This window comes from Pseudomonas sp. 21, from assembly GCF_000955805.1.
Classification (GTDB): domain Bacteria; phylum Pseudomonadota; class Gammaproteobacteria; order Pseudomonadales; family Pseudomonadaceae; genus Pseudomonas.
Genome location: NZ_JYOA01000002.1, coordinates 1 through 109,855, shown reverse-complemented (window position 1 = coordinate 109,855; position 109,855 = coordinate 1). Strand labels below are relative to the sequence as shown.

At 65.5% G+C, this 109,855-nt stretch carries 96 protein-coding genes, 1 other RNA gene and 1 pseudogene; 59 read left to right on the top strand and 39 right to left on the bottom strand.

Annotated features, from left to right (window positions below):
* Nucleotides 1–218: 218 nt before the first annotated feature.
* The 5 genes from UB43_RS04900 (at nucleotide 219) to UB43_RS04880 (ending at nucleotide 5,234) form a co-directional block, all read left to right on the top strand.
* Complete coding sequence (locus tag UB43_RS04900) at nucleotides 219–1,142, top strand: LysR substrate-binding domain-containing protein (RefSeq protein WP_037018793.1); 924 nt, start codon at nucleotides 219–221, stop codon at nucleotides 1,140–1,142.
* 139 nt (nucleotides 1,143–1,281) lie between these two features.
* Nucleotides 1,282–2,367 carry an ABC transporter ATP-binding protein gene (locus UB43_RS04895; RefSeq protein ID WP_045209155.1) on the top strand — a complete coding sequence of 362 codons (1,086 nt, stop codon included), beginning with the start codon at nucleotides 1,282–1,284 and terminating at the stop codon, nucleotides 2,365–2,367.
* Between the two features lie 56 nt (nucleotides 2,368–2,423).
* Nucleotides 2,424–3,554 (top strand): ABC transporter substrate-binding protein, encoded by a 1,131-nt coding sequence (locus tag UB43_RS04890; protein ID WP_045209152.1) that lies wholly within the window; start codon nucleotides 2,424–2,426, stop codon nucleotides 3,552–3,554.
* A gap of 15 nt (nucleotides 3,555–3,569) precedes the next feature.
* The gene (locus tag UB43_RS04885; RefSeq protein WP_045209150.1) at nucleotides 3,570–4,406 is read left to right on the top strand and encodes an ABC transporter permease; all 837 of its coding nucleotides are present in this window, start codon (nucleotides 3,570–3,572) and stop codon (nucleotides 4,404–4,406) included.
* Between the two features lie 12 nt (nucleotides 4,407–4,418).
* Nucleotides 4,419–5,234, top strand: coding sequence for an ABC transporter permease (locus UB43_RS04880; RefSeq protein ID WP_045209147.1), 816 nt, complete (start codon nucleotides 4,419–4,421; stop codon nucleotides 5,232–5,234).
* Between the two features lie 156 nt (nucleotides 5,235–5,390).
* Here the strand turns inward: UB43_RS04880 and tusA are convergent, their stop codons facing one another.
* Nucleotides 5,391–5,630 carry a sulfurtransferase TusA gene (gene tusA, locus UB43_RS04875; protein ID WP_015477744.1) on the bottom strand — a complete coding sequence of 80 codons (240 nt, stop codon included), beginning with the start codon at nucleotides 5,628–5,630 and terminating at the stop codon, nucleotides 5,391–5,393.
* Nucleotides 5,631–5,782: 152 nt separating this feature from the next.
* On the opposite strand from tusA, the gene UB43_RS04870 reads away from it, so the two are divergent.
* Entirely contained in the window at nucleotides 5,783–7,339 is a 1,557-nt protein-coding gene (locus tag UB43_RS04870) for an alpha/beta hydrolase (RefSeq protein WP_045209143.1), read from the top strand.
* A 229-nt stretch (nucleotides 7,340–7,568) separates the two neighbouring features.
* Here the strand turns inward: UB43_RS04870 and UB43_RS04865 are convergent, their stop codons facing one another.
* Together UB43_RS04865 and rlmM are read right to left on the bottom strand one after the other, a co-directional pair.
* Nucleotides 7,569–8,447, bottom strand: coding sequence for a MaoC family dehydratase (locus UB43_RS04865; protein ID WP_045209141.1), 879 nt, complete (start codon nucleotides 8,445–8,447; stop codon nucleotides 7,569–7,571).
* 100 nt (nucleotides 8,448–8,547) lie between these two features.
* Entirely contained in the window at nucleotides 8,548–9,615 is a 1,068-nt protein-coding gene (rlmM, locus tag UB43_RS04860) for a 23S rRNA (cytidine(2498)-2'-O)-methyltransferase RlmM (RefSeq protein ID WP_045209140.1), read from the bottom strand.
* 345 nt (nucleotides 9,616–9,960) lie between these two features.
* On the opposite strand from rlmM, the gene acnA reads away from it, so the two are divergent.
* A complete protein-coding gene (gene acnA, locus UB43_RS04855) occupies nucleotides 9,961–12,693 on the top strand; it encodes an aconitate hydratase AcnA (protein WP_045209138.1) in 2,733 nt (910 codons plus the stop codon).
* Nucleotides 12,694–12,888: 195 nt separating this feature from the next.
* The gene (locus tag UB43_RS04850; protein WP_045209136.1) at nucleotides 12,889–14,454 is read left to right on the top strand and encodes a PAS domain-containing methyl-accepting chemotaxis protein; all 1,566 of its coding nucleotides are present in this window, start codon (nucleotides 12,889–12,891) and stop codon (nucleotides 14,452–14,454) included.
* Nucleotides 14,455–14,629: 175 nt separating this feature from the next.
* Here UB43_RS04850 and cprA read toward each other — a convergent pair whose 3' ends face one another.
* Both cprA and UB43_RS04840 read right to left on the bottom strand, forming a co-directional pair.
* Nucleotides 14,630–15,802 (bottom strand): cationic peptide resistance protein CprA, encoded by a 1,173-nt coding sequence (gene cprA / locus UB43_RS04845; protein WP_256204895.1) that lies wholly within the window; start codon nucleotides 15,800–15,802, stop codon nucleotides 14,630–14,632.
* Nucleotides 15,803–15,891: 89 nt separating this feature from the next.
* Entirely contained in the window at nucleotides 15,892–16,590 is a 699-nt protein-coding gene (locus UB43_RS04840; protein WP_256204894.1) for an alpha/beta family hydrolase, read from the bottom strand.
* Between the two features lie 121 nt (nucleotides 16,591–16,711).
* Between UB43_RS04840 and ccoN (UB43_RS04835) the strand changes: the two genes are divergently transcribed.
* The 17 genes from ccoN (UB43_RS04835) to UB43_RS04755 all read left to right on the top strand — a co-directional run bounded on the left by ccoN (UB43_RS04835) (nucleotide 16,712) and on the right by UB43_RS04755 (nucleotide 33,356).
* The gene (ccoN, locus tag UB43_RS04835) at nucleotides 16,712–18,136 is read left to right on the top strand and encodes a cytochrome-c oxidase, cbb3-type subunit I (protein WP_045209130.1); all 1,425 of its coding nucleotides are present in this window, start codon (nucleotides 16,712–16,714) and stop codon (nucleotides 18,134–18,136) included.
* Nucleotides 18,137–18,146: 10 nt separating this feature from the next.
* Nucleotides 18,147–18,755: a cytochrome-c oxidase, cbb3-type subunit II gene (ccoO, locus tag UB43_RS04830; RefSeq protein WP_015477751.1), complete on the top strand. Its 609-nt coding sequence runs from the start codon at nucleotides 18,147–18,149 to the stop codon at nucleotides 18,753–18,755.
* 5 nt (nucleotides 18,756–18,760) lie between these two features.
* The gene (locus UB43_RS04825) at nucleotides 18,761–18,952 is read left to right on the top strand and encodes a CcoQ/FixQ family Cbb3-type cytochrome c oxidase assembly chaperone (protein ID WP_045209436.1); all 192 of its coding nucleotides are present in this window, start codon (nucleotides 18,761–18,763) and stop codon (nucleotides 18,950–18,952) included.
* On the top strand, nucleotides 18,949–19,872 hold the full coding sequence (ccoP, locus tag UB43_RS04820) for a cytochrome-c oxidase, cbb3-type subunit III (RefSeq protein WP_045209127.1): 924 nt from the start codon (nucleotides 18,949–18,951) through the stop codon (nucleotides 19,870–19,872). Before UB43_RS04825 ends, ccoP (UB43_RS04820) begins: the two co-directional genes overlap by 4 nt.
* 342 nt (nucleotides 19,873–20,214) lie before the next feature.
* Nucleotides 20,215–21,657, top strand: a complete 1,443-nt coding sequence (gene ccoN / locus UB43_RS04815; RefSeq protein ID WP_045209126.1) for a cytochrome-c oxidase, cbb3-type subunit I — start codon at nucleotides 20,215–20,217, stop codon at nucleotides 21,655–21,657.
* Complete coding sequence (ccoO, locus tag UB43_RS04810) at nucleotides 21,657–22,265, top strand: cytochrome-c oxidase, cbb3-type subunit II (protein ID WP_017516817.1); 609 nt, start codon at nucleotides 21,657–21,659, stop codon at nucleotides 22,263–22,265. The genes ccoN (UB43_RS04815) and ccoO (UB43_RS04810) overlap by 1 nt, the downstream gene beginning before the upstream one ends.
* Nucleotides 22,266–22,270: 5 nt before the next feature.
* A complete protein-coding gene (locus UB43_RS04805; protein ID WP_024763940.1) occupies nucleotides 22,271–22,462 on the top strand; it encodes a CcoQ/FixQ family Cbb3-type cytochrome c oxidase assembly chaperone in 192 nt (63 codons plus the stop codon).
* Entirely contained in the window at nucleotides 22,459–23,424 is a 966-nt protein-coding gene (ccoP, locus tag UB43_RS04800) for a cytochrome-c oxidase, cbb3-type subunit III (protein ID WP_045209124.1), read from the top strand. Before UB43_RS04805 ends, ccoP (UB43_RS04800) begins: the two co-directional genes overlap by 4 nt.
* A gap of 210 nt (nucleotides 23,425–23,634) precedes the next feature.
* Nucleotides 23,635–25,050: a cytochrome c oxidase accessory protein CcoG gene (gene ccoG / locus UB43_RS04795; protein ID WP_045209123.1), complete on the top strand. Its 1,416-nt coding sequence runs from the start codon at nucleotides 23,635–23,637 to the stop codon at nucleotides 25,048–25,050.
* A 129-nt stretch (nucleotides 25,051–25,179) separates the two neighbouring features.
* Nucleotides 25,180–25,725 carry a FixH family protein gene (locus tag UB43_RS04790; RefSeq protein ID WP_045209121.1) on the top strand — a complete coding sequence of 182 codons (546 nt, stop codon included), beginning with the start codon at nucleotides 25,180–25,182 and terminating at the stop codon, nucleotides 25,723–25,725.
* Nucleotides 25,722–28,199: a heavy metal translocating P-type ATPase gene (locus UB43_RS04785; protein WP_045209119.1), complete on the top strand. Its 2,478-nt coding sequence runs from the start codon at nucleotides 25,722–25,724 to the stop codon at nucleotides 28,197–28,199. The genes UB43_RS04790 and UB43_RS04785 overlap by 4 nt, the downstream gene beginning before the upstream one ends.
* 1 nt (nucleotide 28,200) lies before the next feature.
* A complete protein-coding gene (gene ccoS / locus UB43_RS04780; protein WP_045209115.1) occupies nucleotides 28,201–28,422 on the top strand; it encodes a cbb3-type cytochrome oxidase assembly protein CcoS in 222 nt (73 codons plus the stop codon).
* Nucleotides 28,415–29,140: a sulfite exporter TauE/SafE family protein gene (locus UB43_RS04775; protein WP_045209114.1), complete on the top strand. Its 726-nt coding sequence runs from the start codon at nucleotides 28,415–28,417 to the stop codon at nucleotides 29,138–29,140. The genes ccoS and UB43_RS04775 overlap by 8 nt, the downstream gene beginning before the upstream one ends.
* Nucleotides 29,141–29,212: 72 nt before the next feature.
* Nucleotides 29,213–30,595 carry an oxygen-independent coproporphyrinogen III oxidase gene (gene hemN, locus UB43_RS04770; protein ID WP_045209112.1) on the top strand — a complete coding sequence of 461 codons (1,383 nt, stop codon included), beginning with the start codon at nucleotides 29,213–29,215 and terminating at the stop codon, nucleotides 30,593–30,595.
* A gap of 258 nt (nucleotides 30,596–30,853) precedes the next feature.
* Nucleotides 30,854–31,588, top strand: coding sequence for a transcriptional regulator Anr (gene anr / locus UB43_RS04765; protein WP_024763934.1), 735 nt, complete (start codon nucleotides 30,854–30,856; stop codon nucleotides 31,586–31,588).
* A 115-nt stretch (nucleotides 31,589–31,703) separates the two neighbouring features.
* Nucleotides 31,704–32,252 (top strand): adenine phosphoribosyltransferase, encoded by a 549-nt coding sequence (locus UB43_RS04760; protein WP_045209111.1) that lies wholly within the window; start codon nucleotides 31,704–31,706, stop codon nucleotides 32,250–32,252.
* 273 nt (nucleotides 32,253–32,525) lie between these two features.
* The gene (locus UB43_RS04755) at nucleotides 32,526–33,356 is read left to right on the top strand and encodes a metal-dependent hydrolase (protein WP_045209110.1); all 831 of its coding nucleotides are present in this window, start codon (nucleotides 32,526–32,528) and stop codon (nucleotides 33,354–33,356) included.
* A 147-nt stretch (nucleotides 33,357–33,503) separates the two neighbouring features.
* Here UB43_RS04755 and UB43_RS04750 read toward each other — a convergent pair whose 3' ends face one another.
* Together UB43_RS04750 and UB43_RS04745 are read right to left on the bottom strand one after the other, a co-directional pair.
* Nucleotides 33,504–33,899, bottom strand: a complete 396-nt coding sequence (locus UB43_RS04750) for a GFA family protein (RefSeq protein ID WP_045209109.1) — start codon at nucleotides 33,897–33,899, stop codon at nucleotides 33,504–33,506.
* Between the two features lie 31 nt (nucleotides 33,900–33,930).
* The gene (locus UB43_RS04745; protein WP_045209108.1) at nucleotides 33,931–34,626 is read right to left on the bottom strand and encodes a TetR family transcriptional regulator; all 696 of its coding nucleotides are present in this window, start codon (nucleotides 34,624–34,626) and stop codon (nucleotides 33,931–33,933) included.
* 76 nt (nucleotides 34,627–34,702) lie between these two features.
* On the opposite strand from UB43_RS04745, the pseudogene UB43_RS04740 reads away from it, so the two are divergent.
* The 3 genes and pseudogenes from UB43_RS04740 to UB43_RS04730 all read left to right on the top strand — a co-directional run bounded on the left by UB43_RS04740 (nucleotide 34,703) and on the right by UB43_RS04730 (nucleotide 40,107).
* Nucleotides 34,703–36,294 (top strand): annotated as a pseudogene (locus UB43_RS04740) (flavin-containing monooxygenase).
* Entirely contained in the window at nucleotides 36,291–37,181 is an 891-nt protein-coding gene (locus UB43_RS04735) for an SDR family oxidoreductase (protein WP_045209106.1), read from the top strand. The pseudogene UB43_RS04740 and the gene UB43_RS04735 overlap by 4 nt, the downstream one beginning before the upstream one ends.
* A 214-nt stretch (nucleotides 37,182–37,395) precedes the next feature.
* Nucleotides 37,396–40,107, top strand: a complete 2,712-nt coding sequence (locus UB43_RS04730; RefSeq protein ID WP_045209104.1) for a hypothetical protein — start codon at nucleotides 37,396–37,398, stop codon at nucleotides 40,105–40,107.
* A 58-nt stretch (nucleotides 40,108–40,165) separates the two neighbouring features.
* Here UB43_RS04730 and UB43_RS04725 read toward each other — a convergent pair whose 3' ends face one another.
* The gene (locus UB43_RS04725; protein WP_045209103.1) at nucleotides 40,166–40,978 is read right to left on the bottom strand and encodes a class I SAM-dependent methyltransferase; all 813 of its coding nucleotides are present in this window, start codon (nucleotides 40,976–40,978) and stop codon (nucleotides 40,166–40,168) included.
* Between the two features lie 28 nt (nucleotides 40,979–41,006).
* Nucleotides 41,007–41,279 (bottom strand): DUF4242 domain-containing protein, encoded by a 273-nt coding sequence (locus UB43_RS04720; RefSeq protein WP_045209102.1) that lies wholly within the window; start codon nucleotides 41,277–41,279, stop codon nucleotides 41,007–41,009.
* A gap of 183 nt (nucleotides 41,280–41,462) precedes the next feature.
* On the opposite strand from UB43_RS04720, the gene UB43_RS04715 reads away from it, so the two are divergent.
* Together UB43_RS04715 and UB43_RS04710 are read left to right on the top strand one after the other, a co-directional pair.
* The gene (locus tag UB43_RS04715; RefSeq protein ID WP_045209101.1) at nucleotides 41,463–41,996 is read left to right on the top strand and encodes an OsmC family protein; all 534 of its coding nucleotides are present in this window, start codon (nucleotides 41,463–41,465) and stop codon (nucleotides 41,994–41,996) included.
* Nucleotides 41,996–42,970 (top strand): AraC family transcriptional regulator, encoded by a 975-nt coding sequence (locus UB43_RS04710; protein ID WP_045209099.1) that lies wholly within the window; start codon nucleotides 41,996–41,998, stop codon nucleotides 42,968–42,970. The genes UB43_RS04715 and UB43_RS04710 overlap by 1 nt, the downstream gene beginning before the upstream one ends.
* 6 nt (nucleotides 42,971–42,976) lie before the next feature.
* Here the strand turns inward: UB43_RS04710 and UB43_RS04705 are convergent, their stop codons facing one another.
* Together UB43_RS04705 and ftrA are read right to left on the bottom strand one after the other, a co-directional pair.
* The gene (locus tag UB43_RS04705) at nucleotides 42,977–44,125 is read right to left on the bottom strand and encodes an acyl-CoA dehydrogenase family protein (protein WP_045209097.1); all 1,149 of its coding nucleotides are present in this window, start codon (nucleotides 44,123–44,125) and stop codon (nucleotides 42,977–42,979) included.
* A 75-nt stretch (nucleotides 44,126–44,200) separates the two neighbouring features.
* Nucleotides 44,201–45,169, bottom strand: coding sequence for a transcriptional regulator FtrA (ftrA, locus tag UB43_RS04700; RefSeq protein WP_045209093.1), 969 nt, complete (start codon nucleotides 45,167–45,169; stop codon nucleotides 44,201–44,203).
* A 93-nt stretch (nucleotides 45,170–45,262) separates the two neighbouring features.
* Between ftrA and UB43_RS04695 the strand changes: the two genes are divergently transcribed.
* Complete coding sequence (locus UB43_RS04695) at nucleotides 45,263–45,706, top strand: rhodanese-like domain-containing protein (RefSeq protein ID WP_045209091.1); 444 nt, start codon at nucleotides 45,263–45,265, stop codon at nucleotides 45,704–45,706.
* Nucleotides 45,707–45,767: 61 nt separating this feature from the next.
* Here the strand turns inward: UB43_RS04695 and recR are convergent, their stop codons facing one another.
* From recR to dnaX, 3 genes are all read right to left on the bottom strand, one after another.
* On the bottom strand, nucleotides 45,768–46,367 hold the full coding sequence (gene recR / locus UB43_RS04690; RefSeq protein ID WP_045209090.1) for a recombination mediator RecR: 600 nt from the start codon (nucleotides 46,365–46,367) through the stop codon (nucleotides 45,768–45,770).
* Nucleotides 46,368–46,495: 128 nt separating this feature from the next.
* Entirely contained in the window at nucleotides 46,496–46,822 is a 327-nt protein-coding gene (locus UB43_RS04685; RefSeq protein WP_045209089.1) for a YbaB/EbfC family nucleoid-associated protein, read from the bottom strand.
* Between the two features lie 178 nt (nucleotides 46,823–47,000).
* Nucleotides 47,001–49,169, bottom strand: coding sequence for a DNA polymerase III subunit gamma/tau (dnaX, locus tag UB43_RS04680; protein ID WP_045209086.1), 2,169 nt, complete (start codon nucleotides 49,167–49,169; stop codon nucleotides 47,001–47,003).
* A gap of 152 nt (nucleotides 49,170–49,321) precedes the next feature.
* On the opposite strand from dnaX, the gene UB43_RS04675 reads away from it, so the two are divergent.
* Nucleotides 49,322–50,044: an ABC transporter substrate-binding protein gene (locus tag UB43_RS04675; protein WP_045209084.1), complete on the top strand. Its 723-nt coding sequence runs from the start codon at nucleotides 49,322–49,324 to the stop codon at nucleotides 50,042–50,044.
* A 61-nt stretch (nucleotides 50,045–50,105) separates the two neighbouring features.
* Here the strand turns inward: UB43_RS04675 and ffs are convergent.
* Nucleotides 50,106–50,202: signal recognition particle sRNA small type (ffs, locus tag UB43_RS29035), an RNA gene on the bottom strand.
* Nucleotides 50,203–50,454: 252 nt separating this feature from the next.
* Here ffs and UB43_RS04670 point away from each other — a divergent pair.
* Complete coding sequence (locus UB43_RS04670; RefSeq protein WP_045209082.1) at nucleotides 50,455–50,823, top strand: hypothetical protein; 369 nt, start codon at nucleotides 50,455–50,457, stop codon at nucleotides 50,821–50,823.
* 6 nt (nucleotides 50,824–50,829) lie between these two features.
* Here UB43_RS04670 and UB43_RS04665 read toward each other — a convergent pair whose 3' ends face one another.
* The 6 genes from UB43_RS04665 to UB43_RS04640 form a co-directional block, all read right to left on the bottom strand.
* Nucleotides 50,830–51,207: a hypothetical protein gene (locus UB43_RS04665; RefSeq protein WP_045209079.1), complete on the bottom strand. Its 378-nt coding sequence runs from the start codon at nucleotides 51,205–51,207 to the stop codon at nucleotides 50,830–50,832.
* A 70-nt stretch (nucleotides 51,208–51,277) separates the two neighbouring features.
* Nucleotides 51,278–51,580: an HU family DNA-binding protein gene (locus tag UB43_RS04660; RefSeq protein WP_256204898.1), complete on the bottom strand. Its 303-nt coding sequence runs from the start codon at nucleotides 51,578–51,580 to the stop codon at nucleotides 51,278–51,280.
* Nucleotides 51,581–51,609: 29 nt separating this feature from the next.
* Nucleotides 51,610–53,997, bottom strand: coding sequence for an NAD-dependent DNA ligase LigA (ligA, locus tag UB43_RS04655; RefSeq protein ID WP_045209076.1), 2,388 nt, complete (start codon nucleotides 53,995–53,997; stop codon nucleotides 51,610–51,612).
* An 88-nt stretch (nucleotides 53,998–54,085) separates the two neighbouring features.
* Nucleotides 54,086–54,976, bottom strand: coding sequence for a cell division protein ZipA (gene zipA, locus UB43_RS04650; RefSeq protein ID WP_045209070.1), 891 nt, complete (start codon nucleotides 54,974–54,976; stop codon nucleotides 54,086–54,088).
* A 299-nt stretch (nucleotides 54,977–55,275) separates the two neighbouring features.
* On the bottom strand, nucleotides 55,276–58,764 hold the full coding sequence (gene smc, locus UB43_RS04645; RefSeq protein WP_045209068.1) for a chromosome segregation protein SMC: 3,489 nt from the start codon (nucleotides 58,762–58,764) through the stop codon (nucleotides 55,276–55,278).
* 36 nt (nucleotides 58,765–58,800) lie between these two features.
* Entirely contained in the window at nucleotides 58,801–59,460 is a 660-nt protein-coding gene (locus tag UB43_RS04640) for a GntR family transcriptional regulator (protein WP_045209065.1), read from the bottom strand.
* 183 nt (nucleotides 59,461–59,643) lie between these two features.
* On the opposite strand from UB43_RS04640, the gene UB43_RS04635 reads away from it, so the two are divergent.
* The 5 genes from UB43_RS04635 to guaD all read left to right on the top strand — a co-directional run bounded on the left by UB43_RS04635 (nucleotide 59,644) and on the right by guaD (nucleotide 67,376).
* Nucleotides 59,644–60,780: an alkane 1-monooxygenase gene (locus tag UB43_RS04635; protein ID WP_045209063.1), complete on the top strand. Its 1,137-nt coding sequence runs from the start codon at nucleotides 59,644–59,646 to the stop codon at nucleotides 60,778–60,780.
* A 318-nt stretch (nucleotides 60,781–61,098) separates the two neighbouring features.
* Nucleotides 61,099–62,562 (top strand): xanthine dehydrogenase small subunit, encoded by a 1,464-nt coding sequence (xdhA, locus tag UB43_RS04630; protein WP_045209062.1) that lies wholly within the window; start codon nucleotides 61,099–61,101, stop codon nucleotides 62,560–62,562.
* Complete coding sequence (gene xdhB / locus UB43_RS04625; RefSeq protein WP_045209061.1) at nucleotides 62,555–64,945, top strand: xanthine dehydrogenase molybdopterin binding subunit; 2,391 nt, start codon at nucleotides 62,555–62,557, stop codon at nucleotides 64,943–64,945. Before xdhA ends, xdhB begins: the two co-directional genes overlap by 8 nt.
* A 192-nt stretch (nucleotides 64,946–65,137) precedes the next feature.
* A complete protein-coding gene (xdhC, locus tag UB43_RS04620) occupies nucleotides 65,138–65,989 on the top strand; it encodes a xanthine dehydrogenase accessory protein XdhC (protein WP_045209060.1) in 852 nt (283 codons plus the stop codon).
* Nucleotides 65,990–66,071: 82 nt separating this feature from the next.
* Entirely contained in the window at nucleotides 66,072–67,376 is a 1,305-nt protein-coding gene (guaD, locus tag UB43_RS04615; protein WP_045209059.1) for a guanine deaminase, read from the top strand.
* Between the two features lie 271 nt (nucleotides 67,377–67,647).
* Here the strand turns inward: guaD and UB43_RS04610 are convergent, their stop codons facing one another.
* On the bottom strand, nucleotides 67,648–68,070 hold the full coding sequence (locus UB43_RS04610) for a universal stress protein (protein WP_045209058.1): 423 nt from the start codon (nucleotides 68,068–68,070) through the stop codon (nucleotides 67,648–67,650).
* Nucleotides 68,071–68,235: 165 nt separating this feature from the next.
* Here UB43_RS04610 and UB43_RS04605 point away from each other — a divergent pair, with 165 nt between their 5' ends.
* The 4 genes from UB43_RS04605 (at nucleotide 68,236) to UB43_RS04590 (ending at nucleotide 73,428) form a co-directional block, all read left to right on the top strand.
* Nucleotides 68,236–69,159 carry a LysR family transcriptional regulator gene (locus UB43_RS04605; RefSeq protein WP_045209057.1) on the top strand — a complete coding sequence of 308 codons (924 nt, stop codon included), beginning with the start codon at nucleotides 68,236–68,238 and terminating at the stop codon, nucleotides 69,157–69,159.
* Between the two features lie 163 nt (nucleotides 69,160–69,322).
* Complete coding sequence (locus UB43_RS04600) at nucleotides 69,323–70,906, top strand: MFS transporter (RefSeq protein ID WP_045209049.1); 1,584 nt, start codon at nucleotides 69,323–69,325, stop codon at nucleotides 70,904–70,906.
* A 15-nt stretch (nucleotides 70,907–70,921) separates the two neighbouring features.
* Entirely contained in the window at nucleotides 70,922–71,989 is a 1,068-nt protein-coding gene (locus UB43_RS04595) for an HlyD family secretion protein (RefSeq protein ID WP_045209047.1), read from the top strand.
* Nucleotides 71,986–73,428, top strand: coding sequence for an efflux transporter outer membrane subunit (locus UB43_RS04590; RefSeq protein ID WP_045209045.1), 1,443 nt, complete (start codon nucleotides 71,986–71,988; stop codon nucleotides 73,426–73,428). The genes UB43_RS04595 and UB43_RS04590 overlap by 4 nt, the downstream gene beginning before the upstream one ends.
* Before the next feature lie 112 nt (nucleotides 73,429–73,540).
* On the opposite strand, the gene UB43_RS04585 is transcribed toward UB43_RS04590, so the two are convergent.
* The gene (locus UB43_RS04585; protein WP_017517526.1) at nucleotides 73,541–74,317 is read right to left on the bottom strand and encodes a GntR family transcriptional regulator; all 777 of its coding nucleotides are present in this window, start codon (nucleotides 74,315–74,317) and stop codon (nucleotides 73,541–73,543) included.
* 395 nt (nucleotides 74,318–74,712) lie between these two features.
* Between UB43_RS04585 and UB43_RS04580 the strand changes: the two genes are divergently transcribed.
* Nucleotides 74,713–76,059: an NCS2 family permease gene (locus UB43_RS04580; protein WP_045209042.1), complete on the top strand. Its 1,347-nt coding sequence runs from the start codon at nucleotides 74,713–74,715 to the stop codon at nucleotides 76,057–76,059.
* A 78-nt stretch (nucleotides 76,060–76,137) separates the two neighbouring features.
* On the opposite strand, the gene UB43_RS04575 is transcribed toward UB43_RS04580, so the two are convergent.
* Both UB43_RS04575 and uraH read right to left on the bottom strand, forming a co-directional pair.
* Entirely contained in the window at nucleotides 76,138–77,937 is a 1,800-nt protein-coding gene (locus UB43_RS04575; protein WP_045209040.1) for an ATP-binding protein, read from the bottom strand.
* Between the two features lie 149 nt (nucleotides 77,938–78,086).
* Nucleotides 78,087–78,440 carry a hydroxyisourate hydrolase gene (uraH, locus tag UB43_RS04570; RefSeq protein WP_045209039.1) on the bottom strand — a complete coding sequence of 118 codons (354 nt, stop codon included), beginning with the start codon at nucleotides 78,438–78,440 and terminating at the stop codon, nucleotides 78,087–78,089.
* A gap of 410 nt (nucleotides 78,441–78,850) precedes the next feature.
* Between uraH and puuE the strand changes: the two genes are divergently transcribed.
* The 5 genes from puuE (at nucleotide 78,851) to UB43_RS04545 (ending at nucleotide 84,054) form a co-directional block, all read left to right on the top strand.
* Nucleotides 78,851–79,786: an allantoinase PuuE gene (gene puuE / locus UB43_RS04565; RefSeq protein WP_045209036.1), complete on the top strand. Its 936-nt coding sequence runs from the start codon at nucleotides 78,851–78,853 to the stop codon at nucleotides 79,784–79,786.
* Nucleotides 79,783–80,298 (top strand): 2-oxo-4-hydroxy-4-carboxy-5-ureidoimidazoline decarboxylase, encoded by a 516-nt coding sequence (gene uraD, locus UB43_RS04560; protein WP_045209034.1) that lies wholly within the window; start codon nucleotides 79,783–79,785, stop codon nucleotides 80,296–80,298. Before puuE ends, uraD begins: the two co-directional genes overlap by 4 nt.
* 69 nt (nucleotides 80,299–80,367) lie before the next feature.
* On the top strand, nucleotides 80,368–80,874 hold the full coding sequence (locus UB43_RS04555; protein WP_045209032.1) for an ureidoglycolate lyase: 507 nt from the start codon (nucleotides 80,368–80,370) through the stop codon (nucleotides 80,872–80,874).
* Between the two features lie 53 nt (nucleotides 80,875–80,927).
* Complete coding sequence (locus UB43_RS04550; RefSeq protein ID WP_045209029.1) at nucleotides 80,928–82,265, top strand: urate hydroxylase PuuD; 1,338 nt, start codon at nucleotides 80,928–80,930, stop codon at nucleotides 82,263–82,265.
* 442 nt (nucleotides 82,266–82,707) lie between these two features.
* Nucleotides 82,708–84,054, top strand: a complete 1,347-nt coding sequence (locus tag UB43_RS04545) for a nucleobase:cation symporter-2 family protein (RefSeq protein ID WP_045209027.1) — start codon at nucleotides 82,708–82,710, stop codon at nucleotides 84,052–84,054.
* A gap of 192 nt (nucleotides 84,055–84,246) precedes the next feature.
* On the opposite strand, the gene UB43_RS04540 is transcribed toward UB43_RS04545, so the two are convergent.
* A complete protein-coding gene (locus UB43_RS04540; protein ID WP_373420685.1) occupies nucleotides 84,247–85,464 on the bottom strand; it encodes a methyl-accepting chemotaxis protein in 1,218 nt (405 codons plus the stop codon).
* A 490-nt stretch (nucleotides 85,465–85,954) separates the two neighbouring features.
* Nucleotides 85,955–86,296 (bottom strand): hypothetical protein, encoded by a 342-nt coding sequence (locus UB43_RS04535; RefSeq protein WP_045209023.1) that lies wholly within the window; start codon nucleotides 86,294–86,296, stop codon nucleotides 85,955–85,957.
* A gap of 191 nt (nucleotides 86,297–86,487) precedes the next feature.
* Here UB43_RS04535 and dusA point away from each other — a divergent pair, with 191 nt between their 5' ends.
* Both dusA and tal read left to right on the top strand, forming a co-directional pair.
* Nucleotides 86,488–87,492, top strand: a complete 1,005-nt coding sequence (gene dusA, locus UB43_RS04530; RefSeq protein ID WP_045209022.1) for a tRNA dihydrouridine(20/20a) synthase DusA — start codon at nucleotides 86,488–86,490, stop codon at nucleotides 87,490–87,492.
* Nucleotides 87,493–87,554: 62 nt separating this feature from the next.
* Nucleotides 87,555–88,475, top strand: a complete 921-nt coding sequence (gene tal / locus UB43_RS04525) for a transaldolase (RefSeq protein WP_045209021.1) — start codon at nucleotides 87,555–87,557, stop codon at nucleotides 88,473–88,475.
* Between the two features lie 64 nt (nucleotides 88,476–88,539).
* Here tal and rssC read toward each other — a convergent pair whose 3' ends face one another.
* From rssC to UB43_RS04505, 4 genes are all read right to left on the bottom strand, one after another.
* Complete coding sequence (rssC, locus tag UB43_RS04520; RefSeq protein WP_017517513.1) at nucleotides 88,540–89,022, bottom strand: anti-sigma factor antagonist RssC; 483 nt, start codon at nucleotides 89,020–89,022, stop codon at nucleotides 88,540–88,542.
* A complete protein-coding gene (gene rssB, locus UB43_RS04515; RefSeq protein ID WP_045209020.1) occupies nucleotides 89,019–90,203 on the bottom strand; it encodes a two-component system response regulator RssB in 1,185 nt (394 codons plus the stop codon). Before rssB ends, rssC begins: the two co-directional genes overlap by 4 nt.
* A gap of 181 nt (nucleotides 90,204–90,384) precedes the next feature.
* Nucleotides 90,385–91,089: a VacJ family lipoprotein gene (locus tag UB43_RS04510; protein ID WP_045209017.1), complete on the bottom strand. Its 705-nt coding sequence runs from the start codon at nucleotides 91,087–91,089 to the stop codon at nucleotides 90,385–90,387.
* Between the two features lie 169 nt (nucleotides 91,090–91,258).
* The gene (locus UB43_RS04505) at nucleotides 91,259–91,975 is read right to left on the bottom strand and encodes a UTRA domain-containing protein (RefSeq protein ID WP_045209015.1); all 717 of its coding nucleotides are present in this window, start codon (nucleotides 91,973–91,975) and stop codon (nucleotides 91,259–91,261) included.
* A 112-nt stretch (nucleotides 91,976–92,087) separates the two neighbouring features.
* On the opposite strand from UB43_RS04505, the gene UB43_RS04500 reads away from it, so the two are divergent.
* The 3 genes from UB43_RS04500 to UB43_RS04490 all read left to right on the top strand — a co-directional run bounded on the left by UB43_RS04500 (nucleotide 92,088) and on the right by UB43_RS04490 (nucleotide 93,751).
* A complete protein-coding gene (locus UB43_RS04500; protein ID WP_045209013.1) occupies nucleotides 92,088–92,831 on the top strand; it encodes a phosphatase in 744 nt (247 codons plus the stop codon).
* Entirely contained in the window at nucleotides 92,828–93,409 is a 582-nt protein-coding gene (locus UB43_RS04495; RefSeq protein WP_045209011.1) for a phosphonate degradation HD-domain oxygenase, read from the top strand. Before UB43_RS04500 ends, UB43_RS04495 begins: the two co-directional genes overlap by 4 nt.
* Before the next feature lie 78 nt (nucleotides 93,410–93,487).
* Complete coding sequence (locus UB43_RS04490; protein WP_024763885.1) at nucleotides 93,488–93,751, top strand: DUF4404 family protein; 264 nt, start codon at nucleotides 93,488–93,490, stop codon at nucleotides 93,749–93,751.
* A gap of 83 nt (nucleotides 93,752–93,834) precedes the next feature.
* On the opposite strand, the gene queF is transcribed toward UB43_RS04490, so the two are convergent.
* From queF to UB43_RS04470, 4 genes are all read right to left on the bottom strand, one after another.
* Nucleotides 93,835–94,665, bottom strand: coding sequence for an NADPH-dependent 7-cyano-7-deazaguanine reductase QueF (queF, locus tag UB43_RS04485; protein ID WP_045209009.1), 831 nt, complete (start codon nucleotides 94,663–94,665; stop codon nucleotides 93,835–93,837).
* Nucleotides 94,666–94,922: 257 nt separating this feature from the next.
* Nucleotides 94,923–95,630, bottom strand: coding sequence for a copper resistance protein B (locus UB43_RS04480; protein WP_045209007.1), 708 nt, complete (start codon nucleotides 95,628–95,630; stop codon nucleotides 94,923–94,925).
* Nucleotides 95,631–95,639: 9 nt separating this feature from the next.
* Nucleotides 95,640–97,295, bottom strand: coding sequence for a copper resistance system multicopper oxidase (locus UB43_RS04475; RefSeq protein ID WP_045209005.1), 1,656 nt, complete (start codon nucleotides 97,293–97,295; stop codon nucleotides 95,640–95,642).
* Between the two features lie 10 nt (nucleotides 97,296–97,305).
* Nucleotides 97,306–97,842, bottom strand: coding sequence for a plastocyanin/azurin family copper-binding protein (locus UB43_RS04470; protein ID WP_045209003.1), 537 nt, complete (start codon nucleotides 97,840–97,842; stop codon nucleotides 97,306–97,308).
* Nucleotides 97,843–98,021: 179 nt separating this feature from the next.
* On the opposite strand from UB43_RS04470, the gene UB43_RS04465 reads away from it, so the two are divergent.
* Nucleotides 98,022–98,702 carry a heavy metal response regulator transcription factor gene (locus UB43_RS04465; protein ID WP_024763880.1) on the top strand — a complete coding sequence of 227 codons (681 nt, stop codon included), beginning with the start codon at nucleotides 98,022–98,024 and terminating at the stop codon, nucleotides 98,700–98,702.
* Nucleotides 98,699–100,027, top strand: coding sequence for a heavy metal sensor histidine kinase (locus UB43_RS04460; protein ID WP_045209001.1), 1,329 nt, complete (start codon nucleotides 98,699–98,701; stop codon nucleotides 100,025–100,027). The genes UB43_RS04465 and UB43_RS04460 overlap by 4 nt, the downstream gene beginning before the upstream one ends.
* A gap of 165 nt (nucleotides 100,028–100,192) precedes the next feature.
* Here the strand turns inward: UB43_RS04460 and UB43_RS04455 are convergent, their stop codons facing one another.
* From UB43_RS04455 to UB43_RS04440, 4 genes are all read right to left on the bottom strand, one after another.
* Nucleotides 100,193–100,972, bottom strand: coding sequence for an ABC transporter permease (locus tag UB43_RS04455; protein WP_045208999.1), 780 nt, complete (start codon nucleotides 100,970–100,972; stop codon nucleotides 100,193–100,195).
* Nucleotides 100,969–101,901, bottom strand: a complete 933-nt coding sequence (locus UB43_RS04450; RefSeq protein ID WP_045208997.1) for an ABC transporter ATP-binding protein — start codon at nucleotides 101,899–101,901, stop codon at nucleotides 100,969–100,971. The genes UB43_RS04455 and UB43_RS04450 overlap by 4 nt, the downstream gene beginning before the upstream one ends.
* A gap of 106 nt (nucleotides 101,902–102,007) precedes the next feature.
* Nucleotides 102,008–102,625, bottom strand: a complete 618-nt coding sequence (locus tag UB43_RS04445) for a glutathione S-transferase family protein (RefSeq protein WP_045208994.1) — start codon at nucleotides 102,623–102,625, stop codon at nucleotides 102,008–102,010.
* A gap of 146 nt (nucleotides 102,626–102,771) precedes the next feature.
* Nucleotides 102,772–103,440 (bottom strand): transglutaminase family protein, encoded by a 669-nt coding sequence (locus UB43_RS04440; RefSeq protein WP_045208992.1) that lies wholly within the window; start codon nucleotides 103,438–103,440, stop codon nucleotides 102,772–102,774.
* A gap of 249 nt (nucleotides 103,441–103,689) precedes the next feature.
* Here UB43_RS04440 and UB43_RS04435 point away from each other — a divergent pair, with 249 nt between their 5' ends.
* The 4 genes from UB43_RS04435 to UB43_RS04420 form a co-directional block, all read left to right on the top strand.
* A complete protein-coding gene (locus UB43_RS04435) occupies nucleotides 103,690–106,125 on the top strand; it encodes an acyl-CoA dehydrogenase (protein ID WP_045208991.1) in 2,436 nt (811 codons plus the stop codon).
* Nucleotides 106,126–106,241: 116 nt separating this feature from the next.
* Nucleotides 106,242–106,655 carry a PA2816 family glutamine-rich protein gene (locus UB43_RS04430; protein ID WP_045208988.1) on the top strand — a complete coding sequence of 138 codons (414 nt, stop codon included), beginning with the start codon at nucleotides 106,242–106,244 and terminating at the stop codon, nucleotides 106,653–106,655.
* A 70-nt stretch (nucleotides 106,656–106,725) separates the two neighbouring features.
* Complete coding sequence (locus UB43_RS04425) at nucleotides 106,726–107,136, top strand: PA2817 family protein (protein ID WP_045208986.1); 411 nt, start codon at nucleotides 106,726–106,728, stop codon at nucleotides 107,134–107,136.
* 296 nt (nucleotides 107,137–107,432) lie between these two features.
* The coding region (locus UB43_RS04420; protein ID WP_256204892.1) for a DUF5801 repeats-in-toxin domain-containing protein at nucleotides 107,433–109,855 on the top strand (2,423 nt) is incomplete at its 3' end.

Below are 109,855 nucleotides of genomic sequence, written 5' to 3'. Positions count from 1 at the left end.
TCGCGCCCATGGGGCGCTCCTACACCAGAGGGCTGGCGCCGGCCGTGCCGGGGGATCGCGCGCATGGCGCGCTCCTACAGGTCTGCGTCGTCATTGAGGTTTCGTTCCTCGCATGCAGGTGCCAAGCGCCCCCACCCTCTCCGCCCGTACCCGCAGCCACTCGACACCACCGCCCCGCTCAGGGATAAAGGCTCCACTTCGCGCACTTGGAGTGAGCCATGCGTTTCCCCTCGATGACCGCCCTGCGCGTGCTGGACGCCGTCGCCCGACTGGGCAGCCTGTCCGGCGCGGCCAGCGAGCTGAGCCTGACCCGCAGCGCCGTCAGCCACCAGTTGCACAGCCTGGAAGACTGCCTGGGCATCCCGCTGACCGAACGGGTGGGCCGCGGCATCGCGCTGACCTACCACGGCGAATGCTTCGCCCGCGAAACCCAGCGCGCCCTGGCGATCCTCAACGAGGCGCGGCGCTTCGCCAATGCCGAGGAAGTCTCCGGCCGCCTGTGCGTGAGCTGCACGCCGGGCTTTGCCACCTACTGGCTGTGCCACCAGATCGGCAAGTTCCAGCGCGCCCACCCGCAGGTGGAGCTGAACCTGGTCTCCCCCAGGGTGCCGGACGACGTCAGCGACCGCGACGTCGACCTGTTCATCGCCTACGGCGTGGGCGACTGGCAGGACCTGCACGTGGACCTGATCGCCACCCTGGACACCTTCCCGGTGTGCAGCCCGTCGCTGATCAACTCCGTCGGCGGCCTCGACTCGCCGGAAGACCTGGCCAGCCTGCCGTTCCTGCACATGGTCGATCACTCCGACTGGCTGCTGTGGACCGCCGCCGCCGGGGTGAAGAACCTCAACGTGCGCAACGGCATCGTCTTCTCCGACGCGCATCTGGTGCAGTCGGCGGCCATCGCCGGGCAAGGCGTGGCCATGGGCGATGCCCTCGTCAGCGGCGACGCCATGGCCAAGGGCCAATTGGTGCGTTTGTTCAACGTCGCCATCGAGCCGCCCAACCGCTACTACTTCGTCACCGACCCGGCCAAGTCCGAACGCCCCGACGTGCGGGCCTTCAAGGCCTGGATGAAGGCCGAGTTGCGGATGTCCGAGCAGTTCCGGCAGAACGCGCGTCATGCGCTGATTGGTGAGTGATTTCGAACAATGAGGGCAAAAAAACGCGATTGAAGCGAAGAGAGATTTGACAATACTGCGTTAAAAAAAGGCCGCTGATTTTTACCTGATCCTCACCCGGCGGCTGCTCGAACAAGAACAAGAAATCGAGGTAAGTGCAGTGGAGCGACAGCCCCAACTCCGTGCCATCGGCATCGGCAAGAGCTACGGAAGTTTCAACGCGCTGGATGGCGTGAACATCGACGTCCAGCAGGGTGAGTTCCTCACTCTCCTCGGCCCGTCGGGCTCCGGCAAGACCACCTTCCTGATGATCCTCGCCGGCTTCCAGGACCCGTCCCGCGGTCGCCTGGAGGAAGGCGGCGCCGACATCACCAGGCGCCCCGCCGAGAAGCGCAACTTCGGCATGGTGTTCCAGGGCTACGCCCTGTTCCCGCACATGAGCATCGAGGACAACGTCGCCTTCCCGCTGAAGATCCGCGGCGTGAAGGCCGAGGAACGCAACCGTCGCGTACGCCACATGCTCGAAGTGGTCGGCCTCGGCGAGCACCTGGGCAAGCGCCCCGGCGAGCTTTCCGGCGGCCAGCAGCAACGCGTGGCCATCGCCCGCGCGCTGGTCTTCGAGCCGGACATGCTGCTGCTCGACGAACCGCTCTCGGCGCTGGACAAGAACCTGCGCGAGCAGCTGCAGGCCGAACTGCAACGCATCCACCGCCAGGTCGGCACCACCTTCGTCTTCGTCACCCACGACCAGAACGAAGCCCTCGCCCTGTCCACCCGCATCGCCATCTTCAACCGCGGCCAACTGGCCCAGGTCGATGCGCCGGAAGTCATCTACAACCAGCCGAACAACCGCTTCGTCGCCGAATTCCTCGGCAAGATGAACCTCTTCCCGCTCAGCCAGGTGGGCCGCGCCGGCGAGCTGGCCTGCGGACGCTTCGGCGAGGCCGAACTGCGCGCCAGCTACTCCCCCGCCCTGCAGGCCGACGCGCCGCTGCTGGCGGTACGCCCCGAGCACATGCAGCTGCACAGCGCGCCGCCACAGGTGAATGGCCACAACGTGGTGCAGGCCGTGCTGACCGCCAAGACCTACCAGGGCGCCAGCACCGAGCTGTGCCTGGGTGCCGGCGCCGAAGGCAAGTTGCCCATGAGCCTGGCCGTACATGCCGACCACCAGGCCTCGCGCCTGGAGCACGGCTCGAAGGTCTGGCTGAGCTGGCCCATCGAGAAAAGCCTGTTGCTGGCCTGAGCCACCGAACGCGTTAGTCCCCTTTTCGCCATCCCACCTGATCGGGAGCTGCCCCCATGTTCAATCCCAAAGAGTTCAATCCGCACCAGCAAGACTGCATCGAAGTCCTCATCGAAAAGACCCGTCGCGGCCAGATCGACCGCCGCACCTTCCTCAAGGGCATGGGCCTGATGGCGGCGCTGCCGCTGGCCCTGCGCAACGGCGTGAGCTTCGCCGCCGGCGACAAGCCGCTGGTGGTGGTGAACTGGGGCGGTGACGCGATCAAGGCCTTCGGCAAGGCCTGGACCGAGGGCTTCTCCAAGGCCACCGGGATTCCGGTGAAGATCGACGGCAGCGGCCCCACCGAGGGCGCCATCCGCACCCAGCTGTCCAGCGGCCGGGTGAGCTGGGACGTGGTCGACGCGGAAAGCTCGATCCTGCAGAACCTGGGCAAGGAAGGCCTGGTGCAGCCGATCGACTACAACGTCGTGTCCAGGGACAAGGTGCTGCCGGGCTTCGCCTACGAGTACGGCATCGCCGACTACATGCTCAGCTACGTGATCGCCTACGACAGCGAGCGTTTCGGCGACAAGGCGCCGAAGACCTGGGCGGACTTCTGGGACGTGAAGACCTTCCCCGGCAAGCGCACCCTCTACAAGTGGATGAACGGCATGCTCGAAGCCGCGCTGCTGGCCGACGGCGTGGCACCGGACAAGCTCTACCCCCTGGACGTGCCGCGCGCCATGAAGAAGATCGAGGAGCTGAAACCCCACGTACTGGCCTTCTGGGGCTCGGGCGCGGAGACCCAGCAACTGCTGATCGAGGGCGAAGTCTCCATGGGCGCGATCTGGAACACCCGCGCTCAGGTCATTACCGAAGACAGCGAAGGCCGCATCAAGTGGACCTTCGACAACGCCCTGCTGGGCTGCAGCAACTGGGGCGTGCTCAAGGGCAACCCGGCCGGCACCGAGGCCGCGATGAAATTCATTGCCTACGCCCAGGACCCTCAGTCCCAGGTCGAGCTGTTCAAGATGTTCGGCAACGGCCCGGCCAACCCCGCCGCCGCCGCGCTGATCCCGGACGACCGCAAGCACCTGAACTGCACCGACCCGTCCAACCTGCCCAAGCAGGTGATGCTCAGCCACGAGTGGTACACCGACCACTACGCGGCGACCCTGGAGCAGTACCTGACCCATATTTCCAAGTGACGCGGAGCGCAGGTCATGGCCGATAACGCCCCCTCGCGGCTCAAGCTGGGCGCCCTGCTGCTGCCGCTGCCGATCGTCCTGTTCGTGTTCTACGTACTGCCCTTCCTCGGCGTGCTCGGCTGGAGCGTGACCCTGCCGGAGCCGGGGATCGAGCAGTACCAGCGGATCATGACGGACCCGGCGATCCACGACGTGCTCTGGCGGACCTTCCGCCTGTGCACCACGGTCAGCGTGATCTCCCTGGTGATCGCCTACCTGATGGCCTACTGCTGGGTCTACAGCCCGCCGTTCTGGCAGCGCGTGGTGGAAATCTGCGTGTTCATCCCGTTCTGGCTCTCGGTGCTGGTGCGTGCCTTCGGCTGGCTGATCGCCCTGCGCAGCAATGGTCTGCTCAACGACTGGCTGCAATACCTGGGCATCACCAACGAGCCGTTGCAGCTCACGCGCAACGAACTGGGCGTGGTGATCGGCATGGTCCACTTCATGGTGCCCTTCGCGCTGTTCCCGCTGGTCTCGACCATGCGCCGCCTCGACCCGCGCGTGCTGCTGGCCGCGCGAGGCCTGGGCGCCGGGCAGATGCGCACCTTCTGGAGCATCTTCGTGCCGCAGACCATTCCCGGCATCCTCGGCGCCTTCATCATCGTCTTCGTGTTCTGCCTGGGCTTCTTCATCACCCCGGCGATCCTCGGCGGTGGGCAGACGGTGATGGTGGCCGAGTACGTCTACCTGCAGATGTTCCAGACCAGCAACTGGGGCCTGGGCGCGGCGCTCTCGGTGGTGCTGCTGGCGCTGGTGAGCGGGATGATCTGGGCGCTGCTGCGCATGACCCGCGTCGACAAGCTGGTCGGCTGAGGACTTTCAACGATGAACGCACACGAAACCAAAGCCCCCAGCCGCCTGCTGGCGACCATGGCGATGATCTTCATGGTCTTCCCGCTGCTGGCGGTGATCCCGGTGTCCTTCACCAGCAAGCGCTTCCTGTCGATGCCCAACGGCAACTGGTCGCTGCGGCATTACCAGGCGCTGCTGGACAGCCCCGAATGGCTCTCGGCGATCGGCCAGAGCCTGATGGTCGCCACCGCCACCTGCATCATCGCCACCGCCCTGGCGGTGAGTTTCAGCCTCGGCATCTGGTACCTGCGCTCGCGCCTGGCGACCCTGCTGATCGGCCTGGTGCTGCTGCCTATGGCGATCCCGCCGATGATCTCGGCGATGGTCCTGTACTTCATGGAAACCAAGGTCAGCCAGTTCGCTCCCGGCCTGGGCTACGACACCCTGTTCGGGCTGACCATCGCGCACATCGTGATGGTGGTGCCCTACGGCGTGGTGACCATGCTGGTGGCGCTCAGCCAACTGGACCGACGCATCGAACTGGCCGCGCGCAACCTCGGCGCGAGCCTGGGCCAGACCACCTTCATGGTGGTGCTGCCGAACCTCAAGCTGGGCGTGGCGAGCACGGCGCTGCTGTGCTTCGCGCTGAGCTGGGAGGAGATCGCGGTGACCCTGTTCGTCACCAGTACCGAGGTGAACACCTTGCCGCGGCAGATCTGGTCCGGCCTGCGCGACAACATCGACCCGGCGGTGGCGGCGATTTCGGTGGTGTTGATCGCCCTGACCTTCGTCGCGCTGATCGGGCGGATGATCGCCCAGAAGATTGCCGCACGCCCGGTAGGCAGCTGAAGAGCGTCCCTGTAGGAGCGGGCCATGCCCGCGATCGGCGGACAATGTCCGCCCCTACAGGTATCTCCCGTCAACGCCGGGAGTCAGACGGGTCGCGGGCATGGCCCGCTCCTACACGCATCCTGCAAGAATGGGCGCAAAGCGCGCCCCGCCAGATCACTCCGCCTTCTTGCGAATCCAGTACAGGTAGGTTCCCGCCTCTTCCTGCTGCTCCACCAGTTCGTGGCCGAGGAAGACGCAGAACTTGGGGATGTCGCGGCGGGTGGACGGGTCGGTGGCAATCACCTTGAGCAGGCCGCCGGCCGGCAGGTCGCGCACCTTGTTGTGCAGCATCATGACCGGCTCGGGGCAGTTCAGGCCGGTGGCGTCGAGAATCGCATCGACAGGCTGGGACATCGCGTAACTCCAGAAAAACCAATGGCGCATTGTCGCGCAAAGCGCACCACGCGGTCACCCCGCGTCCGTCCGGGTCACCCAACCTTGGTTGGGGGTGGGCGCTGCGGGCGCCGGGCATGCTGGCGCACCTGCCTGACCTGCCTGGAGTCCCGATGCGCGCCCTTCTCTGCCTGTGCCTCGCCCTGCTCGCCGGCTGCGCCGCCCGCAACCAGGTTCCGGACTTCAGCGCCCGCCGCGGCCAGGACCTGCCGGCCACCTGGTTCGAGGCGGTCATCGTCGCGCGCGACGGCACCCGGCTCTCCGCCACGGTCTTCCAGCCCGCGCTGAAGGCCGGTGAAACGGCCCCGGTGATCGTCCACACCCACGGCTGGGGCGGCTGGCGGGTGACCGGGCCGGAGGGTTACTACGGCAAGAACATGATGTCCGGCCGCGCCGCCTTGCGCGCCTGGAAGGCCGGTTTCTGGGTGGTCAGCTACGACCAGCGTGGCTGGGGCGGCAGCGACGGGCGCATCGAGATGATGAACCCGCAGTTCGAGGTCCAGGATGCCAGCGCGGTGATCGACTGGGCCGCCACGCACCTGGACCGACTGACCATGGACGGCCCCAACGACCCGCGCACCGGCATGCTCGGCGAAAGCTACGGCGGCGCCGTGCAGCTATTGGCCTCGGCGCAAGACCCGCGCATCGACGCCATCGTGCCCATCGCGACCTGGTACGACCTGGCCGACGCCCTGGCGCCGGACGGCCAGCTGAAGATCGGCTGGGGAGGCGTGCTGGTCAGCCTCGGCCTCGCCACCGGCTACGACCTGGGCAAGTTCGTCCAGGCCGACTACCTGCACACCACTGGCGGGCGCATGGCGGAGCCGGTACGCGCCGAACTGCACGCCAACAGCCTCGCCAGCTACTGCGCGGCCGGCCGCTTGCCCCACGCCGACGCCCTGCTGATCCAGGGCCTGCGCGACACCCTGTTCCCGCTGGACCAGGGCCTGCAGATCCGCCAGTGCCTGAAGCAGGGCCCGGCGGACGTGCGCCTGCTGGGCATGCAGGGCGGCCACATCCTGCCGCCGCCCTTGCAAACCTGGAGCGGGCTGCCGCCGTTCAACAATGAGCCGGTGATCCATTGCGGCTCGCGGGCGATCAATCTCTATACCGGCATCGTCGCCTGGTACGAGGAAAAGCTGCGCAAGCGCCCTGGCGCCGCCGACGGCGTGCCGGACCTGTGCATCAGCCTCGATCTTGACCAGGGAGTGGCGCTGGACGACTTGCCTCCTCCAGGCGCCACCGTCGCGCTGCCGGCCACGGCGATCCGGCCGGCATTGAGTGGCCTGGTTCAGCCTTCAAGGTTCATCCCCCTGCAGCGCGTGAGCGAAACCAGCGCCTTGCTCGGCAGCGCCGAAGTGCGCCTGGATCAACCGCTGGCGGAACGCCCGGACGCACAGGTTTTCGCGGCCTTGGCGATCCGCAGCGCCGACGGCCGCACGCGGCGCCTGGATGAACAGGTGAAACCCTTGGCGAATCAGGGCAGCACACGCCTCAACGCCGTCAGCACCAGCCTTGCGCCGGGGGACGAGGTCGGCCTGCTGGTGAGCGGTTTCAGCGACCAGTACCTGTTCAACAGTTCCTGGCGCTTCTCACCGGTTGAGTTGCAGGGCGAGGTGCAGCTACCGAGCCTGGTGCCGCTGCAGCCGCGCGTGGCGGAGCGTCGATAAATACGCATCGATCGTCGAACCGTAGGATGGCGTGGAGCGAAGCGATACCCATCAATGACCCGCGAGCAATGGCGGCAGACACCGTGTTCGACGGTCTGTCAGCATCGGGCAAGCGCTGCGCCGAGCGGTTCGCGAGCAAGCTCGCTCCTACAGGTTTGCATCGGCGCACTGTTTGTAGGAGCGAGCTTGCTCGCGAACAGAGCCGCACCAACGCTTCCCGGCAAAGCGTCTAGCGCAAGGGCCCGTCCGGTGCCTCGTCCAGTTGCGCCAGCAGCATTGGCTGGCCATCGCCTTCGGCGGGCAGCAACGCCCACTGCTCCTTCTTGCCGAGGCGGCGATAGACCTGCTTCACCTGGCTGCCCAGCGGCAGCGGCGCCTTGAAGTGCGCATCCAGGCGCACGTTCTCCGCCAGGCGGCGGCCGGTCAGGCTGCGCGCCAGGCCCCACATGCCGTGGGCGAAGGGTTTGCCGAAGCCGTAATGCGAGGCCATCAGCCGCGACAGGTGCAGCGGGTTGAAGTCGCCGCTCAGCCCGGCGTAGCGCCAGCCGACGATCTTCGGCACGCGCCACTGCACGCCGGAATGCACCGGCGCTTCCAGGGTGTGCCACTGGGCGCGCTCGGGCAGCGGATCGGCTTTGGCCTCGGCATCGAGGAAATCGCCGCGGCGCAGGTAGGTGGTGATCGACTGCCAGTAGAGCATGTCGTGGTGCCAGGCTTCGGTGACCACATCCACCTCCAGCCCCAGCTCGCTGCGTCGGCTGGTGAGGATGCGGCAATCGAACTGCAGCGGCTCGTTCTCGTCGAGCATGCGATAGCGCTGGATGTGGCTGCGCAGGTGGATCAGCCCAACCACCGACAGCGGCATGCGCGAACGGCTGAGCAGGCGCAGGTGCAGCGGCAGGCTGATCACCTGCGGATAGAGCAGCGGCACGCCCAGCGCCGCGTCCAGCCCGAAGTGCTGGCGGTAGGCGCGCAGGTGGCGCAGGTCGAATTTCAGAGTACGGCTGTCCATTGCCAGGTAGGGCACGCGCTCATCGCGGCCAAGGCCACGGCGCGGCAGCAGCATACGGCTGTAACTGCCCAGCAGGGAGGGCAACTTTCGCTTCACGAAGGACTCCGCAAGGATTCGCGCCGCCTAGCATGGGCAATGCCGGGCGGCGCGACAAGCCACCAAAGGTCGGGTGGCGCTACGGAGCCGTTCCGAGTCGCTAGCGCTCGCCCTTCTCGAGGCGGCGCAGGTGGCAGGTCACTTCCTCGCGGTCGTGGTAGAGCTGCTTGCAGCCGATCTGTACCTTCAGCCCGCGTTCGCGGAAGGACTCTTCCAGGCGGTCAAGGATGCGCCGCACCTCGGCATAACGCTGCTTCATCGGCAGCTTGAGGTTGACGATGGCCTCGCGGCACAGCCCCTCGCCGATCCAGGTCTCGATCATCGCTCCCGTGCGTGCGGGCTTCTCGACGATGTCGCAGACCATCCAGTCCATGCGCTGGCGCGGGCGGAAGGCGTAACCATCGACGCGCTGGTGCTCCACCAGCCCGGAGTACATCAGGTTCTCCGCCATCGGCCCGTTGTCCACGGCGACCACGCGCATCTCGCGGTTCACCAGCTGCCAGGTCCAGCCGCCGGGCGACGCGCCCAGGTCCACGGCGAGCATGTCCGGCGCCAGACGGCGATCCCAGTCGGCGCGGGGGATGAAGTGGTGCCAGGCTTCTTCCAGCTTGAGCGTCGAGCGGCTGGGCGCCTCGCGAGGGAACTTCAGGCGCGGGATGCCCATCGGCCACATGGCGCAGTTGCGCGCCTCGGCCAGGCCGATAAAGGCCTCGCGGCCAGAGCGGAAAGTCAGCAGCAGGCGCGGCAGGCTGGGGTCTTCCACCAGCTTGCCGGCCTTCACCAGGGCCGCGCGCAGGGGCTTTTCGAACTTGCGACAGAAGGTCGAGAGTTCCTTGCCGTCGTTGGTGTCGAACACCTCCAGCCAGAGGCTGCCGCACTGCGGGAAAGCGGCCACGGTCTCGAGGATCGCACCAATGCGGTCCTGCTCCGGCAGGGTGGTGAAGCCGGTGCCACGCGCCCACTGGCGCGGGAAGATCAGCCCGGGGAAGCGCAGTTGGCGCATCAAGCGCTCGGCGCCATCGGCGTCCATGGAGATAAATTCGGCGTAGGCGGTAGCCGGCTTGGCACGGGCGTAGCCGGGAATGTCCAGGCGCGCGGCGTGCTCGGACAGCTCGGCGCAGACCTCGTTCTCGAAGCCCGGCCGGCAGTGCAGTAACAGGGTATTCATCGGGGTGTCTCCTCGGCCGCGCACTATAGAGGCTGCCCACGAAGGTTTCATGCAGATTCGCAGGAATAGTCCCACAGACAGAGTCATTTGTTCTGAACCCGTTCGCCCAGCGAACGGTCCAGAACAGATGGCAACACCCCGTCGGACGGTCTAGCTTGAGTGTTCTGGCCTAACCGCCCAGAAGACTGCCCGATGATTACCCTGCATGGCGAAATTTGCCGCCAATCGCGCTTTTTCTGCGATGGATCAGCTCGGTTGAACGCACTTTCGCCAAGTATCGCTAGCGCACCCGACATCAGCCGTGCCTGACGATCACGAGCAGAATCCAAGCCTGAGGAGAATGTCATGCCCGCAGTGGATAGCCTGAACAGCCTGCGTACCCTGGAGGTCGCCGGCAAGACCTATCACTACTACAGCCTGCCTGAAGCGGCGAAGAGTCTCGGCGACCTGGGCAAGCTGCCCATGTCCCTGAAAGTCCTGCTGGAAAACCTGTTGCGCTGGGAGGACGACAACACCGTCACCGGCGACGACCTCAAAGCCCTGGCCGGCTGGCTGAAGACCCGCAGCTCCGAGCGCGAGATCCAGTACCGCCCCGCCCGCGTGCTGATGCAGGACTTCACCGGCGTGCCGGCGGTAGTCGACCTGGCCGCCATGCGCGACGCCATGGCCAGGGCCGGCGGCGACCCGCAGAAGATCAACCCGCTGTCGCCGGTCGACCTGGTCATCGACCACTCGGTGATGGTCGACAAGTTCGCCAGCCAGTCGGCGTTTGCCCAGAACGTCGAGATCGAGATGGAACGCAACGGCGAGCGCTACGCCTTCCTGCGCTGGGGGCAGAACGCCTTCGACAACTTCCGCGTGGTGCCGCCGGGCACCGGCATCTGCCACCAGGTCAACCTGGAGTACCTGGGGCGCACGGTATGGACCAAGGACGAGGACGGCCGCACCTACGCCTTCCCCGACACCCTGGTCGGCACCGACTCGCACACCACCATGATCAACGGCCTCGGCGTGCTCGGCTGGGGCGTTGGCGGCATCGAGGCGGAAGCGGCGATGCTCGGCCAGCCGGTGTCGATGCTGATTCCCGAGGTGATTGGCTTCAAGCTCACCGGCAAGCTGAAGGAAGGCATCACCGCCACCGACCTGGTGCTGACCGTCACCCAGATGCTGCGCAAGAAAGGTGTCGTCGGAAAATTCGTCGAATTCTACGGCGACGGCCTCGCCGACCTGCCGCTGGCGGACCGCGCCACCATCGCCAACATGGCTCCGGAATACGGCGCCACCTGCGGCTTCTTCCCGGTGGACGAGATCACCCTGGGTTATCTGCGCCTGTCCGGCCGCCCGGACGACGCCGTCAAACTGGTGGAGGCCTACAGCAAGGCCCAGGGCCTGTGGCGCGAGAAAGGCCACGAGCCGGTGTTCACCGACTCCCTGCAACTGGACATGGGCGATGTCGAAGCCAGCCTCGCCGGGCCCAAGCGGCCCCAGGACCGCGTTGCCCTCGGCCAGGTCAGCCAGGCCTTCGATGACTTCCTTGGCCTGCAGATCAAACCCGTACCCAGCGAAGAAGGCCGCCTGCTCAACGAAGGTGGCGGCGGCGCAGCCGTCGGGGCGTCGGCCGCCACCGGCGAGGCCGACTACCAGCACGAAGGCCATACCTATCGGCTGAAGAACGGCGCAGTGGTGATCGCCGCCATCACTTCCTGCACCAACACCTCCAACCCCAGCGTGATGATGGCTGCCGGCCTGCTGGCGAAGAAGGCGCTGGAGAAGGGCCTGCAACGCAAACCCTGGGTGAAGAGCTCGCTCGCACCTGGCTCGAAAGTGGTGACCGAGTACTTCCATGCTGCCGGCCTGACCCGCTACCTGGACGAACTGGGCTTCGACCTGGTGGGATACGGCTGTACCACCTGCATCGGCAACTCGGGGCCGTTGCTGGAGCCCATCGAGAAGGCGGTACAGCAGGCCGACCTGACGGTCGCCTCGGTGCTATCGGGCAACCGCAACTTTGAAGGCCGCGTGCACCCGCTGGTGAAAACCAACTGGCTGGCCTCGCCGCCACTGGTGGTCGCCTACGCCCTGGCCGGCACCGTGCGCACCGACCTGACCAGGGACCCGCTGGGCACCGGCAAGGACGGCCAGCCGGTCTATCTGAAGGACATCTGGCCAACCCAGCAGGAAATCGCCGACGCCGTACAGAAAGTCGATACCGCGATGTTCCACAAGGAGTACGCCGAAGTCTTCCAGGGAGATGAGAAATGGCGTGCGATCCAGGTGCCGGACGCCCAGACCTACACCTGGCAGGACGACTCCACCTACATCCAGCATCCGCCCTTCTTCGAGCACATCGCCGAGGCACCGCCGAAAGTCGCGGACATCCAGGGGGCCAACATCCTCGCGGTACTGGGCGACTCGGTGACCACCGACCACATCTCCCCCGCCGGCAACATCAAGAAGGACAGCCCCGCCGGCCGCTACCTCAGCGAGCACGGTGTGGCCTACGCCGACTTCAACTCCTACGGCTCGCGCCGTGGGAACCATGAGGTGATGATGCGCGGCACCTTCGCCAACATCCGCATCAAGAACGAGATGCTCGGCGGCGAGGAAGGTGGCAACACGCTCTACGTTCCCACCGGCGACAAGCTGGCGATCTACGACGCCGCCATGCGTTACCAGAAGGACGGCACGCCGCTGGTCATCGTGGCCGGCAAGGAATACGGCACCGGCTCTTCCCGCGATTGGGCGGCCAAGGGCACCAACCTGCTGGGCGTCAAAGCGGTAATCGCCGAGAGCTTCGAGCGCATCCACCGCTCCAACCTGGTGGGCATGGGCGTGTTGCCGTTGCAGTTCAAGGATGGCCAGGACCGCAAGGCGCTGAAGCTGACCGGCATGGAAGTGCTGAGCATCAGCGGCCTGTCGGGCGAGCTGAAGCCGCACATGAACCTCAAGGTCGGGGTGACGCGCGAGGACGGCAGCCAGGACAGCTTCGAGGTGCTCTGCCGCATCGATACCCAGAACGAAGTCGAGTACTTCAAGGCCGGCGGCATCCTCCACTATGTGTTGCGCAGCCTGATCTAAAGCGGCGCGGCGGCCTGCAACGGGCCGCCGCCCTCCTTCTTTCGTTTCATTTCGGTGACCAGTGGCGATACGCTATCGTCATTCTCTCGGCGTCACTCTTCTGACATTTTTTTGTGATCGCCATCAAATTTCCGATCCAGCGGCCGATAAGCTGGACAGACGTACCAATCCGCCTTTCTCCGAGATCCCAGCCTGATGCGCAACAACCAGCCGATCACCCAGCGTGAACGCACTTTCCCCGCCGAACAGCGGCTGATCTCCACGACCAACGCCCGCGGTGTCATCACCTACGTCAACGACGCCTTCAGCGCCATCAGCGGCTTCTCCCGCGAGGAGCTGGTCGGTGCGGCGCACAACCTGGTGCGCCATCCGGACGTACCAGCGGCGGTGTTCGCACACATGTGGACGACCCTGAAGAAAGGCCGCCCATGGATGGGCATCGTCAAGAACCGCTGCAAGAGCGGTGACCATTACTGGGTCAGCGCCTACGTCACGCCGATGTACGAGCACAACGAGATCGTCGGCTACGAGTCGGTGCGGGTGAAGCCCACCGCCGAGCAGGTACGCCGCGCCGAGGCGCTGTACGCACGGATCAATGCCGGCAAGTCGGCCATCCCCACCCGTGACCGCTGGTTGCCGGTGCTGCTGGACTGGCTGCCGTTCATCCTGATCGGCCAGATCGGCTTCCTCATCGGCGTCTGGCTGAACTCCCACTGGGGCTTCCTGCTCGCCGCGCTGCTCTCGATCCCGCTGGGCCTCGCCGGCCTTGGCTGGCAGCAGCGCGGCCTCAAGCGCCTGCTGCGCCTGGCCGAGCAGACGACATCCGACCCGCTGATCGCACAGATGTACACCGACAGCCGTGGCGCACAGGCGCGTCTGGAAATGTCCATTCTCAGCCAGGAAGCACGGCTGAAGACCTGCCTGACCCGTCTGCAGGACACCGCCGAAACCCTGACCGAGCAGGCCCGCGAAGCCGACTCCCTGGCCCACCACAGCTCCGCCGGGCTGGACCGCCAGCGCCAGGAAACCGAGCAGGTAGCCACCGCCGTCAACCAGATGGCTGCGACCACCCAGGAAGTGGCCGACAACGTGCAGCGCACCGCCGACGCCACCCGCCAGGCCAACAACCTGACCACCGAAGGCCGGCAGATCGCCGCCGAGACCCGCGAGGCCATGCAGCGCCTTTCCAGCTCCGTGGGCGAAACCGGCGAAGCGGTCAGCCAACTGGCCCGCGACAGCGAGCAGATCGGCGGCGTGGTGGACGTGATCAAGGGCATCGCCGACCAGACCAACCTGCTGGCGCTCAACGCCGCCATCGAAGCCGCCCGTGCCGGCGAGATGGGCCGCGGCTTTGCCGTGGTGGCCGACGAAGTACGCCAATTGGCCCAGCGCACCGCCGAATCCACCGGGCAGATTCACCAGCTCATCGCCAACCTGCAGAACACCGCCACCGAGGCGGTGCGCGCCATGGACTCCGGCCGCCGCCAGGCCGACGAAGGCGTGGAGCGCGTGCTGCAGGCGGACAACGCGCTGGTGGGGATCAGCGACGCAGTGGCCAACATCACCGAAATGGCCACCCAGATCGCTGCCGCCGCCGAGGAACAGAGCGCCGTGGCCGAAGAGATCAACCGCAACATCAGCACCATCGCCAACCTGGCCGACCAGACCTCCGGCGAGGCCCAGCGCACCGCACTGCTCAGCGAGGAGCTGACGCAAACTGCGCACCGCCAGTACTCGCTGGTGGAGCGGTTCAACCGCTAGAGGCCATTCCGGCCATCCGCAGGGCGGATAACCTGTTCTGGGTTATTCGCCCTACGCCGCTGTCCCGCAGCGGCACCTGTAGGAGCGAGCTTGCTCGCGAACAGCTCCGCGACGGGGCCGGGTTCGCGAGCAAGCTCGCTCCTACAGCGCATACCCACCCGCAGCCTTCAGCCGGCTACTTGAAGTCCCACTGCATCTGCGCCGGGATGCTGACATCCCGCGAGGAATGCACACAGACGTCCACGTAGTCGGTGAAACGCGGTGGCGCGGCGATGCCTTCGTCCAGCAGGCGCTGGTTGTCGAAGAGGTAGTTGAGGTCGGCAAAGCCGCTGTACAGGCGTAACGCCCGCAACACCAGGCGCGGATTGGCCTTGCCGATGCGGCTCTCGAAGCTGCCGGCCAGCTCACGCAGGTCCTCGCTGCTGACCTTGCGATAACGCTCACCCACGGGCTCCTCGCCGCGAGCGTCGGCATAGGCGCGATCGATCTCGCCAAAGGTGCACGCCGAACCGTGTCCGGCGGAGATGTGGTAGAGGCTGTGGCTCAGCGTCGGCTTCAGCGCCAGGGCCACCAGCGCTTCGGCGCAGTAGTCCACCGGGATCACGTCGATCTGCTCGTCCAGGCCGCAGGTGAAGCTCTCCAGGGCGAAGCCCATGCGGAACACCCAGAAAATGCTCCCCGACGCGCGGCAGCCCAGTTCGCGGTGCCCAACCACGATGGAGGGGCGCGCCACCACCAGCGGCAATTGCGGCAGCTCCTCACGCATGCGCCGCTCGATCTCGGCCTTGGAGGCGGTGTAGTCCACCAGTTGCTCTTCGCTGTCCGGGAAATCCCAGGACTCGCGCACTGGCGACTCTCGCTGCGGCCCGCAGCACATGGCCGTGCCGACATGCAGGAAGCGCTTGAGATTGCGCGACTGGCTGAGCAACCTGGCGAAGGCGAAGGTACCTTCGACGTTGACCGGCCAGATACTCGGGTTCTTGGAGAAGGACGCCACAGCCGCGCAGTTGATCACCTGCTCCACGCGCATCAGACGGGCACGCGCACCTTGCATCCAGGCAGTGTCCAGCAGGTCGCCGCAGAGGATCTGGCTCTCGTGCAAGCTCTCCAGCACGCTCTCCGCCACGCAGTGCAGGCGCAGGTTGTCGCGCAGCCTCTCCAGGCCCTGCTCAGGGGATTCGGCGCGGACCAGGAACAGCAGCGCCGGGCTGTGGCCATCGGCGATCAGGTGAGCGGCAACGGAGCCGCCGAGAAAGCCCGTGGCGCCCGTCAGCAACAGGCTGTGCGCGGCGCCGGGAGTGTAACGGAAGGGTTGGGTGGCAATGCGGTCAGCGTAATCGGGGTTCATGGCAGCTTTCGGCCTGTCCTCTGGAAGCGGGGCGTCGACTGCGGGGAGCCGACGCCGGCGAGGATAGGAACGCCTGCATTAAGGGCCGATTAGGGCAATAGAAAAGCTTCGATCCTGGCGGCGGCACTTTCCAGATGCTGCTTGTGGGTCAGCCCGGAAGCCTTGAGTGGCTTGAGATCGTGGTCGGCTGCGGCGAGCCAGTGCAACTGGATCGCCGGCGACAAGGCATAGCCCTCGACCGTGGGTCGATCACCGAGCGCGTCACGCTCGCCCTGGACGATCAGGGTGGGCGTCTGCAGATCGGCGAGGTGGGCCACCCGCGGCTTCTCCGGCTTGCCGACGGCATAGAACGGGTAGCCGAGACAGACCAGTGCATCCGCACCCAATTCGTCCGCCAACAGGCTGGCCATGCGCCCGCCCATGGACTTGCCGCCGATTGCCAGCTTGCCCGGTACCTCGGCGCGAACCTGCGCATAAACCTGCCGCCAGCACTCGAGCAACTGCTTCTGCGGGTTCGGCGGACGCCGCTTTCCGTCCTCCCGGCGTATAGCCATATAGGGAAACTCGAAGCGCACCACCGAGATACCTCTTTCGGCCAGGCGCGCAGCCATGTCGTCCATGAACGGACTGTCCATCGGCGCCCCCGCTCCATGCGCCAGAACCAGCGTCGCCGACAGTTCGCGCCGTGGCGGGTTCCGCAGCAGCGACAAAGGACCGCAGGCGCCCGCGACAGGGGTCTCAGGTGCCAATTGATCCGAATCAATATTCCGGGAAGTGCCTTTATCCATCCTTCACTCCGCTAATTCCGAATTAGTACCTATCCCAAGGGGGAGGGGCGGCATACGCCGTAAGCCGTAAAAAACCTTGCCGGGATGGGCATAGCCCATAACCGTGGATGGAAGCCCATAAATGAGCACAACCAATCAGACCGCTTATAACTATAAGGTGGTCCGCCAGTTCGCCATTATGACAGTGGTGTGGGGGATCGTCGGCATGGCCGTCGGTGTCCTGATCGCCGCGCAATTGGTGTGGCCGGACCTTAACCTCGGCTTACCGTGGACGAGCTTCGGCCGCCTGCGTCCGCTGCACACCAACGCGGTGATCTTCGCCTTCGGCGGCTGCGCACTGTTCGCCACCAGCTACTACTCGGTGCAGCGCACCTGCCAGACCCGCCTGTTCGCAGGCCCGCTCGCTTCCTTCACCTTCTGGGGTTGGCAGCTGGTGATCCTCCTGGCTGCCATCACCCTGCCGCTGGGCATGACCTCCTCCAAGGAGTACGCCGAGCTGGAATGGCCGATCGACATCCTGATCACCATCGTCTGGGTTTCCTACGCCATCGTCTTCTTCGGCACGCTGATGAAGCGCAAGACCAAGCACATCTACGTGGGCAACTGGTTCTTCGGCGGCTTCATCCTGACCGTGGCGATCCTGCACGTGGTCAACAACCTGGAAATCCCGGTCAGCCTGACCAAGTCCTACTCGCTGTACTCGGGCGCCACCGACGCCATGATCCAGTGGTGGTACGGCCACAACGCCGTGGGCTTCTTCCTGACCGCCGGCTTCCTGGGGATGATGTACTACTTCGTACCCAAGCAGGCCGAGCGTCCGGTCTATTCCTACCGCCTGTCCATCGTGCACTTCTGGGCACTGATCGCCGTCTACATCTGGGCCGGTCCGCACCACCTGCACTACACCGCGCTGCCGGACTGGGCGCAATCGCTGGGCATGGTGATGTCGCTGATCCTGCTGGCTCCGAGCTGGGGCGGCATGATCAACGGCATGATGACCCTCTCCGGCGCCTGGCATAAGCTGCGCACCGACCCAATCCTGCGCTTCCTGGTGGTCTCCCTGGCCTTCTACGGCATGTCCACCTTCGAAGGCCCGATGATGGCCATCAAGACCGTCAACGCCCTCTCCCACTACACCGACTGGACCATCGGCCACGTACACGCCGGCGCTCTGGGCTGGGTAGCCATGGTCTCCATCGGCTCGCTGTACCACATGATCCCGAAAGTCTTCGGTCGCGAGCAGATGCACAGCGTGGGCCTGATCAACACCCACTTCTGGCTGGCCACCATCGGTACCGTTCTGTACATCGCCTCCATGTGGGTCAACGGCATCACCCAGGGCCTGATGTGGCGCGCAGTGAACTCCGACGGCACCCTCACCTACTCCTTCGTCGAAGCCCTGGCCGCCGGCCACCCCGGCTTCATCGTGCGGATGATCGGTGGTGCCATCTTCCTGCTGGGCATGCTGGTCATGGCCTACAACGTCTGGCGCACCGTAGCGGCCGCCAAGCCGGCCGAAATGCAAGCCGCGGCGCAGATGGCCTGAGGAGTCCGACATGAAACACGAAGTACTTGAGAAAAACGTCGGCCTGCTGGCCCTGTGCATGGCCGTCGCCGTGAGCATCGGCGGCCTGACCCAGATCGTCCCGCTGTTCTTCCAGGACGTGACCAACACCCCGGTGGAAGGCATGAAGCCCTACACCGCCCTGCAACTGGAAGGCCGTGACGTCTACATCCGCGAGGGCTGCGTGGGCTGCCACTCGCAGATGATCCGTCCGTTCCGCGCCGAGACCGAGCGCTACGGCCACTACTCCGTCGCCGGTGAAAGCGTCTGGGACCACCCATTCCTGTGGGGCTCCAAGCGTACCGGCCCGGACCTGGCCCGCGTCGGCGGCCGCTACTCCGACGACTGGCACCGTGCGCACCTCTACAACCCGCGCAACGTGGTCCCGGAGTCGAAGATGCCCGCCTACCCCTGGCTGGTCGAGAACAAACTCGACGGCAAGGACACGGCGAAGAAACTGGAAGTGATGCGTGTCATGGGCGTGCCCTACACGGACGACGACATCGCTGGGGCCAGCGACGCCGTCAAAGGGAAGACCGAAATGGACGCGGTAGTCGCGTACCTGCAGGTCCTCGGCACCTCCATCAAGAACAAGCGGTGACAACCTTGGATATCGGGACCATTCGCGGCCTCGGCACCGTCATCGTGATGGTTGCCTTCGTCGGCGTACTGCTCTGGGCTTACGGCGGCAAACGCAAGGGGCGCTTCGACGAAGACGCGCTGCTGCCTTTCGCGGATGACCCGGTAGCCAAGCAGCACGCTGAGAAAGAGCAAGCTTCTAGGAGCAACAACGCATGACTACCTTCTGGAGTCTGTACATCACCGTTTTAACAGTCGGCTCGCTGATCGCCCTGCTGTGGCTGGTATTCGCCACCCGTAGCGGGCAGTCCTCGAACACCACCGACCAGACCATGGGCCACGCCTTCGACGGCATCGAGGAGTACGACAACCCGCTGCCCAAGTGGTGGTTCCTGCTGTTCGTCGGCACCATCGTCTTCGCCGCCGGCTACCTGGTGCTCTACCCGGGCCTGGGCAACTGGAAAGGCGTACTGCCGGGCTACGACGGCGGCTGGACGCAAGACAAACAATGGGAGCGTGAAGAAGCCCTGGCCAAGGAGAAATATGGCCCGATCTTCGCCAAATACGCCGCCATGTCGGTGGAAGAAGTTGCCAAGGACCCGCAAGCCATGAAAATGGGCGAGCGCCTCTTCGCCACCTACTGCTCCATCTGCCATGGCTCCGATGCGAAAGGCGCGGCCGGCTTCCCGAACCTGACCGACAGCGACTGGCGCTGGGGCGGCACCGCCCAGGACATCGAGACCACCATCCTCGGTGGCCGCCACGCCGCAATGCCGGCCTGGGGCGAGGTGCTGGGCGACAAAGGTGTTCAGGACGTGGCTGCCTTCGTCACCGCCAACCTGGACGGTCGCAAGCTGCCCGACGGCGTGACCGCGGACAACGTCGACAACGGCGGCAAGCTGTTCGCCACCACCTGCGTCGCCTGCCACGGCCCGGAAGGCAAGGGCAACCCGATCATGGGTGCGCCTGACCTGACTCACCCGGGCGCCTTCATCTACGGTTCCAGCTACGCGCAACTGCAGCAGACCATCCGTCACGGCCGCCAGGGCCAGATGCCGGCGCAGGAGCAGTACCTGGGCAAAGACAAAGTGCACATTCTCGCCGGTTACATCTACAACATTTCCGGCCAGGCGAAGTAAACTCCCCGCCCCCAACTCGCGCCCGCTAAAACGGGCGCGAGTTTCTTACCTCCGCAATATCGCGACGAAGTGTCGCACCCTCTCTATCTCCTTTCTTCACACCCTTCCGGTTCACGTCTAAGCTGAATTCCATTCGCAAACCTGCAATACGACTAACCTGACCCACTTCCCAGGTTGGTACGAGCGAGCCGAAACGAGCGGCAAACAGCGGCGCAAAGCGCTCCGAAGCAGGCGTCGAACCGGCTTCGCGCCAAGGCCCGACGCGTTGCAATGGCCACCTGCTTTCTCCATACTTGCCGCCGTTTTTTTGTCCATAAAATCCAAAAACCGTGGAACCTTAGAATGAGCACAGCAATCAGTCCGACTGCTTATAACTATAAGGTCGTCCGCCAGTTCGCCATCATGACGGTGGTCTGGGGGATACTTGGAATGGGGGTGGGTGTTTACATCGCCTCACAGTTGGTTTGGCCCCAGTTGAACCTGGACCTGCCCTGGACCAGCTTCGGCCGACTGCGTCCGCTGCACACCAACCTGGTGATCTTCGCCTTCGGCGGCTGTGCTCTCTTCGCAACTTCCTACTACGTCGTACAGCGCACCTGTCAGACCCGCCTGGTCTCCGACAGCCTCGCGGCCTTCACCTTCTGGGGTTGGCAAGCGGTGATCGTGCTGGCCGGCATCACCCTGCCGCTGGGCTACACCTCCTCCAAGGAGTACGCCGAGCTGGAGTGGCCGATCGACATCCTGCTGGCCATCGTCTGGGTGACCTACGCACTGGTGTTCTTCGGCACCGTGATGAAGCGCAAGACCAAGCACATCTACGTGGGCAACTGGTTCTACGGCGCGTTCATCCTGGTGACCGCCATGCTGCACATCGTCAACAGCGCGGAACTGCCGGTCACCTGGTTCAAGTCCTACTCGGTCTACGCCGGCGCCACCGACGCGATGATCCAGTGGTGGTACGGCCACAACGCCGTGGGCTTCTTCCTGACCACCGGCTTCCTCGGCATGATGTACTACTTCGTTCCGAAGCAGGCCGAGCGTCCGATCTACTCCTATCGCCTGTCCATCGTGCACTTCTGGGCGCTGATCACCCTGTACATCTGGGCCGGCCCGCACCACCTGCACTACACCGCTCTGCCGGACTGGGCCCAGTCCCTGGGCATGGTGATGTCCCTGATCCTGCTGGCTCCGAGCTGGGGTGGCATGATCAACGGCATGATGACCCTCTCCGGCGCCTGGCATAAGCTGCGCACCGACCCGATCCTGCGCTTCCTGGTGGTTTCCCTGGCCTTCTACGGCATGTCCACCTTCGAAGGCCCGATGATGGCGATCAAGACCGTCAACTCCCTGTCGCACTACACCGACTGGACCATCGGCCACGTACACGCTGGCGCTCTGGGCTGGGTTGCGATGATCTCCATCGGCTCCCTGTACCACCTGATTCCGAAGGTCTTCGGCCGCGAGCAGATGCACAGCGTTGGCCTGATCAACGCCCACTTCTGGCTGGCCACCATCGGCACCGTGCTGTACATCGCCTCCATGTGGGTCAACGGCATCACCCAGGGCCTGATGTGGCGTGCGATCAACGCCGACGGCACCCTCACCTACTCCTTCGTGGAAGCCCTGCAGGCCAGCCACCCGGGCTTCATCGTCCGTGCACTGGGCGGCGCCTTCTTCGCCTCCGGCATGCTGCTGATGGCCTACAACACCTTCCGTACTGTGCGCGGTTTCAAACAGGCTGACGCCGATGCCGCTGCCCAGATCCCCGCTGTAGGAGCTCACTGATGAAGCACGAAGTAGTCGAGAAGAACATCGGCCTTCTGGCCTTCTTCATGGTCATTGCGGTGAGCATCGGCGGTCTGACCCAGATCGTTCCGCTGTTCTTCCAGGACGTGACCAACAAGCCGGTCGAAGGCATGAAGCCGCGCACCGCGCTGGAACTCGAAGGCCGTGACATCTACATCCGCGAAGGCTGCGTAGGCTGCCACTCGCAGATGGTCCGTCCGTTCCGCGCCGAGACCGAGCGCTACGGCCACTACTCCGTCGCCGGCGAAAGCGTCTGGGACCACCCGTTCCTGTGGGGTTCCAAGCGTACCGGTCCGGACCTGGCCCGCGTCGGCGGCCGCTACTCCGACGACTGGCACCGCGCGCACCTGTACAACCCGCGCAACGTAGTGCCGGAATCGAAGATGCCCTCCTACCCCTGGCTGGTGGAGAACAAGCTCGACGGCAAGGACACCGCGAAGAAAATGGAAGCCCTGCGTACGCTGGGCGTGCCTTACACCGACGAAGACATCGCCGGTGCTCGTGATGCCGTCAAAGGCAAGACCGAGATGGACGCTGTGGTCGCCTACCTGCAAGGCCTCGGCACCATCATCAAGAGCAAACGGTGACAGTGATGGATATCGGGACCATTCGCGGTATCGGCACTGTAGTAGTCATGGTCGCCTTCGTCGGCGTCCTGCTCTGGGCCTATGGCGGCAAACGCAAGGAGCGCTTCGACGAAGACGCCCTGCTGCCCTTCGCGGATGACCCGGTCGCCAAAAAGCACGTCGAGCAAGAGCAAGCTTCTAGGAGCAACAAAGAATGACAACCTTCTGGAGTCTGTACGTCACCGTACTTACCCTGGGCACCATCTTCGCCCTGGCGTGGCTGCTGTTCGCCACCCGTCGCGGTCAGCGCAACGAAGCCACCGATGAAACCGTCGGCCATGCCTTCGATGGCATCGAGGAGTACGACAACCCGCTGCCGAAGTGGTGGTTCATGCTGTTCGTGGCCACTTTCATCTTCGCCCTCGCCTACCTGGCCCTGTACCCGGGCCTGGGCAACTGGAAAGGCCTGCTGCCGGGCTACCAGGACCAGGCCGAATTCGCCAACGGCGAAAAAGGCTGGACCGGTGTGCACCAGTGGGAAAAGGAAATGGCCAAGGCCGATGAGAAGTACGGCCCTCTGTACGCCAAGTTCGGCGCCATGCCGATCGAGGAAGTGGCCAAGGACGAGCAGGCCCTGAAAATGGGTAACCGCCTGTTTGCGTCCAACTGCTCGGTCTGCCACGGTTCCGACGCCAAGGGTGCCCACGGCTTCCCCAACCTGACCGACGCCGACTGGCGCTGGGGCGGCGAGCCGAAGGACATCATCGCCACCATCGAAGGCGGTCGCCACGCGGCCATGCCGGCCTGGGGCGAAGTCATCGGCGATGCCGGCGTTCACGACGTAGCAGCCTTCGTCACCACCAAGCTGGACGGCCGCAAGCTGCCCGAAGGCGTGACTGACGACCAGGTCGCCAACGGCCAGAAGATCTTCGCCACCAACTGCGTGGCTTGCCACGGCGCTGAAGGCAAAGGCACTGCGGCCATGGGCGCACCGAACCTGACCCACCCGGCCGCGTTCATCTACGGCTCGAGCTTCGCCCAACTGCAGCAGACCATCCGCTACGGCCGTCAGGGCCAGATGCCGGCTCAGCTGGAGCGTCTGGGCAAAGATCAGGTGCACCTGCTCGCTGCCTACGTGTACAGCCTGTCCCATGGCGAAGGTGAGAAGAGCGCCGAATAAGCCTCTCTTTCCTACACCCATAGCGACACCCAGCGGCGCCGGTTTCTACACCGGCGCCGCTCTATTTCTGGATCCATAATTCCTTGCGCGACCAACTGTCGCACGGTTGCAACACCCTCCACGCCGTATCATTGTTAGGCGTGCAAGCATATTTCTGACCCTCTCGGCATGTATCGACAGGGCGCCCTCCCGCTGCCGTGGAATGCACTGATGAGCAAACAAATTCCGGTCCAGGACGTCACTCCGCCCACCAAGGGCAAGGGTGAAAGCGTCGACCTCTATGCCTCCCGGGAAAAGATCTACACCCGAGCCTTTACCGGGTTCTTCCGCAACCTCCGCATGGCCGGGGGCGCCCTCCTCTTCCTGCTCTACTTCGGCACCGTATGGCTGACCTGGAACGGTCGCCAGGCGGTTCTCTGGGACCTGCCCGAGCGCAAGTTCTACATCTTCGGCGCGACCTTCTGGCCGCAGGATTTCATCCTTCTCTCCGGCCTGTTGATCATCAGCGCCTTCGGCCTGTTCTTCATCACCGTGTTCGCCGGCCGCGTCTGGTGCGGCTACACCTGCCCGCAGAGCGTGTGGACCTGGATTTTCATGTGGTGCGAGAAAGTCACCGAGGGTGACCGCAACCAGCGCATGAAACTCGACAAGGCGCCCATGAGCGGCAACAAACTGCTGCGCCGGTTCGCCAAGCACAGCCTCTGGCTGCTGATCGGCCTGGTCACCGGCCTGACCTTCGTCGGCTACTTCGCCCCGATCCGCGACCTGCTCAGCGACCTGGTCACCGGCCAGGCCGACGGCTGGGCCTACTTCTGGGTCGGCTTCTTCACCCTCGCCACCTACGGCAACGCCGGCTGGCTGCGCGAACAGGTGTGCATCTACATGTGCCCCTACGCGCGCTTCCAGAGCGTGATGTTCGACAAGGACACCCTGATCGTCTCCTACGACCCGCGTCGCGGAGAAGGCCGCGGCCCGCGCAAGAAAGGCGTCGACTACAAGGCCCAGGGCCTGGGCGACTGCATCGACTGCACCATGTGCGTACAGGTCTGCCCGACCGGCATCGACATCCGCGACGGCCTGCAGATCGAGTGCATCGGCTGCGCCGCCTGCATCGACGCCTGCGACAGCATCATGGACAAGATGAACTACCCGCGCGGCCTGATCAGCTACACCACCGAGCACAACCTGTCAGGGCAGAAAACCCATCTGGTGCGTCCACGCCTGATCGGCTACGCCATCGCCCTGTGCATCATGATCGGCCTGCTGGTCACTGCCGTCGTCATCCGCCCGCTGGTGGGCTTCGACGTCAGCAAGGACCGTGTCCTGTACCGCGAGAACGCCGAAGGCCGCATCGAGAACGTGTACAGCCTGAAGGTCATGAACAAGGACCAGAAGGACCATACCTACGTGCTCAGCGCCAAGGGCATGGATGGCCTGATCCTGGAAGGCAAGAAGGAAATCTCGGTCGCGGCCGGGGACATCTTCAGCATGCCGGTGGAACTCTCCATCGACCCGGAGAAGCTGCCCTCCACCACCAACGAGATCAGCTTCACCATCCAGTCGGTGGACGACCCGTCCATCAGCAAGGAATCCACCAGCCGCTTCATCGGCCCACGCGTTCGTTGAACCAACGCTGAACGAATTGGCACCCCATGTTGCGCATGGGGTGCCAGCACCGACCGAAGCACGTAGAATTTGCCCGCCCCTTCACCGGGCAGCGCCCCTGGCGGCGCTGCCAGCGAGAGAAAAGAGACCATGCAATCGGCCATGAAGACACCCGTGGAACCCTGGTACAAGCACCTCTGGCCGTGGATCATCATCGCCATGCTGGCCACCTCGATCTTCCTCAGCCTGACGATGGTCAACATCGCCGTGAACAACCAGGACTCCCTGGTCAGCGACAACTATTACGAGGCCGGCAAGGGTATTAACCGCTCCCTCGACCGCGAGCACCTGGCCCAGGAACTCAAGCTGCGCGCCAAGATCAGCTTCGACGAGCTGACCGGCGAAGTGGACCTGCGCCTCACCGGCGACAGCCGTCCGGCCACGCTCACCCTGAACCTGCTCTCCCCCACCCTGGAATCCCAGGACAAGCACTTGGAACTGCGCGCCAGCCCCGCCGAGCCTGGCCGCTACACCGCCAGCCTCGACGCCGCCGTGAAGGGTCGCCGCTTCGTCGAGCTGCTCGGCGAGGAGAACGGCAAGACCTGGCGTCTGTTCGAGGAAGAGAAAGTCGCCCCCGGCGGCTCCTTCGACCTCGGCGACGAGCCCCTCAGCGGAGATGAAGCCGAGCGCCCATGAGCGCCGCGCTGCTCTGTTACCACTGCGCGTTGCCGGTTCCCCCCGGCAGCCGCTTCGTTGCGCCCGTCCTGGGCGAGCCCCGCGAATTCTGCTGCCCCGGCTGCCAGGCCGTGGCCGAGGCCATCGTCGCCGGCGGCCTGGAAGGCTATTACCGCCATCGCACCGAAGCTGCGCCCAACCCTGACGCCCTGCCCGAACAGCTCGCCGATGAGCTGAAGCTGTTCGACCGCCCCGACGTGCAGCAGCCCTTCGTCCAGCACCTGGGCGAACTGGCCGAGACCACCCTGATCATGGAAGGCATCAGCTGCGCCGCCTGCGGCTGGCTGATCGAAAAGCACCTCAAGGGCCTGCCCGCCGTTGCCGAAGCCGGCCTCAACCTGTCCAACCACCGCCTGCATGTGCGCTGGTCCGACAGCGAGCTGCCACTGAGCGAGCTGCTTGCCGAACTGCGCCGCATTGGTTACGCCGCGCACCCCTTCCAGCCGGACCGCGCCGCCGAACAGTTGCACCAGGAAAACCGCAAGTCCCTGCGCCAGTTGGGCGTCGCCGGCCTGCTGTGGTTCCAGGCGATGATGGCGACCATGGCCACCTGGCCGGAATTCAACATCGACCTGAGCCCCGAGCTGCACGAAATCCTGCGCTGGGTGGCGATGTTCCTCACCACGCCCATCGTCTTCTATTCCTGCCAGCCATTCTTCCGCGGCGCCGTGCGCGACCTGCGCACCCGCCACCTGACCATGGATGTCTCGGTCTCCCTGGCCATCGGCGGCGCCTACCTGGCCGGCATCTGGACCGCTGTCACCGGCCATGGCGACCTGTACTTCGACGCCGTCGGCATGTTCGCCCTGTTCCTGCTCGCCGGCCGCTACCTCGAACGCCGAGCCCGCGAACGCACCGCCGCCGCCACCGCACAACTGGTCAACCTGTTGCCCGCCTCCTGCCTGCGCCTGGACGACAGCGGCCAGAGCAGCCGCGTACTGCTCAGTGAACTGAACGTCGGCGACCGCGTGCTGGTGCAGCCCGGCGCGGTGATACCCGCCGATGGCCTGATCCTCGACGGCCAGTCCAGCGTCGACGAGTCCCTGCTCACCGGCGAATATCTGCCGCAGCCGCGCCAGAGCGGCGACAGCGTCACCGGCGGCACCCTCAACGTCGAAGGCCCGCTGACCGTGCAGGTCAAGGCGTTGGGCGGCGACAGCCGGCTGTCCGCCATCGTCCGCCTGCTCGAACGCGCCCAGTCGGACAAGCCGCGTCTCGCCGAGCTGGCCGACAAGGCCGCGCAGTGGTTCCTCATCGCCTTACTGGTGCTGGCCGCCGTGGTCGGCCTGTTCTGGTGGCAGCACGATGCCTCCCGCGCCTTCTGGGTCGTCCTGGCGATGCTGGTGGCGACCTGCCCCTGCGCCTTGTCCCTGGCGACGCCCACCGCGCTGACTGCCGCCACCGGCAGCCTGCACAAGCTTGGCCTGCTGGTGACCCGCGGCCATGTGCTGGAAGGCCTGAACCACATCGACACGGTGATCTTCGACAAGACCGGCACCCTCACCGAAGGCCGCCTGACGCTGCGGGCAGTGAGGCCGATGGGCGCGCTGGACAGCGATACCTGCCTGGCCCTGGCTGCCGCGCTGGAGAACCGTTCCGAACACCCTATCGCCCGCGCTTTCGGCCGCGCACCGCAACCTGCGGAGAACGTCGAGAGCCACCCCGGCCTGGGCCTGGAAGGCCTGGTCGGCGGGCGTCGCCTGCGCATTGGCGAGCCATCCTTTGTCTGCGCCCTGAGCGGCAGCGACGCGCCCCAGCATCCGCAGGAACCCGGCCAATGGCTGCTGCTGGGCGATGACAGCGGCGCCCTCGCCTGGCTGGTGCTGGACGACCGCATCCGCGAAGACGCCGCCGACCTGCTCGACGCCTGTCGCGCCCGCGGCTGGCGCACGCTGCTGCTCTCCGGCGACAGCTCGCCCATGGTCGGTCGCGTCGCCGCCGAACTGGGCATCGACGATTGCCGCGGTGGTCTGCGACCCGACGACAAGCTCGAGGTGCTGCGCCAGTTGCATCAGCAAGGCCGCCGCGTGCTCATGCTGGGCGACGGAGTGAACGACGTCCCCGTGCTGGCCGCCGCCGACATCAGCGTCGCCATGGGCTCGGCAACGGATCTCGCCAAGACCAGCGCCGACGCCGTGCTGCTGTCCAACCGCCTGGACAGCGTGGTGCAGGCCTTCGCCCTGGCCCGTCGCACGCGCCGGGTAATCATCGAGAACCTGGTCTGGGCGGGGCTGTACAATGGGCTCATGTTGCCCTTCGCCGCCCTCGGCTGGATCACGCCCGTGTGGGCCGCGGTGGGCATGTCGATCAGTTCGCTGACCGTGGTGCTCAACGCCCTGCGCCTGACCCGGCTGCCCAGGGGCGTCGGCGCCCCGCCAGCGACCACTGCCCTGCCCGTCGCCCCGCAAGTGGCGCAGGCGCTGCCACGGAGTTGAAATGCCCGCTCTCTACATCATGATCCCGGTCGCGATGGTGATCGTCGGCATCTGCATCGCGATCTTCTTCTGGGCGGTGAACAGCGGCCAGTACGACGACATGGACGGGCCCGCCCACAGCATCCTGTTCGACGACGAAGACCCCAAGCACCAGGCCGGCATCGACGAAGCCGAGGGAGACGACTCGCACGCCAGCCAGAAGCAGGACAAGCGCGATGCCTGACCTGGCGCCTCTGCTGGCGTCTGCGCTGATCCTCGGCCTGCTCGGCGGCGGCCACTGCCTGGGCATGTGCGGCGGCCTGATGGGCGCGCTGACCATGGCCATTCCACCGGAGCAACGCGGTCGGCGCCTGCGCCTGCTGCTGGCCTACAACCTCGGCCGCATCCTCAGCTACGCCTGTGCCGGGCTGCTGCTCGGCCTCGCCGGCTGGGCCGTGGCGCGTACACCGTTCGCCTCGGCGCTGCGGGTGATCGCCGGCCTGCTGCTGATCGCCATGGGCCTCTACCTGGCCGGCTGGTGGAGCGGCCTGACCCGCATCGAGGCCCTGGGCCGCGGCCTGTGGAAGCACATCCAGCCCTTCGCCAGCCGCCTGCTGCCGGTCGCCACGCTGCCGCGCGCACTGCTGCTCGGCGCGCTCTGGGGCTGGCTGCCCTGCGGTCTGGTCTACAGCACCCTGCTCTGGGCCACCAGCCAGGGCTCGGCGGTGGACAGCGCCCTGCTGATGCTCGCCTTCGGCCTGGGCACCTGGCCGGTGCTGCTCGCCACCGGACTCGCCGCCGAGCGCATCACCGCCCTGCTGCGCAAGCGCAGCGTGCGCATGGCCGGCGGCATCCTGGTGATTCTCTTCGGCCTGTGGACCCTCCCCGGCCCGCACCAGGCCTGGATCATGGGCCATGAAATGCACGCCAGCGCCGACCTTCCCCACCATAAAGCCGCTTGATACAGGTCAACAGGCCTCTGTCGGACTCTCCCTAGACTGCGCAGGAAAAGCTCGCCACCGGGGAACATCGGCATGCTCGACAATATTCGCTGGGACGCAGATCTGATACGCCGATACGATCTGTCCGGCCCGCGCTATACCTCCTATCCCACCGCCGTGCAGTTCCACGAAGGAGTCGGACCCTTCGACCTGCTGCACGCGCTGCGCGATAGCCAGAAGGCGCAGCGCCCGCTCTCGCTCTACGTGCACGTCCCGTTCTGCGCGAACATCTGCTACTACTGCGCCTGCAACAAGGTCATCACCAAGGATCGTGGCCGCAGCGCTCCCTACCTCGCCCGTCTCATCCATGAAATCGAGATCGTCAGCCGTCACCTGGGTCGCCAGCAGCAAGTCGAGCAGCTGCATTTCGGCGGAGGGACCCCGACCTTCCTGAGCCCCGGCCAGTTGCGCGAACTGATGGCGCAATTGCGCACCCACTTCCATTTCGTCGAGGGCGACTTCGGCGACTACGGCATCGAGATCGACCCGCGCGAGGCCGACTGGTCGACCATGGGCCTGCTCCGCGAGCTGGGCTTCAATCGCGCCAGCATCGGCGTGCAGGACTTCAACCTGGAGGTGCAACAGGCCATCAACCGCCTGCAGAGCCTCGACGAGACACGCGCCATCATCGATGCGGCGCGCACCCTGCAATTCCGCTCGATCAACATCGACCTGATCTACGGCCTGCCCAAACAGACCCCGGACACCTTCGCCCACACCGTGGAGCAGGTCATTGCCCTGCAGCCCAACCGGCTGTCCGTGTTCAACTACGCGCACCTTCCCGAACGTTTCCCGCCACAACGTCGGATCCTGGCCGAAGACCTGCCCTCCCCTGGGCAGAAGCTGGAAATGCTGCAGCGCACCACCGAGCAGCTCGAAGCCGCCGGCTACCGCTACATCGGCATGGACCACTTCGCCCTGCCGGACGACGAGCTGGCGATGGCCCAGGAAGACGGCACCCTGCAGCGCAACTTCCAGGGCTACACCACCCACGGCCACTGCGACCTGGTGGGCCTTGGGGTTTCCTCGATCAGCCAGATCGGCGACCTCTACTGCCAGAACAGCAATGACATCGCCGACTACCAGAACACTCTCGACCAGGGCCAGCTCGCCACTCGCCGGGGCCTGCACTGCAACAAGGACGACCTGATCCGCCGCGCGGTGATCCAGCAACTGATCTGCCACTTCCAGCTGGACTTCGAGGTCATCGAGGACCTCTACAATATCGACTTCCGTGGCTACTTCGCGGAAATCTGGGACGACCTCGAATGCTTCGCCCGCGACGGCCTGATCACCCTCGGCCCGCGCGGTATCGATGTGAGCGCTTCCGGCCGGCTGCTGGTCCGCTCGCTGTGCATGCTGTTCGACCGCTACCTGCCGATGCAGAACCTGCAACGCTTCTCGCGGGTCATCTGACCCGCGGGTTCCCTTTTGCGCGACCGGCGGTGCGGGGCCAACTGTCGCACCCTTTGCTACAGGATATGTCTGTAGTCCCAATGTGTAGGAACAGCCCTGAACCGGCACTTTTCGAAAGGATTCGAGCCTCGCTGCACCCCTCGTAAACCCTCATTCCCCTCGCTGAAACCTGCGATGCAGACGGGTCGCCAACTGGCGCGCGGCTTGCCGTCTGCGGTACCCTTGGTTTTTGTGTGCCATCCCATTCAAGGAACACTCATGGCCGAAACCATCAAAGTGCGCGCCCTGCCCCAGGCGCACTGCAAGGATTGCAGCCTGGCTCCCCTCTGCCTGCCGCTGTCGCTGAACCACAGCGACATGGACGCTCTCGATGAAATCGTCAAACGCGGCCGCCCGCTGAAAAAAGGCGAGTTCCTGTTCCGCCAGGGCGATGCCTTCGGCTCCGTCTTCGCCGTACGCTCCGGCGCGCTGAAGACCTTCAGCATCACCGACGGCGGCGAAGAGCAGATCACCGGCTTCCACCTGCCCAGCGAGCTGGTCGGCCTGTCCGGCATGGACACCGAGAGCTACCCGGTATCAGCCCAGGCCCTGGAAACCACTTCGGTCTGCGAAATTCCCTTCGAACGCCTGGACGAGCTGTCCGAGCAACTGCCGCAGCTGCGCCGCCAGCTGCTGCGCGTAATGAGCCGCGAGATCCGCGACGACCAGCAGATGATGATGCTGCTGTCGAAGAAAACCGCCGACGAGCGCATCGCCACCTTCCTGGTGAACCTCTCTGCACGTTTCCGCGCCCGTGGCTTCTCGGCCCAGCAGTTCCGCCTGGCCATGTCGCGCAACGAGATCGGCAACTACCTGGGCCTGGCGGTGGAGACCGTCTCCCGCGTGTTCACCCGCTTCCAGCAGAACGGCCTGATCGCCGCCGAAGGCAAGGAAGTGCACATCCTCGATTCCATCGAGCTGTGCGCACTGGCCGGCGGCCAGCTGGAAAGCTGACAGACACGAAAGCTGACCCTTTGGTTGACTTTCCGGTCATCGAAAACGGGCTCGCCGACTGGCGGGCCCGTTATACTTTGGCCTCTGCAAAAACCGCATCAGGTGCACATCCAGCATGATCCTCAACCAACTCGACCTGAAGTCCGTGATCCGTGCCGTTCCCGACTTTCCCAAGCCCGGCGTCATGTTCCGCGACATCACCCCGCTGTTCCAGTCGCCGCGAGCCCTGCGCTTCGTCGCCGACAGCTTCATCCAGCGCTACGTCGAGGCCGACTTCACCCACATCGGCGCCATGGATGCGCGCGGCTTCCTGATCGGCTCGATCATCGCCTACGAGCTGAACAAGCCGCTGGTGCTGTTCCGCAAGCGCGGCAAGCTGCCGGCCGACGTGCTGGCCCAGGCCTACGAGACCGAGTACGGCGAAGCCCTGCTGGAAGTCCACGCCGACAGCCTGTGTGAAGGCGACAGCGTGCTGATCTTCGATGACCTGATCGCCACCGGCGGCACCCTGCTGGCCGCCGCCCAACTGGTGCGCCGGATGGGCGCCAGCGTGTTCGAGGCAGCCGCGATCATCGACCTGCCGGAGCTGGGCGGTTCGACCAAGCTCAATGACGCACAGATCCCCACCTACAGCCTGACTGCCTTCGCCCTCGACGAGCAGTGACGGACCGCTGTCGATAAGAACGGGCGCTTCGGCGCCCGTTTTCGTTTCCGCCCGCACACACGCAACCGCCCCATCCAATGGCTGGTCGCGACCCGCTTGGCCTGATTCGACCCGGCCACGGCCACATATGACCTTTCGATTGTCCGACAAGACTCCGAACATGACATCAGCTAATGACACATTAAGAGGTGGCATAGCGAACTAACGACAGGGCTTGCCTGGGTCGCCGCCCCTGCCGCGCGCGCCCTCCCGCACAACAAGAAGGAGTTAGTCATGAACGCCAGCACCACGCCGATCCGCGCCAATTTCCCGGTCCGCCGCATGGATTTCAGCTTCAGCGAAACGCCGAAATACTGGTGGGACGGGCAACCCTTCATGACCCACTTCATGAACAACCTGTCCTCGTTGTTCCCCTATGGCGAGAAGTTCTTCGTCGACAGCGTGCGTGCCGTGCGCGAGCGCATCCAGGACCCGCAACTGCAGAAGGACGTCAGCGCCTTCATCGGCCAGGAAGCCATGCACTCCAAGGAGCACGCGGCCTACAACGAGTACGCCGACGAGCACGGCATCGACCTGGAAACCCTGGAGCTGCGCATCAAGGTGCTGCTCGAATCCATCAGCAAGGTCACCACCAGGAAGCACCAACTGGCGATCACCTGCGCCCTGGAGCACTTCACCGCGACCATGGCCGAACAGTTGCTCAAGCGTGAAGACCTGAGCAGCCAGATGAAGTCGGACAAGATGTACAAACTGTGGATGTGGCACGCCGTCGAAGAGAACGAGCACAAGGCGGTGGCCTACGACGTCTACCAGCAGGTCTATGGCGGCTACTTCACCCGCACCGCGGTGATGCTGCTGACCACTGTGATCTTCCTCAGCGTCATTGCCGGCTTCCAGATCAACCTGCTGCGCCGCGACGGCCAGCTGTTCAACTGGCGCAGCTGGAAGCATGGCCTGGGTGTACTGCTACACCCGCGCCGCGGCTACTTCGTCAACCTGATCCGCCCGTGGCTGGACTACTTCCGCCCCGGTTTCCACCCCTTCGACCACGACACCAAGGCACTGGAAACCCGCTGGAAGGAAACCCTGGATTTCGCCGGCTGAGCTTCACGCTCCAACGAAAACGCCAGGCATTGCCTGGCGTTTTTCATTCACACGTATGGATATCTGTGCGTAGGAGCGGACTCCGTCCGCGATGATCTCCGGCGCGCTGCGAACCTATCGCGGACAAAGTCCGCTCCTACGCTCTCTCTAACCCTCCTGCCGGCGCGGCAGATCATCCACCGTGTCGAACCACGACAGCTGCGACGAGCACCAGACGTGACATTGCGGTTCGATCAGCTCCGGCTCGTCCAGGGTCACCGTGTTGAGTCCCACCGTCTCGCCGTCGCGTACGCGGAACTCCATCGGCGTACCGCACTTCACGCAGAAGCGCCGCTCGCCGTCCTCGCTGGAGCGCCACATCCCCAGTTCGCCGGCAATATAGGCGAAGCCGGTCAGTGGAATCACCGCCCAGGGCACCGCCGGCGCGGCACTGGACTTCTGGCAGATGCGGCAATGGCAGTAACCGGTCTCTTCCGGCTCGGCATCCACCCGGTAGCGCACCGCGCCGCAGGCGCAGCCGCCGAACAGGGGCAAAGGCAACATGCTGAAACTCCCGCTATGAACCCAAGAAGACTCACAGCCTAGCCAGCATGCCGAAGGTCTGCAGCACCGCGACACCGGTGAAGAGCAACAGGATTTGTCGCTCGGCCAGGGCGCAGACCTCCCCGCGCAACTCCGGCGGGCGCTCCAGGTAATCCAGCGACTGCTGGAACAACTGCCGGCTGATCAGCCGCGACAACTGGTCCAGCTCGCCCACCTCGACATCCGGCAGCAGATGGAACTGGCGGATGTCCTCGGCCATGTCCTCGCCGAACTCGTCCATCACCCGCGCCAGCGCTTTGCGCAGCACCGGCGACGGCCCGTGCAGCTCACGCACGCCAATGATGAAGGCCTGCGGGTTGCGCTCGACGAAATCGAAGAACAGCCGCACCGTCTCCCGTGTTACGCGCTGGCCGCGCTCCAGGTCCAGGCCAAAGGGCACGCTGGCCACGCCCTTCCCCGGTTGAGCGCGCTCGGCGGCCTCGCGGCGCAGCTCGCGCAGCGGCTGGCGCAGCTGGGTGGCGATATCGCGGATGATCGCCAACCCCAGGTCATCCACGTCGCCGAAGTGCCGGTAGAAGGTGTTCGGGTTCAGCCCCGCTTCCCGTGCCAGCTCACGCAGCCCGAGACTGCTCAGGCTGCGTCGGCTGGCCGCCAGGCGCAGCGCCGCGTCGATCAGTGCGCGCTTGCCGGCGGCTTCCGCTGGCCGTTCTTCCTGTCCGATTTCCATGAGTGTGTTACCCGGCCCCACCTAAGGTTGGTTGCTCCAGCGGTATACAGATGTCTACATTCAATCACGTAGACAGTTGTATACGCCAGCAATAATCATAACAGGAGCGTGGCCATGAGTACGGTTGTGAGTACCCAACCAAAGACTGCCCCCAGACACTGCAAGGTCGCCATCATCGGTACCGGGTTCTCCGGCCTCGGCATGGCGATCCGCCTGAAGCAGGAAGGCGAGAACGACTTCCTGCTGTTCGAGAAGGATGCCGGCGTCGGCGGCACCTGGCGGGTCAACAACTACCCGGGCTGCGCCTGCGACGTGCAGTCCCACGTCTACTCCTTCTCTTTCGAGCCGAACCCGGACTGGACGCGCATGTTCGCCCGCCAGCCGGAAATCCGCGCGTACCTGGAGAAGTGCTGGGCGAAGTACCGCCTGGAAGACAAGACGCTGCTCAACACCGAGATGGCGCGCCTGGAGTGGAACGAGGAGCAACAGCTCTGGCACCTGTTCGACGCCGCCGGCAACCACTACACCGCCAAGGCCGTGGTCTCGGGCATGGGCGCCCTGTCGATTCCGTCGATCCCGGCGCTCAAGGGCCTGGAGAATTTCCAGGGCAAGGCCTTCCATTCCCAGCAGTGGGACCATGACTACGACCTCAAGGGCAAGCGCGTCGCGGTGATCGGCACCGGCGCCTCGGCCATCCAGTTCGTCCCGGAAATCCAGCCGCTGGTGGCCAAGCTCGATCTCTACCAGCGCACCGCACCGTGGATCCTGCCTAAGCCCGACCGCGCCATCAGCGAGAAGGAACGCGCGCGTTTCCGCCACTTCCCGGCGGTGCAGAAGCTCTGGCGCGGCGCGCTCTACAGCATGCTCGAAGGTCGCGTGCTGGGCTTCACCTTCGCCCCCTGGGCGATGAAGCTGGTGGGCAAGCTGGCCGAGCGCTTCATCCGCCAGCAAGTCAAGGACCCTGACCTGCGCCGCAAGCTGACCCCGGACTACACCATCGGCTGCAAGCGTGTGCTCATGTCGCACAACTACTACCCGGCACTGGCGGCCTCCAACTCCTCGGTGATCGTCGACGGCATCCGCGAGATCAAGGCGGGCAGCATCATCACCAGCGATGGCCGCGAGCGCCAGGTGGACGCGATCATCTTCGGCACCGGCTTCACCGCCAATGACCCGATCCCTCGCGGCGTGGTGTTCGGCCGGGACGGCGTGGACCTGCTCGACACCTGGAAGAACGGCCCGGAAGCCTACAAGGGCACCATGACCCGCGGCTTCCCCAACCTGTTCTTCCTCATGGGCCCGAACACCGGCCTGGGCCACAACTCCATGGTCTACATGATCGAATCGCAGATCACCTACGTGCTGGGCGCCATCAAGCTGATGGACCGTCGCGAGCTGCAGAGCGTCGAAGTCAAGCAAGAGGTGCAGGAGCGCTGGAACGAGAAGCTGCAGCGCGGCCTCAACCACAGCGTGTGGAACACCGGCGGCTGCAAGAGCTGGTACCTGCACCCGGTGAGCGGGCGCAACTGCACCCTGTGGCCGGGCTTCACCTGGCGCTTCCGCGCACTGACCAGCCAGTTCGATCCCAGCGCCTATCATTTGAAGTCCAAGCCGCTGTCCAGCCCTGTCGTCCAACCCCAACGCCACGCAGAAGAGGTGCCGGCATGAAGAACTTCGAAAACAAAGTTGCCGCCATCACGGGCGCAGGTTCGGGCATCGGCCGCGCCCTGGCGATCGAGTTGGCCTCGCGCGGCTGCCACCTGGCCCTGGCGGACGTGAACGCCGCAGGCCTCGAGGAAACCCGCCAGTTGCTCTCCTCCACCGGCGTGCGCGTATCCATCGACACCGTGAACGTCGCCGACCGCGAGCAGGTGCACGCCTGGGCCGACAAGGCCGCCCGCGAGCACGGCAAGGTCAACCTGGTGTTCAACAACGCCGGCGTCGCCCACGCCGGTACCGTGGAGGCCAGCGACTATGAAGAATACGAGTGGATCACCAACATCAACTTCTGGGGCGTGGTCTACGGCACCAAGGCCTTCCTGCCGCACCTGAAGGCTTCCGGTGACGGCCACATCGTCAACGTGTCGAGCGTGTTCGGGCTGTTCTCCCAGCCAGGCATGAGCGCCTACAACGCCACCAAGTTCGCCGTGCGCGGCTTCACCGAGTCGCTGCGCCAGGAGCTGGACATGGAGCGCGGCGGTGTCTCCGCCAGTTGCGTGCACCCCGGCGGGATCAAGACCAACATCGCCAAGACCGCGCGCATGAACGACAGCATGATCAAGGTCACCGGGCAGAACGCCGAAGCGGCACGCAGCCAGTTCAACGACCAACTGTTGCGTACCACCCCGCAGAAGGCCGCGCAGGTGATCATTCGCGGCGTGGAACGCGATTCGCGGCGCATCCTGATCGGCCCGGATGCCCACGCCATCGACGTGATGCTGCGCCTGCTGCCAGTCTGGTACCAGAAGGTGGTCACTGGCAGCATGAAGCTGGCCAAGCGTTTTGCACCCAGCCCCAAGCGCAAGGCACAAGCAGGCAACGCTGAGGTCAACTAGGATCGAGCGGCCCGCCCTGTCGAAACAAGCCTGCCGTCCGGCGGGCTTGTCTTAACGGCTCGCGACAAAAGCCCTATCCATTCGGACCCTTCGTACACCCCTCAGCGCCTGCACCATATATCCACTCCTCGACATCTGGTTGATAACCCTTGTAGCCACGCGCCTGTCTCGCGTGGCGACGATCAATCCAGTGTCTGTACAAGGAGTGTGCTTCATGGTTACTGATTCTTACTGCCTGGTAGAACTGTCCAAGAAAATCTGGGCTTATACGCCTGGCTCTGACACCGCGGGCTACTCTGCCCCAGAGCCAACCCAGCGCTTTGCCTTCGGCGTGGTCGGCGCTGATACCTGTTTCGCCGACATCGCCGCCGCAGACGGGTACCTCAACGAGAGCCTGCTGATCGGTGGGATTCACTGGATCAGCGGCGACCAGAGCCTCTTCATCGAGCTTCGCCCCGGCCGCTATCGACTCTACGAATTCACTGTCGTGCGCCACGGTGACGAACAGCCCAAATTCGCCAAGATGGGCGGCTGGCAGTTCAAGGCGGAGATCAATGGCGTCGAGGTACCGGCCATCGACGATGAAAACGCCGTACCGTTCGACGTGCGCAACGACAGACCGCGCCACTCCATCGTCGGCATCAACAAATCCTTTTCGGTGCAGGTGGAAAAGCGCACGAGCGGCCAGTTGAAGCCTGGCGTGATGTTCTTCGGCACCACCTCGTACCTGGGCATATTCCCCGACACGATGAACTGGAACGCCTCGGCCATCCTGAGCATGGGCGTGACCGACCACCAGGGGACCGCACGCCTGGATGGCTTCACCTCCGGCTGCAACGGCTTCATCCATGAAGTCATACCCAGGAGCGACTATGAGGCGGGAGTCCGCGCCACACAGATGGATGTGCTCCGCCCCGATGGCACAGCGTGGTTCAGTTGTGGCTTTCTTCCGGCCCAGCAGGTGACCCAGGCTAACCTCGATACGCTCTTGCGCGACCCCAGGCTCAACGCCGCGGCGCGTGACCTGATCGGGCAACACCTGCATGCCGGGGACTATCTGTGCGGTCCACAGGAGTGCTTCTTCGATCGCCAGGGCACGCTCACCGCCAGGATCAACAATGGCGGCGTACCCAATGTCAAACTGTGCAAGAAACTCTGGGCCTATGTCCCGGGCTCGGACAGCAAGGGCTATTCCGCGCCTGGCTCGACGATGCAATTCGCCTTCGGCGTGGTCGGTGCGGATACCTCGTTCGCCGACATTGCCGCAGAGGATGGTTATCTCGACGAAAGCCGCCTGATTGGAGGCGTTCGCTGGCTGAGCGGCGATGAGACCAACAGCTTCTCGTTGCCACCGGGTCATTACCGCCTGTATGAATTCACTATCGTTCGCCACGACGGCGACCAACCCAAGTTCGCCAAGATGGGCGGCTGGCAATTCAAAGTCGAGATCGATGGCGTCGAAGTGCAAGCCATCGGCGATGAAAATGCCGTGCCGTTCGAGGTGGGCAAGGACGGGCAGGAAATCTCCCTGGTCGGCATCAACAAAACCTTTTCAGTGCTGCTGGAAAAGTACGCTGACGGCCGCCTGAAGCCGGGCGTGACGTTCTTCGGCACCAGTTCCTATCTCGGAATATTCCCCGACAAATCTAACTGGAACGCTGCCGCTGTGCTGCGGGTGGGCATTACCGACGCCCAGGGAACCGTTCGTCTGGATGGCTTTACCTCCGGCGGCAATGCCTTCATTCACGAGGTGATCCCGAAAGCCGACTATGAAGCCGGCGTGCGCGCCACTCAAATGGAAGTGTTCCGGCTGGATGGCACGTCGTGGTTCATCACCGACGTGCCCGAAGTTCGCGTCGTGACGCAAGCCGACCTGGATGCACTGTTGCACGACCCGAAGCTCAACGCCGCCGCGCGTGACCTGATCAGACAACGTCTGCATGCAGGCGACTACCTCTGCGGAGCCCGCGACTACGTCTATGAGCGTCAGGGAACGCTCAAGGTGAAGCTCCATAACAGCGAACAGCCTAACGTCAGGCTATGCAAGAAGCTCTGGGCCGGCACACCGGATGCCGACGCCAATGGCTACTCCCTGCCCAACGACACTATCCGCTATGCCTTTGGCGTGATTGCACGAGGCATCGAGTACAGCCAGATCACGGGTGCCGACGGCTATGTCGACGAGTCGAAACTGATAGGAGGGATCCACCGGGTCGACGGCGCCCAGTGCAAGAGCTTCAGCCTGCCGATCGGCCATTATCAACTGCTGGAGTTCAGGCAGCTTCGCCACGGCGACGGCGTCACCCTGAAGTACGAGCGCCCCGGTGGATGGGATTTCACTGTCGAAATCGGCGGCACGCGCATTGGCCCGTCGGAAGGCAGCGAGGGCGTTCCCTTCGAGGTTGAAACCGCGGGGCAGACTATCGAGTTGGTGGGCATCAACAAGTCGTTGTCGGTACAGGTCAGCGTGCTTGGCGCCGGCAAGCCCAAGGCCGGCACGATGATCTTCGGTACCAGCTCCTACCTGGGCCTGGCCCCCGACGGGCAAAACTGGAACGCTGGCGCGATCATGCGCCTTGGTCTCAGCGACGCGAGGGGCATCGTTCGTCTGGACGGTTTCTCCTCCGGGAACAACGTGTTCCTTCACCAGGTTGTCACCCAGGCCGACTACCAGGCGGGTGTTCGCGCCGAAACCATGAAGGTCTACAACTTCGATGGCAGCCTTCGGAGTACCGCAACATTCCCCGATGTGCACCAGGTGACCGAGAGTGAGCGAGCAGCACTGCTGCGCGAGCCCAAGCTCACCGAAGCCGGGCGCCAGTTGATAGAGCGGAATGTCCAGGTGGGCGATTATCTGTTCACCAATCAGAGCTACTTCAATGACCGCCAGGGGACACTGCAGGTAGTGATCAGCAACAACCGCTGAGGAAACCCCAGTTCTCCCCACCGCCCTTCTCCCGATAGGCGGTGGGGATGATCACTCATCAACGACGCACGATCACCACTTCCAGGTATTCGCTGGGAATCACCAGGGAAGACGGGCCAGCACTGTTGCTGCGCTCCAGCAGTTGCGTGAGGTCGCGCTCCAGCGCCGTGGCGTCCGCCTCCGGCAAGCTGGCGAAGGCCTTGTGCACCGGTCCGTACCAGTTGCGGAACACCTCGATAAAATGCGCCGGCGAGCGATATCGGAAGTTGAAGGTCTGGCGAGTTGCGCGCAGCCCGCCGATGGAATCACCAAACAGTTCATGCAGGTACTCTTCGCGCCCCCAGCCCGATGGCGGGCGTACGCCCGGCGCGGGCGGCACGTATCCGGAGAGCACCTTGAACACCTGGCCGATGAAGCCTTCGGGCGTCCAGTTGGCCAGGCCGATGCGCCCTCCCGAGCGGCAGACCCGCGCCAGCTCGCTCGCCGCCCTGGTCTGGTCCGGGGTGAACATCACGCCGAAGGTCGAGACGACGGCATCGAAACTGCCCGTCGCGAAGGGCAGCGCCTCGGCATCGGCCTCGCGGAACTCCACCTCCAGATGTTCGGCACGGGCGCGCTCGGCGCCCAGTTCCAGCAATCGCGGCACGTAGTCGGTGGACATTACCCGGCAACCACGCCGGGCGGCGGCCAGGGTGACGTTGCCGTTGCCCGCGGCAACGTCCAGCACCCGCTCATCGCAGAGCAGGTCACAGGCCTCGGCCAGGCGCTCGCCGACAATCTGCAGGGTGGTGCCGATCACGGCGTAGTCGCCGCTGGCCCAGGTGGCCATCTGGCGTTGTTTCAGGGCATTGAGATCTACAGGGGCATTCATCTTGTCGTTCTCCAGGCGCGGGGACGCCTCATTCGGCCGTGGTCGGATCGAGGGTGGTGACGACCTGCGATATCCGATTGGCCGGGAAGCCGCCCAGTCGCGCGTGCTCTCGCACGGTGGCTTCGTCGGGGGCGATGTACAGGCAGTAGATGCGATCTGCGACCACGTAGCTGTGCAACCACTGCACCTGCGGCCCCAACTGGTTCAAGACCTTGCAGGACTTCTGCGCGATGGCCTGGAAATCGCGGGCGGTCAGGGCTCCGGCGCCGGGGATCTCGCGCTCTATGACGAACTTCGGCATGACACTCTCCATTGGTGGGCTGATGCGGGTACCGCGACATCCCGCACCTTTATGCTGCATCGCGGCCTGACAGGCGTCCTGCTCCAGCGTCGGTGTTGCCTGTCCGATCGTCCGGCGACCCGCCGCGGCTTCGCTTTCGCGCCCAGACTTCGACTGAGAACCTCGTCCCGGAGGCGCCCCTTGATGAGCACGCAAACCATCCTCGCCGCCCAGCAGCGCCTGGAGCGCCTGGTGCGCCAGCGGCCGGGCGTCGCCCAGGTCCGCGATGTCCCCGCCACCGCGCTCTGGGAAGGCGGCGGCAAGACGCAGACCCGCCATCCGGACGGCAACCTGATCCATACCGACCTGCCGCAGGAGCTGGGTGGCGATGGCGAGCGCGTCAGCCCGGGCTGGCTGCTGCGCGCCGCACTGGCCTCCTGCGCCATTACGCGCATCGCCATGCTGGCAGCCGAACGCGGCATGCAGCCACAGCGGCTGGAGGCGGAAGTCACCAGCGACACCGACCTGCACGGCCTGCTCGGGCTGCCCCGCGAAGATGGCCGGCGCATCTCCGCTGGCCCGCTGGCGATCCACGTGCGGGTCAGCATCAGCGTGCCGGGCACCCCGGATGCCGAGGTACGCGAGATGGTCGAGCAGGCCATGCGCGTCTCCCCGATGCTCAGTGCGCTCGCCGAAGCCGTACCGGTGCGCCTGGACATCCACAGCAGCGCCCCCTGATGGACGCGTTGTCGGAAACCCTGCGCGTGGTCCGGTTGGTCGGCGCGATCTTCATCAATGCGCGCTTCACCGCGCCCTGGTGCTATCAATCGCCACGGGCGGATTCGGTGGTCGAACTGCTGGAGCCCGGCGCCGAACAGGTGGTGATCTTCCACCTCATCACCGAGGGAGAATGCTTCGTTGAGATGGGCAGGGCCGAGCCGGTGCGACTGGTGGCCGGCGACGCGGTGATCTTCCCTCAGGGCCACGCCCACCGCATGGCCTCGCAACCCGGCGTCCCACCCGCCACGGGAGCGCGACTGGACGCGGTGCTGGCTCGTCGGCCACGCCAGCTGGCCTATGGCGGCGGCGGCGCAACGACGCGCCTGGTCTGCGGCTACCTCGCCTGCGACGCACGGCTGGCGAGGCTGCTGCTCGCAGGGCTGCCGGCGCTGGTGAAGGTCAACGTGCGCGGCTCAGCCGCGGGCGCCTGGCTGGAGTCCTCGGTGCGCTATGCGCTGGCCGAGGCGCGCTCACCTCGCCCCGGCGGCGCCGGCGTGCTGGCCAAGCTGGCGGAGGTGCTGTTCATCGAGGTGCTGCGCCTGTACATGGAGGAACAGGGCGAAGACCGCAGCGGCTGGCTGGCCGGGCTGCACGACCGCATCGTCGGCAGCGCCCTGGGCGCACTGCACAAGTCGCCAGCGCATCCCTGGAGCCTGGAGGAACTGGCGCGCTGCGCCGGCACGTCGCGCTCGGTGCTGGCCGAGCGCTTCCTCGGCCTGGTGGGCTGCCCGCCGATGCAGTACCTCACCCAGTGGCGCATGCTGCTGGCGGCCAACCTGCTGCGCGGCAGCAACGCCCCGCTGGCGCGGATTGCCGAGGACGTCGGCTACCAGACAGACACCGCCTTCAGCCGCGCCTTTCGCCGTGAATACGGCTGCCCACCAGCGGCCTGGCGACGCAGCCAGGCCGCTGGCGCACGCCCGTCCCTGTAAGAGCGCTCAGAGCCCCATCTGCTTGGCGATGATCTCGTTCATGATCTCCCGCGTGCCGCCGCCGATGGAGAGGATGCGGTTGTCGCGGTACAGCCGCTCCACCAGGCTCTCGCGCATGTAGCCCATGCCGCCCAGTACCTGCACCGCGTCGTAGGTCACCCGGTCGGCGATGTCGGTGGCGAAGTTCTTGGCCATGGAGATTTCCTTGATCACGCTCTTGCCGACAGCCATCTTCGCCGCCTGGCGGTAGGTGAACTCGCGGGACACTTCGACTTGCGTGGCCATCTCCGCCAGCCGGTGCTTGAGCACCTGGAACTTGCCGACCGGCTTGCCGAACGCCTCGCGCTCGCGGCTCCAGGCTAGCGCCTCGTCCAGCGCCAGCTGCGCGGTCATGTTGGCCATGATCGCCAGGGCCAGGCGCTCGCTCTGGAAGTTCGCCATGATGCAGGCGAAGCCCATGTTCTCGGCGCCGATGAGGTTCTCCACCGGCACCCTGCAGTCGTCGAAGAACAGCTCGGCGGTATCCGACGCCCACCAGCCCATCTTCTTCAGCTTGCGGCTGACCGTGAAGCCGGGCGTGCCTTTCTCCACCAGCAGCAGGCTGACGCCCCCGAAGCCATCGCCGCCGGTGCGCACGGCCACCGTGTAGTAGTCGGCGCGCACGCCGCTGGTGATGAAGGTCTTGCTGCCGCTTACGCGGTAGTGGTCGCCATCGCGCACGGCGCGGGTCTTCAGGCTGGCCACATCGGAACCGCCGGAAGGCTCGGTGACCGCCAGCGCCATGATCTTCTCGCCGGCCAGCACCTGCGGCGCGATGCGTTCACGCAGCTCCGGGCGGCCCCACTTGATCAAGGGCGGCAGGCCGATATCCAGCGAGCCCAGCCCCGCCACCAGCCCACCGGAGCCGCAGCGCATCAGCTCCTCGCTGGCCGCCACCTTGGCGAACAGGTCACCCTCGTGACTGCCGCCGAGCGCTTCCGGATAGCCGATGCCAAGGATGCCCGCCTCGCCGGCCTTGCGGTACAGCTCGCGAGGAAACTCCTCGGCCTCCTCCCAGTCGGCGACATGGGGCAGGATTTCCCGCTCGACGAAGCGCCGTACGCTGTCGCGGACCAGGCGGTGGCTGTCATCGAAGTACTCGGTGAACACGGACATGGCAAGGCTCCAGACGGTTTGGGTGAAACTTACCGAGCGCTTGCTTGGTTTACAAGGCGAGACACCCGCCATCGGCTAGGACAGATGCGCCGCCCCGAATCGCTCGCGGTAAATCGATGGGGCCACGCCGGCCGAGCCACGAAAGGCGTTGCGGAAGCTTTCAACGGTGCCGAAGCCGCATTGCTCGGCGATTCGCTCGACGCTGTCGGTGCTGCCCTCCAGCAGTTCACGGGCGCGCGCCATACGCTCGTGCTGCAACCACGCCTTGGGCGTCATGCCGGTGGCTTCGCTGAAGCGGCGCAGGAAGGTGCGTTCGCTCATCGCCACGCGGCTGGCCAATTCGCCCACCGAGATGGATCGGTCCAGGCCCTGACGGGCCCACTCCAGCAGCCCGGCGAGATCGTGCCGGGGCGCCTGGGCCACCGGCGCGGGGATGAACTGTGCCTGCCCGCCACCGCGTTGCGGCGACATGACCAACCGGCGGGCCACGGTGTTGGCAACCTGCACGCCAAAATCCCGCGCCACCAGGTGCAGGCAGGCATCGATGCCCGCTGCACTGCCGGCAGACGTGATCACCTGTCCGGCGTCGACGTAGAGCACTTGCGCATCCACTTCGATGGCGGGGAAGCGTTCTGCCAACTCCTCGGCATAGCGCCAGTGCGTGGTCGCACGCTGGCCGTCGAGCAAGCCGGCTCCTGCAAGAACGAAGACCCCCGAGCAGATCGACAGCAGTCGTGCGCCCTCGTCATGGGCCTTGCGCAGCGCCTGTAGCAGTTCGGCGGACGGCGTCTCGGCGCGGTCTCGCCATCCCGGCACGATGATAGTGCCGGCCGCTTCGAGCGCGTCCAGCCCGCCATCGGCCAGCACGCGGATGCCGCCCATGGCGCGCATCGGGCCGGGGTCGACGGCAACGATGCGGTGGCGGTACCAGGGAAAGTCGAACTCCGGGCGCGGCAGGCCGAAGACTTCCACGGCGATGCCGAATTCGAAGGTGCACAGGCCGTCGTAAGCGAGAACGGCCACTGCGAGGGGATCACGCTGCATTTGGCGGAAAACTTCCGATCACTGTCCAGACCGCCACTTTAGCCGGCTTTCGCGGCTGCATACAGTGGCGCCATCTTCCCCAGGAGCCTTGCCATGCCCAGCCTTGTCAGCCAATTCCCGGCCGCCCTGCCCGCCGACGCCCTTGCCCACTTCAGCCATCGCCTGGCCTTCGAGACCGACTGCTCCGACGTCAACCACGCCCTGCAGAACGGCGAACAGGATTTCGTCCTGCTTGATGTGCGAAACGCTGCCGCCTTCGCCCATAGCCATGTACCCGGCGCGCTGAACCTGCCGACACGGGAGATCGACGCGCGGCGCATGGCGCAGTTCCCACCGGGCACCCTGTTCGTCGTCTACTGCGCCGGGCCGCACTGCAACGGTGTGCACCGCGCCGCCGCGAAGCTCGCGGCACTGGGTCTGCCGGTGAAGGAAATGATTGGCGGAGTGACCGGCTGGCTGGACGAGGGCCTGGCGCTGGTCGGTGCGGCCGGTGAAGCGCTGCGGACGGACGGAGCAGGTCTCGGTTGCGCCTGTTGATCGTAGAAACAACAAGGCCGGAGTGTCTCCGGCCTTGCTCGAGTCCTTCTGGCTGGCGCTATCAGCTGCTGATAGGCCGGCGCCCCGCCAGGGCATGGGCCAGGGTGCCGCCGTCCACCAGTTCCAGCTCGCCACCCAGTGGTACGCCGTGGGCGATGCGCGACAGCACCAGATCGCCGCCGCCGAGCAATTGAGCGATGTAGTGGGCAGTCGCCTCCCCCTCCACCGTGGGGTTGGTGGCGAGGATGATCTCGCTGAAGTTGCCGGCCCTGATCCGCGCCTCCAGCTCGGGAATGCCAATGGCTTCCGGGCCGAGGCCATCCAGCGGCGACAGGTGCCCCTTGAGCACGAAGTAGCGGCCGCGGTAGCCGGTCTGCTCGACGGCGAACACATCCAGCGGACCTTCCACCACGCACAGTACGCTGTCGTCCCGGCGCGGGTCGGTGCACTGCGGACAGAACTCATCCTCGGACAGGGTGCGGCACTGCTTGCAATGACCGACACCTTCCATCGCCTGGGTCAACGCCTGGGCCAGGCGCAGGCCACCGCTGCGGTCGCGCTCCAGCAGCTGCAGCGCCATGCGCTGGGCACTCTTCTGCCCCACGCCGGGCAGGGTGCGCAGGGCATCGATCAATTGGCGGATCAGCGGCGTGAAGCTCATGGGGCGGTCTCGGGTTTTCGGAGGATTAGAACGACTGTAGGAGCGAGCTTGCTCGCGAACCCCGCCCAGCCACACGGGCCGGAAGAGCATTCGCGAGCAAGCTCGCTCCTACAGGGGGAGAGCCGGGATCAGAAGGGCATCTTGAAGCCGGGCGGCAGTTGCATGCCGGCAGTCATGCCGGACATCTTGTCCTGGTTGTTCTGCTCGATCTTGCGCACGGCGTCGTTCACCGCAGCGGCGATCAGGTCTTCGAGGATTTCCTTGTCTTCCTGCATCAGGCTGTCATCCAGGGAGACGCGCTTGACGTCGTGGCGACCGGTCATCACCACGCTCACCAGGCCGGCGCCGGATTGGCCGGTCACTTCGGCGTTGGCCAGCTCTTCCTGCATCTTCTGCATTTTTTCCTGCATCTGCTGGGCCTGCTTCATCAGGCCGGCCATGCCACCTTTCATCATGTCGAGTTCCTCGATTCGTTCAGTCGTGGAGAAAGTCAGAGCCTGTTCGCGGCCTCGCGAGCTAGAGCAGAACCAGGCGAAAGCGAGCGCGGGAGCGGAGTTTACACCCCGTAAATAAGCATCCCTCGCTTGCTTTCAACAACGTTCTGCCGACGCGCAGCAGGTCGCGGACTGGCTCTCAGGCCTTCGCCTCCAGGGGTTCAATGGTACCGTCGCGGACGACCGCGGCGAACTGTTGCTTCATCTGTAGCACATACGGGTCAGCGTCAATCGACGCCTCGGCCTGACGCTGACGCTCGGCGCGCTTGCGCGCAGCGGCCTGGGCCGGGGTTTCCTGCTCGGGCTTCTGCTGGGTGACCTGCAGGGTCAGGGTTCGCCCGTGGAACTGGTTCAGCGCGTCATTCAGGCGGCGCTGCTGAGTCGCGTTGAACAGCGCGCTCTGACCCGGGTCCAGGTGCAGGTGCCAGTTGTCACCGTCCACCGCGACCAGGGTGCAGTTGGCACCGATGCTGGCGGTCAGGCCGGCCAGGCCCAGACGCGGGAACAGGTCCAGCCACTCGGCGGCAAGGCCGGTGGCAGGCATGGCAGCGGGCTCGGGCTCCGGCTCGGCCTGCTCCTGCGACGCCTCGCTCTCGAGGTAGCCGTAGGACTCCATGTCGACTTCGTAGTAGTCCTCGGCGGGCGGCGGCTCTTCGTCGCGATCATCGTCCTCGGCCGGGGCTTCGGCCACGACCGGGGACTGCATTTCCACCGGTGCCGGGGCAGCAGCTTGCGCCGGAGCGACCTCTACCTCTACCGCTGCAGGTGCAGGTGCAGGTGCAGGTGCAGGCTCGACCGGTGCAGGAGCGGCGGCAACCGGTGCAGAGGGTTCGTCCCACGGCAGGTCCACAGGCGCTTCGGCAACCGGCGGCTGCGGCTCGACGGCCGGAGCCACAGATTCTGCGGCGACGACCACTTCCGGCAGCGCTTCGACCGGCGCGGGAGCAGCAACAGGCGCAGCCTCCACCACCGGAGCCGGAGCCGGAGCCGGAGCCGGAGCCGGAGCCGGAGCCGGAGCCACCTGAGGCTGCGGCGCGACAACGACCGCTTCAACCTCGGCGGCCGGAGCCACAGGGGCGACCGGCGCTGGCGCAACGGGCGGCGGAGCAATGGATGCAACCGGCGCCGCAACGGCGGCGCCGGCCACTGGGTTCGGGTTGGAATCAGCCGTGGCCTTGCTGATCCCCAGGTCCTTTAGTGGTGACCTCGGTGCGCCGTCGGCATCGGCCGGGCGGAACGCCAGCATGCGCAGCAGCACCATCTCGAAGCCGCCGCGGGGATCGGGCGCCAGCGGCAGGTCGCGGCGGCCGATCAGGCCCATCTGGTAATAGAACTGCACGTCCTCGGCCGGCAGCGCCTGGGCCAGTGCCAGCACGCGGTCGCGGTCGCCCTGGCCGTTGTCCACCGCCTCGGGCAGCGCCTGGGCAATGGCCACGCGGTGCAGCACGTTGAGCATTTCGGCAAGCACGCCGCCCCAATCCGGGCCCTGCCCGGCCAGGTGGCGGACGGCTTCCAGCAGCGCGCGGGCATCGCCTTCCAGCAGTGCATGAAGCACGCCGTAGACCTGCCCGTGATCCAGGGTACCGAGCATGGCGCGCACGTCGGCGGCCAGCACCTTGCCCTCGCCGAAGGCGATGGCCTGGTCGGTGAGGCTCATGGCGTCACGCATGGAGCCATCGGCGGCACGGCCGAGCAGCCACAGCGCATCGTCCTCGAACGGCACGTTCTCGGCGCCAAGGACGTGGGTGAGGTGTTCCACCACGCGCTCCGGCGGCATGTTCTTCAACGAGAACTGCAGGCAGCGCGAGAGGATGGTCACCGGCAGTTTCTGCGGGTCCGTGGTGGCCAGCAGGAACTTCACGTGGGGCGGCGGCTCCTCCAGGGTCTTCAACAGGGCGTTGAAGCTGTGGCTGGAGAGCATGTGCACTTCGTCGATCAGGTAGACCTTGTAGCGCCCGCGGCTCGGCGAGTACTGCACGTTGTCGAGCAACTCGCGGGTGTCTTCGACCTTGGTGCGGCTGGCGGCGTCCACTTCAATGAGGTCGACGAAGCGGCCTTCATCGATCTCCCGGCACACCGAGCACTGACCGCAGGGGGTCGAGCTGACGCCGGTCTCGCAGTTCAGGCACTTGGCCAGGATGCGCGCAATGGTGGTCTTGCCCACACCGCGGGTACCGGTGAACAGGTAGGCGTGGTGCAGACGCTGGTTGTCCAGCGCATTGATCAGGGCCTTGAGCACATGGGTCTGGCCGACCATTTCGCGGAACGAGCGCGGACGCCATTTGCGAGCAAGAACCTGATAACTCATTGAAATCCATCGCGACAGGTGAGCAGAAGTGCGCTAATCCTAGCGAAGCGGACCGTAAATTGCACCCGATGTCCGCACCGGTCGTTGTCGCATCTTGGCAAGGGCCGGGCTACACGGCATTGTGTAGTCGTTCTGCCATCAACGGAGCCTTGATGCGCTTCCTCGCTACCACCCTGCTGCTGACCACCGCCCTCGCCCAGGCCGACGACCGTCCCCTGCGCTTCTCGGTGGTCGACAGCTGGGCGATGCCGCTGGCGCGGATCGAGAACGGCGAACTGACCGGCGGCATCCTGTTCGAGCTGTTCAACGAGACGGCACGCGAACTGGGCCGCCCGGCTGCCTTCCACATCGTCCCCCGCGCCCGCATCGAGCAGGCCCTGCTGAGCCACTCCGTCGACGTGCGCTGCTATGTGTCGCGCACCTGGACCGAGCACGACTTCAACGACTACCGCTGGACTGCACCGCTGATGCTGCAGCGCGACCTGCTGGTAGTCCGCGATGCCCCGGCCGACAAGCTGGAAACCCTGCCAAGCCAGTCCGTCGGCACCGTGCTGGGCTATCACTACCCGCGCCTGCAGCCTCTGCTGGACAGCCACTGGCTGACCCGCGACGACGCGCGCAACCAGGAACTGGTGCTGAAGAAGCTACGTATCGGCCGCTATCAGTACGCGATCAGCAGCGAGTTCGCGCTGAACTGGTTCAACCGTGAATTGCCCGAGGCGGAGCGCCTGAGAATCGCCAGCGTGATCGAGGAAACGCCGCTGTCGTGCATGGTGCTGGACGCGCCCGAAGTCCGCGCCGACGAGGTGCTGTCGGTGCTGGCGAAGATCAAGGCGTCAGGGAAGATCGAGGAAATCCTGGGTCACTATCGCTGAGGCGACAGGTGCATCGACAGGATGGGGGCAGCGGACTTTCCTGACCCCGAAATGGAGGCGGCCCCGCCAGCCACACCCCGGCACACAATGTCCCCGCCTTGGCTGCTTCCTTCCGGACCTGACCAGGTAAGCGAGTAATCGTTGCGGGGGGACCGACAGGGCCACCATCACGAGAAGCTCGCCAGATCAGCGAGCCGCGCCATTGTAGCGGCTTGAGCGCAACTTACAAGCACTTCAAGCACTTCAAGCACTTAGCGACGTTCCCCATGCAATTCCTGACCTTCATCACGAATTTGCCTTTTCAATAGAGGAATTTGCCTGCATCCAATTCAGAAAATTCCAACGGTGCCGACGCTATAGGAAGAACCCGTCGCTCAATGGCGGGCCAAGACCGAGCGAGGAATGCCAGCATGCCCGTTGCACTGCGATCCACCACTCTCGTTGCCCTGCTCTTCTCGGCCCCGCTGATGGCCTACGATGGCGTCATCCACTTCAGCGGCGCCGTGGTCGAGCCTACCTGCCAGGTCGGGCTGAGCGAAGTCACTGCGAAAAGCGCGCGGGTACGCCTGAGCGAGTGCAACCGGGCCATGACGATCATGCTGAACGAGCCGCGCAGCGCGATGCCGAGCGTGAGCTACCGGCTGACCGACGCACGCGGCAAGGCGCTGGGGAAAGGTATAAGGACCAACGGCGATGCCGATAGCGTGATCCGCGAGATCACCAGGGGTGGCGTGGTCGCGGACCAGCGCAATGTGGTCCTGGTGGCCGAGTACCTGTAACGGGCGTTACTGCCCCTGGAGCAACCCTTCAGGCCGAGGCTGGGTGGAGACTTCCAGGTTCGGCCCGATGAACAGGTCCATCTTGCTGTAGCCCGGACGGGTGCTGAAGGTGGAGTAGCGCTCTGCCCCCTGGTGAAACTGGAAAGCGACGCGGTATTCGCCTGAACGCAGCAGGCGCAGCGGGAAGGCGCGCGCTTCGCCCGGCCTGATCTCGCCAGCGAGGGCTTCCTCGCCGTTTTCCTTGAAGCTGTAGCTCACTGCCGGCCCGCCCACGCCTTCGTAATGAAGGACGATCTGCGGGCGCTCGGTCCAGGCCACGTAGGCCCCGAACAGCACCACCAGTGCTCCGACGCCGAGCAGGCGCTGCTTTCTTGCCTTGTCCATCTAGCTCTCCGTCAATCGTTGGCCCGCCCCGCCCTGCATCGCAACGCAGGGGCCGGAGCGGGCCTGTCGATCAGTTCAGGCTGTCGACCAGGGCTTTGGCGGGCACCAGACGCACCGCCTTCTTCGCGGCGATCTCGATGGTCTTGCCGGTCTGTGGGTTGCGGCCGGTACGGGCAGCGCGCTCGCTGACCTTGAGCTTGCCGATACCCGGCAGGGTCAGCTCACCGTCGTTCTCCAGGGCGTCCTGGGCGATCTGCGCCAGTTGCTCGAACACGCCGCGCACGGCGGCCTGGGTCAGGTCAAGGGATTCGGCGATATCGCGAACCAGTTGGTCCTTGGTCATGGGCATGGATTGACTCCTTGATGCGTTGATCTTGATTCTTTGATGGGAAGAAAGGCGTGTCAGGCGCCGAGGCCATGGTCGGCCAGCAGCTTGATCAGCTGCTCTTCGTCCATGACGGCGACGCCAAGTTCCTGGGCCTTGGCCAACTTTGAACCCGCTCCCGGTCCTGCAACGACGCAGTGGGTCTTGGCCGAGACGGAGCCGGCCACCTTGGCGCCCAGGCTTTCGAGCTTTTCCTTGGCGACGTCGCGGCTCATGGCCTCCAGCGTGCCGGTGAGCACCCAGGTCTGGCCCGCCAGCGGCAGGCCTTCGACCACCTTGCGCTCGCTGCGCCAGTGCATGCCGAACTCCGCCAGCTGCGCCTCGACGGCCTTCGCACGCTCGACGCGGGCGGCGTCGGCGAAGTACTCGCGAACCGACTGCTTGGCCTTCTCGTTCACGCCCTTGAGGGTGCTGAGGTCCAGCCAGTCCTGGCTGAGGGCAACCAGCGCGTCGAGGCTGCCGGTACGGTCCGCAAGCTTCTCTGCACCGGTGGCGGCAATGAAGGGAATGTTCAGCTTGTCGATGAAGCCCGCCAGGGTGGCAACGGCGGCAAACTCGGCCGAGACCTCGCCCTCGTCCTGCAGCTCGATGCCACGCTCCAGCAGTTGCCGGATCACGCTGCGGTTATGCTCGTCACCGAAGAAGTTGTGGATCTCGTAGGCCACTTCGCCACCCACGTCGGGCAGGTAGGTCAGCACCTCCGGCAGCGCCTTCTGGATGCGCGCCAGGGAGCCCAGGGAGCGCGCCAGCAGCTTGGCCGTTTCCTCGCCTACGTCCGGGATGCCCAGGGCGAAGACGAAGCGCGCCAGTGCCGGCTTGCGGCTGTCGGCGATGGCGGCGAGCAGGTTGCGCGTAGAGACCTCGGCGAAGCCTTCCAGCTCGATGACCTGCTCGAAGGTCAGGGTGTAGAGATCAGCCGGGGATTTCACCAGCCCCTTGTCCACCAGTTGCTCGACGATCTTGTCGCCCAGGCCGTCGATGTCCATGGCGCGGCGCGAGACGAAGTGGATGATCGCCTGCTTGAGCTGCGCCTGGCAGAACAGGCGGCCGACGCAACGGTAGATGGCGCCTTCGCTGACCGACTCCTTGCCCTTGCTGCGCTTGACCAGCTGGGTGCGCTCGACCTGCGAACCGCACACCGGGCATTGGGTGGGGATTGCGACCGGGCGCGCGTCTGCCGGACGGCGCTCGGTGACCACCTGCATGACCTGCGGGATCACGTCGCCGGCCCGGCGGATGATCACGGTGTCGCCGATCATCAGGCCCAGGCGCGCGACCTCGTCCATGTTGTGCAGGGTGGCATTGGAGACGGTCACGCCAGCCACCTGCACCGGTTTCAGGCGCGCGACCGGGGTCACGGCACCAGTGCGGCCGACCTGGAACTCCACGTCGAGCAGCTCGGTGAGCTCTTCGCGCGCGGGGAACTTGTGAGCGATGGCCCAGCGCGGCTCGCGGGCGCGGAAGCCCAGCTCACGCTGGAAGTCGATGCGGTTGACCTTGAACACCACGCCGTCGATTTCGTAGGCGAGACTGTCGCGGCGCGTCCCGATGTCTTCGTAGTAGGCGCGGCAGCCTTCGACCCCCTTGGCCAGCTTCAGCTCGCGGCTGATCGGGATGCCCCAGCCTTTGAGGGCTTCAAGGATATCGACCTGGGTAGCCGGCAGCGCGCCACCCTCGACGCGGCCGAAACCGTAGCAGCAGAACTCCAGCGGGCGACTGGCGGTGATCCTAGAGTCCAGCTGGCGCAGACTGCCGGCCGCTGCGTTGCGCGGGTTGGCGAAGGTCTTGCCGCCGGCCTCCATCTGCCGCTCGTTGAGCGCATCGAAACCGGCCTTGGACATGAAGACTTCGCCACGCACTTCCAATACCGCCGGCCAGCCCTCGCCCTTCAGGCGCAGCGGCACATTGCGGATGGTGCGCACGTTGACACTGATGTCTTCGCCGGTGGTGCCATCGCCACGGGTGGCGCCGCGGGTCAGCACGCCATTTTCGTACAGCAGGCTGACCGCGAGGCCGTCGAGCTTGGGCTCGCAACTGTATTCCACCTCGGCACCGCCGCCGAACAGGTCCGACGCCGGCAACTGGTCCGCCAGGCCTTCGCGCACACGGCGATCGAAATCGTTGAGATCCTGCTCCTCGAAGGCGTTGCCCAGGCTGAGCATCGGCACTTCGTGACGTACTTCGCCGAACGCCGAAGCAGCCGTGCCGCCGACGCGCTGGGTTGGCGACTCGGGGGTGATCAGTTCGGGATGCTCGGCTTCCAGCGCCTTCAGCTCTCGGAACAGGCGGTCGTACTCAGCGTCCGGCACGCTCGGCTCGTCGAGCACGTAATAGCGATAGTTGTGGTCGTCGAGTTCGCTGCGCAACTGGGCGATGCGTTCGGCAGCGGTCTGGGAGTCGGTCATGCGGGAATCTCGGCGGCTTTTTCTGCTTGAGGTAGAAATGCGAAGCCCCAAGGGTCGCTTGGGGCTTTTTGTGCAGCGTGCGGGAAGCTTAGCGCTTCTGGGTCAGGGCGCGTCGCTCGAAATCGATGATGCGCTGACGGTAGTGCTCGATGGTCTGCGCGGTCATCACGCTGCGCTGCTCGTCCTTCAGCTCGCCATTGAGTTCCTGCGCCAGCTTGCGGGCGGCGGCGATCATCACGTCGAACGCCTGCTTGGGATGACGCGGGCCCGGCAGGCCGAGGAAGAAGCTCACCGCGCGAGTACTGAACTGGTCGATGTTGTCCAGATCGAAAGTGCCCGGCTTGACCGCATTGGCCATGGAGAACAGCACCTCGCCGTTGCCGGCCATGCTCTCGTGGCGGTGGAAGATGTCCATCTCGCCGTAGCGCAGGCCGCTCTCCAGGATGTTCTGCAGCAGCGCCGGCCCCTTGAAGCCGTTCTCGTCGCGGCTGATGACGTTGATGATCAGCACTTCGTCGACCGGCGCCTGCGGCGCCGACGGAGCAGCAGGTGCGGGAGCTACGCGCTCCTTGTCCTTCTTGCGGTCTTTCTTCGACTTGTCCTTCTCTGCCGGCGCCTCGTCCAGCGGATTGGGGAAATCCTCTTCGTCCAGCGGGCCGAGCAGGTTCGGCGCCGGATCGTCCAGGTTCAGGTCGCCCTGGCGCGGTTCGCCACGGCGCTTGCCGCGCGACTCCTTGGCGCTGACCTTGGGCAGGTCTTCCTCGTCCAGTTCCGGCTCGCGGTGTTCGACCACCCGGGAAGGCCCGAGCAGTTCAGGAGTGTTTTCATCCCCGTCATCGGGCTGGTTGGCAAACTGGCGATCCAGTTTGAACCGCAACTTGCCCTTGCCACCCCGCATGCGACGCCAGCCGTCGAACAGAATGCCGGCGATCACGATAAGCCCAATGACGATCAGCCATTCGCGCAGACCGATATCCATCTAATCCCGTAGCCCCTGAACAAAAAATGATGATGAAAAAAAGGACATCCTATCCCTTGAAAACGTGGAGCCAACTTCATGTTCTGACTGATGTTTTCCACGCGATACAAAAGTGGGCGTTAAGCTAACACGCTCTCACATAACTTTACACTGCCTGAGGCGAGACTCCGACGCACTCTTTGCAACTTTTCATAGCCGTTGCCACTTGCGCGCCTGAAGTGAAGTCTACCCCAATCAAATCAATGCCTTAGGCATGAAACAAAGCATCTTGCCAGCATAGCTCAAGTTCGCCCGGACGATCACGCTTCGGCGAGCGCAACAGCCTCTTCCACATCCACCGCCACCAGACGCGAACAACCCGGTTCGTGCATGGTCACGCCCATCAACTGATCGGCCATCTCCATGGCGATCTTGTTGTGGGTGATATAGATGAACTGCACTTTCTCCGACATTTCCTTCACCAGCCTCGCATAACGGCCTACGTTGGCATCGTCCAGCGGTGCGTCGACTTCGTCGAGCATGCAGAACGGTGCCGGGTTCAGCTGGAAGATCGCAAACACCAGCGCCAGTGCGGTCAGGGCCTTCTCGCCACCGGACAGAAGATGGATGGTGCTGTTCTTCTTGCCCGGCGGCCTCGCCATGATCGCCACCCCGGTATCGAGTAGATCCTCGCCGGTAAGTTCCAGATAGGCATGGCCGCCGCCGAAAACCTTGGGGAACAATGCCTGAAGGCCAGCATTGATCTGGTCGAAGGTTTCCTTGAAGCGGTTGCGGGTTTCCTTGTCGATCTTGCGGATGACGTTTTCCAGGGTATCCAGCGCTTCCACCAGGTCGTCGTTCTGGTCGTCCAGATAGCGCTTGCGCTCGGACTGCTGCTGGTACTCCTCGATCGCGGCCAGGTTGATCGGGCCCAGGCGGCCAATGCGCGCGGCCAGTTCTTCCAGGCGGGTTTCCCAGGCCTTCTCGGCGGCGTCGACGGGCAATGTGCCCAGCACACCGTGCAGGTCGTAGCCATCCTCGTGGAGTTGCTCCTGCAGCGACTTGCGCCGCACGCTCAGGGCCTGCCAGTCCATGCGTTGCTGTTCCAGTTGGCCGCGCAGCAACTGCGACTGTTGCTCAGCCTGGGTGCGGCGCTTCTCGGCGTCACGCAGCTGTCGGTCGGCATCTTCCAGCGCCAGGCGCGCGTGCTTGAGTTCGTCTTCAACCGCCATGCGCCGGTCGAGCAGCTCTTCCAGGCGCATGCGCAGCTCCTCCAGCGGCGCGGCACCCTCCTCCAGGTTGAGGTTGAGCTGCTCGCAACGCTCGACCAGGCGCACGGCCTGGCCGTCCAGGCGCTCCAGCGCCTGGCGGGTGGATTCGTGCTGGGCGCGCAGGGAGCCCACGCGCACGGCCAGCTGATGGGCGTGATCCTTGTGCTGACGGGACTCCTGGCGAATACGGTCGAGCTTCTCGCGCATGCCATCGCGCTCGGCGAGCAGCGATTCGCGACGCTCGGTGTCCACGGCCATGGCGTCCAGCGCTTCCTGCAGGCTCAGGCGGGCTTCGCCCAGCTGCTCCTGCTCGATGGCGTGCTGCTCGGCCAGCTCGGCCAGCTCTTCGTCCAGGCGGCGGCGACGCAGGGTCAGTTGCTCGACCTTGGCCTGCTGCGCGGACAACTGCGCCTTCAGCTCGCCCTGGCGGCGACCTTCGTCCTGCAGGCGGCGGCGCACCTGGTCGCGGCCATCCTCGGCCTGGCGTTGCTCGTCGCGCAGGCGCACCAGTTGTTCGTCGACTTCGGCAAGGCGCTGCTCCAGCGTCTCGCGCTCGGCGTACAGGCGCTCCAGTTCCTGGCCACGCGCCAGCACGCCGCCATCGGCGGACTCGCCACGGCGCACGCGCAGGAAGTGGCGGCCAACCCAGTAGCCATCGCGGCTGATCAGGCTTTCGCCATCCCCCAGCGAAGCACGCTGGGCCAGCGCCTGCTCCAGGGTTTCGACCGGGCGCACGCGGCCCAGCCAGTAGCTCAGGTCGACATTCGTCTCGACCTTGTCCAGCAGGCTGCCGGGACGGGATACGGCGCCAGCGGCCAGATCAAGCAGGCGCAGCTCGCCCTTCTCCAGCGCGTCGAACGGCAGCCCCTTCACGTCATCCAGCAGCACGCCGTGCAGGTCGGCGCCGAGCACGGTTTCCACCGCCAGTTCCCAACCCGGCTGCACGCGCAACCCTTCGGCGAGGCGCGGGCGCTGTTCCAGCCCCTGCTGGCGCAGCCATTGCGCGGTGCCGTCGCCCGGATCGAGCGCAGCCTGCTGCAAGGCTTCGAGCGAGGCGATGCGGCCATTCAGGCGTTGCAGCTCACCCTGCGCCTGGTGCTGCGCGGCGGCGCTTTCCTGCAGGGACTGGCGCACGCGCTCCAGGCGCTCGGCCAGTTCCTGCTCTTCGATCTGTGACTCTTCCAGCAGCAATTCGATGGCGGCGACCTGCTCGCCCAGCTCGAGGATCGCGGCATCTTCCGGATCGGCGGCCAGTTGCGTGCGCTCGTCGTTCAGGCGGCGCTGGCGCTCGCCCTGGCGCTCCAGGCTCTGTTCCAGGTGCTGGATGCGCGACTGCTGCACTTCCGCCTCGCGGCGCGGTTCGGCGCTCTGCTGGTTGAAGGCATCCCAGCGCTGCTGCCAGTCGTGCATGCGCTGTTCGGCATCTTCCAGGCCGACGGTGGCCTCTTCGGCGGCGGCGGCGCTGATTTCCTGCTCCGGGGCCAGGCGCTCCAGCTCTTCGCCCAAGGTGGCGAGCAGGGTGCGGTCGTGGCCCAGGTGGGACTCGGTCTCCTGGCGGGTCTTTTCCGCCTCGCGCAGGTCATCCTGCAATTGGCGCAGGCGCTGCTGGCCATGCTGGATGCTCTGCTCGACGCGGGCGATGTCGCCGCCCACGGAATAGAAGCGGCCCTGTACCTGGTTGAAGGTTTCCGACAGCTCGTGGTGGCCGTCGCGCAGGCGCTCGATGCTGGCGTCGGCACTGCGCTGTTCGGCCACCAGCGCCTCGAAGGCCACTTCCTGGTCGCCGATCACCTTTTCCTTCTGCCCGACCTGTTCGTTCAGGTCACGCCAGCGCAGGGCGCCGAGCTGGGCCTTGAGGGTGCGTTCCTCGGCCTTGAATTCCTGGTACTTCTCCGCCGACTGGGCCTGGCGGTGCAGGCGTTCCAGCTGGCGCTCCAGTTCTTCGCGCAGGTCGGTGAGGCGCGCGAGGTTTTCCTGGGTACGGCGGATGCGGTTCTCGGTCTCGCGGCGGCGTTCCTTGTACTTGGAGATGCCGGCGGCTTCCTCGATGAAGTTGCGCAGATCCTCCGGCTTGGCCTCGATCAGCTTGGAGATCATGCCCTGCTCGATGATCGAGTAGCTGCGCGGCCCAAGGCCGGTGCCGAGGAAGATATCGGTGATATCACGACGCCGGCACTTGGTGCCGTTGAGGAAATAGGTGTTCTGCCCGTCGCGGGTCACGCGGCGGCGGATGGAGATCTCCGCGTAGCTGGCGTATTCGCCCAGCAGGGTCTGGTCGGAGTTGTCGAACACCAGCTCGATGGACGCCTGGGTCACCGGCTTGCGCGTGTTGGAGCCGTTGAAGATGACGTCGGTCATCGACTCGCCGCGGAGGTTCTTCGCCGAACTCTCACCCATCACCCAGCGAACGGCGTCGATGATGTTGGACTTCCCGCAACCGTTGGGACCGACGACGGCCGCCATGTTGCTCGGGAAATTGACCGTCGTCGGATCGACGAAGGACTTGAAGCCCGCCAGCTTGATGCACTTGAGCCGCATGCGCCCTCTTCCCCCGTTCCGTCTCTTGTTGAGAGCTTATCGTTCAGCCAGTGCGGCCAGAACCAGTTGGCTATTGTGCCGACCGTAGTCGAGCAGGACCTCGCGGATGCCCGCCTCGTCACGGCCCACCACCGCACGCAGCAGGCTTTCGAAGCTGCCGATGAACTGACTCATCTCGCCTTTGCGGCGTTCCAGGGCCAGATGATAGGTGCGACTGATGGCTGGCAGGAGATTTTCCACGGTTTCCTGCAGGTAGGGGTTGGCGGCGAACGGGAAGGCAGCGCGCATGATGTCGAAGCTGGACTCGACGAAGGCATTGATGTCGCCGCGTTCGAGGTTCTCCAGCAGGCGCTGCTGGATCGCCATGAACGGAGCCAGGTCGGCTTCGTCTCGCCAGGTCCGCGCCACACTGCTGGCGAGCATGATGTACAGCTCCATCACCAGCGAGTAGAGGCTTTCCACGTGCGCCGCAGACAGCTCGGACACCTGCGCGCCACGGCGCGGCAGGATTACGACCAGATGGCGACGCTCGAGGATCAGCAGCGCTTCGCGGACGGAGCCGCGGCTGACGTTGAGGGTCTGGGTGACCTTCTGCTCCTGGATGCGCTCGCGTTCCTTGAGTTCGCCCCGGATGATGCGTTCGGCAAGGTGATGCGCGATCTGCTCAGCCAGGCTGTCCGGGGCCTTGAACGTCATGGTTGTCCTTAAGAATCGGGGCGCTTTCGAGGGGCTACTGCGGACGCGAAGTGTAACACAGGGTGTTACCGCGCCATCCCCCGCCCAAGGGGGACGACAGAACAAAGGTTGGTGCATGCGCTGGAAGGAACAGGCGCAGGATTGTCTGACAATCCTACACAAGAGACGTATCGGGAGTCGTCCATGTTCGCCTTGTTCCTTTCCCCTGCCTGGATGTTGCGTCTCAAGAAAGCCGGTTACTGGATCTGGCTGGTTCCCGTCTTCGGGATTCCCGTCAGCTACTGGTGGTCCTTCGGTAGCGAATACCCCAATGCCTGGCCCTGGCTGGTGATCACCGTGGTGTTCGGGGTGATCCCGCTGCTGGACTTCGTCGTGGGCCGCGACCCGGCCAACCCCGACGAGGTGGAGGAAGTCCCGCCCATGGAGCGCGAGGGCTACTACCGCTTCCTCAGCCTGCTCACCGTGCCGCTGCTGCTGGGCATGCTGGTCTACGGCGGCTGGGTGCTGGCCACTTATGACGCCTGGAACTGGGTCGGCCAGCTCGGCTGGATCCTTTCCGTGGGCACCGTCATGGGTGCCATCGGCATTACCGTCTCCCACGAACTGATCCACAAGGACCCGGAGCTGGAGCAGAACGCTGGCGGCCTGCTGCTGGCGGCGGTGTGCTACGCGGGCTTCAAGGTGGAACACGTGCGCGGCCACCATGTGCACGTCTCCACGCCGGAAGACGCCTCGTCCTCGCGCTACGGCCAGAGCCTGTATGCCTTCCTGCCCCACGCCTACAAGCACAACTTCCTCAATGCCTGGAGACTGGAGAGCGAGCGCCTCAAGCGCAAAGGCCTGCCGGTGCTGCACTGGCGCAACGAGCTGATCTGGTGGTACGCGATCAGCGCGCTGTTCCTGGTCGGCTTCAGCGTCGCCTTCGGCTGGATCGGCGCGCTGTACTTCATCGGCCAGTCGGTGATGGCCTTCACCCTGCTGGAGATCGTCAACTACGTCGAACACTACGGCCTGCACCGGCGCCGCCTGGAAACCGGGCGCTACGAGCGGACCACCCACGAGCATTCCTGGAACAGCAACTTCCTGCTGACCAACCTGTTCCTCTTCCACCTGCAGCGCCATTCCGACCACCACGCCAACGCCAAGCGCCGCTACCAGGTCCTGCGGCACTTCGACGAGAGCCCGCAACTGCCCAACGGCTACGCCGGGATGATCGTCCTGGCGCTGTTCCCGCCGCTCTGGCGCGCGGTGATGGACCGCCGGGTGCGCGCCTACTACGCCGGCGAGGAATACCAGCTGAGCGCCACCCAGCAAGCCTGATCGACGAGTTCCACGCCTTGGCGGCAAGCCCTACCCCGGCTTGCCGCCTTTTTTCTTTCCGCTGACCGTGTAGGAGCGATCCTGCTCGTGAAGCTCTTCGCCCCTTGAAAGCCGGCCGGCCGGCACGGCGCACGTGTCTGCAACGGCGGTTCGCGAGCAAGCTCGCTCCTACGAGAAGCCGCTCTCTCCATACCACTTGTCATACCGGAAAAACTTTCTGACCATTCGGACAGAAATTTTATTGACTCAAAAGTCAGCTTTCCATAAATTCGCCATCCAGTGCCCTACCAAAAACAAGAATCAGCCTGGAGGCAAGCCTTGATCAGGTTCCTGCTCAATCGCGAGCTGCGCGTCGAAGACCGCCTCGATCCCAATCTCACCGTGCTCAACTACCTGCGCCAGACCCTGGGCAAGACCGGCACCAAGGAGGGTTGCGCCTCCGGTGACTGCGGCGCCTGCACCGTGGTGGTCGGCGAGCTGGTCGGTGAAGAAGGTGCCGAACGCATCCGCTACCGCACCCTCAACTCCTGTCTCACCTTCGTTTCCTCGCTGCACGGCAAGCAGCTGATCAGCGTCGATGACCTCAAGCACCGCGGCGAATTGCACGGCGTACAGCAAGCCATGGTCGATTGCCACGGCTCGCAGTGCGGCTTCTGCACCCCCGGCTTCGTCATGTCGCTGTTCGCCCTGCAGAAGAACACCGCCGGCGAAAATGCCGAGGAGCGCAAGGCCGAGGCCCATGAAGCGCTGGCCGGCAACCTGTGCCGCTGCACCGGCTACCGCCCGATCCTCGACGCCGCCGAGCAATCCTGCTGCCAGAAGCAGCCGGACCAGTTCGACGTCGCCCAGCCGGAAATCATCGCCCAGCTGAAAGCCATCGCGCCCAACGAAACCGCCGAACTGAACAGCGGTGACAAGCGCTGCCTGCTGCCGCTGACCATCGCCGACCTGGCCGATATCTATACCGCCAACCCGCAGGCGCGCCTGCTGGCCGGCGGCACCGACCTGGCCCTGGAAGTCACCCAGTTCCACCGCGAACTGCCGGTGATGATCTACGTCGGCCATGTCGAGGAAATGAAGCGCGTCGAAGTCTTCGACGACCGCATCGAGATCGGCGCGGCGACTCCGCTGACCGACTGCTATGAAGCGCTATCCCGCGACTACCCGGACTTCGGCGAGCTGCTGCACCGCTTCGCTTCGCTGCAGATCCGCAACCAGGGCACCCTGGGCGGCAACATCGGCAACGCCTCGCCCATCGGCGACTCGCCGCCGCTGCTGATCGCCCTCGGCGCGCGCCTGGTGCTGCGCAAGGGTGCCGAGCGCCGCGAGCTGCCCATCGACGAATACTTCATCGACTACAAGGTCACCGCGCGCCAGGAAGGCGAGTTCATCGAACAGGTGATCATCCCGCGCCCGCAGGCCAGCCAGGCGTTCCGCGCCTACAAGGTCTCCAAGCGCCTGGACGACGACATCTCCGCCGTGTGCGCCGCCTTCAACCTGACGGTCGAGAACTGCAGGATCACCGCCGTGCGCACCGGTTTCGGCGGCATGGCCGCGATTCCGAAGCGCGCCAAGGCCTGCGAGGCCGCGCTGCTCGGCCAGACCTTCAACAGCGCCACCTTCGAACGCGCCGCGCTGGCACTGAGCGAGGACTTCGCGCCGCTCACCGACTTCCGTGCGAGCAAGGAATACCGCCTGCTCACCGCGCAGAACCTGCTGCGCAAGTGCTTCCTGGAACTGGAAGCCCCTCAGGCCGTGACCCGGGTGACCCACTATGCATAAGCCGCAGAAAAGCCAGGAAGAACTCACCGCACTGTTCCGCGCCGACCTCACCACCGGCGTCGGCCGCAGCGTCAAGCACGAGAGCGCACCCAAGCACGTCAGCGGCGAAGCGCAATACATCGACGACCGCCTGGAATTTCCCAACCAGCTGCACGTCTATGCCCGCATGAGCGACCGCGCCCACGCGCGCATCACCAGGCTGGACGTCAGCCCCTGCTACCAGTTCCCCGGCGTCGCCATCGCCATCACCAAGGATGACGTGCCCGGCCAGCTGGACATCGGCCCGGTGGTCGCCGGCGACCCGCTGCTGGCGGACGGCAAGGTCGAGTACGTCGGCCAGATGGTCATCGCGGTGGCCGCCGACAGCCTGGAAACCGCGCGCAAGGCGGCCATGGCGGCGATCATCGAGTACGAGGACCTGGAGCCGGTGCTCGACGTGGTCGAGGCGCTGCGCAAGAAGCACTTCGTGCTCGACAGCCACCAGCACAAGATCGGCGACTCCGAGGCCAAGCTGGCCACCGCGCCGAACCGCATCCAGGGCACCCTGCACATCGGAGGCCAGGAGCACTTCTACCTGGAGACGCAGATTTCCTCGGTGATGCCCACCGAAGACGGCGGCGTGATCGTCTACACCTCCACGCAGAACCCCACCGAAGTGCAGAAGCTGGTGGCCGAAGTGCTGGGCATCTCCTTCAACAAGGTGGTCATCGACATGCGCCGCATGGGCGGTGGCTTCGGCGGCAAGGAAACCCAGGCCGCTGCACCGGCCTGCCTGTGCGCGGTGATCGCGCGCCTCACCGGCCGCCCGACGAAGATGCGCCTGCCGCGCGTCGAAGACATGCAGATGACCGGCAAGCGCCACCCGTTCTACGTCGAATACGACGTGGGCTTCGAGGATGACGGCCTGCTGCACGGCATCAACATCGAGCTGGCCGGCAACTGCGGCTACTCGCCGGACCTCTCCGGCTCCATCGTCGACCGCGCGATGTTCCACTCGGACAACGCCTACTTCCTCGGCAACGCCACGGTGAACGGTCACCGCTGCAAGACCAACACCGCGTCGAACACCGCCTACCGCGGCTTCGGCGGCCCGCAGGGCATGGTCGCCATCGAGGAAATCATGGACGCCGTCGCGCGCCATCTGGGCAAGGACCCACTGGAAGTGCGCAAGCGCAACTACTATGGCAAGGACGAGCGCAACGTCACCCACTACTACCAGCAGGTCGAACACAACCTGCTGGAGGAAATGACCGAGGAGCTGGAAGCCAGCGCCGAGTACGCCAAGCGCCGCGCCGAGATCCGTGCTTTCAACGCCAGCAGCCCGGTGCTGAAGAAAGGCCTGTCGCTGACCCCGGTGAAATTCGGCATCAGCTTCACCGCCACCTTCCTCAACCAGGCCGGTGCGCTGATCCACATCTACACCGACGGCAGCATCCACCTGAACCACGGCGGCACCGAGATGGGCCAGGGCCTGAACACCAAGGTCGCCCAGGTGGTGGCCGAGGTCTTCCAGGTCGATATCGACCGCGTGCAGATCACCGCGACCAACACCGACAAGGTGCCCAACACCTCGCCGACCGCCGCGTCCTCCGGCGCCGACCTGAACGGCAAGGCCGCGCAGAACGCCGCCGAAATCCTCAAGCAGCGCCTGGTGGAATTCGCCGCCAAGCACTGGAAGGTCACCGAGGATGACGTCGAGTTCCGCAACAACCAGGTGCGCGTGCGCGACCTGATCCTGCCGTTCGAGGAACTGGTGCAACAGGCCTACTTCGGCCAGGTTTCGCTCTCCTCCACCGGCTTCTACCGCACGCCGAAGATCTACTACGACCGCAGCCAGGCGCGCGGCCGGCCGTTCTACTACTTCGCCTATGGCGTGTCCTGCTCGGAAGTGATCGTCGACACCCTCACCGGCGAGTACAAGATGCTGCGCAGCGACATCCTCCACGACGTCGGCGCCTCGCTGAACCCGGCCATCGACATCGGCCAGGTGGAAGGCGGCTTCGTCCAGGGCATGGGCTGGCTGACCATGGAAGAGCTGGTGTGGAACGCCAAGGGCAAGCTGATGACCAACGGCCCGGCGAGCTACAAGATCCCGGCCATCGCCGACATGCCCATCGACCTGCGGGTGAAGCTGGTGGAAAACCGCAAGAACCCGGAGCAGACGGTGTTCCACTCCAAGGCCGTCGGCGAGCCGCCGTTCATGCTGGGTATCTCGGTGTTCTGTGCGATCAAGGACGCCGTGGCCAGCCTGGCCGACTACCGCGCCCAGCCGCAGATCGACGCCCCGGCCACTCCCGAGCGCGTGCTCTGGGGCGTGGAGCAGATGCGCAAGCTGAAGCTGGCCCAGGCCGAGAAAGCACCGGCTCAGGTCGAGCCGGCGTGATGTGACCATGGGGCACCGCTGGCAGGGAGAGACGTCCCCACTTCCGTCCTCCGCCCTGCCAGCGGCGCCCCACCCTAACTCCAAATTGCAGGAGCGAGCTCGCTCGCGAACCGCCCAGCCACAGAGCTGCCGGGAAACCCGTTCGCGAGCAAGCTCGCTCCTACAGAAAAGCCACCTCCGAGGTTCGATACGATGAACTGGATCAGTGCCCTCGCCGACCTGCAACAGCGCGCCGAAGCCAGCGTGCTGGTGACCATCATCGAAGAACGCGGCTCGACCCCGCGCAACGCCGGCTCGAAGATGGTCGTCAGCGCCGACAGGCTCTACGACACCATCGGCGGCGGGCACCTCGAATTCAAGGCCATGGCCATCGCCCGCGAGATGCTGCAGAACCGCGAGCGCGAACCGAAGCTGGAGCGCTTCAGCCTCGGCGCCAGCCTCGGCCAGTGCTGCGGCGGCGCCACCGTGCTGCTGTTCGAACCCATGGGCCAGCCCCAGGCACACATCGCCGTGTTCGGCGCCGGCCATGTCGGCCGCGCCCTGGTGCCATTGCTCGCCAGCCTGCCGTGCAAGGTGCGCTGGATCGACTCGCGGGAGGCCGAATTCCCCGGCCATATCCCCGAGGGCGTGACCCGCGTGATCAACGAAGAGGTGATCGACGAGATCGACGAAATGCCCGCCGGCAGCTACTTCATCGTCATGACCCACAACCACGCGCTGGACCTGGAGCTGACCGCGAAGATCCTCGAACGCAACGACTTCACCTACTTCGGCCTGATCGGCTCGGACACCAAGCGCGCCAAGTTCGAACACCGCCTGCGCGACCGCGGTTTCGCCGCCGACACCGTGCAGCGCATGCGCTGCCCCATGGGCATCAGCGAAGTGAAGGGCAAGCTGCCGGTGGAGATCGCCGTGTCCATTGCCGGCGAAGTCATCGCCACCTACAACGCCACCTTCGGTCAGGAGACCGGCAAGGGCGAGAACACCGTGGCCAAACTGTTACCCAACAGCCGCCGCGCGCGCACCGCCGAAAGCGGCGCCTGAAATTCCGTAGCATGGGCGCCTGCCCATCCCGCCCCGGCGCCTGCGAGCGCCCCGGCCCCGAAACACGACTGAAGAGAGATCGATGAGCACTCAAGCCAAAGCCTACCGCGCCAGCATCCTGCACAGCGTCGCCGACCCGGCCGAAGTCGGTGTGGAGAAGTCCTACCAGTATTTCGAGGACGGTATCCTGCTGGTGGAAGACGGCAAGGTCGCCCGCCTCGGCCACGCCGCCGAGCTGCTGCCGCAACTGGGCGGCGTGGAAGTGGTCGAATACCGCGACGCGCTGATCACCCCCGGCTTCATCGACACCCACATCCACTACCCGCAGACCGGCATGATCGCCTCCTACGGCGAGCAACTGCTGGACTGGCTGAACACCTACACCTTCCCCACCGAGAAGCAGTTCGCCGACCCGGCCCACGCCGCCGATGTCGCCGGCATCTTCCTCAAGGAACTGCTGCGCGCCGGCACCACCACCGCGCTGGTGTTCGGCACCGTGCACCCGCAGTCGGTGGACGCGTTGTTCGGCGCGGCCGAGAAGCTCGACCTGCGCCTGATCGCCGGCAAGGTGATGATGGACCGCAACGCGCCGGACTACCTGACCGACACCGCCGAAAGCAGCTACACCGACAGCAAGGCGCTGATCGAGCGCTGGCACGGCAAGGGCCGCCTGCTCTACGCCGTGACCCCGCGCTTCGCCCCGACCAGCACGCCTGAACAGCTCGACGCCGCCGGCCGCCTGCTCAAGGAATTCCCGGGCGTGTACCTGCACACGCACCTGTCGGAAAACCTCAAGGAAATCGAGTGGGTCAAGGAACTGTTCCCGGAGCGCAAGGGCTACCTGGACGTCTACGACCACCATGGCCTGCTCGGTCCGCGCTCGGTATTCGCCCACGGCGTGCACCTGTGCGACGGCGAATGCCAGCGCCTGTCGGAAACCGGCTCGGCCGTGGCCTTCTGCCCGACCTCCAACCTGTTCCTGGGCAGCGGCCTGTTCGACCTGGCCAAGCTGGAGAAGCACAAGGTCAAGGTCGGCCTGGGCACCGACGTCGGTGCCGGCACCAGCTTCTCCCAGCTGCAATCGCTGAACGAGGCCTACAAGGTGATGCAGCTGCAGGGCATCAAGCTCGACCCGTTCAAGTCGCTGTACCTGGCCACCCTCGGCGGCGCCCGCGCACTGGAACTGGAAGACAAGGTCGGCAGCTTCGCCCAGGGCAACGAGGCCGACTTCGTGGTCCTCGACTACAAGGCCACCCCGCTGCTGGACTACCGCCTGCAGCAGGCGAAAACCCTGGAGGAGAAACTCTTCGCACTGGTCATCCTCGGCGACGACCGTACCGTGAAGGAAACCTTCGCGCACGGTCGCAACGTGCATCGCCGCGGTTGACCCCTTACGGCTTCGGCGCCGGGTCCTCGCTCAGGACCAACCCGGCGCCGGGGCCGCTTTTCTTTCTTCGATCGCGTCGGGATGCCAGTTTCTACTGGGAAGCTCCGACGTTCCCCGCCGTGCGTGGGAGCGGACTCCGTCCGCGATTGGCCTGTCGAGCGCTGCGTTGGGCGGGTTCGCGNNNAAGCTCGCTCCTACAGGTTCGTACTGATGCGCTCTTCGTAGGAGCGAGNTTGCTCGCGAACCGCACGCCACCGAGCCAACAGGCACTCTACTCCCGTACCTCCACCAGCACCGGGCACGGCGCCCGCTCGATCACCCGCTGCCCCACCGACGGATCGAGCAAGCGTTCGATGCGCCCCAGATGCCGGTGCCCGATCACGATCAGGTCGCATTCCAGGCGCTCCGCCTCGCGCAGGATCGCCCGCGCCGGATCACCGGCCACCACCGCTCCCGTCGCAACGCACGGCTGCAACTGCACCACGGCGTCATCCACCAGCGCCTGGGCCTCGTGCTGCTCCTGCTCGGCCGGCGGGTACTCCAGCGCATCCTGGCGCGGCATGGCGAAGGCGCGGTCCACGGCGCAGACCACATGCACCACCGCATCGCTGCACAGCGCCAGCTCGGCGGCACTGGCAATGATCCGAGGCGACTGCGCCGAACCGTCGACGGCCAGCAGTATCCGTTTGAACATGCCTTTCTCCTTCATGAAACGAAATCCGCCGCCATTCTTCGGGGCGCGCGCCGGACCGTAAAGGCACGCCAGACGTAATGAACCATTGCACGAAACGCACGCTTGCCCAGCGAGCCCTTCGCAATGGAACATGAATAGCACCGCACCACCGTCTTCGGAGTCACCATGGCCCTGCCCGATCTCAACCTGCTGGTCGCCCTCAACATCCTGCTCGAAGAAGGCAGCGTGGTCGGTGCGGCGCGACGCATGCACCTCAGTGCACCCGCCATGAGCCGCACCCTGTCGCGCATTCGTGAAGCGGTGGGCGACCCGATCATGGTCCGCGCCGGGCGCAACCTGGTGCCGACACCTCGCGCCCTGCAGTTGCGCGAGGAAGTCAGCGACCTGGTGGAACACGCCATGCGCCTGTTCAACGCCAAGGAAAACCTGCGCATGGACCAGCTCGAACGCTGCTTCGTGCTGCGCTCCAACAACGTACTGGTGGGCGGTTTCGCCTCGCGCATGCTGGCGGTGATGAAGGACGAGGCGCCGCGCTGCAGCCTGCGCATCGCCCCGGAAGCCGACTTCGACGACGAAGCCCTGCGGCAGAACCGCATCGACCTCTACATCGGCGCCACCTCGACCCTGGAGCCGGAAATCCGCACGCAGACCCTGTTCACCACCAGCTTCGTCGGCCTGGCGCGGCGCGACCACCCGATCTTCGACGACGAGATCACCCCGGAGCGCTTCGCCTCCTTCCCGCAGATCAGCGTGTCGCGGCGCGGCCGGGCCATCGGGCCGATCGACGAGGAACTGGCGAACCTCGGCCTGCACCGGGAAATCCGCCTGACCGCGCCGACCTTCCACTCCTCGATCTTCGCCCTGCTGGAATCCGACCTGGTGCTGCCCATCGCCGAGCATTCGCTGTGGCGCCTGGACCGCCTGGGCTTCGCCCTGCGCCAGTTCGACATCCCGCTGCCGCTGAAATCCGTGGTGATCCTGCAGGCCTGGCACCCGCGCTTCGACAACGACCCCGCACACAGCTGGCTGCGCCAGACGGTGAAGCGCGTCTGCATCGAATTGCGGGAAAGCTCCGGCCTGCTGAGCTGATCGCTCAATCAGTGCATCAGACGCACTGATTAGCTGCAATCATTTCAATTTTCACAACTCACGCCCTTCCCTAGACTCGGTCGCAAATACCCGAGTTGATTCCTATGCCTTGCACCGTACCGCCCACCGGCGGCGGCATCGGCCACCCCCGTGGAGGCCGGCCATGACCGCGCTCGCCCCGATTTCCGCCGCCACTTCGCAACCGGCCAAGCGCGCCACGCCAGCCGTTGCCCAGCCATTCGGCCTGCGCATCGTGGTCGGCATGATCGGCGTACTGATCGCCTCCCTCAGCGCCGGCCTCAACGAGAAGGTCACCGACCTGGCCATGACCGACGTGCGCGGCGCGCTGTCCATCGGTCACGACGAAGGCACCTGGCTGATCGCCCTGTATTCGGCGGCGCAGGTCGCCGCCATGGCCTTCGCGCCCTGGTTCTCGGTCACCGTGTCGCTGCGCCGTTTTACCCTCGGTGCCATCGCCTGCTTTGCCCTGCTCGCGCTGCTCTGCCCGTTCGCGCCGAACGTCGAGACGCTCTACCTGTTGCGCCTGCTGCAAGGCTTCGCCGGCGGCTGCATGCCGCCGATGCTGATGACCGTGGCGCTGCGCTTCCTGCCGCCGGGCATCAAGCTCTACGGCCTGGGCGCCTATGCGCTGACCGCCACCTTCGCGCCCAACCTGGGCATGCCGCTGGCGGCGCTGTGGACCGAGTTCGTCGGCTGGCAGTGGGTGTTCTGGCAGGTCATCCCGCTCTGCGCCGTGGCGCTGGCCGCCGTCGCCTGGGGCATCCCGCAGGACCCGCTACGCCTGGAGCGCTTGCGCCAGTTCGACACCATCGGCCTTGCACTCGGCCTGCCGGGCATCCTGATGCTGGTAATCGGCCTCTTGCAGGGCGAGCGCCTGGACTGGTTCGAGTCGGACCTGATCACCCTGCTGGTGATCGGCGGCGCGGGGCTGCTGGCGGCGTTCTTCGTCAACGAGTGGACGCATCCTCTGCCGTTCTTCCGCCTGGACATCCTCAAGCGGCGCAACTTCACCCACTCGCTGATCACCCTCGCCGGCGTGCTGGTGGTACTCGGAGCCTGCTCCGGCGTGCCGGCGTCCTACCTCGCCTCCGCCCACGGCTATCGCCCGCTGCAATCGGCACCCATGGCACTGCTGGTAGCGCTGCCGCAACTGGTCTCGCTGCCGCTGGTCGCTGCACTGTGCAACATCCCGCGGGTGGATTGCCGCTGGGTGCTGGCCATCGGCATCAGCCTGTGCGGGCTGTCGGCCTTCGGCATGAGCCAGCTCACCAGCGAGTGGACGCGAGAGAACTTCTACGCCCTGCTGGCGTTGCAGATCATCGGCCAGCCGATGGCCATCGTGCCGCTGCTGATGTCCGCCACCAGCGTTGTCGCGCCCATCGAGGGGCCGTTTGCCTCGGCCTGGTTCAACAGCGTGCGCGGCTTCTCGGCGGTGCTCGGCAGCGCCGTGGTGTCGCTCCTGATGACCTGGCGCGAGCACTACCACTCCAACCGCCTGGTCGATCACCTGGGCAACGCCTCGCAAGCCCTCGGCCTGCGCCTGGAGCAACTGGGCGGCGCCGAAAACGTCGGCCGCCTGGCCGGCCAGGTACGCGGCCAGGCCGGCGTGCTCGCCGCCTCCGACACGCTGCTGGCGATGTCCTGGCTGGCCGCCGCCCTGCTCGTCCTGATTCCGCTGATGCCGCTGCGGGTCTATCCGCCGCGCCCTGTCATCCCCAACCACTGATTCAAAGGTCTGCCCATGTCGAAACTCAGCTCCCGTCGCGGCAGTCTGGCCCTGGTTGCCGTGCTGCTGCTCGCCCTTGTCGTCTACCTGCTGCTGCGCCTGCTCGGGCCGAGCCGTGAGCAGAGCACCGACGACGCCTACATCCACGCGGACTTCACCCTGGTGGCGCCAAAAGTCGCCGGTTTCATCGAGGAAGTGCTGGTGGAAGACAACCAGTCGGTGAAGGCCGGGCAGGTCCTGGCGCGCATCGACGCCCGCGACTATCGCGCTGCGCTGGATGCCGCCGAAGCCGATGTGCTGGCCGCCGAGGCGCGTCATCACCACGTTGCCGCTGACCTGGAGCGCCAGCAGGCAGTGATCGCCCAGACCACCGCCCAGGTACAAGCCGACCAGGCCGCACTGACCTTCGCCACACAGGAACTCAATCGCTACCAGCACCTCGCCACTCAGGGCGCCGGCACGCTGCAGAACGCCCAGCAGGCACGCTCGCACGTCGACTCGGCGAAGGCCGTGCTGGACAAGAACAAGGCCGCCGCCCTCGCCGCTCGCAAGCAGCTCGACGTGCTGCTGGCACAGCAGGCCGAAGCGCTCGGCGCGCTGAAGCGTGGGCAGGCGCAGTTGCAGCAGGCGCAACTCAACCTGTCGTACACCGAGATCCGCGCGCCCTTCGACGGCATGGTCGGCCGCCGCGCCGTGCGCGTCGGCGCCTACACCACGCCGGGCAATGCGCTGCTGGCGGTGGTGCCGCTGCAGGACGCCTATGTGGTCGGCAACTTCCAGGAAACCCAGCTCACCGATGTACAGCCCGGCCAGATGGTCGAGATCAGTATCGACACCTTCCCCGGCGAGAAGCTGCGCGGCCACGTCGACAGCATCGCCCCGGCCACCGGCCTGAGCTTCGCGCCCATCGCCCCGGACAACGCCACCGGCAACTTCACCAAGATCGTCCAGCGCATCCCGGTGAAGATCGTCCTCGACGCCGACCAGCCGCTGCGCGACAAGCTGCGCGTGGGCATGTCGGTGATCGCGCGGATCGACACCGGCAAGCACGCAGCGAAAGAGCAGCAGGTGGCCGTGCAATGATCGCCACCCGCACCTCTCTGTTCCTGGCTCTGCTCGCGCTCGGCGCCTGCAGTGTCGGCCCGGACTTCCAGCGCCCGAAAGATGCCGACTCGGTGGACTGGTCGGCCCAGCGCGGCCAGGCGCCGAGCCAGGCGCTCAACGCCCCGCTGGAAGCGCAGTGGTGGACTCTGCTGGGCGACCCGCAACTGGATGACCTGCAACGCCGCGTGGCAAATGCCAACCTCGACCTGCGCGAAGCCGATGCGCGCCTGCAGCAGAGCCGGGCGATCCGCCAGGCACTGGGCGGCGATGCCGTGCCCAACGTCGGCGCGGGCCTGGGCTACCAGCGCAAGCGCAACAGCGAAGTCGGCCTGAGCGATCCGTCCGGCAAGGCGGGCAAGGACAACTTCAACCAGCTCGATGGCGGCTTCGACCTGTCCTGGGAGCTGGACTTCTGGGGCCGCGTGCGCCGCGAACTGGAAGCCGCCGACGCCAACGTGCAGGCCACCGAGGAAGGCCGCCGCGACGTGCTCGTCTCGGTACTCGCCGAGACCGCACGCAACTACCTGCAACTGCGCGCCGAACAGGACCTGGAAGCGATCATCCGCAGCAATCTGGAGATCGCCCAGCGCAGCCTGGAGCTGACCCGCCTGCGCCGCGCCGATGGCGTCGCCACCGAACTGGATGTGGCCGAGGCGCTGACCCAGGTCGCCAGCATCGAAGCGCGCCTGCCCGACAGCCAGAAGCGCCAGGCGCGACTGATCAACGCCCTGGGCTACCTGCTCGGCGAAGCGCCTGGCGCGCTGCAAGCTGAGCTCGCCCAGGCCAAACCCGTGCCGCAGCCGCCCCGTGGCGTGCCAGTCGGCCTGCCCTCGGAACTGGCCCAGCGTCGTCCGGATATCCGCCGTGCCGAAGCCACGTTGCATGCAGCCACCGCCAGCATCGGCGTGGCCAGGGCGGATTTCTATCCGCGCATCAGCCTCAACGGCAGCTTCGGTTTCCAGGCGCTGCAACTGTCCGGCTTCGGCGACTGGAACAGCCGCACCTTCGGCATCGGCCCGAGCCTGTCGTTGCCGATCTTCGAGGGCGGCCGACTGAAGGGCATGCTCGCCCTGCGCGAGGCCCAGCAGCAGGAATCGGCCATCGCCTACCGCCGCACCGTGCTCAATGCCTGGAGGGAAGTGGACGACGCGCTCACCGACTACGCCGCCGACCAGCGCCGCCTGGCCAGCCTGGACAGCGCCGCCGAGCATGGCCGCACTGCCCTGGCCAACGCCCGCGAGCAGTACAAGGCCGGCGCGGTGGACTTCCTCAACGTACTCAGCGCCCAGCGCGAACTGCTGGCCACCGAGGAACAGCAGGTGCGCAGCCGCGAAGCCGTGGTGACCACGCTGGTGCTGCTCTACAAGTCCCTGGGTGGCGGCTGGCAGCAGGCCGAAGAGCGCGCGCAGAACCTGTAGGAGCGCCCCGTGGGCGCGATCGCGGGCGTGGCCCGCTCCTACAGGGAGTGACTATCCTGCCCTCGAAAAAGAAAAAGCCCCGCAGATGCGGGGCTTTTTTCTGGCTCGGCGATCAGGCCGCCGAGTCGGCGTCGGCCTTGCTGCGGCGCGGCTTCTTCTTGCCGGCCAGCAGGTGCGAGAACACCGCGTGCAGGTCGCCGGAGGCGCCGTCCACGTCCAGGTTCAGCTTGTCGTCGATGTGCGCCATGTGGTGCATCATCAGGGTCACGGCCTTTTCCTTGTCGCCCTTCTCGATGGCGTCGAGGATCTCGTTGTGCTCGTCGAACGAGCAGTGCGAGCGGCCACCGCTTTCGTACTGGGCGATGATCAGCGAGGTCTGCGACACCAGGCTGCGCTGGAACACCACCAGCGGGGCATTCTTCGCCATTTCGGCGAGCTTGAGGTGGAACTCGCCGGAAAGGCGGATGCCGGCGCCACGGTCACCGCGGGCGAAGCTGGATTGCTCCTGTTTCACCATGTCGCGCAGTTCGGCGAGGGTATCGCTGCTGGCGTTGTCCACGGCCAACTCGGTGATCGCGCGCTCGACGGTGCGGCGGGCGAAGAGAATCTGCCGGGCTTCGTCGATGCTCGGGCTGGCCACCACGGCGCCACGGTTGGGGCGCAGCAGGACGACCTGTTCGTGGGCCAGGCGCGACAGGGCGCGACGGATGATGGTGCGGCTGACGCCAAAGATTTCGCCGAGGGCCTCTTCGCTCAGCTTGGTGCCGGGCGCCAGGCGCTGTTCGAGGATGGCGTCGAAGATGTGCGCGTAGACGATCTCGTCCTGAGTGCCGCTGCGCGCCTTGCCATTGCGCGGCTGCTTCCTGATCTGTTGCAACTGGTCGGTCATCGGAGTCGAACCCTGCTCAGCCGGGTTGAACCGGCGCGAAATCCGTGGGGGCATGAGTGAAGCTGGCCGCGGGCCAGGCGTGGGGCACAGTGTACACAAAGTGGCCACTATCGTGCAGCCGTCGCGAGCGACTCGCGATCAAGCCCAAGGCCGCACGGCACCGGAGCTTGGTGAAGGTCAGCGTGCGACCATTCCGACGCTTTGCTTGTAAAAATCTTTCGGCAAGACACTAAACATTATTTGAACTTTTTGTACACAACTGCATAATCGCGGCGTGACTTCCTGACCCAAAGGTCAACATTCACACCCTCACAACTCTTTCCGTTAGCGCAAGGGACGCAGGTGAACCAGCCGACGGCAAGGGACCAACAACAAGAGCGTTGAGGAGTACCGCTGTGGAAAGCACCAAACAAGAACAACAATCCTTTGCATCCAGTCCCCCCGCCACCGGCCTGCTCGAACGCCTGTTCAAGCTCAGCCAGCATGGCACCACCGTGAAGACCGAACTCGCCGCGGGTCTCACGACCTTCATCACCATGGCGTACATCATCTTCGTCAACCCCAACATCATGGCCGACGCCGGCATCGACCACGGCGCCGCCTTCGTGGCTACCTGCCTGGCCGCCGCGCTGGGCTGCTTCCTCATGGGCCTGTATGCCAACTGGCCGGTGGGCCTGGCGCCGGGCATGGGCCTCAACGCCTTCTTCACCTACACCGTGGTCAAGACCATGAACTACAGCTGGGAGATCGCGCTGGGCGCGGTGTTCATCTCCGGCATCGCCTTCATGATCCTGACTTTCTCGCGCATCCGCGAATGGCTGCTCAACAGCATTCCGGTCAGCCTGCGCTTCGCCATGGGCGCCGGCGTCGGCCTGTTCCTCGGGCTGATCGGCCTGAAGACCGCCGGCATCGTGGTCGCCAGCCCAGCCACCCTGGTCCACCTGGGTGACCTGACCAGCCCCGGCCCGCTGCTCGCCGCCATCTGCTTCCTGATGATCGCCGTACTGGAATACCGCCGCGTGTTCGGCGGCATCCTGATCAGCATCCTCACCGTCACCGTGGCCGGCATCGCCCTGGGCATCGTCCAGTTCGGCGGCGTGTTCTCCATGCCCCCGAGCCTGGCGCCGACCTTCCTGGCGATGGATATCTCCGGCGCGTTCAACGTGACCATGATCAGCGTGATCCTGGCCTTCCTCTTCGTGCACATGTTCGACACCGCCGGCACCCTGATGGGCGTCGCGCAACGCGCGCACCTGGTACGCGAAGACGGTCGCATCGAGAACCTGTCGAAAGCGATGAAGGCCGACAGCACCTCCAGCGCCTTCGGTGCCGTGCTCGGCGTGCCGCCGGTGACCAGCTACGTGGAAAGCGCCGCGGGCGTCGCCGCCGGCGGCCGTACCGGCCTGACCGCCGTGGTGGTCGGCGTGCTGTTCGTCGCGGCCATGTTCTTCGCCCCGCTGGCCGGCATGATCCCCGCCTACGCCACCGCCGGCGCGCTGATCTATGTGGCGATGCTGATGATGGGCGGCATGGCCCACATCGACTGGAACGAGCACACCGAGACCATCCCGGCGATCGTCACCGTGATCATGATGCCGCTGACCTTCTCGGTCGCCGACGGCATCGCGCTGGGCTTCGTGACCTACGTGGCGATGAAGGTCTTCACCGGCCGCCACAAGGACGTGACCATCAGCCTGTACGCGCTGTGCGCCATCTTCGTGGCGAAGTTCATCTTCCTCTGAGTCGCAGCACGCGATGAAACGAAAGACCCCGGCCTTGGCCGGGGTCTTTGGGTTTCAGGGGCTGATGCTTCGCCGGGCTCAATCCGAGGCTGCGGGCAGTTCCAGGTGGACGCTGAATTCACTGCCCACACCTGGCCGGCTGCTCATCAGCAGTTCACCGCCCATTGCCTCCACCAGGCCACGCGCGAGCGCCAATCCCAGGCCGCTGCCACCGCGCCGGACGTTCTGGCTCTGCAGCGGCTGACTGAAGGGATCGAAGAGCCCGGCCTGCTCCTCCAGGGGAATGCCCGCGCCGGTATCGGCCACATCGATCTGCACCCCGACCATTCCCTGACCATGCCCGCGCGCCTGCAAGCGCAGCAGAATGCGACCGCTGTCGGTGAACTTCAGGGCGTTGCCCAGCAGATTGTCGAGCACCAGGCGCAGCGGTTGCGGATCGCACCAGACGGCGGTCTGTATGGCCAGTTCGAAGTCCGCGACCACCTCCACGCCTTTTGCCTTCGCAGGTTCACGCAGCTTCTCCAGCTTGCGGTCGAGAAGTTGGCGCAGGTCCACCATTTCGGGCATCAGCTCCAGGCGCCCCGACTCGGCGCGACTGAGCATCTGCAGGTCACCGAGCACATGCAGCAGGTTATTGGCCAGCGAGCGCGCCACGCCCAGCGGCTCTCGCCGACGCTCGGGATCACTCTGGTTGAGCGACAGGTCGATCATCGCCACCAGGCTCTGCAATGGTCCCTGCAACTCGCTGCCCATGCTGGCGAGAAACTCGCTCTTGCCGCGACTGATGGATTCGGCGCGGGCGCTGGTATTACGCAATACGCGGATCAGGTCGTCGCGCTGGGTGATATCCACGGCGCCGGTGATCGCTCCGGCCAGTTCACCCTCGCCGCGATAATAGGGGCGCGACCAGAAATACACGACGTGACGGATATTGTTGATGGACTGGAATTCGACATCTACATCCGCCGGCTCGCCACGGGCGATGGTGGCGCTCAGGGTGGAGGCCAGCATCTCGCCCTCGCGGCTGCTGGCGAAAAGCCCCAGGTCGGCCAGCGTGCTGCCGATCATCTCGTCGCGCGTCTTGCCAGGAATGAGATAGGCCGCCTTGTTGCAGTAGCGGATCTTGCCGTCGAGCCCCCGCAGACTGAGAGGATGCGGCAGGGCATCGAGCATGTTGCGCAACAGATCGAGTTCAGCACGATCCTCGGCATCGACCGCCTGTCCGGCAGACTCCACGTCCGTTGCCGGACCTCCTTCCACCAGCCCATGCCGGCGACCGATATCGATCAGCTCCACCAGCGACTTGGCGTGCAGCTTCTGCATCAACCGCACCTTGTAGGTGCTCACCGTCTTGTCACTGATGGACAACTGGTCGGCGATGGCGATATTGCTCAAGCCCCGCGCGAGCATTTGCAGGACACTCAGTTCGCGCACCGAAAGGCCCTTGAGCAGCTCACCATGGCCCGCCTCTTCGGCCGCGCTGACGCTACCCAGCGCATGGCTGGGGAAATAGCTATGCCCCTGGGCGATGGCGCGCACGGCTTCGCGCACCGCCTGGGCGTCCTCCTGCTTGCTGACGAAGCCGGCGGCACCCGCGGTCAAGCAGCGGCCGGCGAAGTATTCGGAATCCTGCGCGGTCAGCACCAGTACCTTGACCGGCGAATCCTGGGCGGCCAGTCGCTGCAACACCTCCAGCCCACCCAGACGCGGGATGGAGAGCTCGAGGATCATCAGGTCGGGCTTGCACTGGCGCACCTGGTGCAGGGCATCGGGTCCGTTGTCGGCTTCACCGACCACTTCATGGCGATCAGCCTCCATCATCAAGCGCAAGGCATGACGCGTTACCGGTTGCTCTTCGACGATCAGGATTCTGCTCATGCACTCTCTCGGAAAAGGGTAATTTCCTGATAGTTCTAGCCCAAGCAGGGACCACACGTCGGAGAAATCGCAGGCAAAAAAAAGCCCGCAGTGTGGGCGGGCCGAGGAAGACTCCACGAAGAGTCCGGGGGAAAACCTACGGGCGGGGACTAGCTGCCGCGATAGGTGGAATAGCTGTAGGGGGAGATCAGCAGCGGCACGTGGTAATGGTCGCTTTCCGAGGCGATGCCGAAGCGCAGCACCACCTGGTCGAGGAACGCCGGCTGGGGCAGCTCGACGCCGCGGGCGCGGTAGTAGTCGCCAGCGTTGAACAGCAACTGATAGACGCCGGCGCGGAAATCCTCGCCTTGCAGCAGAGGCTCGTCGCAGCGACCGTCATCATTTGTCACACGGGTGGTGATCAGCTCCAGTTGCTGACCTTCGACGCGATACAGCTCGATCTTGATGCCGTGGCCAGGGCAGCCGTGGGCGGAATCCAGTACGTGAGTGGTCAGGCGTCCCATGGGCTTATCGGTGTCCTGCGGCGGAGCCGGCCGACACCTTCCTCCTCTGTCTTGTTGATGCGAATGAGCGGGTCGCCATCGAGACAGCCCGCGGGTGCGTTTGGGTGAAGCGAATATACCCAGCCGCACAACTGATTGTATACAAAAAATTGATTCAACCCGCTCAAAAGCCCTGCCGGCACCCTCCAGCCAGCAGCTGCAGAACCCGTTGCAAAGCCAGCCAAGCCCGCGCCAGAACAGGGCACACCGTGCATCCAGGCCCTGTCGAACGTTGACGAATGGAATGAAACGACCGTTGCGCAGATTGTATTTACAGACCACTCCACATTTTGTATACAATGCACCCATCAACGGCAGCGCACGGTCCACCGACTCGGCGCCGACCGCCAACCACAAGAAGGAACACTGCAGTGAGCGCTGACTACCCACGCGACCTGATCGGTTACGGCAACAACATCCCCCATCCGCACTGGCCGAACGATGCGCGCATCGCCCTGTCCTTCGTCCTCAACTATGAGGAAGGCGGCGAGCGCAACATCCTGCACGGTGATGCCGAATCCGAAGCCTTCCTCTCCGAAATGGTCGCCGCCCAGCCGCTCAAGGGCGAGCGCAACATGTGCATGGAATCGCTGTACGAGTACGGCAGCCGCGCCGGCGTGTGGCGCCTGCTGAAACTCTTCAGGAAGCACGACCTGCCGCTGACCGTGTTCGCCGTGGCCATGGCCGCCCAGCGCCACCCCGAGGCAATCCGCCAGATGGTCGCCGACGGCCACGAGATCTGCAGCCACGGCTACCGCTGGATCGACTACCAGTACATGGACCCGGAACAGGAGCGCGAGCACATGTTCGAGGCCGTGCGCATCCTCACCGAGCTGACCGGCCAGCGCCCGCAGGGCTGGTACACCGGCCGCCTGGGCCCGAACACCCGCCGCATCGTCCGCGAGGATGGCAACTTCCTCTACGACTCCGACACCTACGACGACGACCTGCCCTACTGGGACCCGGCGAGCACCGCCGAGAAGCCGCACCTGGTGATCCCCTACACCCTGGACACCAACGACATGCGCTTCACCCAGGTGCAGGGCTTCAACAAGGGCGACGACTTCTTCGAATACCTCAAGGACGCCTTCGACGTGCTCTACGCCGAAGGTGCCGAGGGCGCGCCGAAGATGCTCTCCATCGGCATGCACTGCCGCCTGCTGGGCCGTCCGGCTCGCATGGCCTCGCTGGAGCGCTTCATCCAGTACGTCAAGGGTCACGAGAAGGTGTGGATCGCACGCCGTGTAGACATCGCCAAGCACTGGCACGAGAACCACCCGTTCAAAGCGCAGGAGACCCTGGCATGAGCCGCTTCCAGACCCTCACCCCGGCCAGCCTCGACCGCGCGGCCTTCGTCAGCGCCTTCGCCGATATCTACGAGCACTCCCCGTGGGTCGCCGAGAAGGCCTATGACCTGGGCGTCGACGACAGCCTGAACGACATCGAACTGCTGCAGCAGCGCATGGCCGACATCCTCCTGTCCGCCAGCCACGACGCGCAGCTGGCGCTGATCAACGCGCACCCGGACCTCGCTGGCAAGGCCGCTGTCCGCGGCGAGCTGACCGCCTCCAGCACCGCCGAACAGGCCGGCGCCGGCATCCAGGATTGCACCGCCGAGGAGTTCGCCCGCTTCACCGAACTCAACGACGCGTACAAGGCCAGGTTCGGCTTCCCCTTCATCAAGGCAGTGAAGGGCAGCAACCGTCACCAGATCCTGGCTGCGTTCGAAGAGCGCATCCACAACACGCCGGAGCAGGAGTTCCAGACCGCCCTGGCGGAGATCAACAAGATCGCGATGTTCCGCCTGCAGCAGCTCTGAGCGAGCGGACCTTCACTCCCCTTCCCACTGGAAGGGGTCCATGCGAACAACGAAATAAGAAGACCAGCCATGCGTACCCTGAAGATCGAGCCGTTGACCAAGGAAGCCTTCGCCCCATTCGGTGATGTCATCGAAACCGAAGGCAGTGACTTCTTCATGATCAACAACGGTTCCACCCGCCGTTATCACAAGCTCGCCACCGTCGAAACGGCGCAGCCCGATGACAAGGCCATCATCAGCATCTTCAGCGCCGAATCACTGGAGATGCCCTTGCGCATCCGCATGCTGGAACGTCATCCGCAGGGCAGTCAGGCGTTCATTCCGCTGCTCGGCAACCCCTTTCTGATCGTGGTCGCGCCCCTTGGCGATGTACCTGTATCGGGCCTCGTCCGCGCTTTCCTGTCCAACGGCAAGCAGGGCGTCAATTACCACCGCGGCGTCTGGCACCACCCGGTGCTGACGATCGAAAAGCGGGATGACTTCCTGGTGGTCGATCGCAGCGGTTCTGGCAACAACTGCGACGAGCATTTCTTCACCGAGGACGAACAGCTCCTCCTCGACCCCCAAGCGAACTAATAAGAGAGGCCCGCCTGCCGCGACGGCGGCACCCGGGCAAGAGGTAAAAAACTGTGGAAGCACATCTCATCGAATGGCTGAACCTGCTGGTCCGCTGGGTCCACATGATTGTGGGCATTGCCTGGATCGGCGCTTCGTTCTACTTCGTCTGGCTGGAGAACAACCTCAACCGCGCCAACCCGCGCGAAGGGCTCTCCGGTGATCTCTGGGCGATCCATGGTGGCGGTATCTACCACCTGGAGAAGTACAAGCTCGCCCCGCCGAAAATGCCGGACAACCTGCACTGGTTCAAATGGGAGGCCTACTCCACCTGGATGTCCGGCGTCTGCCTGCTGACCATCGTGTTCTACCTGAACCCGACCCTGTACCTGATCGCACCGGGCAGCGACCTCGCCCCGGCCGCCGCCATCGCCATCGGCATCGGCTCGCTGATCGCCGGCTGGTTCATCTACAGCACCCTGTGCGACTCCCCGCTGGGCAAGAAACCCGCCCTGCTCGGCGCCATCCTGTTCGGCCTGCTGGTGCTCGCCGCCTACCTGCTGAGCCAGGTGTTCAGTGGTCGCGGTGCCTACCTGCACGTGGGCGCCATCATCGGCACCATCATGGTGGGCAACGTGTTCCGCGTGATCATGCCGGCCCAGCGCGCACTGGTTAAGGCCATCGAGGAAGGCCGCGAGCCCGACCCGGTACTGCCGGCCAAAGGCCTGCTGCGTTCGCGCCACAACAACTACTTCACCCTGCCGGTGCTGTTCATCATGATCAGCAACCACTTCCCGAGCACCTACGGCAGCCACTACAACTGGCTGATCCTGACCTGCATCGCGGCGCTGGCGGTGATCGTGCGTCACTACTTCAACACCCGCCACAACGGCAACGGCATGGCCTGGGCCCTGCCCGCCGGCGCCGTCGGCATGATCGCCCTGGCGTTCGTCACCGGCCCGAACTTCCCCAGCAGCGATAACACTGCCAGCGCCCAACCGGCGAAGGTGGAGTACCAGCCGCTGCCGGAAACCGCCGTTGGCGGCAAGACCCCGGCCGAACGCGCCAAGGACGAGGAAGCCGCCAAGGCTGCCGCTGCCCAGCAGGCTCAGGCTGCTCCGGCCCAGGCATCCGCCGCCGCGGGCTCGACCGAAGGCTTCGACAAGGTCCACCACGTCATCCAGGAGCGCTGCGCCGTCTGCCACTCGGCCAAGCCGACCAGCAACCTGTTCAGCACCGCGCCGGCCGGCGTGATGTTCGACACCCCGCAGCAGATCCAGCAGCTCGCCCCGCGCATCCAGGCGCAGGCCGTGGCTTCGCAGGTGATGCCGCTGGGCAACATCACCCAGATGACCCCGGAAGAGCGCAAGCTCGTCGGAGACTGGATCTCCAAGGGTGCCCAGGTTAATTGAGCCTGCGGCACGGCCAGAAGAACCGCACCTTCGGGTGCGGTTTTTTTATGCCCACGAAACGCCCGGCATGCCCCCTGTAGGAGCGAGCTTGCTCGCGAACAGAACATCCCGACGCACCGTCGCGACAGGGAGCGCGTCCATTCGCGAGCAAGCTCGCTCCTACGAAAAGCAGCCCCTGAAACAAAAATGTAGTCCACTCGACCAATGGCTACAGAATTGCCGAACCCAGGAAACGCGCGGCCCAGAGCCATGCAGCACCAGGCAGACAAAACGTGACCGCAGAGTTGTATACAAAAATCGATTGAACGTAATACACATCGCGTTTATAAAGTCCCGCACCGCTTCACCCGCTCGGCCCCGGGGGTGAGATCGGCCAGTACTTCCCGGTTGTCGTGCCCGTCCGGCAACCAGCGACTGACAACAATAAAAACCGAGGTGTTGCATGTCCGTGGTAACTGAGCGCTCCCATACCGGCTCGCCCGTCGACCAGCGTTTGCCCTTGCTGCAGCTGCTGCTGGTCGGTTTCCAGCACGTTCTCCTGATGTATGGCGGCGCCGTCGCCGTCCCGCTGATCGTCGGCCAGGCCGCCGGTCTCTCCCGCGAGGAAATCGCCTTCCTGATCAACGCCGACCTGCTGGTCGCCGGCATCGCCACGCTGGTGCAATCGCTCGGCATCGGCCCGGTGGGCATCCGCATGCCGGTGATGATGGGCGCCAGTTTCGCCGCCGTCGGCAGCATGGTCGCCATGGCCGGGATGCCCGGCGTGGGCATGACCGGCATCTTCGGCGCGACCATCGCCGCGGGCTTCTTCGGCATGCTCATCGCGCCATTCATGAGCCGCATCGTGCGCTTCTTCCCGCCGCTGGTGACCGGCACCGTGATCACCTCCATCGGCATGTGCCTGTTCCCGGTGGCGATCAACTGGGCCGGCGGCGGCAAGGCGGCAGCCAACTTCGGCGCCATCGAATACCTCGCCCTGTCCTCCTTCGTGCTGGCAGTCATCCTGCTGATCAACCGCTTCCTGAAGGGCTTCTGGGTCAACGTCTCGGTGCTGATCGGCATGCTGCTGGGCTACATCATCGGCGCCAGCATGGGCATGGTCAGCCTGGACGGCATCGAGCAGCGCCCGTGGTTCGACGTGGTCACCCCGCTGCATTTCGGTGCCCCGGAATTCCACCTGGCTCCGGTGCTTTCGATGTGCCTGGTGGTGGTGATCATCTTCGTCGAGTCCACCGGCATGTTCCTCGCCCTGGGCAAGATCACCGAGACCGAAATCTGCCCCAACCGCCTGCGCCGCGGCCTGCTGTGCGATGCCGGCGCATCCTTCATCGCCGGCTTCATGAACACCTTCACCCATTCCTCGTTCGCCCAGAACATCGGCCTGGTGCAGATGACCGGCGTGCGCAGCCGCTACGTCACCGCCGCCGCCGCGCTGTTCCTGATCGCCCTGTCGCTGCTGCCCAAGGCCGCCTTCCTGGTCGCCTCGATTCCGCCAGCCGTTCTGGGCGGCGCCGGCATCGCCATGTTCGGCATGGTCGCTGCCAGCGGCATCCGCATCCTCCATGAGGCGGACATCGTCGATCGCCGCAACCAGTTGCTGGTGGCGGTGAGCATTGGCATGGGGATGGTGCCGGTGGTGCGTCCGGACTTCTTCGCCGCGCTGCCGCAGTGGATGGAGCCGATCACCCACAGCGGCATCGCGATGACCGCGATCTGGGCCGTGGTGCTGAATATCCTCTTCAACATCCTCGGCGAACAAGGCCGCGACGCCCTCTGCGGGCATCACTGAGCCCCTTTCGCGGGCGTCTCCCGGACGCCCGCACCAAGCCGCGTCCAACTCCTTCGCGGCTTTTTTTATTTCTGCGGCTCCAAGCAGGACCGAGGGGGACGCCTAGTCCTTGCTCGCGAACAGCCCCACAACGGGGTTTGGTTCGCGAGCAAGCTCGCTCCTACGGGACGGCTTTCATACGGGTAGTCGGCCTCAGGCTTCCGGGCGGTAGCCCAAACGCAGCCCACCCCACTGGCGCCCGCGCACGTAGATCGGCACCGAGAGGTCGTGCATCAGCTCGCCGGTATCGCGGCAGTAGGTCTGCAGCAGCATCGGCTGGTTGTGGCTGCCACAGCGCACACCGGTGCGGTCGTTGAACAGGCGCTTGCTGCGGCTCTTGAGCATGTCCACCTGCAGGTCGCCGCTGGGCGGATGGCTGAACGCCTGGTTGTGCGTCGGCACATACCCCTCGGCAGTACAGGCGATGGCGAACACCAGCCCTTCGTGGCGTTGCAGCAGGTCTTCCTGGATGCGTGGCAGCACCTCGTCGGTGTAGCGGTCGAACCGCGTGCGGAACTTCTGCGGGCGAGTACCGGGCAAAGGCTGGTAGTCCCGGTCGAACAGATCCTCCGGACCAATGCGTCCGGTGTCGATGTCCGTCTCGAAACGCGCACCGATGGCCTGCGCACCGGCACGGGCGAGGTCATAGATGCGCTGGTGATAGTCATCCAGCGCCACTTCGGCCAGGCGCTCGCTGATCATCTCCGCCTGGGTTTCCAGCTGCACCGCCGCATCCGCCAGCCGGTGGGTCTGCTCGTCGCTGGCGCGCAGGTCGCCGCGCACCTGCTCGACGGCGGCGAACAGGCTGTCCAGCTGGTTGCGGTTGATCTCCGCGCCCTCGGCGATCTCGGTGATCTGGGTTTCCACGGTGGCGGCCAGCCCGGCGATATCCTGCAACTGGCGGCCAGTGCTTTCCACCTGGCTGACGCCCAGGCCCAGGTCATCGGTGAGCTGGCGAATCTGCTCCACCACCTCGCCGGTCTGGCGCTGAATGTCCTCGATCATCTGCCCGACTTCGTCGGTGGCCTCGGCGGTGCGCCCGGCCAACCCACGCACCTCCTCGGCAACCACGGCGAAGCCACGGCCGTGCTCACCCGCGCGCGCGGCCTCGATGGCCGCGTTGAGGGCCAGCAGGTTGGTCTGGCTCGCAATGGACTGGATCACCTGGGTGACGCGCTGGATGTCCTCGCTGCGCGCATTCAGGGTCTCGATCAGCGCACGGCTGGCGCTGGCGCGCTGGCTCAACTGGCGCATGCAGTCGATGGCGGCCTGCAGTTCGCTGCGCCCGCTATCGCTGCCGGCGCGGGCAAGAGTGGCCGCCTCCTTCGCCTGGCGCGCGAGGTTCGAGGTAGCTCGCTCGGTATGGATCATCACCTCGGCGCTGCCGACGATCTGCTCCGCCGCCACCACCTGGGACTCCAGCTTCTCCACCAGGCGCTGCACGGAGAAGGACACCCCGGCGGCGGACAGCGCATTGCGACTGGTGCCCTGGGACAGCTCGCGGGTCAGCTCGGCGACATCCGGCAGCACTGCCAGCGCACTGGCCGGCGCGGCCCTCTCAGGGACGAACCACGGCCCCCAGAGCAGCACCGCGGCCAGCAGCAGGCACAACGACAGCGGCCAGCCGCCCAGCGCCTGGGCGATGAACAGCAGCACCAGGCCGCAAGTCTGCAGGGTAAGGATGAGGACGATACGCGGACGCGCGATATCCATGGCGGCAGCTCTCTTCTGGCGGGCCCTGCCGCTGCGCAGCGCGGGCGCGCTGCCGGGGAGCCCGATTATTCTTGTCAGAGCCATTAGGCCGCCTGCTGCACCCGGCGGCTATCGTTCCTTAGTGGTAGACGAGGCGCTGCTTGAGTCGCTACAGGCAGCTGCGCGCCGCCTGGGTGATCGCATCGTCCGGGCTTGGTGGATTGCGGCGATAGAGCACCACATCGCTGCCCTTGTCCGCCGCCGTCGCCTCCAGCAGCACCTCAGCGGTATCACCCGAGGCGGCCGGCACCAGCAAGCGGTAGCCGAAACGGATTTCCTTCACCGCCGCCGAGGAGCGTATGGCCTGCCATTTCGGCAACAGGCAGCTCATGTAGACCGAGGGCGACTTGCCACTCTCCAGCCGCAATGCCGGAGCGTCTTCCTTCAGCTTGCCCGGCGAGGAACAGGCAGTCAGCAGGATCAGCGGAAGCGTCAGCAATAGGGGTTTCATCGAGTGAGATCCTTCTGTCAGAAACCCAGAGGGTAGCAGTTGCGTCGATGCTGACCGGCAGGCCAGATCAAGCCCAAGACAGACCGCCCGCCGGTTTCCGTGCGCGGAGCGGGCAACCCCGGTAAAATCTCCGCCCTTTCCGCGGCGCGAGCGATTTCGCGCCCCCAAGCGAAGCCAGATACGAAGCACCGATGACCACTGCCGCTCCGACCACCACTACCCGCCCCGAGCCCTCCCGCCGCTTCTCCGTGGCGCCGATGATGGACTGGACCGACCGCCACTGTCGGTTCTTCCTGCGCCAGCTTTCCAGCCATGCGCTGCTCTATACGGAGATGGTCACCACGGGTGCCCTTCTGCACGGCGATGCCGCACGCTTCCTCCGCCACGACGAATGCGAGCACCCGCTGGCGCTGCAATTGGGCGGCAGCAACCCGGCGGACCTGGCCGCGGCGGCGAAGATGGCCGAGGAAGCCGGCTACGACGAAGTGAACCTGAACGTCGGCTGCCCCAGCGACCGCGTGCAGAACAACATGATCGGCGCCTGCCTGATGGGCCACCCGGCGCTGGTGGCGGACTGCGTGAAGGCCATGCGCGATGCGGTATCGATCCCGGTGACGGTCAAGCACCGCATCGGCATCAACGGCCGCGACAGCTACGAAGAACTGTGCGACTTCGTCGGCCAGGTGCGCGACGCCGGCTGCCGCAGCTTCACCGTGCACGCGCGCATCGCCATCCTCGAAGGCCTGTCGCCCAAGGAAAACCGCGAAATCCCGCCGCTGCGCTACGACATCGCCGCGCAGCTCAAGCGGGACTTCTCGGAACTGGAAATCGTGCTCAACGGCGGCATCAAGACCCTGGAGGAATGCCGCGAGCACCTGCAGGTGTTCGACGGCGTGATGCTCGGCCGCGAGGCGTACCACAACCCCTACCTGCTGGCCCAGGTCGACGCCGCACTGTATGGCTCGCCAGAGCCTGCCATCACCCGCGCGCAAGCCCTGGCACGGATGCGCCCGTACATCGAGCGGCACATTGCCGAAGGCGGCGCGATGCACCACGTGACCCGCCATGTCCTCGGCCTGGCGCAAGGATTCCCGGGGGCGCGGCGCTTCCGCCAACTGCTCTCGGTGGACGTTCACAAGACCAAGGATTCCCTCGGACTGCTCGATCAGGCCGGAGAACTTCTCGCCGGTCACTGAGTCCCGTTGAGTGACGCATCGGCCTCGGGTAAGGTCGATGCACTCTCTACGGAAGACGCGCCATGACCTCCAAGCTGGAACAACTCAAGCAGTACACCACGGTTGTCGCCGATACCGGCGATTTCGACGCCATTGCCCGCCTGAAGCCGGTGGATGCCACCACCAACCCGTCCTTGCTGCTGAAGGCTGCCGCCCTGCCCCGCTACACCGAGCACCTGGCCCGCGCCACCGAAGGCGCGCAGGGCGACGCCGGCCTGGCCTGTGATCGCTTCGCCGTTGCCGTGGGCAAGGACATCCTGGGTGTGATTCCGGGGCGCATCTCCACCGAAGTGGACGCCCGCCTGTCCTTCGATACCGAAGCCACCTTGCAACGCGCCCACCGCCTGATCGACCTGTATGACCAGCAAGGCATCGGCCGCGACCGCGTGCTGATCAAGATCGCCTCCACCTGGGAAGGCATCCGCGCTGCCGAACAACTGGAGCGCGAAGGCATCCAGACCAACCTGACCCTGCTGTTCTCCTTCGCCCAGGCGGCCGCCTGCGCCGACGCCGGCGTGTTCCTGATCTCGCCCTTCGTCGGGCGCATCTACGACTGGTACAAGAAGGCCAACAACCGCGACTACGTTGGCGCGGAAGATCCGGGCGTGCAGTCCGTCTCGCGCATCTACCGCTACTACAAGGCCAACGGCTACGAGACCGTGGTCATGGGCGCCAGCTTCCGCAACCTCGGCCAGATCGAGCAGCTCGCCGGCTGCGACCGCCTGACCATCAGCCCGGACCTGCTGCAGCAATTGGCCGACGCCCAGGGCGAGCTGCCGCGCGCATTGCAGCCCGGTGGCGGCGAGGCGCGCCAGGTACTGGACGAAAGCACCTTCCGCTGGCAGATGAACGAAGACGCCATGGGCACCGAGAAGCTGGCCGAAGGCATCCGCCTGTTCGCCCGTGACCAGGAAAAGCTCGAGGCGCTGCTCGCCAACCGCTGAAAACTGCGGACGAGCAAATGCAAACCGGCGCCCAGGGCGCCGGTTTGCATTTCAGCTCATCGAATCAGTGGCGCTCGAGCGCGCTCACCAGATCATGGAAGGCCTCTCGATTGGTCTCGTTCAGGCCCATCAGGATACGGTGGGCTTCGAGCACCTTGCCGCGCACCACCTCCTCGGACTGGTCCTGGGGAGGCAGATCGGTCAGGCAATCCGAGCACGGAATCGGGCGATCGACGATGTTGAACACCTGATCGAAGCCCATCGACTGCAGCAACCGGGTGATGTCCGCGTTGGTGGTGACCAGCGTGGGCAACAGTCCGACCTTCTGCCGCGAGAGAATCGACAACTTCGCCAGGAGTCCCAGCGTGGTGCTGTCGATGCTCTGGGTTTCCGTGAGATCGATGATGATCGCCGAGAAATTCAACGCGGCGAAGATTTTTTCAATGGTGGCATCCAGCGCCGAACACAGGGTCAGTCGGACTTCGCCCACGAACTTCAGGACGAATGAGCCATCCTGCTCGGCGAACTGGATTTTACCGGTACTCATGCAAGGTTCCTGCTCAACACCAGCAAGGCAATATCATCCGGCATCTCGGACAACTTGGCCAGTCCGAAGACTTGACGCAGGCCATCCAGGGTTCCGCCGGCGGCGACGACCTGCTCGGGCAGGGCCGTCTCCTTTTCTTTCAGCGTAGCTCCCGGAAGGACGTCGAGAATGCCGTCCGAGAACAGGGAAAGACTGAAGGATTTGGGAAGATCGAGGACATGATCCTCGTAAGTCGCTTCGTCGAACAGCCCTACCGGCAGGCCACGGCCTTCCAGGTAGCGGGCTTCACCGTCGACATAAAGCACAGGCAGCGGCAGGTGACCGCCGATGCTGTAGGTCAGACGGTCGGTATCCAGGTCGATCACGCCACCGAGCATGGTCACGTGCTTGCCCAGGTTGCAGTTGATCAGCCCGCGGTTGATGTGGCCGAGAACGTCCGACGGCTTGAATTCCGGCAACATGTCGTTGCGCTTGGACTCGTACAGCAGCCGCGTGGTCATGAACTTCAGCAGCACGGTGACGAAGGCGGACGAAGCGCCGTGGCCGGAAACGTCGGCCAGGTAGAAACCGATGCGGCGGGCGTCCACGCGGAAGTAGTCGACGAAGTCACCCGACAGGTACAGCGACGGGATGATCTGGTGGGAGAAGGCCAGGCCCTCGGACTCCCACGGCGTCTCCGGCAGCATGTTCATCTGCACCTGGCGACCGGCGTTCTGGTCTTCCTGGAGCAGGTTCAGGCTGGCCTGCAGCTCGCGGTTCGCTGTTTCCAGCTTTTCGCGGTAGCGGCGGTTTTCCGAGCGCAGGAAGGCGCGGTCCAGGGCACGGCGTACCGAGTGTTCCAGGACAGCGAGGTCTTCCAGCGGCTTGATCAGATAGTCGGCGGCACCCAGGCGCAGAGCCTCGACAGCGTCGCTCATGACGCCGGCACCGGACAGCACGATCACCGGGGTTTCCACCGCCATCTCGCTGACGCGACGGATCAGCTCGAGGCCGTCCATCTGCGGCATGCGCAGATCGCAGATCACCAGATCGGGGAGTTCGTGCTCGAAGACTTTCAGGCCTTCCAGGCCGTTGGTGGCCTGTGTGACCTTGAATCCGCTGTCTTCCAGGTAGGCGGCGAGGCTTTCGCGGACGACGTCGTCGTCATCGATAATCAGCAGCGAGGCACTGGCTTTGTGCATGGGTCATCCAGGCAAACGGCGCCGGGGTTGTGGTTTGGCGCTCATTCTAGGGAACAGCGGCGCGGGTCGGTCGCGACAAGGCGCAGACACTACTCCCATCCGCTCAAGGGTTCAAGCAGGCGCAGCCCGCGCCACGAACGGCGCGGGCTGGAGGACAGGAGAGGCCTGCCGGAAAGGAGGATCAGAAGTCGTCTTCGACCTCGCCGTCCTTGACCTTGAACTCGCGGTTCTGCAGGTAGGCGTTGCGGATGAAGGTGTACTTGTCGCCGCTGATCAGCTTCTCGGACTTGAGCAGGTCGGCGCGGGTGTCGACCACGTCCACGGCACGCATGCTGTTACGAACCGGCACATTGTCGATGTACGGATACGGGCCGGTGTAGGCGTCCGGGATCAGCGAAGGTGCATCGCGCAGGGTGCTCGGGCCCAGCAGCGGCAGCATCACGTAGGGGCCGCTGCCCACGCCGTAATGGCCGAGGGTCTGGCCAAAGTCTTCGTCGTTGCGGCGCAGGCCCATGTGGGTGGCCACGTCGAAGACACCGGCCAGGCCGAAGGTGGTGTTGAACAGCAGGCGGCTGGTGTCGACGCCGGCATCGCGGAACTTCAGCTGCAGCAGGTCGTTGACCAGGTTGCGCACGTCACCGATGTTGCCGAAGAAGTTGTGCACGCCATCCTGCACGACGTTCGGGGTGACGTACTGGTAGCCCTGGGCCAGCGGCTTGAGTGCGTAGGTGTCCAGGGTGTCGTTGAAGGTGAAGATCGGACGGTTGACGCTTTCCCACGGGTCGTCTTCGCTGGCGGCCTGGGCCAGGAAAGGGAGGGTGGCAAGGCCAGCGGCGGCGAGCAGGCTGCAGCAGCGTTTCGTCCATTGGACGCCTAGTGGGCGCATCGGGAATTCTCCAGTGAATGTGAATCGGGCCAGCCATGGCGGCCCCGCTATGCGGGCAGATTATATAGAGGCGCAACGGTTTTGCAGACCCGGACCGCTCTCGCAGGATTTCGATTCAGGGGTGCAGGATGCCGTTTCGCTTGCTTCCAGTTGAGAGCATAGTGCCACTTCAGTCGGGATACCGTGCGTCGATGACAATTTCCAGCGCATCGGAGCGCCAGAACTCCTGGTCCCATTCCACCAGCCGACCGCCCCCGACATAGCTGGCGCGCTCCACGTACAGCCCCGGCGAGCCCGGCGTCAGTTGCAGCGGCGTCGCCCGCGCCTCCACCAGCGCCGTGGAGTGCATGGCCAGCTCGGAGCGAGCCAGGCTCAGCCCCAGCGCCTCGCGCAGCACACGGGTGAGTGAGGTATCCAGCCCGTGGTCGAGCAGGCCTGGGCACCAACTGGCGTCCAGGGTGATTTCCTCGAGCATCACCGGCCGCTCGTCGACCCAGCGGCGGCGCAGGATGTGGAATACCTCCGCCTCTTCATCCAGCCCCATGCGTCGAGCGATAGCCGGCCCGGCGGTACGGCGTTCAGCGGCGAGCACTTCGGTACGCGGTACGCGGCCCTGGGCCTGGACGTAATCCATGAAGCCCGTGGTGCGGGTCGGGTTGTAGCGGATGCGCGGCGGCGAGACGAACCAGCCGCGGCGATTCTCGCGGTAGAGCAAGCCTTCTGTTTCCAGCTGTTGCAGCGCCTCGCGCAGGGTTACGCGGGTGCAGCCGAAGCGTTCGGCCAGCTCGCGCTCGGCGGGCAGGCGCTCGGTCAGGGTGGCGTTGGCGATGTCCTGCGCCAACTGCTCGCGAATGCGCAGGTAATGGGGCATGGGTTCGACCGGCATGAGTGTCTTCCGCAAAAAGGCGCGGCGATTATAACGGCACGCAGGGGGACTTCATCGGACCGTCACAATGGCCCGCTAGTCTGGCCTAGACCAATTATCAGAAAAGCCCGCCATGCCTGCGACTGCCGACCTTCCGCGCTTCACTTCCCTGCTGTTCGGACTGTCGGGCGACCTGGTGGACTTCGGCGCAAGGACGCTGCCGGTTGCCCTGCAACGTATTTGCCCCGATTGTCCGCCGGACCGCCTGACAAGCGCCATCGCCCTGCCCCCGCAGGACGCGCTGGACCTTGCCCTGGGCCGCTGTGCCGCTCCCCAGGAGCGCAACCGCTTCCAGTCCGCCCTGGACGAAGCCGCCCAGGCCCACGCCGAGGCCACCCCTGGCGCACTGGATGCCCTGCAGTCGCTGCACCAGCGCGGCGTTCCCTGTGCCTGGCTGGATGAGCTACCCAATGCCACCACGCTGCATCTTGCTGCCGCGCTGGACGACCAGCTTGCCACCGGCCTGGGCATCGCCGGCCGCCAGTGGCCCGCGCCGGATTCCTGCTGGCAGGCGCTGATACAGCTGGACAGCCCGCACCTGGACGGCTGCGTCCTGGTCAGCGGCCAGCCGCGCCTGCTCCAGGCCGGCCTGAACGCCGGCCTGTGGACCATCGGCCTGGCCGCCAGCGGCCCCCTGTGCGGCCAAGCGCCCGGCGACTGGAATGCCCTGGGCAATCTCGACCGCGACCGCCTGCGCGCCCAGGCCACACTCGGCCTGTACCGCCTTGGCGTGCACTCGGTCATCGATCATCTGGGCGAGCTGGATTCCTGCCTGCAGGACATCGCCAGCCGCCGTCTGAAAGGAGAAAAACCATGAAGCACGAGCGCCACCGCTTCCTCGACGAGCTGGCCGAGCGTTTTGCCAGCCATGGCGCCGAGCCCTACGGCGAGGCCGTCAGCCAGGCCGAACACGCGCTGCAGTGCGCCACCCTGGCCGAGCGCGCCGGTTGTTCCGACAGCCTGGTGATCGCCGCCCTGCTCCACGACATCGGCCATCTTTATGAAGACCCGCAACTGATCGACGAACAGGACCAGCGCCACGAGGAGTTCGGCGCCACTCTGTTGCGCGAGCTGTTGCCCGAATCCGTCTGGCAGCCGATCCGCCTGCATGTGGCCGCCAAGCGCTACCTCTGCGCGGTCGATCCGGCGTACCACGCCGGCCTGTCCTGGGCCTCGCGGCAGAGCCTGGCGCTGCAGGGCGGGCCGTTCGATGAACGCGGCTCCAGCGCCTTCCTCAACGCGCCCTTCTCCCAGGACGCACTGACGCTGCGCCGCCTGGACGACCTGGGCAAGGACCCGGCCATGCGCACGCCGGAGCTGGAGCACTTCTTCCCGCTACTCGAACGTCTCCTGCGAATTGATCGGCATCAGGCAAGGGTGCGCGCGGCGAGTTAAGCTCAAAGGCATGGCGATGGACCTTTTCCCCGTCGGGCGAGGTCCATCTTTGGGTACGTACCGCAGAAGGACACCACCATGCCGACACAACGCCTCCAGGAAGAACTCCAGGCCCTGCGCGACCAGCTGGAACGTCAGCCGCCGCTGAACGCGGAAGAGCGCGAATCACTGCAAGCCCTGATCAAGGACATCGAATTGCAGCTGGCCAACGAAGAGGCGCTGGCCGACGAGACTCTGATGGATAACGTCAACCTGGCCGTCGAGCGCTTCGAGGCAAGCCATCCGACGCTGGCCGGCACGCTGCGCTCCATCGTGCAGAGCCTGGCGAACATGGGGATCTGATCCCTGACTGGCTTTCCCCCAGGCAAGAAAAACCCGGCCAAGGCCGGGTTTTTCGTATCCGCGTTTTACAGGCGCGCCGGGAGTTACTGACGCACCAGCCGGCGATTGTCCGGCTGCACGGCTTCGCTGCTGCGGTAGGGGTTGATGTCCAGCCCACCACGGCGCACGTAGCGCGCGTAGACAGTCAGGCGGGTCGGTTGCAGCAGGCGTTGCAGGTCGAGGTAGATGCGTTCGACGCACTGCTCGTGGAAATCCTGGTGCTGGCGGAAAGAAACCACGTAGGCCAGCAGGCTGGCGGGATCCAGCGCCGGGCCGGCGTACTCGATCACCAGGGTGCCCCAGTCCGGCTGGCCGGTGACCGGGCAATTGGATTTGAGCAGGTGGCTGTAGAGCACTTCGTCGACACGGCGGGTGTCGTCGCAGCGCAGCAGCTCGGGACGCGGGTGGTCATAGCTCTCCACCGCGACATCCAGATCATCGACGCAGGTGCCTTCGATGACGGCCACACCCTCGCCTGCCACTTCGTCCAGACCCCGCACACGCACGCCCACCGGCGCCCCGGCGGCGGCGGACAGATCGCGTTCCATGATCGCGCGCACGGCTTCTGTGCTGTCGAAGGCGGTCTGGTTCAGCGAGTTGAGGTAGAGCTTGAAGGACTTGGATTCGATGATGCTCGGCGACTGCGCCGGGATCGAGAACTCGCCGATGGCCACCACCGGCTTGCCCGACGCGGTCAGCCAGGACAGCTCGTAGCAGTTCCACAGGTCCACGCCCTGGTACGGCAGGGTAGCCGCGGTCAGGCCCAGTTCCGCCCACTTGGTGGTGCGGGAAATCGGGAAGAGCAGCTCCGGCGCGTAGGTGGAGACGTATTCGCTGGATTTGCCCAGGGGCGAGTGTTCGGCGGGATGCTGCATGGGGAGGTCCTGCTGGATCGGCGATGCGGGTGGTGACGCGAGGCGGCGAGTGTATACAAATCCGCCGCCCCTTTCAGCCTCCGGCGGACGAGCCGGAGGCCGGACCTGTTGGAACTGGCTTGCTCGCGCACAGATTCCCCAGCAGCTCCGGCGCCAAATTGCAGGAGCGCGCCACGCGCGCGATCGCGGGCATGGCCCGCTCCTACAGAGGAGCGGCGGGGTCCGGATTTCGCGCGCAATGAAAGCCGGCGGACAGGTCAGAACCACATCCGCACGCCCGCCACCCAGTAGCCCTCTTCGTCGTCCTCACCCTCGGCGCGGGCGATATCGCCGCTGCGGCCGTAGGTCTTGTTCCAGACGTAGCCGAAGTACGGTGCGAACTCCCGGCGCAGCTCGTAGCGCAGGCGCAAGCCCACCTCCAGCTCGCTGCCGCCCGCACCCACGCCGATATCCCGGTCATCGGCCAGCGCCAGGTTGTATTCCAGCGAGGGTTCGAGGATCAGCCGCTGGGTCAGCAGCAGCTCGTACTCGGTTTCCAGGCGCAACGACGGGTCGCCGCGCTCGCTGAGGAACAGGTTGGCGTCCACCTCGAACCACTGCGGCGCCAGCCCCTGGAGACCGAGAACGGCATAGGTGCGCGACGGACCCGGCTGGTCGTCATGGCGCACGCCCACCTGCCAGTCCCAGAAGTCGGCGACCAGGCGCTGGTAGAGCAGTTGCACTTCGTTGTCGGTGGTCGGGCCGCCGGCGTCGCGTTCGCCTTCCAGTTTCAGGCGCAGCTTCTGGTAGTCGGTGCCGTACCAGCCCTGGGCTTCCCAGCCCAGCGCCTGGTCGTTGCCATGGAAGCGGCTTTCCAGGCGCTGGATCAGCAGCGAGCCCTGGGGCATGTCGTCCATCTCGGCGCTTTCGGCGGGCAAGGCCAGGCCCAGGGTCGCCGCGCAGGCCACCGTTGCAATGCGTTTCATGGCGGTTCCTCAGAGGCTGGCGCTGGCGGGGGCCGGCTCGACGATGACCTTGCGCATCATGCCGGCAGCCATGTGGTAGATCAGGTGGCAGTGGAAGGCCCATTCGCCCAGGGCGTCGGCGGGCACGTCGACGTCCAGGGTGCTGCCCGGCGCCACGCTGACCACGTGCTTGAGCGGGTTGAAACGGCCGTTGCCCTTGTCCAGCTGCATCCACATGCCGTGCAGGTGCATGGGGTGAGTCATCATGGTGTCGTTGACGAAGCGGATGCGCACGCGCTCGCCGTAGGTCAGGCGGATCGGCTCGGCCTCGGAGTACTTCTTGCCGTCGATGGACCAGAAGTAGCGCTCCATGTTGCCGGTCAGGCGAAACTCGATGGTGCGGTCCGGCGCGCGGTAGTCGGCATAGGGGCGCATGGCTTTCAGGTCCGCGTAGACCAGCAGGCGGTTGCCCGGTTCGGCCGGTTGCGGCGTCAGGCCGCTGCCGGGGGCGTAGTCGGACTTCGGCGCGGCGGCGCCCATGGCCGAATGATCCATCCCGGCCATCTGCGAGTGATCCATGCCGGCCATGTCCGAACCTTCCGGCTGAGCCATCGCCATGCCGCCGTGGTCCATGCCCCCGTGGCTCATGCCCATGTCGGCCATGGTCAGCAGCGGCCGCTCGCGCAATGCCGGTACCTCGGCCACCAAGCCCGGGCGCGGCGTCAGCGTCGCACGGGCGTATCCGCTGCGGTCCATGGCTTCGGCGAAGAAGGTGTAGGCGCGGTCCTCCTGCGGCTGGACTATCACGTCGTAGGTCTCGGCCACGGCGATGCGCAGCTCGTCCACCGTCACCGGCTGCACGTCGTTGCCGTCGGCCTGCACCACCGTCATCTTCAGGCCGGGGATGCGCAGGTCGAAGTAGCTCATGCCCGAGCCGTTGATGATGCGCAGGCGCACGCGCTCACCGGGCTTGAACAGGCCGGTCCAGTTCTGCGTGGCGTCCTGGCCGTTGACCAGGAAGCGGAAGCCGGCAATGTCGGCGATGTCCGTCGGCGTCATGCGCATGCCGCCCCAGTCCAGGCGGTCGCGCAGGGTCGCCATGAAACCATTGGCGCTGGAGTCGGCGATGAAGTCGCCGAGGGTGCGCTGGTTGTGGTTGTAGTAGTCGCTCTGCTTCTTCAGGTTGGCGAACACGGTTTCCGGCTTCGTGTCGTGCCAGTCGGCCAGCAGCAGGGTGTACTCGCGGTCGTAGCGGTACGGCTCGCGCGCCTTCGGCTCGATCACCAGCGGGCCGTAGAGGCCCTCGATCTCCTGGAAGTCGCTGTGGGCGTGGTACCAGTAGGTGCCGGACTGCTTGACGGTGAAGCGGTAGGTGAAGGTCTCGCCCGGCTTGATACCCGGGAAGCTGATGCCCGGCACGCCATCCTGGGTATAGGGCAGGATCAGCCCGTGCCAGTGCAGCGAGGTGTCGCGCTCGAGGGTGTTGGTGACGCGCAATTCGACATCCTCGCCCTCCTTGAAACGCAACTCCGGCGCGGGTGTCTGGCCGTTCACCGTGAGCGCCTTGCGCGCGCCATCGGACAGCTTCAACTCGCCCTCGCCAATCGTCAGGTCATACACGCCGGCCTGCACCGCCAATGGTGCCAGCAGCAGCGCCCCCAGGGCCCAATCCCTTGCGCGAATCATCTCGGCGCGCTCAAGGCTTGACGGTCAGTTTGCCGACCATGCCGGCCTGGTAGTGCCCCGGAATGTTGCAGGCGAACTCCAGGCTGGTGGCCTTGCTGAAGGTCCAGGTCAGCTCGGCGCTCTTGCCCGGCTCCACCAGCACGCTGTTGGGATCGTCGTGCTTCATCATCTGCCCGTGGCCCATCTTCGAATGGTCCATCTGGCTCATGTCGTGCTGCATGCCGGTCGGCGTGAGCATCCCGGCATCCATCATCTGCTGCATTTCCTTCTGGTGGCCGGCGTGCATGGCGGCGCTGCCCAGGTTGAATTCGTGCAGCAGGCTGCCCGTGTTGTGGATGACGAAGCGCACGGTCTCGCCCGGCTTCACGTCGATGTTCTCCGGCTCGAAGAACATCTCGCCCAGCTTGATCTCCACGGTGCGAGTAGCCTGGGCGGCCTTGGCCGGCTTGCCGAAGTCGTAGGCGTGCCCGGCGTCGGCCAGGGCCGGCAGGCTGATGACGGCGGCGAGGCCGAGGACGGAGGCACGGAACAGGTTGAGCGGGGACATGGCGACTTTCCTTGATGGATTCGATTGCTTGCGGCCATGGTCGCCATCCGCGCCTGAGGCTTGCCTGTCGGGAAGATTACAAATGTGTCAGCTTGGCGCTGATCGGCGGCTGTCGCGGTATAAAGCGGCCAGCCACACTGACAGAATTCGGCGCACGCGCCAGGACGGAAGCCCGGACCATGAAACTCCTCATCGTCGAAGATGAACCCCGCATCGGCCAATACCTGCAGCAGGGCCTGAGTGAGGCCGGCTTCGCCGTCGACCTGACCGCCGACGGCGACGAAGGCCTGCAACTGGCCCTGGCCGCCGAGCACGACCTGCTGATCCTCGACGTGATGCTCCCCGGCCGCGATGGCTGGCAGATCCTCCAGGCGGTGCGCCAGGCCGGCAGCGCAGTGCCGGTGCTGTTCCTCACCGCCCGCGACGCCGTGGAAGACCGCGTGCGCGGCCTGGAACTGGGTGCCGACGACTATCTGGTGAAACCCTTTGCCTTCGTCGAACTGCTCGCCCGCGTCCGCACCCTGCTGCGCCGCGGCGGCCAGCAGATCCAGGAAACCACCCTGCAACTGGCCGACCTCGAGCTGGACCTGCTGCGCCGCCGCGTGCAGCGCGCCGGCAAGCGCATCGACCTGACCGCCAAGGAGTTCGCCCTGCTGGAGTTGCTGCTGCGCCGCAGCGGCGAGGTGCTGCCCAAGTCGCTGATCGCCTCCCAGGTGTGGGACATGAATTTCGACAGCGACACCAACGTCATCGAGGTCGCCATCCGCCGCCTGCGCGCCAAGGTCGACGACGACTTCCCGCAACGCCTGATCCACACCGTGCGTGGCATGGGTTACGTACTGGAAGAGCGCGAAGCATGAGCGCGCGCCTGTCCCTCGGCCTGCGCCTGAGCCTGCTGTTCGCCGCCTGCACTGCCGCCGTGTCGTTGCTGGCCGGCCTCATTTTCAGCCGTGCCAGCGAGGCGCACTTCATCGAGCTGGACCAGCAGTTGCTGAGCGGAAAGCTGGCGATCTTCCGCGATGTATTGAAGGGCGTCGGCAACGCCGACGAACTGGCGCCACACTCCGCCGAGCTGCGCCGCGAGCTGGAGCGCCACCCCGACCTCGGCCTGCGCCTGCAAGGCCCTGACGGCCAACGCTGGTTCTGGCAACTGCCGGCGATGAACATGGCCAGCGACGAAGCCCCTGCCTATCGCGAACTGCAGGCGCCGCTGGATGCCAGCCAGACCAAAGGACCGCAGCTCACCCTGATCCTCGACATCACCCACCACCAGCATTTCCTGCAACGCATGCAGCGCTTGATCTGGATGACCATGGGCTTCTCCGCCCTGGCCACCGCCCTGCTCGGCGCCTGGGCCGCCCGCGCCAGCCTGCGCCCGTTGCGACGCATGAGCGAGGTGGCGGCGCAGGTCAGCGCGCACTCGCTGACCACCCGCCTGGACGCCGGGCAGATGCCGCAGGAACTGCGCGGTCTGGCCGGCGAACTGAACGCCATGCTGGCGCGCCTGGAAGAGGCCTTCCAGCGCCTGTCGGCGTTCTCCGCCGACATCGCCCATGAGTTGCGCACACCGTTGACCGGGCTACTGACCCAGACCCAGGTGGTGCTGTCGCGCTCGCGCGGCCTGGAGGACTATCGCGAGGCGCTGCACGGCAACCTGGAGGAGCTGGAGCGGCTCACCGCGATGGTCAATGACATGCTGTTCCTGGCCAAGGCCGACCACGGGTTGCTCGCCCCTAGCAGCCAGCCACTGGCGCTGGCCAGCGAGGTGGACGAGTTGCTGGAGTTCTACGGGCCGCTGGCCGAAGAGAAGTCCATCCGCCTGGAACGCGAGGGCGAGCTGTCGGCACAGGGCGACCGCGCCCTGCTGCGCCGGGTACTGGCCAACCTGCTGGACAACGCCCTGCGCTTCACCCCGGACGGCGGGCAGATTCGCGTACGCCTGGAGCCGGGCCGCCTGAGCGTGGAAAACCCGGGCAGGGAGATTCCACCCGAGCGCCTGCCGCGCCTGTTCGACCGTTTCTACCGAGCCGACCCGGCCCGCCGCGAAGGCCAGGGCGAGCATGCCGGGTTGGGGTTGGCGATCTGCCGCTCCATCGTCCGCGCCCATGGCGGGGAGATTCGCTGCGAATCGGCACAGGGCTGGACGCGATTCATCATCGAGTTTCCGAAGCACCTTTCCCTGTAGGAGCGAGCTTGCTCGCGAACAGGTTCACCGGCAGCGCTCGCGTTGGGCGGTTCGCGAGCAAGCTCGCTCCTACAAGATCAAATGCTCCAGCGGCCATGCACCCAATACCCCGAAAAAGAAAAAGGCCCCAACCGGGGCCTTTTCTCAATCATCGCAACGAGCCGCTTACTGGCGCATCCCGCGCCCGCTCACCAGCAGGCGCACGCAGAAGATATACAGCAGCACAGTTGCCACCAGCATGAAGATCACCGCGGTGCCGATGCGGATGTCGGACACGCCGAGGATGCCGTAGCGGAAGGCGTTGACCATGTGCAGGATCGGGTTGGCCAGCGACACCGTCTGCCAGAACGGCGGCAGCAGCGTGATCGAGTAGAACACCCCGCCCAGGTAGGTCAGCGGCGTCAGCACGAAGGTCGGGACAATGGAGATGTCATCGAAGTTGCGCGCGAACACCGCGTTGACGAAACCGCCCATGGAGAAGATCCCGGCGGTCAGCACCACCACCAGCACGGTGATGCCCAGGTGATGGATCTGCAGGTCGGTGAAGAACAGCGACAGGAGGGTGACGATCACGCCCACCGCCAGCCCGCGCAGCACGCCACCGCAGACGAAGCCGAGGAGGATGGTGTGCGGCGATACCGGCGAGACCAGCAGCTCCTCGATGTTGCGCTGGAACTTGCTGCCGAAGAAGCTCGACACCACGTTGCCATAGGAGTTGGTGATCACCGACATCATGATCAGCCCCGGCACGATGTACTGCATGTAGGTGAAGCCGCCCATGTCGCCGATCTGCCGGCCGATCAGGTTGCCGAAGATGACGAAGTACAGAACCATGGTGATCGCCGGCGGCAGCAGGGTCTGCGGCCAGATGCGCAGGAAGCGGCGGACTTCGCGGTAGACGATGGTGTTGAGGGCGACCCAGTTGGCGCGCAGTTCGTGGCTCATACCGCCACCTTCGACAGATTCTTCTCCACCAGCGACACGAACAGTTCCTCCAGGCGGTTGCTCTTGTTGCGCAGGCTCAGCACCTGCAGGCCCTGGGCGTTGAGCTGGACGAACAGACCATTGATGCCCAGCGACTTGTCCACCTGCACTTCCAGGGTGTGGTCATCCACCAGGCGCACCGGGTAGCCGTCCAGCTTCGGCGCCTCGCTCAGGGTGCCTTGCAGGTCGAGGTAGAAGGTCTCCACGTGCAGCTTGTTCAGCAGCTTGCGCATGCTGGTGTTCTCCACGATGGTGCCGTGGTCGATGATCGCGATGTTGCGGCACAGCTGCTCGGCCTCCTCCAGGTAGTGCGTGGTGAGGATGATGCTGATGCCTTCCTGGTTGAGCTCGGTGAGGAAGTTCCACATCGAGCGGCGCAGTTCGATGTCCACGCCGGCGGTGGGTTCGTCGAGGATCAGCAGGCGCGGCTCGTGCACCAGCGCACGGGCGATCATCAGGCGGCGCTTCATGCCGCCGGAGAGTTCGCGGGAGGCAGAATTGCGCTTGTCCCACAGGCCCAGCTGGGTCAGGTACTTCTCGGCGCGGCCCTTGGCCACGCTCATCGGGATGCCGTAGTAGCCGGCCTGGGTGACGACGATGTCGAACACCTTCTCGAACTGGTTGAAGTTGAACTCCTGGGGCACCACGCCCAGGCAGCGCTTCAAGCCATACGGGTCCTTGTCCAGGTCATGGCCGAACACGTTGACCGTGCCGCTGGTCTTGTTCACCAGGGTGGAGAGGATGCCGATGGTGGTGGATTTGCCGGCGCCGTTGGGGCCCAGCAAGGCAAAGAAATCGCCCTCGGCGACGTCCAGATCGATGCCCTTGAGGGCCTGGAAACCGTTGCCGTAGGTCTTCGTCAGTTGACGGATGGACAGCGCGGAACTCATGGGTTTTCCCGTTGCAAGTCGGTGGAAAGACGCATGTCTTTGGAAAAAGGCCTGCTTGATAAGGGTACGCCGCGAGGATTGCAACCTCCGCGGCACGCGCAGGCATTCAGGTCAGGTCTGTCATCACCGCCGCACGGTAGGCCGGGCGCGCCTTCAGGCGGGCGTACCAGGCTTCCAGATGCGGCTGTGGCGGGCGCTCGATGGGCATTTCGAACCAAGCATAGATGAAGCTGCCCAGCGGAATGTCGCCTATGCCGAATTGTTCGCCGGTGAGGTACGGCTGCTTCGCCAGCGCGGCCTCGGGGACTGCCAGCAGGGCCACGCAGGTAGCGATGGCGGCCTGGATGGCGGCGGCATCGCGCTGCTCCGGCGGGGTGCGCAGGGTGCCCCAGAACACGGTGCGGAACGGCGTAGCGAAGGATGAGGTGGTCCAGTCCATCCACTTCTCGGCGCTGGCGCGTTGCTGCAGGTCCTGCGGGTACAGGTCCGGGGCGTAGCGCGCGGCAAGGTAGCGGACGATGGTGTTGGACTCCCAGAGCACGAAGCCGTCGTCGTCCAGGGTCGGCACTACGCCGTTGGGGTTCAGCGAGCGGTAGGGCTCGTCGTTGACCAGGCCGAAAGCGCCGCCGGCATCGATCCGTTCATAAGCCAGGCCGGCCTCTTCCGCGCACCAGAGCGCCTTGCGCACGTTGGAGGAGTTCTTCCGGCCCCAGATCTTGAGCATGCTGCGCCTCTCTTGTTGTCGTCATTCGATGGTCATGCGCCCAACGGACGCGATTTCGGATGACGGCACCCTACCGGCAACGGCGCCAGGAAAAAAGTCGCAAGCACTGATGGTGACTATCGATTGTGTTTATGTGGGCGATTTTCTTATGTGGGCAATTGGGTTGACGCTTCGCTGCGCATGTCGCCATCCAGTGGCGCGTCTTCTCCCATGAACAGGTGCGGGTAGCACTGCTTGAGGTAGCCGAAGAAAAACGCCTCGGGCACATCGGGGAACTGGCCGTGGTCGCGCAGGTACTCCATGTGCCGCTCACCCTCGCGGTTGAACGGGTGGAAGACGCTGTCGGTACGCCCGTCGAACTCCAGCGGCAGCACGCCAAAGGCCTCGCACAGGCCGATGTCGAAGGCCGGCGTGGCCTTGACCCAGCGGCCTTCGAGGAACAGCTCGGTATAGCCGTGCATGGCGAATACCTCGCTGCGCAGCAGTTCCAGCAGGCGCGGCGTGGCCAGGTGGTTCTTCACGTCGGCCAGGCCAATGCGCGCGGGGATGCCGCAATACCGGGCGCAGGCCGCCAGCAACGTGGCCTTGGGCACGCAGTAGGACTGACCGGCCTCCAGCGCATGACTGGCCTTGAGCGTCTGCGGGTCGAGGCTGAACACGTAGGGGTTGTAGCGAATCTGGTCGCGCACCGCGTAATACAGCGCCACCGCCTGCTCCAGCGGCGTACCGCCGTCGCCCCGGTGATTTAGAGCGAACTCGATTACCCCGGGGTGGTCACTATCAACGAAGCGGCTGGGCTTGAGGTAGGGCTGCATGGCGTGGTCTCCGGGCTGGTCATCCTTGATGGCGCCCCCAGTCTAACCAGCGCCGGCGCCTGCCCGACAAGGCGATCCGGCCAAGCTATCCGGCCATGCGGCCATTGGTCCGATTCGGCCAGCTAAGCTTCCGGGGCATTGTGGCGGCATCCCTTGCAGGGAAACGCCCGTCAAAGTGTTCGTGCACTCTCGTCACCAAGCCCGCTACGGCCTGCTGTCGCCGGGTTGGGCTGTCATGGAGGAATCCGCATGCTGCTCGTCTGGTTACTCGTCCTGATCCTCGGCGTCGCCTGGCTCGCGCACCGCCGCGCCGCGCCCCTGAAGGCACTCGGCATAGTCGCCGTGTACCTCGCACTGATGAGCCTGTTCAGCCACGCCCACGGCTGGATGGTGCTGTTGTGGCTGCTCTGGGCCGTGGTCGCGGTGACCATTCTCGCCACCGACCTGCGCCGCAGCCTGTTCACCTCGCGGCTGTTCGCCTGGTTCAAGAAGACCCTGCCGCCGATGTCCGAAACCGAGCGCGAGGCCATCGAGGCCGGCACCGTCTGGTGGGACGGCCAGCTGTTCAGCGGCCGCCCGGACTGGCACACGCTACTGGCCTACCCCCGCGCACAGCTGACCGAGGAGGAACAGGCCTTCGTCGACGGCCCCACCGAGCAGCTCTGCGCGATGATCAACGATTACCAGGTCGGCAAGGACATGGACCTGCCGCCCGAAGCCTGGGCGTACATCAAGAGCCAGGGCTTCTTCGGCCTGATCATTCCCAGGGAATACGGCGGCAAGGGCTTCTCCGCCTTCGCCCACTCCCAGGTGGTGATGAAGCTCGCCACCCGCAGCGGCGACCTCGCCTCCACCGTGATGGTGCCCAACTCCCTCGGCCCGGCCGAACTGCTGCTGCACTACGGCACTGACGCCCAGCGCCAGCGCTACCTGCCGCGCCTGGCCACCGGCGACGAGATTCCCTGCTTCGCCCTCACCAGCCCGCAGGCCGGCTCCGATGCCGGCGGCATGACCGATGTCGGCGTGGTCTGCAAGGGCCAGTGGGAAGGCCAGGAAGTCCTCGGCCTGCGCCTGACCTGGGAGAAGCGCTACATCACCCTCGGCCCCGTCGCCACCCTCCTCGGCCTGGCCTTCAAGTGCCATGACCCGGACCACCTGCTGGGCGAGGAAGAAGACCTCGGCATCACCCTGGCGCTGATTCCCACCGACACCGACGGCGTACAGATCGGCCGTCGCCACGTGCCGCTGGGCGCCGCCTTCATGAACGGCCCCAACTCCGGCAAGGATGTGTTCGTGCCGCTGGACTACATCATCGGCGGCCAGGAAATGATCGGCAAAGGCTGGATGATGCTGATGAACTGCCTGTCCGTGGGCCGCTCGATTTCCCTGCCGGCGGTGGGCACCAGCGCCGCCAAGGCCGGCAGCTACGTCAGCGGCCGCTACGCCCAGGTGCGCGAGCAGTTCAACGTGCCGCTGTCGGCCTTCGAAGGCATTCAGGAAGCGCTCGCCCGCATCGGCGGCAACGCCTGGCTGATGGACAGCGCGCGCATCCTCACCGCCAACGCCGTGGACCTGGGCGAGAAGCCCTCGGTGCTCTCGGCCATCCTCAAGTACCACCTCACCGAACGCGGCCGCGAGTGCATCGCCCACGCCATGGATATCCATGGCGGCAAGGGCATCATCCTCGGCCCGAACAACTACCTGGGCCGCTCCTGGCAGGCCGCGCCGATCTTCATCACCGTCGAGGGCGCCAACATCCTCTCGCGCAACCTGATGATCTTCGGCCAGGGCGCCATCCGCTGCCATCCGTACGTACTCAAGGAAATGGAACTGGCCCGCCGCGAGGACCAGGACCAGGCCGAGCGCGAGTTCGACGAACTGCTGCTCGACCACATCGGTTTCGCCGTCAGCAACGCCGCCAGCAGCCTGCTGCTGGGCCTGGGCTTCGGCGGCTTCGACCAGGTGCCGGGCGACCGCGTCAGCCGCCCGTACTACCGCGCGCTGAACCGCCTCGCCGCCTCCTTCGCCCTGCTTGCCGACTTCAGCATGATGATGCTCGGCGGTGAGCTGAAGCGCCGCGAGCGCCTGTCGGCGCGCCTGGGCGATGCGCTGAGCCACCTGTACCTGGGCTCCGCCGCGCTCAAGCGCTACCACGACCTGGACAACCCGGATTACCTCCACCCGCTGCTGCGCTGGGCCATGGAGGAAAACCTGGAGAAGGCCGAAGCGGCGCTGGCCGACCTGATCGACAACTTCCCCAACCGGGCCTTCGGCTGCCTGCTGCGCGTGCTCGTGCTGCCGCTGGGCCGCCGCCACCGTGGCCCTGGCGATGCGCTGGACGCCGAGATCGCCGAGATCCTCGGCCGCCCGCTGAGCGACCCGGCGCTGCAGGCGATCCTTGCCGGCGCGCACCTGCCAACCGACCCGGATGATCCGGTGGCCAAGCTCACCTTCGCCTACGACCAGCTCGCTGCCGCGGCGCCCTTGCAGAAGAAGCTGCACAAGGCGCTCAAGGAGCATGGCGTCAATCCCAAGCCGGGACAGTCGCCCATCGACGCCGCCGCCGAGGCGGGCGTGCTGGAAGCCGCGGAGGCCGAAACCCTGCATGCCGCCGAACGTGCCCGCCGCGCGGTGATCGACGTGGATGACTTCTCCAAGGAAGAACTGGCCGGCAAGGCCGACTGAGCTGCGCCTTTCACGCAGGGGGCGCCTTCGGGCGCCTCTTTTTTCTCCGACGCACAGCAGTGGCGATACGGGCTATCGGGTGCACACTGAGAACATCATCCCATGGAGAACCGCACATGCGTCGATCCATCCTCCTGCTGCTCGCGCTGCTGGCCGGCAGCGTCCAGGCCGATCCCTGGCTCTACCCCGGCCGCCCGCGTCCGGCGCCAGCACCCAGCCCGGTCATCGACCCGATCCAGCAACAGCAGGACAGCCTGCGCCGCCAGCAGCAGCTGCGGCAGAACGAGCTGGACCGCCAGCGCCTGGACTACGAGGACCAGCGCCTGCAATTGAAGCAGCAGAACCTGCAGCGCGAGCAGGACAACCAGCGCCGCTGGGACGAGCAGCGGCGGCAGAGCGACCAGTTGATCCAGCGGCAGAAGAACGACCTGCAGCAACAGCAGTTGCAACAGCAGCAGCGCCTGCTCGACCAGCAACGCCAGCAGATCAATAACCAGCGCCGGCAGACCCTGTCGCAACCGATCCGCTGATCGCAGCGGCGGCAGGGCCGGCAACCCGATATACTCCCCGGCCGTTTGCACACAGCTCCAGAGGAATTCCATGGCCAGCGCCTATCTCGATCACCACATCGCCCTGCTCAACCACCTGCGCATGATCCTGGGCGCCCTGGGCGAAGCCGAGCAGGTTCCCGAGGACAACCACGGCCTGTTCCTCGAGCGCTTCGACGAACTGCTGGTAGAACTGCCGCGCGACCCGGAAGGCGCCCAGTACCTGGGCCAGGACCTGATCAGCCAGATATTCCACCGCTACCCGCAGATCGCCCACCTGATCCCGCGCGACCTCTTGTGGTTCTTCGGCGGCGACTGCCTGCACTACATGCCCGACGAAGAGCTGCAGATGTACCAGCAACTCGACGAGCGCCGCTTCGAGGCCGAAGAAAACGGCGAGCCCTTCGATTGGAACCGCGAGAAGCAGCTGCTCGCCCTTCCGGAAGACACACCCAAGCACTGAGCGCCGCGCAGAATGAAAGAAGCCCGCATGATGCGGGCTTTTTCATGAGCGATCGCCAGCTGTTCGCCACCATCCCCCTCGCTAAACCAACGTCTCTACCTCTCGTCGGCAAGCGCTTCGCTGAAAGCGGCGCAGCGCCTGCGCTCCCCTGCCCCCGTAGTCCGAAACTCCCAACCCGCCTGGGAGTATCGGCCGATGCGCATTCCCCGGGGCGTCCCCATAGTCGTGGCATGTAGCAGTAAAAGGCCAGCAGTCGAGGTCTGGCCGCCACGCATGGAAATGCTCGGGAGAACATCATGACCATCCATAAGAAGATTGCGTCGCCAACGCGCCCCACCGCAGATGACACCAACGCTCCTTCCGTCACCACCGACCAGAATGACTACGCCCCCGGCAGCACCGCCATCATCACCGCCAGCGGCTTCACCGCCGGCAGCACCGTGAAAATCGAGGTGGACCACGCCACCAGCCCCGGCGCCGACGGCACGTGGGGCACCGCGGATGACGTGCTCAATACCAGCGCCGGTGCCGGCCACGATCCCTGGTACGTGACCGACGGCGGCGCCGGTGACCTGGACGGCCTGGCCAACGGCAGCGTCACCACGTCCTGGTACGTCGACCCGGACGACTCGGCCGGGGCACGCTTCCTGCTCTCCGCTTCCAGTGACGGCGCCACGGCGACCGCCACCTTTACCGACGCCGGCCCCATCGTATCGGCGACCGGCGTGACCGTCTCGGTAGACGAAACCGCCGGCCTGCAGAACGCCACGGCCACCCCGAGCCCGGCGGGCGACGCCAATGACAACGACATCCTCCTCGCCTCCCTGCCTGCCGCGTTCACCGCCCGCCTGACCGCCCTGGGTGCCGGTACGGCCTCGAGCGCCGCCCTGAGCGGCTATACCGGCGCGGCCGGGAATACCGGCAGCAATGCCTTCACCATCAGCGCCGCACCCGGCGGCGCGATCACCGACATCCTCTTCACCGGCAGCGGCGGCGCACCGCTCAACGGCCTGGACAGTGGCCTGGATACCCTCGCCGGGCAGGACATCCTTCTCTACACCGACACCACCAACAACAACGTGCTCGTCGGACGGGCCGGCGGCCCCGCGGGTGCCATCGTGTTCGCCGCCTACATCGAGGAAACCGGCTCGCCGGTGAGCGGCGGCAAGATCTGGACCGTGGAATACCAGCCGCTCAAGCACCCGGTCACCAGCAATCCCGACGACGCCCTCGACCTCACCAACAAGGTCTTCATCGGCACCAGCCAGGACCTGACCTTCAGCCTGGCCGACGCGCCGTCCGGGCAGAACCTCTTCCTGATGTTCACCACGGCGACGCCCACGACGGTGAATGACAACGGGGTGATCCGCATCACCGACCCGACCATCATCGCCACCGGCAAGGACCCGGCCAACCAGTCCACCGGCGCTAGCATCAACACGGGTGACACCATCAACACCAGCCAGGCTGGCGGCCCGACCACCTTCGGCACCAACAACCAGATGATCGTCGAGCAGGAAGGCATCCGCTTCACCTTCGTCACCGGCGCCCGGCAGAACGTGACCATTCCCAACCTGGACCAGAACGAAGCGGACATCGAAGCCAACATCGACTTCACCCAGATGTTCAACGCCAAGACCGCCAGCTTCGATGTCGTCCAACTGCAGAGCGGCAAGAGCGCCATCGTCAAGGTCAGCGCCTTCACCACGGCAGCGGAACCCGGCACGCAGTTCATCGACGGCTACGCCGGCGACAGTGCGGTCGCCATCACCAATGTCCGGGTCATCAACATCGCCACCGGAGCGGTGGTCGAGAACTCCAACGGCTCGGTGAACGACCCGACCATCGCCATCACCTTCACTGGCGGCGTAGCGACCATCACCGGCGTGCTGGCCGGCTACAAGATCGAATACACCACCACGGCCGATCACAACCGCGTGCTCGTCGAGAACGGCGGCGCCCTGGATGCCAAGGGCAATGACCACGCCGACTTCGACATCGGCGGCTTCAAGCTGCTGCAGGTGTCCAATGCCACCGCGGAAATCGGCTCGAAGATGATCTTCGAGGACGACGGACCGAGCATCAGCACCACCGGCACCGAACCCACGCTGACGGTGGACGAATCCGTCCTCACCACCGATGCCTCGCAGAACTTTGCCGCGAACTTCACCTCGGCCTTCGGCGCCGACGGCGCGGGCACCCTGACCTACGCGCTGAGCGTGATCGCCGGCGCCTCCGGGCTGGTCGACACGGCCACCGGACAAGCCGTCAACCTGTCCATGAACGGCGCCGTGGTGGAAGGCCGCACGGCCACCAGCAACGACCTGGTGTTCACCGTCAGCGTGGCCGCCAACGGCACCGTGACGCTGGACCAGCAGCGCGCCATCGTGCACGCCAACACCAGTGATGCGGATGACTCCAGGACCCTGACCTCCGACGACCTGGTGAAACTGACCGCGACCAAGACCGACGCCGACGGCGACAGCGCCCAGGCCACGCTGAATATCGGCCAGAACCTCGTCTTCAAGGACGACGGCCCGAGCATCAGCACCACCGGCGTCGAGCCGGTCATGACCGTGGACGAATCGGTCCTGACGACCGACTCCACGCAGAACTTCGCCGCCAACTTCACCTCGGCCTTCGGTGCCGACGGCGCCGGCACCCTCACCTATGCGCTGAGCGTGATCGCCGGTGCGTCGGGGCTGACCGACACGGCCAC

Bases quoted from the DNA above. Each gene is read 5' to 3' on its own strand.
- UB43_RS04720 (WP_045209102.1), bottom strand. From the start codon at position 41,279: ATGCCGAAGTTCGTCATAGAGCGCGAGATCCCCGGCGCCGGAGCCCTG.
- UB43_RS04635 (WP_045209063.1), top strand. From the start codon at position 59,644: ATGTTCGCCTTGTTCCTTTCCCCTGCCTGGATGTTGCGTCTCAAGAAA.
- UB43_RS04535 (WP_045209023.1), bottom strand. From the start codon at position 86,296: ATGAAACCCCTATTGCTGACGCTTCCGCTGATCCTGCTGACTGCCTGT.
- rssC (WP_017517513.1), bottom strand. From the start codon at position 89,022: ATGAGTACCGGTAAAATCCAGTTCGCCGAGCAGGATGGCTCATTCGTC.
- uraD (WP_045209034.1), top strand. From the start codon at position 79,783: ATGAGCCGCTTCCAGACCCTCACCCCGGCCAGCCTCGACCGCGCGGCC.
- UB43_RS04880 (WP_045209147.1), top strand. From the start codon at position 4,419: ATGAACGCACACGAAACCAAAGCCCCCAGCCGCCTGCTGGCGACCATG.
- anr (WP_024763934.1), top strand. From the start codon at position 30,854: ATGGCCGAAACCATCAAAGTGCGCGCCCTGCCCCAGGCGCACTGCAAG.
- uraH (WP_045209039.1), bottom strand. From the start codon at position 78,440: ATGGGACGCCTGACCACTCACGTACTGGATTCCGCCCACGGCTGCCCT.
- UB43_RS04735 (WP_045209106.1), top strand. From the start codon at position 36,291: ATGAAGAACTTCGAAAACAAAGTTGCCGCCATCACGGGCGCAGGTTCG.
- UB43_RS04840 (WP_256204894.1), bottom strand. From the start codon at position 16,590: ATGGATAAAGGCACTTCCCGGAATATTGATTCGGATCAATTGGCACCT.
- UB43_RS04785 (WP_045209119.1), top strand. From the start codon at position 25,722: ATGAGCGCCGCGCTGCTCTGTTACCACTGCGCGTTGCCGGTTCCCCCC.
- acnA (WP_045209138.1), top strand. From the start codon at position 9,961: ATGCCCGCAGTGGATAGCCTGAACAGCCTGCGTACCCTGGAGGTCGCC.
- UB43_RS04900 (WP_037018793.1), top strand. From the start codon at position 219: ATGCGTTTCCCCTCGATGACCGCCCTGCGCGTGCTGGACGCCGTCGCC.
- zipA (WP_045209070.1), bottom strand. From the start codon at position 54,976: ATGGATATCGGTCTGCGCGAATGGCTGATCGTCATTGGGCTTATCGTG.
- ccoO (WP_017516817.1), top strand. From the start codon at position 21,657: ATGAAGCACGAAGTAGTCGAGAAGAACATCGGCCTTCTGGCCTTCTTC.
- UB43_RS04480 (WP_045209007.1), bottom strand. From the start codon at position 95,630: ATGAAACGCATTGCAACGGTGGCCTGCGCGGCGACCCTGGGCCTGGCC.
- UB43_RS04725 (WP_045209103.1), bottom strand. From the start codon at position 40,978: ATGAATGCCCCTGTAGATCTCAATGCCCTGAAACAACGCCAGATGGCC.
- UB43_RS04600 (WP_045209049.1), top strand. From the start codon at position 69,323: ATGACCGCGCTCGCCCCGATTTCCGCCGCCACTTCGCAACCGGCCAAG.
- UB43_RS04805 (WP_024763940.1), top strand. From the start codon at position 22,271: ATGGATATCGGGACCATTCGCGGTATCGGCACTGTAGTAGTCATGGTC.
- UB43_RS04745 (WP_045209108.1), bottom strand. From the start codon at position 34,626: ATGGAAATCGGACAGGAAGAACGGCCAGCGGAAGCCGCCGGCAAGCGC.
- UB43_RS04665 (WP_045209079.1), bottom strand. From the start codon at position 51,207: ATGGACAAGGCAAGAAAGCAGCGCCTGCTCGGCGTCGGAGCACTGGTG.
- dusA (WP_045209022.1), top strand. From the start codon at position 86,488: ATGACCACTGCCGCTCCGACCACCACTACCCGCCCCGAGCCCTCCCGC.
- UB43_RS04590 (WP_045209045.1), top strand. From the start codon at position 71,986: ATGATCGCCACCCGCACCTCTCTGTTCCTGGCTCTGCTCGCGCTCGGC.
- UB43_RS04670 (WP_045209082.1), top strand. From the start codon at position 50,455: ATGCCCGTTGCACTGCGATCCACCACTCTCGTTGCCCTGCTCTTCTCG.
- UB43_RS04675 (WP_045209084.1), top strand. From the start codon at position 49,322: ATGCGCTTCCTCGCTACCACCCTGCTGCTGACCACCGCCCTCGCCCAG.
- UB43_RS04585 (WP_017517526.1), bottom strand. From the start codon at position 74,317: ATGACCGACCAGTTGCAACAGATCAGGAAGCAGCCGCGCAATGGCAAG.
- UB43_RS04685 (WP_045209089.1), bottom strand. From the start codon at position 46,822: ATGATGAAAGGTGGCATGGCCGGCCTGATGAAGCAGGCCCAGCAGATG.
- UB43_RS04890 (WP_045209152.1), top strand. From the start codon at position 2,424: ATGTTCAATCCCAAAGAGTTCAATCCGCACCAGCAAGACTGCATCGAA.
- UB43_RS04755 (WP_045209110.1), top strand. From the start codon at position 32,526: ATGAACGCCAGCACCACGCCGATCCGCGCCAATTTCCCGGTCCGCCGC.
- UB43_RS04460 (WP_045209001.1), top strand. From the start codon at position 98,699: ATGAGCGCGCGCCTGTCCCTCGGCCTGCGCCTGAGCCTGCTGTTCGCC.
- cprA (WP_256204895.1), bottom strand. From the start codon at position 15,802: ATGAACCCCGATTACGCTGACCGCATTGCCACCCAACCCTTCCGTTAC.
- UB43_RS04730 (WP_045209104.1), top strand. From the start codon at position 37,396: ATGGTTACTGATTCTTACTGCCTGGTAGAACTGTCCAAGAAAATCTGG.
- UB43_RS04715 (WP_045209101.1), top strand. From the start codon at position 41,463: ATGAGCACGCAAACCATCCTCGCCGCCCAGCAGCGCCTGGAGCGCCTG.
- UB43_RS04540 (WP_373420685.1), bottom strand. From the start codon at position 85,464: ATGATCCATACCGAGCGAGCTACCTCGAACCTCGCGCGCCAGGCGAAG.
- UB43_RS04750 (WP_045209109.1), bottom strand. From the start codon at position 33,899: ATGTTGCCTTTGCCCCTGTTCGGCGGCTGCGCCTGCGGCGCGGTGCGC.
- ccoO (WP_015477751.1), top strand. From the start codon at position 18,147: ATGAAACACGAAGTACTTGAGAAAAACGTCGGCCTGCTGGCCCTGTGC.
- ligA (WP_045209076.1), bottom strand. From the start codon at position 53,997: ATGACCGACTCCCAGACCGCTGCCGAACGCATCGCCCAGTTGCGCAGC.
- UB43_RS04445 (WP_045208994.1), bottom strand. From the start codon at position 102,625: ATGCTCAAGATCTGGGGCCGGAAGAACTCCTCCAACGTGCGCAAGGCG.
- UB43_RS04500 (WP_045209013.1), top strand. From the start codon at position 92,088: ATGCCTGCGACTGCCGACCTTCCGCGCTTCACTTCCCTGCTGTTCGGA.
- UB43_RS04505 (WP_045209015.1), bottom strand. From the start codon at position 91,975: ATGCCGGTCGAACCCATGCCCCATTACCTGCGCATTCGCGAGCAGTTG.
- recR (WP_045209090.1), bottom strand. From the start codon at position 46,367: ATGAGCTTCACGCCGCTGATCCGCCAATTGATCGATGCCCTGCGCACC.
- ccoN (WP_045209130.1), top strand. From the start codon at position 16,712: ATGAGCACAACCAATCAGACCGCTTATAACTATAAGGTGGTCCGCCAG.
- queF (WP_045209009.1), bottom strand. From the start codon at position 94,665: ATGCAGCATCCCGCCGAACACTCGCCCCTGGGCAAATCCAGCGAATAC.
- ccoS (WP_045209115.1), top strand. From the start codon at position 28,201: ATGCCCGCTCTCTACATCATGATCCCGGTCGCGATGGTGATCGTCGGC.
- guaD (WP_045209059.1), top strand. From the start codon at position 66,072: ATGAGCACTCAAGCCAAAGCCTACCGCGCCAGCATCCTGCACAGCGTC.
- UB43_RS04705 (WP_045209097.1), bottom strand. From the start codon at position 44,125: ATGTCCGTGTTCACCGAGTACTTCGATGACAGCCACCGCCTGGTCCGC.
- UB43_RS04695 (WP_045209091.1), top strand. From the start codon at position 45,263: ATGCCCAGCCTTGTCAGCCAATTCCCGGCCGCCCTGCCCGCCGACGCC.
- UB43_RS04555 (WP_045209032.1), top strand. From the start codon at position 80,368: ATGCGTACCCTGAAGATCGAGCCGTTGACCAAGGAAGCCTTCGCCCCA.
- ccoG (WP_045209123.1), top strand. From the start codon at position 23,635: ATGAGCAAACAAATTCCGGTCCAGGACGTCACTCCGCCCACCAAGGGC.
- UB43_RS04885 (WP_045209150.1), top strand. From the start codon at position 3,570: ATGGCCGATAACGCCCCCTCGCGGCTCAAGCTGGGCGCCCTGCTGCTG.
- xdhB (WP_045209061.1), top strand. From the start codon at position 62,555: ATGCATAAGCCGCAGAAAAGCCAGGAAGAACTCACCGCACTGTTCCGC.
- UB43_RS04510 (WP_045209017.1), bottom strand. From the start codon at position 91,089: ATGCGCCCACTAGGCGTCCAATGGACGAAACGCTGCTGCAGCCTGCTC.
- ccoP (WP_045209124.1), top strand. From the start codon at position 22,459: ATGACAACCTTCTGGAGTCTGTACGTCACCGTACTTACCCTGGGCACC.
- UB43_RS04495 (WP_045209011.1), top strand. From the start codon at position 92,828: ATGAAGCACGAGCGCCACCGCTTCCTCGACGAGCTGGCCGAGCGTTTT.
- UB43_RS04450 (WP_045208997.1), bottom strand. From the start codon at position 101,901: ATGAGTTCCGCGCTGTCCATCCGTCAACTGACGAAGACCTACGGCAAC.
- dnaX (WP_045209086.1), bottom strand. From the start codon at position 49,169: ATGAGTTATCAGGTTCTTGCTCGCAAATGGCGTCCGCGCTCGTTCCGC.
- UB43_RS04710 (WP_045209099.1), top strand. From the start codon at position 41,996: ATGGACGCGTTGTCGGAAACCCTGCGCGTGGTCCGGTTGGTCGGCGCG.
- UB43_RS04575 (WP_045209040.1), bottom strand. From the start codon at position 77,937: ATGAGCAGAATCCTGATCGTCGAAGAGCAACCGGTAACGCGTCATGCC.
- xdhC (WP_045209060.1), top strand. From the start codon at position 65,138: ATGAACTGGATCAGTGCCCTCGCCGACCTGCAACAGCGCGCCGAAGCC.
- UB43_RS04440 (WP_045208992.1), bottom strand. From the start codon at position 103,440: ATGCAGCCCTACCTCAAGCCCAGCCGCTTCGTTGATAGTGACCACCCC.
- smc (WP_045209068.1), bottom strand. From the start codon at position 58,764: ATGCGGCTCAAGTGCATCAAGCTGGCGGGCTTCAAGTCCTTCGTCGAT.
- tal (WP_045209021.1), top strand. From the start codon at position 87,555: ATGACCTCCAAGCTGGAACAACTCAAGCAGTACACCACGGTTGTCGCC.
- UB43_RS04490 (WP_024763885.1), top strand. From the start codon at position 93,488: ATGCCGACACAACGCCTCCAGGAAGAACTCCAGGCCCTGCGCGACCAG.
- UB43_RS04430 (WP_045208988.1), top strand. From the start codon at position 106,242: ATGCGTCGATCCATCCTCCTGCTGCTCGCGCTGCTGGCCGGCAGCGTC.
- UB43_RS04595 (WP_045209047.1), top strand. From the start codon at position 70,922: ATGTCGAAACTCAGCTCCCGTCGCGGCAGTCTGGCCCTGGTTGCCGTG.
- tusA (WP_015477744.1), bottom strand. From the start codon at position 5,630: ATGTCCCAGCCTGTCGATGCGATTCTCGACGCCACCGGCCTGAACTGC.
- ccoP (WP_045209127.1), top strand. From the start codon at position 18,949: ATGACTACCTTCTGGAGTCTGTACATCACCGTTTTAACAGTCGGCTCG.
- UB43_RS04640 (WP_045209065.1), bottom strand. From the start codon at position 59,460: ATGACGTTCAAGGCCCCGGACAGCCTGGCTGAGCAGATCGCGCATCAC.
- UB43_RS04545 (WP_045209027.1), top strand. From the start codon at position 82,708: ATGTCCGTGGTAACTGAGCGCTCCCATACCGGCTCGCCCGTCGACCAG.
- UB43_RS04475 (WP_045209005.1), bottom strand. From the start codon at position 97,295: ATGATTCGCGCAAGGGATTGGGCCCTGGGGGCGCTGCTGCTGGCACCA.
- UB43_RS04465 (WP_024763880.1), top strand. From the start codon at position 98,022: ATGAAACTCCTCATCGTCGAAGATGAACCCCGCATCGGCCAATACCTG.
- UB43_RS04775 (WP_045209114.1), top strand. From the start codon at position 28,415: ATGCCTGACCTGGCGCCTCTGCTGGCGTCTGCGCTGATCCTCGGCCTG.
- UB43_RS04455 (WP_045208999.1), bottom strand. From the start codon at position 100,972: ATGAGCCACGAACTGCGCGCCAACTGGGTCGCCCTCAACACCATCGTC.
- ftrA (WP_045209093.1), bottom strand. From the start codon at position 45,169: ATGCAGCGTGATCCCCTCGCAGTGGCCGTTCTCGCTTACGACGGCCTG.
- UB43_RS04760 (WP_045209111.1), top strand. From the start codon at position 31,704: ATGATCCTCAACCAACTCGACCTGAAGTCCGTGATCCGTGCCGTTCCC.
- UB43_RS04610 (WP_045209058.1), bottom strand. From the start codon at position 68,070: ATGTTCAAACGGATACTGCTGGCCGTCGACGGTTCGGCGCAGTCGCCT.
- hemN (WP_045209112.1), top strand. From the start codon at position 29,213: ATGCTCGACAATATTCGCTGGGACGCAGATCTGATACGCCGATACGAT.
- UB43_RS04435 (WP_045208991.1), top strand. From the start codon at position 103,690: ATGCTGCTCGTCTGGTTACTCGTCCTGATCCTCGGCGTCGCCTGGCTC.
- UB43_RS04425 (WP_045208986.1), top strand. From the start codon at position 106,726: ATGGCCAGCGCCTATCTCGATCACCACATCGCCCTGCTCAACCACCTG.
- UB43_RS04850 (WP_045209136.1), top strand. From the start codon at position 12,889: ATGCGCAACAACCAGCCGATCACCCAGCGTGAACGCACTTTCCCCGCC.
- UB43_RS04470 (WP_045209003.1), bottom strand. From the start codon at position 97,842: ATGTCCCCGCTCAACCTGTTCCGTGCCTCCGTCCTCGGCCTCGCCGCC.
- UB43_RS04605 (WP_045209057.1), top strand. From the start codon at position 68,236: ATGGCCCTGCCCGATCTCAACCTGCTGGTCGCCCTCAACATCCTGCTC.
- UB43_RS04870 (WP_045209143.1), top strand. From the start codon at position 5,783: ATGCGCGCCCTTCTCTGCCTGTGCCTCGCCCTGCTCGCCGGCTGCGCC.
- rssB (WP_045209020.1), bottom strand. From the start codon at position 90,203: ATGCACAAAGCCAGTGCCTCGCTGCTGATTATCGATGACGACGACGTC.
- rlmM (WP_045209140.1), bottom strand. From the start codon at position 9,615: ATGAATACCCTGTTACTGCACTGCCGGCCGGGCTTCGAGAACGAGGTC.
- UB43_RS04790 (WP_045209121.1), top strand. From the start codon at position 25,180: ATGCAATCGGCCATGAAGACACCCGTGGAACCCTGGTACAAGCACCTC.
- ccoN (WP_045209126.1), top strand. From the start codon at position 20,215: ATGAGCACAGCAATCAGTCCGACTGCTTATAACTATAAGGTCGTCCGC.